The organism is Parasphingorhabdus flavimaris (assembly GCF_013371215.1).
Taxonomy (GTDB): domain Bacteria; phylum Pseudomonadota; class Alphaproteobacteria; order Sphingomonadales; family Sphingomonadaceae; genus Parasphingorhabdus; species Parasphingorhabdus flavimaris.
Genome location: NZ_JABWMH010000002.1, coordinates 745,078 through 859,186, shown reverse-complemented (window position 1 = coordinate 859,186; position 114,109 = coordinate 745,078). Strand labels below are relative to the sequence as shown.

The 114,109-nt window shown below is 56.0% G+C and carries 108 protein-coding genes, 2 tRNA genes and 1 pseudogene (2 of these 111 running past the window's edge); 50 read left to right on the top strand and 61 right to left on the bottom strand.

From position 1 onward, the window contains the following. From HUO14_RS08765 to HUO14_RS08760, 3 genes and pseudogenes are all read left to right on the top strand, one after another. On the top strand, nt 1-522 hold the 3' portion of the coding sequence (locus tag HUO14_RS08765) for a cupredoxin domain-containing protein (RefSeq protein ID WP_246255367.1). Its footprint begins 120 nt before the window's first position; only the last 522 of its 642 coding nucleotides appear in the window; its start codon lies off the left edge, out of view; the stop codon is at nt 520-522. A 112-nt stretch (nt 523-634) separates the two neighbouring features. Further along, nucleotides 635-1,042, top strand: a pseudogene (locus tag HUO14_RS16535) (GGDEF domain-containing protein); the annotation flags it as partial. 27 nt (nt 1,043-1,069) lie between these two features. Further along, nucleotides 1,070-2,833, top strand: a complete 1,764-nt coding sequence (locus HUO14_RS08760; protein WP_425500483.1) for a putative bifunctional diguanylate cyclase/phosphodiesterase — start codon at nt 1,070-1,072, stop codon at nt 2,831-2,833. A 508-nt stretch (nt 2,834-3,341) separates the two neighbouring features. Here the strand turns inward: HUO14_RS08760 and HUO14_RS08755 are convergent. Genes HUO14_RS08755 through HUO14_RS08745 form a run of 3 tightly spaced genes read right to left on the bottom strand, consistent with a single transcriptional unit; the run spans nt 3,342 to nt 7,676 of the window. Then, nucleotides 3,342-4,556: an efflux RND transporter periplasmic adaptor subunit gene (locus HUO14_RS08755; protein WP_176279455.1), complete on the bottom strand. Its 1,215-nt coding sequence runs from the start codon at nt 4,554-4,556 to the stop codon at nt 3,342-3,344. Between the two features lie 4 nt (nt 4,557-4,560). After that, nucleotides 4,561-6,945, bottom strand: a complete 2,385-nt coding sequence (locus HUO14_RS08750; RefSeq protein ID WP_176279454.1) for an ABC transporter permease — start codon at nt 6,943-6,945, stop codon at nt 4,561-4,563. Beyond that, the gene (locus HUO14_RS08745) at nt 6,939-7,676 is read right to left on the bottom strand and encodes an ABC transporter ATP-binding protein (RefSeq protein ID WP_176279453.1); all 738 of its coding nucleotides are present in this window, start codon (nt 7,674-7,676) and stop codon (nt 6,939-6,941) included. The genes HUO14_RS08750 and HUO14_RS08745 overlap by 7 nt, the downstream gene beginning before the upstream one ends. Before the next feature lie 512 nt (nt 7,677-8,188). On the opposite strand from HUO14_RS08745, the gene HUO14_RS08740 reads away from it, so the two are divergent. Next, complete coding sequence (locus HUO14_RS08740) at nt 8,189-12,145, top strand: PAS domain S-box protein (RefSeq protein ID WP_343046074.1); 3,957 nt, start codon at nt 8,189-8,191, stop codon at nt 12,143-12,145. A gap of 18 nt (nt 12,146-12,163) precedes the next feature. Here the strand turns inward: HUO14_RS08740 and HUO14_RS08735 are convergent, their stop codons facing one another. From HUO14_RS08735 to HUO14_RS08720, 4 genes are all read right to left on the bottom strand, one after another. Continuing rightward, nucleotides 12,164-13,591 carry a glycosyltransferase family 2 protein gene (locus tag HUO14_RS08735; protein ID WP_176279451.1) on the bottom strand — a complete coding sequence of 476 codons (1,428 nt, stop codon included), beginning with the start codon at nt 13,589-13,591 and terminating at the stop codon, nt 12,164-12,166. Beyond that, nucleotides 13,588-14,559: a HEAT repeat domain-containing protein gene (locus HUO14_RS08730; protein ID WP_176279450.1), complete on the bottom strand. Its 972-nt coding sequence runs from the start codon at nt 14,557-14,559 to the stop codon at nt 13,588-13,590. Before HUO14_RS08730 ends, HUO14_RS08735 begins: the two co-directional genes overlap by 4 nt. Then, nucleotides 14,556-15,539, bottom strand: coding sequence for a YaiO family outer membrane beta-barrel protein (locus tag HUO14_RS08725; RefSeq protein ID WP_176279449.1), 984 nt, complete (start codon nt 15,537-15,539; stop codon nt 14,556-14,558). Before HUO14_RS08725 ends, HUO14_RS08730 begins: the two co-directional genes overlap by 4 nt. 133 nt (nt 15,540-15,672) lie before the next feature. Next, nucleotides 15,673-16,053 (bottom strand): response regulator, encoded by a 381-nt coding sequence (locus HUO14_RS08720; RefSeq protein ID WP_176279448.1) that lies wholly within the window; start codon nt 16,051-16,053, stop codon nt 15,673-15,675. Between the two features lie 432 nt (nt 16,054-16,485). Between HUO14_RS08720 and HUO14_RS08715 the strand changes: the two genes are divergently transcribed. Beyond that, on the top strand, nt 16,486-19,044 hold the full coding sequence (locus HUO14_RS08715; RefSeq protein ID WP_176279447.1) for a TonB-dependent receptor: 2,559 nt from the start codon (nt 16,486-16,488) through the stop codon (nt 19,042-19,044). A 227-nt stretch (nt 19,045-19,271) separates the two neighbouring features. Further along, entirely contained in the window at nt 19,272-22,220 is a 2,949-nt protein-coding gene (locus HUO14_RS08710; protein ID WP_176279446.1) for a TonB-dependent receptor, read from the top strand. Here the strand turns inward: HUO14_RS08710 and HUO14_RS08705 are convergent. From HUO14_RS08705 to HUO14_RS08670, 8 genes are all read right to left on the bottom strand, one after another. Then, nucleotides 22,146-22,427: an excalibur calcium-binding domain-containing protein gene (locus tag HUO14_RS08705; protein WP_217907984.1), complete on the bottom strand. Its 282-nt coding sequence runs from the start codon at nt 22,425-22,427 to the stop codon at nt 22,146-22,148. The two genes, HUO14_RS08710 and HUO14_RS08705, sit on opposite strands and share 75 nt — an antisense overlap. Before the next feature lie 127 nt (nt 22,428-22,554). Then, nucleotides 22,555-22,630 (bottom strand) — tRNA-Thr (locus HUO14_RS08700). Nucleotides 22,631-22,660: 30 nt separating this feature from the next. Beyond that, entirely contained in the window at nt 22,661-23,533 is an 873-nt protein-coding gene (locus tag HUO14_RS08695; RefSeq protein WP_176279445.1) for a hypothetical protein, read from the bottom strand. A gap of 85 nt (nt 23,534-23,618) precedes the next feature. After that, on the bottom strand, nt 23,619-24,866 hold the full coding sequence (locus tag HUO14_RS08690; protein WP_246255365.1) for a mechanosensitive ion channel: 1,248 nt from the start codon (nt 24,864-24,866) through the stop codon (nt 23,619-23,621). Nucleotides 24,867-24,981: 115 nt separating this feature from the next. Further along, on the bottom strand, nt 24,982-25,977 hold the full coding sequence (locus tag HUO14_RS08685; RefSeq protein ID WP_176279444.1) for an NADPH:quinone oxidoreductase family protein: 996 nt from the start codon (nt 25,975-25,977) through the stop codon (nt 24,982-24,984). Then, nucleotides 25,974-27,380 (bottom strand): serine hydrolase domain-containing protein, encoded by a 1,407-nt coding sequence (locus HUO14_RS08680; protein ID WP_343046073.1) that lies wholly within the window; start codon nt 27,378-27,380, stop codon nt 25,974-25,976. The genes HUO14_RS08685 and HUO14_RS08680 overlap by 4 nt, the downstream gene beginning before the upstream one ends. Continuing rightward, nucleotides 27,361-28,683 (bottom strand): replication-associated recombination protein A, encoded by a 1,323-nt coding sequence (locus tag HUO14_RS08675; protein ID WP_176279443.1) that lies wholly within the window; start codon nt 28,681-28,683, stop codon nt 27,361-27,363. Before HUO14_RS08675 ends, HUO14_RS08680 begins: the two co-directional genes overlap by 20 nt. Nucleotides 28,684-28,685: 2 nt before the next feature. Further along, on the bottom strand, nt 28,686-29,867 hold the full coding sequence (locus tag HUO14_RS08670) for a glycosyltransferase family 4 protein (protein ID WP_176279442.1): 1,182 nt from the start codon (nt 29,865-29,867) through the stop codon (nt 28,686-28,688). A gap of 37 nt (nt 29,868-29,904) precedes the next feature. Here HUO14_RS08670 and HUO14_RS08665 point away from each other — a divergent pair, with 37 nt between their 5' ends. Beyond that, entirely contained in the window at nt 29,905-30,585 is a 681-nt protein-coding gene (locus tag HUO14_RS08665; RefSeq protein WP_343046072.1) for an MOSC domain-containing protein, read from the top strand. On the opposite strand, the gene HUO14_RS08660 is transcribed toward HUO14_RS08665, so the two are convergent. The 11 genes from HUO14_RS08660 to HUO14_RS08610 form a co-directional block, all read right to left on the bottom strand. Beyond that, a complete protein-coding gene (locus HUO14_RS08660) occupies nt 30,582-31,526 on the bottom strand; it encodes a hemolysin family protein (protein WP_176279441.1) in 945 nt (314 codons plus the stop codon). The two genes, HUO14_RS08665 and HUO14_RS08660, sit on opposite strands and share 4 nt — an antisense overlap. Before the next feature lie 12 nt (nt 31,527-31,538). Then, a complete protein-coding gene (ybeY, locus tag HUO14_RS08655; RefSeq protein WP_176279440.1) occupies nt 31,539-32,054 on the bottom strand; it encodes an rRNA maturation RNase YbeY in 516 nt (171 codons plus the stop codon). Next, nucleotides 32,041-33,072 carry a PhoH family protein gene (locus tag HUO14_RS08650; RefSeq protein ID WP_176279439.1) on the bottom strand — a complete coding sequence of 344 codons (1,032 nt, stop codon included), beginning with the start codon at nt 33,070-33,072 and terminating at the stop codon, nt 32,041-32,043. The genes ybeY and HUO14_RS08650 overlap by 14 nt, the downstream gene beginning before the upstream one ends. Beyond that, nucleotides 33,072-34,409 (bottom strand): tRNA (N6-isopentenyl adenosine(37)-C2)-methylthiotransferase MiaB, encoded by a 1,338-nt coding sequence (gene miaB / locus HUO14_RS08645; RefSeq protein WP_176279438.1) that lies wholly within the window; start codon nt 34,407-34,409, stop codon nt 33,072-33,074. The genes HUO14_RS08650 and miaB overlap by 1 nt, the downstream gene beginning before the upstream one ends. A 9-nt stretch (nt 34,410-34,418) precedes the next feature. Continuing rightward, nucleotides 34,419-35,165 carry a lysophospholipid acyltransferase family protein gene (locus tag HUO14_RS08640; protein ID WP_176279437.1) on the bottom strand — a complete coding sequence of 249 codons (747 nt, stop codon included), beginning with the start codon at nt 35,163-35,165 and terminating at the stop codon, nt 34,419-34,421. 78 nt (nt 35,166-35,243) lie between these two features. After that, nucleotides 35,244-35,666, bottom strand: a complete 423-nt coding sequence (locus HUO14_RS08635) for a Fur family transcriptional regulator (protein ID WP_176279436.1) — start codon at nt 35,664-35,666, stop codon at nt 35,244-35,246. Between the two features lie 115 nt (nt 35,667-35,781). Beyond that, a complete protein-coding gene (locus HUO14_RS08630) occupies nt 35,782-36,198 on the bottom strand; it encodes a Ros/MucR family transcriptional regulator (protein ID WP_176279435.1) in 417 nt (138 codons plus the stop codon). A 116-nt stretch (nt 36,199-36,314) separates the two neighbouring features. Then, a complete protein-coding gene (gene rimI / locus HUO14_RS08625; protein WP_343046071.1) occupies nt 36,315-36,818 on the bottom strand; it encodes a ribosomal protein S18-alanine N-acetyltransferase in 504 nt (167 codons plus the stop codon). A 3-nt stretch (nt 36,819-36,821) separates the two neighbouring features. Further along, a complete protein-coding gene (gene tsaB, locus HUO14_RS08620; protein WP_176279434.1) occupies nt 36,822-37,448 on the bottom strand; it encodes a tRNA (adenosine(37)-N6)-threonylcarbamoyltransferase complex dimerization subunit type 1 TsaB in 627 nt (208 codons plus the stop codon). 7 nt (nt 37,449-37,455) lie between these two features. Further along, nucleotides 37,456-38,049, bottom strand: a complete 594-nt coding sequence (locus HUO14_RS08615) for a malonic semialdehyde reductase (protein WP_176279433.1) — start codon at nt 38,047-38,049, stop codon at nt 37,456-37,458. A gap of 27 nt (nt 38,050-38,076) precedes the next feature. Beyond that, entirely contained in the window at nt 38,077-38,649 is a 573-nt protein-coding gene (locus HUO14_RS08610; RefSeq protein WP_176279432.1) for a NifU family protein, read from the bottom strand. Between the two features lie 192 nt (nt 38,650-38,841). Here HUO14_RS08610 and HUO14_RS08605 point away from each other — a divergent pair, with 192 nt between their 5' ends. Beyond that, nucleotides 38,842-41,691, top strand: a complete 2,850-nt coding sequence (locus HUO14_RS08605; RefSeq protein WP_425500482.1) for a M16 family metallopeptidase — start codon at nt 38,842-38,844, stop codon at nt 41,689-41,691. On the opposite strand, the gene HUO14_RS08600 is transcribed toward HUO14_RS08605, so the two are convergent. The 4 genes from HUO14_RS08600 to HUO14_RS08585 all read right to left on the bottom strand — a co-directional run bounded on the left by HUO14_RS08600 (nt 41,688) and on the right by HUO14_RS08585 (nt 44,767). Further along, complete coding sequence (locus HUO14_RS08600; protein WP_176279430.1) at nt 41,688-42,320, bottom strand: peroxiredoxin family protein; 633 nt, start codon at nt 42,318-42,320, stop codon at nt 41,688-41,690. The two genes, HUO14_RS08605 and HUO14_RS08600, sit on opposite strands and share 4 nt — an antisense overlap. 131 nt (nt 42,321-42,451) lie before the next feature. Next, nucleotides 42,452-43,753, bottom strand: coding sequence for an ATP-dependent protease ATPase subunit HslU (hslU, locus tag HUO14_RS08595; protein ID WP_176279429.1), 1,302 nt, complete (start codon nt 43,751-43,753; stop codon nt 42,452-42,454). Between the two features lie 44 nt (nt 43,754-43,797). Further along, entirely contained in the window at nt 43,798-44,364 is a 567-nt protein-coding gene (gene hslV, locus HUO14_RS08590; RefSeq protein WP_176279428.1) for an ATP-dependent protease subunit HslV, read from the bottom strand. A gap of 163 nt (nt 44,365-44,527) precedes the next feature. Continuing rightward, nucleotides 44,528-44,767 carry a hypothetical protein gene (locus tag HUO14_RS08585; RefSeq protein ID WP_176279427.1) on the bottom strand — a complete coding sequence of 80 codons (240 nt, stop codon included), beginning with the start codon at nt 44,765-44,767 and terminating at the stop codon, nt 44,528-44,530. A gap of 304 nt (nt 44,768-45,071) precedes the next feature. Here HUO14_RS08585 and HUO14_RS16170 point away from each other — a divergent pair, with 304 nt between their 5' ends. Continuing rightward, a complete protein-coding gene (locus HUO14_RS16170) occupies nt 45,072-45,278 on the top strand; it encodes a hypothetical protein (RefSeq protein WP_217907947.1) in 207 nt (68 codons plus the stop codon). Nucleotides 45,279-45,296: 18 nt separating this feature from the next. On the opposite strand, the gene HUO14_RS08580 is transcribed toward HUO14_RS16170, so the two are convergent. Continuing rightward, nucleotides 45,297-46,583, bottom strand: a complete 1,287-nt coding sequence (locus HUO14_RS08580; RefSeq protein ID WP_176279426.1) for an MFS transporter — start codon at nt 46,581-46,583, stop codon at nt 45,297-45,299. A gap of 163 nt (nt 46,584-46,746) precedes the next feature. Between HUO14_RS08580 and pgsA the strand changes: the two genes are divergently transcribed. Genes pgsA through HUO14_RS08565 form a run of 3 tightly spaced genes read left to right on the top strand, consistent with a single transcriptional unit; the run spans nt 46,747 to nt 48,022 of the window. Continuing rightward, nucleotides 46,747-47,319 (top strand): CDP-diacylglycerol--glycerol-3-phosphate 3-phosphatidyltransferase, encoded by a 573-nt coding sequence (pgsA, locus tag HUO14_RS08575; protein WP_176279425.1) that lies wholly within the window; start codon nt 46,747-46,749, stop codon nt 47,317-47,319. Continuing rightward, nucleotides 47,319-47,582, top strand: a complete 264-nt coding sequence (moaD, locus tag HUO14_RS08570; protein WP_176279424.1) for a molybdopterin converting factor subunit 1 — start codon at nt 47,319-47,321, stop codon at nt 47,580-47,582. The genes pgsA and moaD overlap by 1 nt, the downstream gene beginning before the upstream one ends. Then, nucleotides 47,579-48,022: a molybdenum cofactor biosynthesis protein MoaE gene (locus tag HUO14_RS08565; protein WP_176279423.1), complete on the top strand. Its 444-nt coding sequence runs from the start codon at nt 47,579-47,581 to the stop codon at nt 48,020-48,022. Before moaD ends, HUO14_RS08565 begins: the two co-directional genes overlap by 4 nt. Nucleotides 48,023-48,028: 6 nt before the next feature. Here the strand turns inward: HUO14_RS08565 and HUO14_RS08560 are convergent, their stop codons facing one another. Continuing rightward, nucleotides 48,029-48,952, bottom strand: coding sequence for a hydrogen peroxide-inducible genes activator (locus HUO14_RS08560; RefSeq protein ID WP_176279422.1), 924 nt, complete (start codon nt 48,950-48,952; stop codon nt 48,029-48,031). A 154-nt stretch (nt 48,953-49,106) separates the two neighbouring features. Between HUO14_RS08560 and epsC the strand changes: the two genes are divergently transcribed. Both epsC and HUO14_RS08550 read left to right on the top strand, forming a co-directional pair. Next, a complete protein-coding gene (gene epsC / locus HUO14_RS08555; protein WP_176279421.1) occupies nt 49,107-49,811 on the top strand; it encodes a serine O-acetyltransferase EpsC in 705 nt (234 codons plus the stop codon). Continuing rightward, on the top strand, nt 49,811-50,164 hold the full coding sequence (locus HUO14_RS08550) for a DUF2794 domain-containing protein (RefSeq protein WP_176279420.1): 354 nt from the start codon (nt 49,811-49,813) through the stop codon (nt 50,162-50,164). The genes epsC and HUO14_RS08550 overlap by 1 nt, the downstream gene beginning before the upstream one ends. 38 nt (nt 50,165-50,202) lie before the next feature. Here the strand turns inward: HUO14_RS08550 and phoB are convergent, their stop codons facing one another. From phoB to HUO14_RS08515, 7 genes are all read right to left on the bottom strand, one after another. Beyond that, nucleotides 50,203-50,904: a phosphate regulon transcriptional regulator PhoB gene (gene phoB / locus HUO14_RS08545; RefSeq protein WP_176279419.1), complete on the bottom strand. Its 702-nt coding sequence runs from the start codon at nt 50,902-50,904 to the stop codon at nt 50,203-50,205. Further along, on the bottom strand, nt 50,904-51,641 hold the full coding sequence (gene phoU / locus HUO14_RS08540) for a phosphate signaling complex protein PhoU (RefSeq protein WP_176279418.1): 738 nt from the start codon (nt 51,639-51,641) through the stop codon (nt 50,904-50,906). The genes phoB and phoU overlap by 1 nt, the downstream gene beginning before the upstream one ends. Before the next feature lie 24 nt (nt 51,642-51,665). Then, on the bottom strand, nt 51,666-52,463 hold the full coding sequence (pstB, locus tag HUO14_RS08535) for a phosphate ABC transporter ATP-binding protein PstB (protein ID WP_217907946.1): 798 nt from the start codon (nt 52,461-52,463) through the stop codon (nt 51,666-51,668). A 53-nt stretch (nt 52,464-52,516) separates the two neighbouring features. Further along, a complete protein-coding gene (gene pstA, locus HUO14_RS08530; RefSeq protein ID WP_246255364.1) occupies nt 52,517-53,779 on the bottom strand; it encodes a phosphate ABC transporter permease PstA in 1,263 nt (420 codons plus the stop codon). Continuing rightward, on the bottom strand, nt 53,772-55,157 hold the full coding sequence (pstC, locus tag HUO14_RS08525) for a phosphate ABC transporter permease subunit PstC (protein WP_176279416.1): 1,386 nt from the start codon (nt 55,155-55,157) through the stop codon (nt 53,772-53,774). The genes pstA and pstC overlap by 8 nt, the downstream gene beginning before the upstream one ends. A gap of 59 nt (nt 55,158-55,216) precedes the next feature. Next, the gene (locus HUO14_RS08520; protein WP_176279415.1) at nt 55,217-56,260 is read right to left on the bottom strand and encodes a substrate-binding domain-containing protein; all 1,044 of its coding nucleotides are present in this window, start codon (nt 56,258-56,260) and stop codon (nt 55,217-55,219) included. Nucleotides 56,261-56,451: 191 nt separating this feature from the next. After that, nucleotides 56,452-57,714 (bottom strand): sensor histidine kinase, encoded by a 1,263-nt coding sequence (locus HUO14_RS08515; protein ID WP_176279414.1) that lies wholly within the window; start codon nt 57,712-57,714, stop codon nt 56,452-56,454. 234 nt (nt 57,715-57,948) lie between these two features. Here HUO14_RS08515 and HUO14_RS08510 point away from each other — a divergent pair, with 234 nt between their 5' ends. The 11 genes from HUO14_RS08510 (at nt 57,949) to HUO14_RS08460 (ending at nt 66,748) form a co-directional block, all read left to right on the top strand. Further along, the gene (locus tag HUO14_RS08510) at nt 57,949-58,365 is read left to right on the top strand and encodes a hypothetical protein (protein ID WP_176279413.1); all 417 of its coding nucleotides are present in this window, start codon (nt 57,949-57,951) and stop codon (nt 58,363-58,365) included. A 68-nt stretch (nt 58,366-58,433) separates the two neighbouring features. Continuing rightward, on the top strand, nt 58,434-58,718 hold the full coding sequence (locus HUO14_RS08505; RefSeq protein WP_176279412.1) for an HPr-rel-A system PqqD family peptide chaperone: 285 nt from the start codon (nt 58,434-58,436) through the stop codon (nt 58,716-58,718). 8 nt (nt 58,719-58,726) lie between these two features. Further along, nucleotides 58,727-59,587, top strand: coding sequence for an HprK-related kinase A (locus tag HUO14_RS08500; RefSeq protein WP_246255363.1), 861 nt, complete (start codon nt 58,727-58,729; stop codon nt 59,585-59,587). After that, nucleotides 59,587-60,618 carry a nucleotidyltransferase domain-containing protein gene (locus tag HUO14_RS08495; RefSeq protein WP_176279553.1) on the top strand — a complete coding sequence of 344 codons (1,032 nt, stop codon included), beginning with the start codon at nt 59,587-59,589 and terminating at the stop codon, nt 60,616-60,618. The genes HUO14_RS08500 and HUO14_RS08495 overlap by 1 nt, the downstream gene beginning before the upstream one ends. 111 nt (nt 60,619-60,729) lie before the next feature. Next, nucleotides 60,730-62,079, top strand: coding sequence for a bifunctional UDP-N-acetylglucosamine diphosphorylase/glucosamine-1-phosphate N-acetyltransferase GlmU (gene glmU / locus HUO14_RS08490; protein WP_176279410.1), 1,350 nt, complete (start codon nt 60,730-60,732; stop codon nt 62,077-62,079). 138 nt (nt 62,080-62,217) lie between these two features. Continuing rightward, on the top strand, nt 62,218-62,538 hold the full coding sequence (locus HUO14_RS08485) for a ribbon-helix-helix protein, CopG family (protein WP_176279409.1): 321 nt from the start codon (nt 62,218-62,220) through the stop codon (nt 62,536-62,538). Further along, a complete protein-coding gene (locus tag HUO14_RS08480) occupies nt 62,535-62,903 on the top strand; it encodes a PIN domain-containing protein (RefSeq protein ID WP_176279408.1) in 369 nt (122 codons plus the stop codon). Before HUO14_RS08485 ends, HUO14_RS08480 begins: the two co-directional genes overlap by 4 nt. Before the next feature lie 18 nt (nt 62,904-62,921). Next, the gene (glmS, locus tag HUO14_RS08475) at nt 62,922-64,745 is read left to right on the top strand and encodes a glutamine--fructose-6-phosphate transaminase (isomerizing) (RefSeq protein ID WP_176279407.1); all 1,824 of its coding nucleotides are present in this window, start codon (nt 62,922-62,924) and stop codon (nt 64,743-64,745) included. Nucleotides 64,746-64,747: 2 nt separating this feature from the next. Continuing rightward, nucleotides 64,748-65,188, top strand: coding sequence for an OsmC family protein (locus HUO14_RS08470; protein WP_176279406.1), 441 nt, complete (start codon nt 64,748-64,750; stop codon nt 65,186-65,188). 154 nt (nt 65,189-65,342) lie between these two features. Next, nucleotides 65,343-66,377, top strand: coding sequence for a sensor histidine kinase (locus tag HUO14_RS08465; RefSeq protein ID WP_176279405.1), 1,035 nt, complete (start codon nt 65,343-65,345; stop codon nt 66,375-66,377). Continuing rightward, nucleotides 66,374-66,748 carry a GFA family protein gene (locus tag HUO14_RS08460; protein WP_335647409.1) on the top strand — a complete coding sequence of 125 codons (375 nt, stop codon included), beginning with the start codon at nt 66,374-66,376 and terminating at the stop codon, nt 66,746-66,748. Before HUO14_RS08465 ends, HUO14_RS08460 begins: the two co-directional genes overlap by 4 nt. A gap of 69 nt (nt 66,749-66,817) precedes the next feature. On the opposite strand, the gene katG is transcribed toward HUO14_RS08460, so the two are convergent. After that, nucleotides 66,818-69,013 (bottom strand): catalase/peroxidase HPI, encoded by a 2,196-nt coding sequence (gene katG / locus HUO14_RS08455; RefSeq protein ID WP_176279404.1) that lies wholly within the window; start codon nt 69,011-69,013, stop codon nt 66,818-66,820. 270 nt (nt 69,014-69,283) lie between these two features. Between katG and HUO14_RS08450 the strand changes: the two genes are divergently transcribed. The 6 genes from HUO14_RS08450 to queE all read left to right on the top strand — a co-directional run bounded on the left by HUO14_RS08450 (nt 69,284) and on the right by queE (nt 74,244). After that, nucleotides 69,284-70,468, top strand: a complete 1,185-nt coding sequence (locus HUO14_RS08450; protein ID WP_176279403.1) for an aspartate aminotransferase family protein — start codon at nt 69,284-69,286, stop codon at nt 70,466-70,468. After that, nucleotides 70,465-71,391, top strand: coding sequence for an ornithine carbamoyltransferase (gene argF / locus HUO14_RS08445; protein WP_176279402.1), 927 nt, complete (start codon nt 70,465-70,467; stop codon nt 71,389-71,391). The genes HUO14_RS08450 and argF overlap by 4 nt, the downstream gene beginning before the upstream one ends. Next, nucleotides 71,391-72,293, top strand: a complete 903-nt coding sequence (hslO, locus tag HUO14_RS08440; protein WP_176279401.1) for an Hsp33 family molecular chaperone HslO — start codon at nt 71,391-71,393, stop codon at nt 72,291-72,293. The genes argF and hslO overlap by 1 nt, the downstream gene beginning before the upstream one ends. A 146-nt stretch (nt 72,294-72,439) precedes the next feature. After that, nucleotides 72,440-72,847, top strand: a complete 408-nt coding sequence (locus tag HUO14_RS08435; protein ID WP_176279400.1) for a DUF3617 domain-containing protein — start codon at nt 72,440-72,442, stop codon at nt 72,845-72,847. A 66-nt stretch (nt 72,848-72,913) separates the two neighbouring features. Then, entirely contained in the window at nt 72,914-73,600 is a 687-nt protein-coding gene (queC, locus tag HUO14_RS08430) for a 7-cyano-7-deazaguanine synthase QueC (RefSeq protein WP_343046078.1), read from the top strand. Beyond that, nucleotides 73,600-74,244 carry a 7-carboxy-7-deazaguanine synthase gene (gene queE, locus HUO14_RS08425; RefSeq protein ID WP_176279398.1) on the top strand — a complete coding sequence of 215 codons (645 nt, stop codon included), beginning with the start codon at nt 73,600-73,602 and terminating at the stop codon, nt 74,242-74,244. The genes queC and queE overlap by 1 nt, the downstream gene beginning before the upstream one ends. 13 nt (nt 74,245-74,257) lie before the next feature. On the opposite strand, the gene HUO14_RS08420 is transcribed toward queE, so the two are convergent. Continuing rightward, nucleotides 74,258-74,530 (bottom strand): hypothetical protein, encoded by a 273-nt coding sequence (locus HUO14_RS08420; protein WP_176279397.1) that lies wholly within the window; start codon nt 74,528-74,530, stop codon nt 74,258-74,260. Between the two features lie 51 nt (nt 74,531-74,581). Beyond that, a complete protein-coding gene (lipB, locus tag HUO14_RS08415) occupies nt 74,582-75,232 on the bottom strand; it encodes a lipoyl(octanoyl) transferase LipB (RefSeq protein WP_176279396.1) in 651 nt (216 codons plus the stop codon). Nucleotides 75,233-75,296: 64 nt separating this feature from the next. Here lipB and HUO14_RS08410 point away from each other — a divergent pair, with 64 nt between their 5' ends. Then, complete coding sequence (locus HUO14_RS08410; RefSeq protein WP_176279395.1) at nt 75,297-76,058, top strand: YciC family protein; 762 nt, start codon at nt 75,297-75,299, stop codon at nt 76,056-76,058. Here HUO14_RS08410 and HUO14_RS08405 read toward each other — a convergent pair. Genes HUO14_RS08405 through HUO14_RS08395 form a run of 3 tightly spaced genes read right to left on the bottom strand, consistent with a single transcriptional unit; the run spans nt 76,051 to nt 77,953 of the window. Next, nucleotides 76,051-76,650 carry a GNAT family N-acetyltransferase gene (locus HUO14_RS08405; RefSeq protein WP_176279394.1) on the bottom strand — a complete coding sequence of 200 codons (600 nt, stop codon included), beginning with the start codon at nt 76,648-76,650 and terminating at the stop codon, nt 76,051-76,053. The two genes, HUO14_RS08410 and HUO14_RS08405, sit on opposite strands and share 8 nt — an antisense overlap. Further along, entirely contained in the window at nt 76,641-77,498 is an 858-nt protein-coding gene (hemF, locus tag HUO14_RS08400) for an oxygen-dependent coproporphyrinogen oxidase (RefSeq protein ID WP_176279393.1), read from the bottom strand. Before hemF ends, HUO14_RS08405 begins: the two co-directional genes overlap by 10 nt. Continuing rightward, nucleotides 77,495-77,953 carry a tRNA (cytidine(34)-2'-O)-methyltransferase gene (locus HUO14_RS08395; protein WP_176279392.1) on the bottom strand — a complete coding sequence of 153 codons (459 nt, stop codon included), beginning with the start codon at nt 77,951-77,953 and terminating at the stop codon, nt 77,495-77,497. The genes hemF and HUO14_RS08395 overlap by 4 nt, the downstream gene beginning before the upstream one ends. Before the next feature lie 174 nt (nt 77,954-78,127). On the opposite strand from HUO14_RS08395, the gene petA reads away from it, so the two are divergent. Genes petA through HUO14_RS08380 form a run of 3 tightly spaced genes read left to right on the top strand, consistent with a single transcriptional unit; the run spans nt 78,128 to nt 80,853 of the window. After that, nucleotides 78,128-78,691, top strand: coding sequence for a ubiquinol-cytochrome c reductase iron-sulfur subunit (gene petA, locus HUO14_RS08390; RefSeq protein ID WP_176279391.1), 564 nt, complete (start codon nt 78,128-78,130; stop codon nt 78,689-78,691). A 13-nt stretch (nt 78,692-78,704) separates the two neighbouring features. Further along, nucleotides 78,705-79,973: a cytochrome b gene (locus HUO14_RS08385; protein ID WP_176279390.1), complete on the top strand. Its 1,269-nt coding sequence runs from the start codon at nt 78,705-78,707 to the stop codon at nt 79,971-79,973. 19 nt (nt 79,974-79,992) lie between these two features. Continuing rightward, nucleotides 79,993-80,853 carry a cytochrome c1 gene (locus tag HUO14_RS08380; RefSeq protein ID WP_176279389.1) on the top strand — a complete coding sequence of 287 codons (861 nt, stop codon included), beginning with the start codon at nt 79,993-79,995 and terminating at the stop codon, nt 80,851-80,853. Between the two features lie 66 nt (nt 80,854-80,919). Here HUO14_RS08380 and HUO14_RS08375 read toward each other — a convergent pair whose 3' ends face one another. Beyond that, nucleotides 80,920-82,389 carry a glycerol kinase GlpK gene (locus HUO14_RS08375; RefSeq protein WP_176279551.1) on the bottom strand — a complete coding sequence of 490 codons (1,470 nt, stop codon included), beginning with the start codon at nt 82,387-82,389 and terminating at the stop codon, nt 80,920-80,922. A 129-nt stretch (nt 82,390-82,518) separates the two neighbouring features. Between HUO14_RS08375 and glpD the strand changes: the two genes are divergently transcribed. The 5 genes from glpD to HUO14_RS08350 all read left to right on the top strand — a co-directional run bounded on the left by glpD (nt 82,519) and on the right by HUO14_RS08350 (nt 88,561). Then, complete coding sequence (gene glpD, locus HUO14_RS08370; RefSeq protein ID WP_246255362.1) at nt 82,519-84,012, top strand: glycerol-3-phosphate dehydrogenase; 1,494 nt, start codon at nt 82,519-82,521, stop codon at nt 84,010-84,012. Between the two features lie 69 nt (nt 84,013-84,081). Next, nucleotides 84,082-84,155, top strand: a tRNA-Gly gene (locus HUO14_RS08365). A 1,576-nt stretch (nt 84,156-85,731) separates the two neighbouring features. Beyond that, a complete protein-coding gene (locus HUO14_RS08360; RefSeq protein WP_176279387.1) occupies nt 85,732-86,337 on the top strand; it encodes a CREC-EF hand family protein in 606 nt (201 codons plus the stop codon). 107 nt (nt 86,338-86,444) lie between these two features. Beyond that, a complete protein-coding gene (locus HUO14_RS08355) occupies nt 86,445-87,164 on the top strand; it encodes a response regulator (RefSeq protein WP_176279386.1) in 720 nt (239 codons plus the stop codon). Continuing rightward, the gene (locus HUO14_RS08350; RefSeq protein ID WP_176279385.1) at nt 87,161-88,561 is read left to right on the top strand and encodes an ATP-binding protein; all 1,401 of its coding nucleotides are present in this window, start codon (nt 87,161-87,163) and stop codon (nt 88,559-88,561) included. Before HUO14_RS08355 ends, HUO14_RS08350 begins: the two co-directional genes overlap by 4 nt. 43 nt (nt 88,562-88,604) lie before the next feature. On the opposite strand, the gene HUO14_RS08345 is transcribed toward HUO14_RS08350, so the two are convergent. Further along, complete coding sequence (locus HUO14_RS08345; RefSeq protein WP_176279384.1) at nt 88,605-88,850, bottom strand: Ntn hydrolase family protein; 246 nt, start codon at nt 88,848-88,850, stop codon at nt 88,605-88,607. Continuing rightward, nucleotides 88,847-90,235: a M28 family peptidase gene (locus tag HUO14_RS08340; RefSeq protein WP_176279383.1), complete on the bottom strand. Its 1,389-nt coding sequence runs from the start codon at nt 90,233-90,235 to the stop codon at nt 88,847-88,849. Before HUO14_RS08340 ends, HUO14_RS08345 begins: the two co-directional genes overlap by 4 nt. 197 nt (nt 90,236-90,432) lie before the next feature. Here HUO14_RS08340 and ettA point away from each other — a divergent pair, with 197 nt between their 5' ends. Next, entirely contained in the window at nt 90,433-92,112 is a 1,680-nt protein-coding gene (ettA, locus tag HUO14_RS08335; RefSeq protein ID WP_176279382.1) for an energy-dependent translational throttle protein EttA, read from the top strand. Between the two features lie 78 nt (nt 92,113-92,190). On the opposite strand, the gene HUO14_RS08330 is transcribed toward ettA, so the two are convergent. From HUO14_RS08330 to HUO14_RS08315, 4 genes are all read right to left on the bottom strand, one after another. Then, nucleotides 92,191-92,778, bottom strand: coding sequence for a Uma2 family endonuclease (locus HUO14_RS08330; protein ID WP_176279381.1), 588 nt, complete (start codon nt 92,776-92,778; stop codon nt 92,191-92,193). A 21-nt stretch (nt 92,779-92,799) separates the two neighbouring features. Next, nucleotides 92,800-94,278, bottom strand: a complete 1,479-nt coding sequence (putP, locus tag HUO14_RS08325) for a sodium/proline symporter PutP (protein WP_176279380.1) — start codon at nt 94,276-94,278, stop codon at nt 92,800-92,802. Nucleotides 94,279-94,381: 103 nt separating this feature from the next. Continuing rightward, the gene (locus HUO14_RS08320) at nt 94,382-95,143 is read right to left on the bottom strand and encodes an NYN domain-containing protein (RefSeq protein ID WP_176279379.1); all 762 of its coding nucleotides are present in this window, start codon (nt 95,141-95,143) and stop codon (nt 94,382-94,384) included. A gap of 298 nt (nt 95,144-95,441) precedes the next feature. Continuing rightward, complete coding sequence (locus HUO14_RS08315; protein ID WP_176279378.1) at nt 95,442-96,083, bottom strand: carbonic anhydrase; 642 nt, start codon at nt 96,081-96,083, stop codon at nt 95,442-95,444. A gap of 64 nt (nt 96,084-96,147) precedes the next feature. Here HUO14_RS08315 and lipA point away from each other — a divergent pair, with 64 nt between their 5' ends. Then, nucleotides 96,148-97,101, top strand: coding sequence for a lipoyl synthase (gene lipA / locus HUO14_RS08310; protein WP_176279550.1), 954 nt, complete (start codon nt 96,148-96,150; stop codon nt 97,099-97,101). Continuing rightward, nucleotides 97,088-97,573 (top strand): type II toxin-antitoxin system RatA family toxin, encoded by a 486-nt coding sequence (locus tag HUO14_RS08305; protein ID WP_176279377.1) that lies wholly within the window; start codon nt 97,088-97,090, stop codon nt 97,571-97,573. Before lipA ends, HUO14_RS08305 begins: the two co-directional genes overlap by 14 nt. Here the strand turns inward: HUO14_RS08305 and HUO14_RS08300 are convergent. Genes HUO14_RS08300 through HUO14_RS08290 form a run of 3 tightly spaced genes read right to left on the bottom strand, consistent with a single transcriptional unit; the run spans nt 97,522 to nt 99,751 of the window. Beyond that, nucleotides 97,522-98,037 carry a CinA family protein gene (locus HUO14_RS08300; protein ID WP_176279376.1) on the bottom strand — a complete coding sequence of 172 codons (516 nt, stop codon included), beginning with the start codon at nt 98,035-98,037 and terminating at the stop codon, nt 97,522-97,524. The two genes, HUO14_RS08305 and HUO14_RS08300, sit on opposite strands and share 52 nt — an antisense overlap. A gap of 20 nt (nt 98,038-98,057) precedes the next feature. Further along, nucleotides 98,058-98,576, bottom strand: coding sequence for a hypothetical protein (locus tag HUO14_RS08295; protein WP_176279375.1), 519 nt, complete (start codon nt 98,574-98,576; stop codon nt 98,058-98,060). Further along, nucleotides 98,576-99,751, bottom strand: a complete 1,176-nt coding sequence (locus HUO14_RS08290; RefSeq protein ID WP_176279374.1) for a bifunctional 2-C-methyl-D-erythritol 4-phosphate cytidylyltransferase/2-C-methyl-D-erythritol 2,4-cyclodiphosphate synthase — start codon at nt 99,749-99,751, stop codon at nt 98,576-98,578. The genes HUO14_RS08295 and HUO14_RS08290 overlap by 1 nt, the downstream gene beginning before the upstream one ends. 89 nt (nt 99,752-99,840) lie before the next feature. Here HUO14_RS08290 and dusB point away from each other — a divergent pair, with 89 nt between their 5' ends. The 7 genes from dusB to hflX all read left to right on the top strand — a co-directional run bounded on the left by dusB (nt 99,841) and on the right by hflX (nt 109,051). After that, nucleotides 99,841-100,839, top strand: a complete 999-nt coding sequence (dusB, locus tag HUO14_RS08285; RefSeq protein WP_176279549.1) for a tRNA dihydrouridine synthase DusB — start codon at nt 99,841-99,843, stop codon at nt 100,837-100,839. Beyond that, nucleotides 100,839-101,912, top strand: coding sequence for a two-component system sensor histidine kinase NtrB (locus HUO14_RS08280; RefSeq protein WP_176279373.1), 1,074 nt, complete (start codon nt 100,839-100,841; stop codon nt 101,910-101,912). The genes dusB and HUO14_RS08280 overlap by 1 nt, the downstream gene beginning before the upstream one ends. 14 nt (nt 101,913-101,926) lie before the next feature. After that, nucleotides 101,927-103,342, top strand: coding sequence for a sigma 54-interacting transcriptional regulator (locus HUO14_RS08275; protein WP_176279372.1), 1,416 nt, complete (start codon nt 101,927-101,929; stop codon nt 103,340-103,342). 95 nt (nt 103,343-103,437) lie between these two features. Next, complete coding sequence (locus tag HUO14_RS08270) at nt 103,438-105,729, top strand: sensor histidine kinase (protein ID WP_176279371.1); 2,292 nt, start codon at nt 103,438-103,440, stop codon at nt 105,727-105,729. Between the two features lie 16 nt (nt 105,730-105,745). Next, on the top strand, nt 105,746-107,128 hold the full coding sequence (gene ntrX, locus HUO14_RS08265; RefSeq protein ID WP_176279370.1) for a nitrogen assimilation response regulator NtrX: 1,383 nt from the start codon (nt 105,746-105,748) through the stop codon (nt 107,126-107,128). A 133-nt stretch (nt 107,129-107,261) separates the two neighbouring features. Beyond that, nucleotides 107,262-107,756 carry an RNA chaperone Hfq gene (gene hfq / locus HUO14_RS08260; protein WP_176279369.1) on the top strand — a complete coding sequence of 165 codons (495 nt, stop codon included), beginning with the start codon at nt 107,262-107,264 and terminating at the stop codon, nt 107,754-107,756. Next, the gene (gene hflX, locus HUO14_RS08255; protein WP_176279368.1) at nt 107,753-109,051 is read left to right on the top strand and encodes a GTPase HflX; all 1,299 of its coding nucleotides are present in this window, start codon (nt 107,753-107,755) and stop codon (nt 109,049-109,051) included. Before hfq ends, hflX begins: the two co-directional genes overlap by 4 nt. 4 nt (nt 109,052-109,055) lie before the next feature. On the opposite strand, the gene mazG is transcribed toward hflX, so the two are convergent. The 6 genes from mazG to HUO14_RS08225 form a co-directional block, all read right to left on the bottom strand. Further along, nucleotides 109,056-109,799 carry a nucleoside triphosphate pyrophosphohydrolase gene (gene mazG / locus HUO14_RS08250; RefSeq protein ID WP_176279367.1) on the bottom strand — a complete coding sequence of 248 codons (744 nt, stop codon included), beginning with the start codon at nt 109,797-109,799 and terminating at the stop codon, nt 109,056-109,058. Between the two features lie 77 nt (nt 109,800-109,876). Continuing rightward, nucleotides 109,877-110,479: a retropepsin-like aspartic protease family protein gene (locus tag HUO14_RS08245; protein WP_176279366.1), complete on the bottom strand. Its 603-nt coding sequence runs from the start codon at nt 110,477-110,479 to the stop codon at nt 109,877-109,879. A gap of 3 nt (nt 110,480-110,482) precedes the next feature. Continuing rightward, a complete protein-coding gene (locus tag HUO14_RS08240; RefSeq protein WP_176279365.1) occupies nt 110,483-111,253 on the bottom strand; it encodes an MBL fold metallo-hydrolase in 771 nt (256 codons plus the stop codon). Continuing rightward, entirely contained in the window at nt 111,244-112,032 is a 789-nt protein-coding gene (locus HUO14_RS08235) for a TatD family hydrolase (RefSeq protein WP_176279364.1), read from the bottom strand. Before HUO14_RS08235 ends, HUO14_RS08240 begins: the two co-directional genes overlap by 10 nt. 1 nt (nt 112,033) lies before the next feature. Then, on the bottom strand, nt 112,034-113,587 hold the full coding sequence (metG, locus tag HUO14_RS08230) for a methionine--tRNA ligase (protein ID WP_176279363.1): 1,554 nt from the start codon (nt 113,585-113,587) through the stop codon (nt 112,034-112,036). Between the two features lie 48 nt (nt 113,588-113,635). Beyond that, a protein-coding gene (locus HUO14_RS08225; protein WP_176279362.1) for a DNA polymerase III subunit delta' crosses the window boundary here: on the bottom strand, nt 113,636-114,109 show its end. It continues 543 nt past the right edge of the window; only the last 474 of its 1,017 coding nucleotides appear in the window; the start codon falls outside the window, past its right edge; its stop codon occupies nt 113,636-113,638.

Sequence of the window (114,109 nt, the reverse complement as noted above, 5' to 3'; positions counted from 1 at the left end):
GATCAGGGGATGCCGGTGCGGGATGCGGTGGTTATGGTCTATCCGGCCACCGGCATCGCAGGCGGTAGTTACAAATTCGACGGCAATGGAGTGATGCAGCAGCGCAATATCCAGTTTGACCCTGGCACGCTGATCGTCGCCAAGGGCACGAATGTAAGTTTCCCGAACCGTGATCGCGTCCGCCATAATGTCTATAGCTTTTCCGAGGCCGGCAAATTTGAAATGAAATTATACGGCAAAGACGAATCGCGTTCGCAGAGATTCTCGATAGTCGGCACGGTCGCGCTGGGATGCAATATACACGACGAAATGAAGGGATATATCAAGGTCGTCGATACGCCCTATGCTGCCAAGACCAATCATAATGGCCTGCTGCAAATTGGCGGCCTGCCTGGCGGCTTCGCGCGGGTGAAAGTCTGGCATCCGAATAACCGGGTGCGCGGCGGAGAAACAGAATTCTCCTTACCCATCAGCGGCAGTGGTTTGACCAAAAAAACCGCGACGCTGAAACTGAGGAAATAGATCTGTGCAGAAAATCCGCCGTTTTTTGCGTTTTGACTCGCTATCGGTCCGCATCGCTGCGTTATATTCGGCGCTTTTTGCGCTAACATTTGGCGCCCTTGTGGCGGTCGCTATGGGCGGGATAGAGCGCTATGCCTCGGGCCAGATTTCCGATGAGATGACAGCTAATTCCAATGCTTTTAAGAAAATACTGGAGCTGGAATCAAAGCGAATGGCGACGGCGACGGATATTCTGGCTGCCGATTTCGGTTTCCGCGAGGCTGTTGCGTTGGGCGATGAACCGACATTGGCGAGTGCCTTGGTCAGCTTGCGCAATCGGCTGGACGTCCCCAATGCATTTATCATGACGCTGGATGGCGGGACCATCGGCCTAGAACAAAAAATACAGGACGCAGAGTCGGATAGTATCTGGAACGCTCTTGACGAAGGCGCGCGAAACGGATTGGTAAAAATCGGCGGCGAATATCATGGGATCGTTGCTGCCCCGATCGAAGCCCCGGACTTGTTTGGCTGGCTTGTCGTCGGCAAGCCGCTCAACAAGGCGGAAATGCAGGGATTGTCGGAACTCGCACCGATCAGCCTGACTGCAAAAGTCATCGATGAACCTATTCTACCAAGCCCGTTAGTTGCCAAGACCGGAGAGCAGATAGAGCTGCTCGAAAACGGCGAACGGATATTATATCGCGTTTCTACCTTGCCTTCACTGGGCACCAACCAAAAGCCCACTCTCCTTCTGCGGCACTCGCTGAGCGAGGCGTTGCTTGCCTATCGTCCTATTAGCTGGATACTTAGTATACTGGCGCTGGTTGGACTCGGAATCATCATATCTGCGGGCTGGGCTCTGGCCAAAGGAATTACCCGTCCTATAGCTCGACTGGAACAGGCTGCTCGCCAGATTAGCGCTGGCGAAAGAACTAAAGTCCGCGTCAATTCCAAAGACGAAATCGGTCGGTTGGCAGAGAGTTTCAACGATATGGTCGACGCTATTGTCGAGCGTGAGGGCGAGATTTCCCATATCGCCCTTCACGACGCTTTAACCGGCCTCCCAAATCGCAAATATTATCGGGATCAGCTGGATATCGCGCTCAAGCGGGCTGGGGAAGACGAGCTGGTTGCGGTTTTCTATCTTGATCTTGATAATTTCAAATCGGTCAACGATACGCTTGGTCACCCGGTTGGCGACGGTTTGTTGAAGCAAGTCTCTTCGCGCATGGAAGGTCTGCTGGATGGCCATCTTATTGCCCGCCTCGGTGGTGATGAGTTCGCGGTGCTGGTCGATGGCGTCGACAGTGTGGATGCAATTACGAAAATCGCCGAAAGTCTCGAAAAATCCTTTGCCGACAGATTCGAGTTTGATGGGCATATCATGCCGACAACGACAAGCATCGGGATAGCCGTTGCACCTCATGATGGCACTGAATCTGACATTTTGATGAAAAACGCTGATCTCGCGCTTTATCGAGCAAAGCATGAAGGCAAAGGCCAATATCACTATTTCGAACAACAAATGGATGAGCTTGCTCGGAAGCGCCGGGAAACCGAAATCGATCTTAAGCTGGCGATCGAGCACGGCCAGTTCGAGTTATACTATCAGCCGTTGTTCAATACCGAAGAACAGAAAATAAACGGCTTCGAGGCGTTGATCCGTTGGAATCATCCCACCCGCGGCCTTGTGTCTCCGCTCGACTTCATCCCGCTTGCCGAAGAAACCGGCCTGATCGTCCAGATTGGCGAGTGGGTGATTAAAGAAGCCTGCCATCAGGCAGCAACTTGGCCCGAACAAATCCGGGTGGCGATAAATATATCACCAGTCCAGTTTCGGACGAAAGGCCTCCAATCGGTTCTAATACAGGCGCTGACCCAGTCTGGGTTGTCACCACAGCGGCTTGAGCTCGAGATTACCGAATCGCTGTTGATTGATAATGTCGCGGAAACCCTGCAGGCGTTACACAGCTTGCGGGAAATGGGGGTCCGAGTTGCTCTCGACGATTTCGGCACCGGCTATTCGTCCCTCAGTTATTTGCGCAGCTTTCCGTTCGACAAGATCAAAATCGACCGCAGTTTCGTGGACGATATCATGTCTGATAAAGGCAGTGCGGCTATCATTCAGGCAATTACCGGCCTTGCCGCTGCTTTGGGGATGGAAACCATAGCGGAAGGCGTGGAACTGGAAGAGCAAGTCGAGATGCTTCTTAAAAACGGCTGCAACAACATCCAGGGCTTCTTGTTGAGTCGTCCGGTGCCAATGGCTGAAGTCGACGCGTTGATCACGGCCCTGTCGGGAAAGTGCCGCAACCGCAAGGTTGCATAACCGCTGCTATGCATCATTTCGTCCGAGTGAAATGAAAATCGGTATCTGTCCGGCTTGATCATATCTCTATCGATCCGGGTAGCTGGCGCGAATGGAACTAGATGGCGACTGTTGGCTTAAGTCATTTAAAAGCAGACAGTCTGCAAACCACCCAGTTGTTGCCATACGGGTCCGGGTAAATTGATTGCGCTGAATTGCGGCTTTCAGGAACGAGCGCAGGCCTTCAGAACGCTGACCTCTGGAAGCAACGCTGTCGTTCTAAGGGAAATTGACTGAAATTCTCCAATGATTCGAGTGCCCATCTTTGAAGTCTATGGGGCACCATTACATAAGTTATTGTAATATTAAGCGAAAAGATATTCGCTAAATCAACGCTACGTTTTGAACTGGACGCGCCGGTTCAGGCGTAAGTTCAGAATCCATACTGACAGCTGCTGTCAAACCAGCGCCATCGCTGTGCTATCGTGCTGGAATTGCCAGACCATGCAGAGCGTGTCAGCCGGAAATGCTAATCATCCCGCAGCCTGACCGAGCGTCCGTCCTCGATCTTCTCGCTGGGATGCAGAATGACTTCATCCCCGGCCTCAAGGCCTTTCGTTATTTGCGCACGCTCATCGTTCATCCGCCCGACCGCAACCGGAACCAGATGCGCTTCACCGCCGCGCATGACAAAGACCGACCATTGGCCCTTGTCTCGAAAAAGCCCGCTGATCGGTACTTGCAGCACTTTATCGCCCGACCATTCCACAACCCGTACAATCACGCGATAGCCGTGGCCCAGCCGTTCGCGGGCAATCCGTCGATCGACAAAGTCGATGATCACATTCACCCTTTGCTCCTCGACACCCAGCGCCGAGATTTTGGTGAAGCCGAAAGGCTCGATCAGTTTGACTTTGCCTTTCAGCGGTTTGTCACCGCCCCAATTGTCGATCAGCACCGCGCTACCCGGTTTGATTTTTACCGCATCGCTGGAAAGCAGGTCGCTCACAATCTCGATGTCGGAAGGATCGCCAAGCTCCATGATCGGAGTGCCAACAGCGACCGTTGCCTGGCTTTCCTGAACCACCCGCAGCACCGAACCGCTTTCCGGAGAGCGGACGGCCAGGGCGCTGCCGCTTGTTTTGGAGGAGGAAGGCGCAATCAGTCGCGCTCTCGCTGCGCGCAATTCAAACCGGGCGGCATTCATTGCACCTCGGGCTTCTGTTAGTCGCGCAGCACTGCTGTCGCGCGCAGCACGGGCCGCATCATGCGCGGTGCGGGTCGCAAAACCGCGCTCGTAAAGGGCATCGACCCTGCTGAAATTGGCTTCTGCGAGCTTGCGGTCGGCTTCGGCCTGACCGATTCTTGCCGCCGAGGACTGCACACTGGCCTCCAGCGCCTTGATCTGCGCGCGCACTTCGGCCTCATTGCGGCTGTTCAGGAAATCGGGCTGGGCCGGCATGATCCGGGCTACAACGGTCTGTCCGGCAACCACCGGATCACCGGCCTCCAGATCGACCCGCTGCAACTCCCCGCTAATCGGCGCGGCGACGACATAGATATCACGGACGCGGGTTTCGCCCTCGTCGTCGATGGTAACAAGCAACGGGGCTTCGACAGCCTCTGCGACATCGACATCCAGTGGCGGCGTGCGCAGCGCAAAAAAGACAGCAATGATGATCACCGCTGCAATCAGGCCGATCAGGACTCTGGGGCCGGGCCGGGACAGATGTTTCTTGGCCATCAAATCACTCCCTTGTTTTCAATACGCTGACGAGGTCGAGCCGGTCGAGCCGGCTGCGGACAAACAGGGCCGATACCGCTGCTGTCAACAGCACCACCAATATCGCCATTGCTACCGTTTCCGCGGTCAGGGCAAAAGGCAGGATGAAAAGATCCCCGCTCATCGACGCCGTCAGATATTTGGACAGATAATAGCCAAAGATCGCGCCCAGCGGCAGGCCGGTGATGACAATCAGGGCAAGTTCGCCCAGCAGAATATAGGAAACTTCCGGTCGCCGGTAGCCGAGCACCCGCAATGAAACCAGATCGCGTGCGCGCTCGGCCAGACTGATCCGCGCATTGTTATAGACCACGCCAAACACGATCAGAGCGGCAAAGCCGGTATTGAACAAAGTCACGATCCCCATGGTTTCACCCACGGTTTCCTCTATGCCATTAAGCGCCGCCGCCCGCTGGGAAAATCCGGCAATGATCGGCATGTCCTTGAGCCGCCGGTAAAGCGCGTCCGCCTTGTCCGGGTCAACGCTGAGATAGGCACCGGATGACAGCGGCGCTTCGCGCATGATCGGGCCGAGCCGTTCAAAATCGACATAGGCCGGATTGCCGACCGGGCTTTTCAATATGCCCGCAACCGGCATCGTCAGCTGCGGCCGGCGGCCATCGGTTATCTCGACATTGATTTCGTCACCGGGTCTAACGTCCAGCTGCTTTGACAATATGCTGGAGATCACCAATCCGCGCGGCGGCGGCTGGGTGAGCCCGCCGTCTATATCAACCAGCCGGTTGAGATCACCATCGGGCTTCATCCCGGTCAGGCTTTCGGTTCTCGACAGATGGCCTGCACTTAGCGTGGCGCCAACATAGCGCACCGGCTCGACGCGCATGACGCCGGGCAGCCGCTCCAGTTCGCGTAACACTCTTTCGTCGCGCGGTTCGGCAAAGGTCACATTGACGTCGGCGCGATCGGCCTGGTTGAACAACAGGTCGGTCATCAGCCCGACATTGTCCATCGATCCGGCCGATGTCACATAGAGACCCAGCGCCGCCGCGACACCGAAAGACCCCAGCATGGACCGGAGCGGACGCCGCACCAGACCGCGCAAGATAATCCTGGTCGGCTCGTCCAGTTTTCTGATTTTACCGATCAGCTTGGCAAATCCGCCGGAATAGTTGGGCGGCACCGGCGGGCGCATGGCCTCGGCAGCGGTCAGCTTGCCAATTTTCCGAACCGTTTGCGCCGCCCCCAACAAGACGACGGCCATGGCAACCAGACAGGAAATAAGGAAAATATCGAAACCGGCGCGATAGGTCAGGAACGGAAACACGAAAAATTCCTGATACATGCCAGCGAGCCCCCGGCCCATCCAGTTGCCGAGCATCATCCCCATGATCAGTCCGGGCAGCGATAGTATCACGGCCAGTTTTGCATAATGGGCCATGATCGTTCTATTGCGATAGCCAAAGGCGTTGAGCAGCCCGATAATCTCGCGCTCCGATTCAACCAGCCGCGACAGCACCATGTTGATCAGGAAGGCCGCCACGCCGAGGAATATCGGTGGCAGAATTGCCGTCATGCTGCTCAGCTGCGCCAGTTCATTCTCCAGGAAACGGTCTGAAATCTGGTCACTGCGGAGCGTGGCGCCACGCCCGCCATATCGTTCCAGCATCGTGTCGATCCGGTCGATTACATCTTGCCCGTTGGCGCCGCGTTCAAGCCGGATCAGCGCTTCGTTAAAGGCATTGGTGGAATTGAGCGCGGCCGCGAGATGTTTCTCGCCCATCCACAAAACGCCAAAGCGGCGATTGTCCGGAAATATCTGTCCCGGCCCGATCGCGTAGATATATTCAGGCGAGAGCACCGTTCCGACCACCCGCAAATTCTGTTTCTTGCCGTAAAGCAGCGCCTCGATCCTGTCGCCGAGGCCAATGCGCGCCGCATCGGCAAATTTCTCGCTCGCCAGCACTTCGGTCGGCTGGTTCGGGTCGGGCATTCTGCCGCTGCGCAACACCAGTGCATTGACGCGCGGCATACCGCCTGGCGGCAGCGTATGAATGCGTGTCGTGATCGGTTCGGATATGCCGGGGATATCCAGCGTCGCCCCCGACGTTATCCGGCCCTCGACGATGCTCACGCCATTGATCGAGCGGATTTCGTCGATCTGGCGTTCGGGAAACCGCTTTGCGGAAGCAAAAATGTCGGCGAACCGGTAGCGGTCATAATAGGCATCGCGCGTCGCTTCCAGCGAACGTATCATTCCGAATGACATGACCACCATGCCGATGCCCGCCGCGATCACGAGGGCAATGGCAAAGGCCTGCGACCGCAATCGCCAGATATCTCGCAATAATTTGCGATCCAACGCACCCAGCCAGGCGGGCAGGCTCACCATTTCAGTTCCGACGGCGCGATGCGTTGAGGGTTGTTGCGGTCTTCGACCAGCGCGCCGTCGGCAAAACGCAGCAGGCGATCTGCCATTTCCGCAATCACGACATTATGGGTGATCAGAAGGGTTGTTGTGCCCAGCTCGCGATTGATCTGGTCGAGGGCGTCGAGCACGATAACGCCAGTCTGGCTATCCAGCGCGCCCGTGGGTTCATCGCAGAACATGACCTTGGGGCGTTTGGCAACGGCTCGGGCGATCGCTACCCGCTGCTGTTCACCGCCCGACAGCTGCGAGGGAAAATGATCAAGCCGTTTTTCCAGTCCGACCAGCGCCAGCGCTTCTTCGGGTGTCATGGGGTCGTCCGCTATCTCGGTGATCAGCGCGACATTCTCGCGCGCGGTAAGCGATGCGACGAGATTATAGAATTGGAACACAAAGCTCACCGAGTTGCGGCGATATTCGGTCAGTTCGGACGGACCCAGAGCGGTCAGCTCCCGGCCTTCGAAAAATACCTGACCATCTGTGGCGTCATCCAGACCACCGACGATGTTGAGGAAGGTCGATTTTCCGGAACCGCTGGCGCCGAGCAACACCACCATCGAGGATCGGGGCAAATCGAGATCAATCCCGCGCAGAGCATGGACCGCGGTTGGCCCCTCTCCATAAACCTTGGTCAGGCCGCGAATGGAATAAAGGCTATCTTCCTGCCCGGAGAATGAGGTTTCCGGTTCCGCCATCAATCTCGGCGTATTGATGACATGTTTGTCACTGGCACGACTTTGTCCTTCCCGTTCGAACAACAGGGCATGCGATCGACCCTGCCAGATCGGTTCAAACTAGGCGGATGCCGGAATGGTCGCGATAGGTATTGTTACGGAAATATCTGTGCTCGTTCTCGAGCCAGCCATTTCCGAATATACTCCACGAGTGGCCGCTCCTTGGCAGCTGCCAGCGCCGATTGCGCGCTGAGAGGAGGAAAATGAGCGAGGTTCTGCTGCTGGCGAAAAGCAGCGAACGGACAATTGTGCGAATGTAGATAATTCGGCTATACTTTCAGCCCCTGAGATGTTGATGTCTTCCGGACATTATGTGGTCCGAACGCTATTTTTTGCCATGGTCTGCGGTTCTGCCCGGCCAACTCAAATAAAGACGCAAGAAAATTTACCCATTTTCGGCTAAAAACGACGTCAGCATTCTTGAGGCGATATCGCGCTGAATACAGAACCTGAAATTCACCGGATATGGTGACGTGATTCAATCCATTTGGAGGAAAGAAAACTTGCCAATTACAGCTCAGTCCCGGAGCCCGATCGTTGGATTTCAGGCAATCACATTGCCTGTCTTAATCGCTCTTGTCTACGGGGTGGTTGCGTGGGCAAGCGTGATGATAACGGTTGAATCCGGCCGGATTGCGGCCTTCTGGATCGCCAATGCTTTGCTGATCGGGTTTCTGATTCAGAAAAGCTGGAAAGAATGCGCGATTTTCGTGGCGGCAAGCGGGTTGGCGAATGTGGTCGCGAATCTTGCGGTTGGAGATGCTCCGGGCTTGGCGATCGTTCTGGCGTCAGCCAATCTCGCCGAAATCCTCTTGGTCTTATGGTCCATGTATCACTTTTGCGGCCCACGGCCGAATATGGGGGACCTGGGACATATAGCGATCCTGGTGGTTTCGGGACTCATGGCTCCGATGATTGCCGGGATAGTAGCGGCGCTGGCAATCAGCGGGTCGGATCAGGCGCTGGCGACCACCAACTGGATAAAGTGGATGTCCGCCCACGCATTGCCAATTCCGATTTTTGCCTCCGCTGTCTCGATCGCGCTGACCAATATAGGCAACGGCAAAACAGCAGAGGCGCGCAGAGTGATTGATTGGGCGATAATGGGGACTGCAACGATGTTTGTTGCAGCGCTGGTGTTTACCCAGCCGAAATTTCCGTTGTTATTTCTCGCTTGCCCCGTCGTCGTCTTCGCAGCGTTCCGCACCGGCTTGCTGGGAACAGCAATTTCTGTGACGGTTTTTGCCATCTTTGCTGTGCTTGCGACGCATTATGGTACCGGGCCAATTGCCTTGGTCGAGGGGAATTTGCATGAGCAGGCGTTTACACTGCAATTATTCCTGGGGGCGTGCTTCGCTGTCGGTCTGCCAGTCGCAGCGGTGCTGGCGAACAGGTCGGCAGTACGGAGTGAATTGTACGAGAACAGGGACTTCATGTCATCCATTCTGGACGGTGTCGGCGAGGTGATCTTCAAAACCGACGCAGAGGGCAGGTGGGTCTTTCTGAATTCGTCTTGGCTGGATTTGACCGGCTATTCCGTGGAAGAAAGCCTCGGTTGGCGTTCTACACGATTGCTCCACCCGGATGATATTCGCGATGCAACCGAATCCTATCCGAAAATCGTGACTGGCGAAGTTGAGGAGCTGAAACTGCAACAGCGGTTCATCCGTGCGGACGGTAGTTTTCGCGATATTGCCGTTTTGGTCCAGAGATTAATCGACAAAGACGGAAAATTCGCTGGCACGGTCGGCAACCTGCGGGACATCACCGACGAGCTGGCGAGCAAACACGCACTGGCAAAGAGCGAAGCCAGATTCCGAACTTTGGCTGAAGCCGCACCGGTCGGGATATTCCAAGCGGATAGTGAAGGGCGTCTCACCTATGTAAACGCGGCATGGGCAAGCCGATTCGGTGTCGAACCGGAAGAGCTGTTGGGTGACGGCTGGAAATCTGTTCTCAGAACCGGGCAGGAATATGAGGAAGATCCTGCATTTACAGGTTTCAACAAGCCGGGCGACGTCAGGCGCAGGGTCGCTTTGTTCGTCGACGCTGACGGGAATGATCTGTGGGGCGAGACCGTCAACGCGGCAGAGTTTGATCGCGACGGCAAAATCAGCGGGTTCGTCGGGGTCTTCAATGATGTGACGGAACAACGGGAGAGCCTGTTAAGATTGCAGGAAAGCGAGCGCCGTTTTCAATCTCTCACGGATCTGGCTCCGGCGGGAATTTTCCGAACGAGTGTCAGTGGGATGTGTACCTATGTAAACACCGCCTGGAAGCAGATTACAGGGCTGGACGATGGTGCTTGGGAAGGATTTGGATGGTCTGCCGCCATCCATCCGGACGATCTCGAACGTGTCCGGGACTTGTGGAATAATGGTGTAGAAAAAGAAGCCAATTTAAATTTCGAGTTCCGCTGGTTGCGCGAGGACGGCACGGTCGTCTGGACCGAACTATTTTCTGCTCCGGAAAGGGACGAGGCCGGCCGCGTGAACGGCTTCATTGGCGTGATCATGGACATTTCCGAGCGCAAGAATGTTCTGACGGCCCTGGCCCAGCGCGAAGAACAGCTCTCTATTCTTGCCGAAAATGCCACCGATCCAGTGCTGAAATTGACGCTCGAGGGCATCTGCACTTATGCGTCGCCATCGGCAGAACATATGTTCGAAATTCCACCAAGCGGCATGGAAGGCTTGTCCATGCTCGAGCGGTTTCATCCCGATGACGAAGAATCGGTCTTGGCCGCGTTTAAGGCGCTAGCCTCGGGCGAACAGGACAACGCGGTCCTGTCCTATCGCACAGAAGCTGTTCTGGAACCGGGAAAATATATCTGGATGGAGGCGAACTGCGGCCTGTTACGGGATCCGGCAACCGGCAAGCCGAAAGAAATCATCGCCGCATTGCGCGATGTCAATGCGACGAAGAATCTGGAAGAGGAGTTGCGGCAGGCCAAAAACGAGGCAGAGAAAGCCGCTGCGGCAAAATCCGCTTTCCTCGCAAATATGAGCCATGAAATTCGTACACCGATGAATGGCGTAATCGGCTTTACCGAAATTGCTCTGGCGGGCGATCTGGATGATCAACAGCGGCAGAATATCGAAATGATAGCCGAGTCCGGCCGGGCGATGATGCGATTGCTGAACGATATTCTCGACATGGCCAAAATCGAAGCAGGCCAAATGACCATTGCGAACGAAGCTCTGGATTTGCGCCATACGCTTACCAACTGCATCCGGCTGATGGACCCCGTCGCCCGTGCCAAGAATATCGAGTTGACCCTTTATATTGATCCGTCGCTGCCCGCATTGATCGAAAGCGACGCGATGCGGATCCGCCAGATTATCTTGAACCTCATTGGCAACGCCCTGAAATTCACTGACCGGGGCAGCGTGGAAGTAAGGGTAGCGCTGGATGATGCCGATCATCCACAAGTGCGATTAAGTGTCAGCGATAGCGGAATAGGAATTCCGGCAGACCGGCTGGATTATATTTTCGAACAGTTCACGCAAGCGGACAGCAGCACGGCTCGTCGCTATGGCGGAACCGGCCTCGGTCTTGCTATCAGCTCACAACTGGCGGAGATGATGGGCGGTCGACTTTTCGCATCCAGTACCGAGGGCAAAGGTTCAACCTTCACCTTCGAATTGCCTTTGGTGACAGGCAAGGCTCCGACATCCCCCGTTCAGCAGATTGCGCTTGAGGCTGGTGAGGCGTCGTCGATAACACACCGAATTCTTGCGGCCGAGGATAATGACATCAATCAAGCCCTGATCCGAAAGATGGGTGAACAGCTGGGGCACAGGATTGACATCGCTCCCGATGGTATCGCGGCAGTGGCGATGGTTCAGGCCGCGGCTCTCTCAGGCAACCCTTATAGTCTCGTGCTGATGGATATGCAGATGCCGGGAATGGACGGAATCGAAGCAGCCCGGCAACTCAGATCGAAAGGCTTCGACGAAGCAACGCTTCCGATCATATCCCTGACCGCCAATGCCTATCAGGAAGACATCGACTCGGCTCTTTCGGCCGGGATGCAGCAGCATCTCGCAAAACCTGTACGACGGCGCGAACTGGCGGATGCGATTGCAAAATGGGGCAATGTTGCAGCGATTGCAGCAGCGCAGCATGATCGCTCAGCTTTGGTAGAAACCAAAGAGGATATGATCGATGCCGATCTGGCCAATAGATTTGAAGCCAGAAAGGTCGACGCTGTCGACGCGATCACCCTCGTGCTGCGTGAGGGGCAATTGGACAACGAGGCGGTGACGGGTATTGCTGATATGCTTCACAAAATTGCCGGAACGGCGGGCTATTTCGGTGAAGCAGAACTGGGCGACAAATGCGCAAATATCGAATTGGACCTGAGACAGGAAGACTGCCCGAACGCCAGAAGCCTGCTTGCCGACGCGCTGGACAGCCTCTCAGGATGAAACGAAGTCTGCGCGAATTCAGGCCGCTCCGAAGCCGACCCTTGGCACGGGAGACCAAGCGGTTTCCTTCTTGAAGTGACGCTTTATGCCAATGAACCGAAACACAAGATTTGCCTGACGGTAGCCGAAATTTTCGATAAATGCGGCAGCACCGATCCGTGCCAGGTCAGCTGCGCTCGGAGTGCGGCGAAGCTGTATTTCTTCCAGAATCAGGGTGCCTAGGCTAAGTCCGGTTCCGAACAAAACCGTCATGCAAAAATAGGCGACTGCTGCAATCGGGTCCAGCAGACCCAGCAAGATTGCCAGAGGAACCACCAGATAGCCGATCAGCTCTGCAGGCGGGCCAAGAATGTCCTCGATAACAACTTGCGGCATCGCAAAAAGCCCGATGCGTCCGTAACGCGGGTTGCCGACCATGCGCCAATGCTTGATCAGCGTTTCAAGTGCGCCCTGCTGCCATCTTGCCCGCTGGTTCTTGAGCCCGCCCCATTCAGCCGGGGCTTCTGTCCAGCAAACGATTTCCGGAACAAAGTCTATTCTATAGTCTTCCTTCTTCTCCCTCATATGGCGGTGCATGCGCACGACCAGTTCGAGATCTTCGCCAACCGTATCGTGGCGATATCCCCCCATTTCGACGAGTGTCGAGCGGCGGAAAACTCCGAAGGCTCCGGAGATCAGGAGCAAGGTGTTGAAATGCGCATTGGCCACGCGGGCGGTGAGGAAGGCACGAAGATATTCGACGACCTGAAACCGGGGAAGCCAGTTTTTGGACAGTCCGATCTTGCGCAGCGATCCGCCCCGTATCTCGCACCCGTTTGCTATCCGTATGGCACCACCGACCGCCACCATCTTGCCGTCGTCGAGCATGAACGGCTCTGCCGCGCGCAGCAATCCGTCGGGTTCGATAATCGAATCTGCATCAATCACGCAAACCAGCGGAGTGCGGGCGAAACCTATTCCAGCATTTGCGGCGTCGGCTTTCCGCCCGTTTTCCTTGTCGATCACCCAAAGATTGGGGTGGGTTTTCGATTTATAGGCGCCGAACAATTCCGTTGTTTGCAGTGCCGCGATCTGCTGCCGATTGGTTTTCACCATGTCGAAGTTGGTTATGAGAGTCGCCAGCGTTTTGTCTGACGAGCCATCGTTGACGACGATAACCTCATGTTCCGGATATTCGAGCGCGAGCAGCGCCTTGACGCTTTCGACGATGGACAGTTCTTCGTTGAAGGCCGGCGCGATGACGGAAATGGGTAGGGCGAGGTCGGCATATCGATGCCACAAATCGAGTGACGCCGAGGAAGGCTTGACGCGTGTTGCAAATACATAAGCGGCCAATAGCAGCTGGGTCAGGCTGACAGCATTGCGATACGCCACGATGATCATGCAACCAAATGCCAGATATAGGACAATTTGAGACAGGATATTCAGGCTTTCAGCGAGACTCATTTGCTCAACTCTTCCTTGTTGGTTTCGCCGTTGTTTGCAAGAAGGGCAATGGCTTCCTCCGCTCGCAATCGGACCCATAGGACGTCATCGGAAAGAAGCTTCTGCAAACGGGGAACTGCGGAACGCAATCTCAGTACTGCACAGCTATTTGCTGCCTGGAGCCGGACAATTTCGCTTTCATCCTCCAGCATATCCAGCACCCAGGGAACCGAGGGATGACCGAGTTGCGACGCCGCTCTCAAAGCGGCAGCGCGAACTTCGACATCTTTGGATTGCGCTGCTTTTTCCAGCGTCGGCAAAACCGACATGTCGCCCGACCAGCCCAGGGCATCGACAAGCATGGCGCGGCGTTTGTCCGGGATATCTTCTTCCAGCAGAACGTTGAAATGTCCGACATATCGGGAGGCAAGCGACCGCAACAGCGCAATGTCGAGACGAGAAGTATCTCGATCGAACATACCGAGCATTGTGATAGTTTCACGAGGCGGTGGCAGCACGCCTGCAGACGCCAGCGCAAAGGCGGCGTTAAGACGTACGTCCGGATTGCGATCAGACTTCATCATTCGACGCAAGCGAGCGACGCAGACGGCACTGCCAAATTGCTGCAGGATACGGATCGCATCTATCCGCTTTGACGCTCGAAGATTCCGTGACAAGCGCAGAGCTTCGTCGAGCAGCCCGTCCAGTTCCGCAAGCTCTTTGAGCCGGTCGCGTTCTCCGCCGCGCAAAAGCAGGAGCAGATGACTGACGACGTCCAGCCGAAGAGATTTTGTCCAGGTTCGGCTCGTCTCGGATTTCTGCCCGGCGATCCGCTGAATATAGCTTCGCGAAACGTCGGTGTGCAGCGCGCGGCGCTGCCGGCTTTTCCGTTCTCCCCACCAGCGATAGAGCACCAGCGTTGCAAATATGGCGAGCATTGCGCTGGCCACGAAAATGGACATCTGGATCGCTCCGTCATACATGTTCATGAGCCACCAAACCTCCAGGCAATGCCGACATTAACGGCGCGACGGTGATAACTGTTTTCTCTTCGATCATCTTCTCCGGTCAGCCGCAAAGTCCATCCTTGCCCAAGCGGAACAACCATGCCCCCGGCAAAGGACCGCAACTGGCGTGTTCCGTCGGCTTCGGCATCTGGATATTCGGCTGCCAAGACGAAGAAGCCGACTTTGCCTTCGGGGCGGTAATCGCCTCGCAATACACCACCAAAGCGGTAGTTTTCGCCGCCGCCGAACAAGTTGATCGTTCGTGCGGTCAAGAAAAAATCGGGGGCGGGTCTATATTCAAGCCCGGCTCCGACGGCGACCACCATATTCGTGGAATAGTCTGCCAGTTTGCCGTCGGCGACGATCGAAAGGGATCTCGATACGTTATATTTTCCAGCGGCCCTTACGCTCCACTTCTCCCGAAAATCTGCGTTCGGGGTGGCTGCTACTCCAATCGAGACGAACCCATTGTCCAGCCGATGCGCATATTCCGCTACCAACCGGACGTCGGACTGTTCGCGTTGCTCCATATCTATCGTGGTTGTCAGGCTTCCGCTATCTGACAAACGAAAGGACGCAGATACGACCTGTGTCGTCCACGTCTGGTCGTTCCGCAGGGGAAAAGAGACGTCTGCCACGCCCACGTTGACAGCTGCGCCGATGAGGCGCGCGGCCCGATCATCCTGGACGCGTTCGAGAGCGGTTCGAAATTCCGCCAGCCCGGGGTAGTCCGGATAATGTCGCGCGACATCATCTGCTTGTAGTCGCGATTGTTTCAAACGCCCTTGCCAAAGTAAAATATTGGCATTTGCCATTTTCACATCATTGTCATCTGGAAAAAGCGCCAATGCACGATCGATGGTTCGCTTTGCCGATGCCAGGTCGCCTTCCGCAGCATACACAGATGCCAATCTTTGCAAACGTTCGCTGTCGGGCGGACTATTTGCGACCTCTTTTTCCAATTGTTCGGACCGAGGCGGCTGTGATTGTGCGCTTATATTCTCGACGTCTGCAGCAACCTGCGTCTTCGCCTGGACCGGCTGAAGGCCGAACAGCATGGCTGTGATCGAAACCCCGACAAATTTTGCAAGGACTCTATCCGTCATTTTTGTATCTTAGCAGGAGCTTGTCGATGCGGGCTATCAGTTCCTGAGGGATGAAGGGCTTGGTCAGATAGTCATCCACACCCGCTTTCAACGCCTGGACAATATCCGCCTCGCCACTCCGGGACGTGAGCATGATGACCGGAATATCCCTGGTCTCCGGCTGAGACTTGAGCTTTGACAGGACTTCCGAGCCCGAAATGATCGGCATCATCATATCGAGGATAATGATATCAGGTCGCTGACTGGAGACGGCGTCAAGCGCCGCTTCGCCATCGGCCGCCACTTCGATGTGGTGACCGTGTCCGTCCAGTCGCAATCGAATCATATCGACGAGAATATCGTCGTCGTCTGCAATAAGGATGTATGCCATTTTCGGGTTCCGGTATGATTTTTCGCCTCTTTAACACAAGTCGGATTAAGAAAGGCTGACGATCTCAATATAGTTAATTCGGCCCGGTGGCGATCCCGTTTCACGTAAAATCCGGTCTTATCCCGGCAGGCACACACAGAAACCGGACGGTGCTGATGGCCGTCACGGTAGGAGCAGATCGGCAAAAATAGTCGAATGATTCGAGCATCCATGTTGGGTATCTATGGCGCGCCATTTCCGTGAAACGAGAAAATGTGACTTAGTTGCAACGCAATACGGGTTTTTGGGAACAAAGCGCAGTAACACGGCGTTTATAGATGTTATGCGCTGGACTATCTTCCTGCTTTCGACCAGTGCTCCGCGTTGAAATGGGCAGTCCGCTCCATTCAATTTCAGACCTACGACAAAATGATCGAGGCGCAGGAGACACAAATGAACATCTCAAAATTTTTGGCCGCCACTGCTCTTAGCGGTGTCATCGCAACTGCCCCTGCCTATGCGCAGGATGTCCAGCAGGAAGAAACCTTTGACGACAATGTAATCATCGTCACCGCTTCCAAGCGTGAAACCACGTTGCAGGAAACGCCAATTTCGGTATCGGTCACGACCGGCGAAACGCTCGAAAATGCCCAGATCCGTGACGTACTCGACTTGCAGTCGGTCACTCCTTCGCTGCGTGTCAGCCAACTCCAGACTTCTTCGGCATCGACTTTCATCATTCGCGGTTTCGGTAACGGCGACAATAATTTCGGCATCGAGCCATCCGTCGGCGTGTTCATCGACGGCGTGTTCCGTTCGCGTTCGGCTGCTGCTCTGTCCGATCTTCCCAATGTCCAGCGTATCGAAGTGCTCAACGGCCCACAATCGACGCTGTTCGGCAAGAACGCTTCTGCCGGCGTGATCTCGGTGGTAACACGTGAGCCGCAGTTCGAATTCGGCGGTGCGGTTGAAGCTGTTTACGGCAACTATAATAATGTCGTGGTCAAAGGCGACATCACCGGTCCGCTGACAGACAATATCGCCTTCTCGGTTGACGGCAGCTATAACCGTCGCGACGGCTATGCCGATATCGTCAATCTGAACGAAGAGCAGAACAACCGGAACCGCTGGGCAGCTCGTGGCCAATTGTTGTTTGAACCAACACCGGATCTGAAGATTCGTGCGATCGGTGATTATTCGCGGATTGACGAAATCTGCTGTCAGGTGACAACGGTTGTTGCCGGACCAACTGCCGGCGCGATCCAGTTGCTTGGTGGCCAGTTCTCGACCGACCGTTTCGGCTATGATGCATATCTCAACCAGGTTCCGATCAACAAGGTCGACAATTATGGCGGCTCTATCCAGGTCGATTATGACGCAGGACCGCTTTCGTTCACGTCGATCTCTTCCTACCGCGAACTGAAGAATCTGTTCGTCTCGGACATTGACTACAGCAGCCTGGACATCGCCAACGAAACCCGCAACCAAAAGGTCAAGACGCTGACCCAGGAATTCCGGGTCACATCGGACTTTGACGGTCCTGTCAACTTCTTGCTCGGCGGCTATTATTTCGACGAAAGCATTTCGCAGATCAGCCAGATTGAAAACGGCACCCAGATTCGTGATTTCTTCGAGCTTCTGGCTGGCGGAAACCCGGCAGATGTCATCGCCGGTAACCCAAGCGTGTTCAACGGAGTTGAAGCAGGCCTGGGTCTGCAGCAGGAAACGATTTTCCTCACGCCGCTGCTCACTGCCGAACAGTTTTCGATGGATAACACGTCTTATTCGATCTTCGGTACGGTTGATTTTGAACCGGTCGATGGCCTGGTCTTCACAGGCGGCTTCAACTACACCGATGACAAGAAGGACTTTGCACTCGCTCAGCAAAGCTTCGATCCACTGGGGCAAATCAATCTGGTCGATGCGTTCATTGTTGGCGCAACGGCAGGTGCTGTAACGACCAGGGATCAGTTTCAGGCACTTCCGGCACCCAACCAGGCAGCTCTGCTTGCAGCTGCAACCGATCCAACGGTAAATCCGTTGCTCGGCCTTGCTGCTTTCCAGTTCCAGCCACCTTTCCTGACCATCCCGAACGCAGTCGAAGACGGCAAGACCCGCGATGACAAGTTCACCTACCTGTTGCGCGCATCCTATCGCGTGTCGGAAGAAGTGAATGTTTACGGTAGCTATGCAACGGGCTTCAAGGCGAGCTCGGTCAACCTGTCGCGAGATAGCCGGCCTTCCAGCGCCGATTTCGTTGCAGGCCCTGGCGGTTCGACCTTCGCGGCTCCGTCTTCGCCAGTCCTCGATGCCGGTCTGGCACTGCCTAACCTGTCAAGCGGTTCGCGCTTTGCAGGCCCGGAAAATGCCACCGTGTATGAAGTTGGTGTGAAAGGTCAGTGGGAAGGCTTCGGCTTCAACCTCGCATTGTTCGACCAGACCATCAAGGGGTTCCAGAGCCTTGCCTTCACCGGCACCGGTTTTGCCTTGCAGAATGCTGGCCAGCAATCAGTCAAGGGTATCGAGTTTGACAGCACGATCAACCCGACCGACGGCTTGGTTTTCACATTCGCGATGACCTATCTTGATCCGCTCTTCGATTCCTTCACGGGCAGTGTCCTGGGTGACCTGACAGGCGCAACGCCTGCCGGGATCCCCGAGTTCGCTATTTCGACTTCGGCAACCTATTCTCACGAATTTGGCGGCAGCGGGAACAAGTTGATCACGCGGATCGATTATAGCCATGAAAGCAATACGCCGATCAACAATGGCTTGCCGACCTATAACGCTGCTTTGGGCAACACCCAGATTTTCAGCCGCGAGGTCAATCTGGTCAACGGCTCGATGACGCTCAAGCTTGAAAACGGCTTTGAAGTTGGCGGCTATGTTCGCAACCTGTTGAACGACCAGTTCCTTACGACCGTGTTTGACGGCGTTGCTCAGGCAGGCACGGTTTCGGGCTATCCAAGCGCGCCGCGCACCTATGGAGCGGTTGTCCGTTACAAATTCTAATCGGAACCTGTTTCGGTAAAATAGAGCCCCGCCGGGAAACTGGCGGGGCTTTTTTGTATCAAAATTACATCAATTTTACTTCTTATGATGCAAAAATAGAATGTTGGAATGCGCTTTTTGCATTTCTGGCTGGACTTAATCGCGCGATTAGTTGAGTATCTGCTCGTCTGGGGGGATGAGCAAAAATGCCACTCTCCGATAGAATGTTCGGATTTGGGGAGAGAGAAATGCGTAAATCGCTATTGTTAGCCGCTACTGCTATAACTGCAATTTCAGTGCCTGCTTATGCGCAGAATGACAGAGCTGATGTCGACGACAACATCATCATTGTTACTGCACAGAGACAGGCTCAAAGTGCTCAGGACGTGCCGATTGCGGTTTCGGCCTTTTCCAGTGAAGCATTGGAAGCCCAGCAGATCGAAAATAGTTCCGATCTTCAGCTGACCCTTCCCAATATCACTTTTACCAAAACCAACTTCACCAGTTCCAGCTTCACGATCCGCGGGATCGGCGATCTCTGCGTGGGCGTGTCGTGCGATCAGGCAACGGCGATCCATCTTAATGATCAGCCGTTATTTTCAACCCGATTGTTTGAAACAGAGTTTTTCGATCTCGAGCGCGTCGAAGTGTTGCGCGGTCCTCAAGGCACCCTGTTCGGGCGTAACGCGACCGCAGGCGTGGTCAATGTGGTTACCGCCAAGCCGAGAATGGGCGAATTCGAGGCTTCCGGTGATGCCGAATATGGCAATTACAATGCCATCAAGGTCAAGGGCATGGTCAACGTGCCGATCGGCGACAATATCGCTTTCCGCGGTGCCGGTATCTACGTCAAGCGGGATGGTTACACGACCAATCTGAATGGCGGACCTGATCTGGATGATCGCGATCTCTACTCGATCCGCGGTTCTCTGCGTTTCGAGGCCGGCCCGGATACAACGATTGACCTGATGGCTTCTTATTTCCGCGAAAGCGACAACCGGATGCGGATCCAGAAGCAATATTGCCAAAGAGACGAAACCGGTATTTTGGGTTGTCTGAACGCACGCCGCGATGCGCAGCCGTTCAATGCCAATTCAACGTTTACCGCGGCGCTGTCCTCACAGGAATTTCTGGCCACGCAGGGAATCCCGACCGCGTTCGCGCTGGGTAGCCTCTATGGTCCGGACCAATATTCGGGAATTGGCATTCCTGCGGACTCCAGAACGGTCAACACCGCCTTCACGCCGGAATATTTTACCAGCGAGATGACCTTCCAGGGCAAGATCGAACATGATTTCGGTCCGATCAGTGCCCAGCTTTCCGGTACCTACCAGAAGGTGAAGCTCGATTCACGACAGGACTATAATAACAATATCGGCCGGCGCGACATTTATGCACCTGGATTGAATACGCTTGCGGCAGCAGCAGCAGGTCTCATTCCCGGCCTTCCTGCAGCCTATTTCTCACCGCTTGCTGCTGCAATCATTCCCAATGGTCCAGATGGCGTTCTGTGTACTTCGGATACGGACACGATTGGACTCGGGGCATTTGGTGGCAATAGCAACTGTGCCACAACTCCGCTTCAATATGACCGTTCGAACCAGGAGAATAGCAGCTGGTCGGCAGAGGCGATCATCTCGAGCGATCTGGATGGTCCGTTCAACTTCCTCGTTGGCGGTATCTATGCAGATTATCATCTGACCGAGAACAGCTATTATGTGAATGCCTTTGCGATTGATTATGTTGCAGGTTTGCTTGGCAGCTTTACGTCGCTCGGCAATGGCTTGCCGCCTTCGTTCCTCGGTACGCCCTATTTCCGCAACAACACGGACGACCTGACCGTCAAATCCTACGGCCTGTTCGGTGAGGTCTATTTCGACATCAGCGACACTTTGAAGCTGACCGGCGGCTTGCGGTACAATAATGACAAGAAAAACGTGCAGGCGCGTTCGACCCTGGCCAGCTTCCTCGTGCCATATGCTCAAACAACCAATGCGTTTGAGTCTCCGTTCGTCGGATCTTTCGATGCCGATCCAGGTACGCCCGGCAATCAGATATTCCAGAACCGCCAGGTCAAGAACGACGAGATTACCGGTCGCGCAGTGCTTGATTATAAAATATCCGACGATAATCTGATCTATGCATCCTATTCGCGTGGCTATAAGTCAGGGGGCTTGAACCCGCCATTGCAGCCAATCTTCGCAGTTCCGGCGTCGTTCCGGCCCGAACAGGTCGATGCGTTTGAAATCGGATCGAAAAATACATTTGGCGATGGCGCCCTGCAACTCAACCTGACTGCATTCTACTATAAGTATAAGGATTTGCAGCTCAGCAAGATTGTTGCGCGGACCGCAGTGAATGAAAATATCGATGCCGATATCTACGGTGCGGAGGTCGAGGCAATCGTTCGCCCCGACCCGGACTGGACGATCAACATGGGCTTCAGCTACCTGAAAACCAAGGTGAAGGGGGATACGTTCAACAGCGATCCGCGAGACTTTGGCGGTGGTCGATCCGATGCGGTGATTATCAAGGATATCACCAACGCGTCCAACTGTGCGGTCGCATCGGGTTCCGGAAATGCTGCTGGCGTCAATGCTTTCGTCAATACTGTGAACGGGGTCATCAATGCCGGTCTGGTTCCCGGACTTGCTGCTGGTGCCAACCTGCAACCAACGGTGGCATTTCCAGCTGATGGCGGCATCGCCTCTACCGGTGCATTCGGTATTTGCGGTGTGCTCGAAGCGGCTGCCGCCGGAGCCTTTGCCGGTGCTGGCCTCGATCCTGCTGCCTTTGGTGGAATAGAATATTTCGCCGCCGGTGTGCCCAAGAATATTCGGGGCAATGACCTGCCACAGGCGCCAAAGTTGAAATTCTCTGTCGGTGTGCAATATTCGATGAACTTCGATAACGGCATGAGCCTGGTTCCTCGGGTAGATCTTGCCTATACCGGCGAGAGCTACGGCAGTATCTTCAACGGCAATGTCAACCGGATCAAGGGTTACGCGCAGGCGAACGCCCAGATCCAGCTGAACGGGACGGATGACCGCTGGTATGTCCGGGGTTTCATCCAGAATGTGTTCGACAGCAATTCGGAAACAGGGCTGTATGTAACGGATCAGTCATCCGGGCTGTACACCAACGTCTTTACGCTGGAACCGCGCCGCTACGGTATCGGCGCCGGTTTCAAGTTCTGATCTGAAACGAAGATGAATGAAGTGGCCCTGCCGGGAAACCGGCGGGGCTTTTTTTGCAATTTTAAATGCTGTGTCGGCTTTGTTCCGAGCTATTCCGCGAACATCTCCATCGAGATGCCGGCCGTAGTCTTTCGGTCCGCGAGATATCGGAGCTGCTCCAGCCACTCTGGCTGCGGCGCAATAGGGATAATAGTCCCGTGCGGTCAGCGCTTCGCGAATTTCTCGTTATTTGCACAGGTGAAATACGGATAATCTGGATTGGCTCAGCACCTATGCTGGCGCGGCGGGATTTTTGCGGGCGTCGATCCCCCGGATCGAATTTTATCCGCAAAAATGGTGCCGAATATCCGACTCGAACGGATGACCTACCGCTTACAAGGCGGTTGCTCTACCAGCTGAGCTAATTCGGCATGCACTGGATTTGCTGGGCGCTATTAGCGTCAAACCACGCCAAAGGTCCAGCCTTCTTTTTGTGCTATTTCGTCGGTTAGGGCGGACGGGTTCCAGAGGGCCGGATTGCCCGCTTCCCGTTTCATCCAGGCGGCGGTGATCAGGGCATCGGTGCTGTGATCATCATAGCGGGCCAATCGGGCCGGGATCGGTGTATTCAACCGCGTCAGGGCCTGCTTCAGTCCGGCGCGATCGCGGACCTTGCTGCGTCCCTTTGGCTGCCCGGCTGCCAGAGCGGCAACCGTCGTGTAGATTTCCACGATGGCAGGACCGTGATCCGGCACAAGATCGAAGGGCCAAACCGGGATCGCGCCATCCAGTCGATGGAGCAACCGCATGCCGGTCAGGCTGGATTTGCCGACCTGGGCGGCGCCGACCAGATTGAAACAGCTGGCGCTATTGGCCTGTCCGGTTTCCCGCTGATAGTGCTCGACCTGTCGCAAGCGACCTGTGCCGCCGGTGAACAGGTCGCCAATCCGGCCCCGTCCATGCCGAAAATGGCGGTGGGCCTGCGGGTGTTCGAGAAAGCTGGTAACATTGAGATGGTGATCATCGCGGGCGATCTTGTCGATATGACGCCACAAGGCTTTCGCATCGCGGGGACTCTCGTCCCATTCGGGAAAATAGCCGCCCTGATCGAAAAAAGGCAGGGCCATCGACAAGTCGAAACCGATCAGCATGTCCTGCTGAGTCTCTGCGATGCGCAGGAGCCAGTCCAGAACATCGGTGCGCGACCAGTGCGGATCGGGTATTATCAGGGCAGGGGGACCTTCCGGACCAATGACGGCGACGGCGATGCCCTTCGGTCGCTCGGTTCTGGCGCCCGACCAGTCTATGCAGGCAAAATGGGTGAAGTTACGCACACTCGACCCTTAGCGGATCAACCCGGCAAAAGAAAAGGGCGAGTCCGGAGGACCCGCCCTTGTTCTGTAAATTATCGGCCAGTGCCTATTTCTTGGCAACCGGTTTGCGAACCGCAGGCTTCCGCGCTGCTGGCTTGCGGGCAGCAGGAGCCTTGGGTTTTGGCGGGTTGTTGCGGAGGTCCTCAAGAACCTTGCCAGCCACATCGCGTCCACCCCAGCCAAAGGCCAGAGCCGCTGCGGCTGCGCCACCAATTACCAGCGCGGTAAAGGCTGTCTGCACAATCTCTTCGCCAACGCCCATGAACTGCAAGCCCATGAAGGTGAACAAGATTATGGTAGCGTAGCGGATGATCGTTGCCGCCATGCTGCCTTCGTCCGCAGTGCTCATTACACGTGCGAGCAGATTGGCGATCAGGAAACCGGCCATGATCACGACACCGCCGAATATTACCCGGCCACCGAGTTCAAGAACCTGGTCCAATATCCGGGTTAGTTCCGGAAATCCGAGCAAGCGCGTCGCTGCGATAGCAAAGAAGAGCATGATGCCAATCTGGGCAATGCGGGCCAATATGGATGTCAGCGATGTTTTCTCCGGCAATATTCCGATCGCAGCAACCGATTGATCAACACCCAGGCCAGGCAGGATATCCTTGATGATCTGAACGACAAATTTGCTGATCAGATAACCGAGGCCCAGAGTGATCGCTGCCGTGAAAATGGCTGGCAGCGCCTGGAAGATGGTCCGCAGCATTTCGCTGGCCGGTGCCGAAATTGACTCGATATCAAGTATATCAAGCGCAAAAATCGCCACAAAGATAACGGTCAGGGCATAGACGATCGAACCGATTGTCGAGGAAATCTGGCTGTTACCGGTGGCGGTGTCGATACCGCCCCGATTGGCCCATTTGTCGAAATCGAATGTCTGCAACGCGGTTACGACCAGATCGCGCAATATGTCGGCGATCTTGAGACCAACGAAAAAGACCACCACGGCCATTACGATGCCGGGCAGTGCCTGCATGACGGTGTTGAGCAGTCCTTCGATCGGCTGCACGACGCCGCCGAGGCCGAATACGGTCAGGATGGCAATCAGGCCGAATAGCCAGATCAACAGGCTGGCGATCTTGCCGAGCGATTCTCCAAGCGAGGTTCCCGATCCGGTGTCGCGTCGCAAAAATCCGATATTGTCGACCAGCTTTGCAAAGGCCCATTTTGCGGCCTTCGCCAAAACCCAGGTAATAATAAGAATGATGACCGCAAGGCCAATCTTCTGTCCTATTTCTATTGCGAGCTCTGTATCAAGAGCATAATTGCCTATTCGCAACCCATCCATATAGCTTCCCCTATTTCGTTAGTTGTTACAAACGCTACCAGATAACACGTTTTCCAACAAATAGACAGAAATCAATAAATTCCATTGAATTCCGGAGCGTAAAAACTCGTAAAGATCAAGAGCTTGTCTCCATTGCGACAACGACCCTGCCGATGGCTTCGCGGCGTTCCAGTACAGCGAGCGCCTGCGCAGCATCAGCGAGGGAGAACCGGTGGGAAATATGGGGGCGCATGACGCCCTTTTGCGCCAATTCCCTAAGCGCGGCGGTTTGTCGTTTGGCCAATTCGGGATCGCGGCGCGGGCCTTCTCCGGCGCGTACGCCGATCACGCTGTAGGTCTTGATCATGATGTGATTGGCCGGAAAAGATGGAATGGTTCCGCTGGCAAATCCGACGATGAGATATCGCCCGTTCCAGGCTATTGCACGCGTAGCGGTTATCGCAAGCTCGCCGCCGACGGGATCGTAAACGACATCCACACCCTTGCCGTCGGTGAGCGCCTTGACCTTGGCGGCGAGATCCTTGTCGGAAGGGTCAAGCAGATGATCGGCGCCGGCTCGATGGACCGCTTCCAGTTTCTCCTCGTTCGAAGCGACGCCGAAAACGGTCGCTCCGATATGTTTTGCCATTTTCACGGCAGCCATACCGACTCCGCCGCTGGCGCCGAGAACGAGAACCGTCTCGCCGGGTTGCAGATGTCCCCGGGCGACCAGTGCATGCCAGGCGGTCGATGCGGCGGACTGCCAGCAAGCGCCTTCGGCAAAGGAAAGTGCATCGGGCAGGGGAGAGAGGGCCGCTTCATCGACAATCCATTGTTCGGCCAGCGCGCCGCCCTTTCCGCCCGCCATGACCCGGTCACCTGGTTTGAAGTTTTGGACATCCGGTGCGACCTCAAGAACTTCACCGGCCGCTTCCAGTCCGGGTATGAAAGGCGGATCGGGCCGGAACTGATATTTGCCCCGGGTCATCAGCAGGTCCGGGAAATTCAGGCCTGCTGCCTTCACGGCGATGCGGACTTCGCCCGAGGTGAGCGGTCTCGGTAGTCTTGTTTGTATCTCGATCGAGTCGGGGCCGGTCAGATCCGTGCAGACGGCCGCGCGATAGGAGGTCATTGTGCGAGAACCCTGACGACATCACGGGTAAATGCCGCGATATCAAACCGTCCGTCGCTGGTGTCATAGCCGCGCCGGACGATAACCAAATTAAGGGAGGGGATGATAACCAGATACTGGCCGCGGTTTCCGAAGGCAGCAATCGTATCTGCCGGGACGCCTTCGGATTTGTCCATCAGCCAGAATGTCGCGCCATAGCCGAATTCTCGCCCCTCCGGCTGCGGCCCGGAAGGCCTGCTGACATAATCCAGCCAGTTTTCGGGAAGCAGACGTTCGCCGTTCCATACGCCATTGTCGAGATAAAGCTGACCAAGCCGTCCGAGGTCCCGAGCGGTGGTCCAGACCTGACTGGAGAGGATATAATTGCCCTGCCAGTCGGTCTCGGCATAAGTGCGGGTCATACCCAGTTTCTGGAACAGGGCAAACGGATCAAAATCATGCTTCCCGGGCATATAATTGCCGAGTTTGTTCTTCCGCTCCTCATGGGAGGCACGGGCAGCAAGCACCGCTAGCAACGTGTCGTTATTGGCATAGCGAAATTTTGTGCCCGGCTGTTCCAGCAGAGACCAGCTGGTGGCCTGCTGGCTCGCGCTGGTGGCGCCCATGTAGATGCCATCGGTGCGGTTGCCGGCGGTGTCGCTGGTCAGGCCGCTGGCCATCCGCATAAGATTGTCGATGGTGATAGCGCTGCGCGGATCTCCGGTTTCCTGCCATTGCGGCAAGCCGGCTTTGGCGCGCACATCGACCATATTCTGCTGGACCGAGTGGCCGATCAGAGTCCCCGCGATAGACTTCGCAACAGACCATGTCCGCTGCGCGGTATGAAGATCATGACCGGCTTTATATTGTTCGGCCTTGATCATATTCTTGTGCAGGATCAATAGGCCGCTGGTTTTGTTGCCCTCGCCGTAAGTGGTCGCATCGAATGCCTGTTGCGCCACAGCGGCGACGGGCAATCCAGCCGCGTTTTTAGCCGGAGCAGGAGTGATATCTCCCATCGGCCACGGCAAGTCGTCCCGAAAATCACGTGTCTTGACCGGCGCGCGGGTCGGAACGTCGTCAAATCCAATGGGCATGGAAGTGCAACCCGTCCTGTGATTCCAGATTGCGATGCGCGGCGGCATATCCTCGGCAAACGAAACGCGGACCCGCCTTTCGCTCCCTTCCACAACCTCGGACAGTTCCGGCACAATATCGGCTATGCGGTCATATATACCGGTCAGTTCATCGGCCTTGATATCAGCGAGTGCTTTTCCTCCGTTCCAAAGGCCGGAACAGACGAACTGTGCTTTATATCCTGCAGCCAAAGCGCGGTCATAGCGCGATGGCTCTTCATCCTGGGCGAATGCGCTGACCGGAACCAGGGCACCCAGGGCGCAGATACTAACCAGTTTTTTCAGCACGCAAATTCTCCCAATAATCTAGCCGTTCCCGGATTTTATGCTCAAAGCCCCGGTCCACCGGTTGGTAATATGTCTCCGGCTGCATCTCTTCCGGCCAGTAATTGTCACCCGAAAATCCGTCATCGGTTTCATGATCGTAGCTATAGCCTTTGCCATAGCCGATGTCCTTCATCAGGCTGGTCGGTGCATTGAGAATGTTTTGCGGCGGCATCAGCGAGCCGGTGCTTTTGGCGGATTTCCATGCGCCTTTTTGAGCCTTATAGGCTGCGTTGGATTTTGGTGCGGTGGCGCAATAGAGGCAGGCCTGAACGATCGCCAGCTCGCCCTCCGGACTGCCGAGAAATTCATATGCCTGTTTCGCGGCGAGCGCCTGCATCAGGGCCTGCGGATCAGCGAGGCCGATATCTTCGCTGGCAAATCGGACGATGCGGCGAAGCAGGAATAACGGCTGTTCACCGGCCACCAGCATCCGTGCCAGATAATAGAGAGAGGCCTGTGGATCGGACCCGCGCAACGCTTTGTGCAGCGCCGAGATCAGATTATAATGACCCTCCCGATCCTTGTCATAGACCGCCATGCGCCGGTGCAGTATTTTGGCGAGTTGGGGAGGGTCGAGCGGATCGTTGAGGTCCAGCGAGAACAACGTCTCTGCCTGATTGAGCAGGAACCGGCCATCGCCGTCGGCGCTGGCGATCAATGCTTCTCTGGCATCGCTGGTGAGGGGCAGGGGCTTGTCTTCGAGCTTTTCGGCCTTGTCCAGTAACTGGCCCAGAGCGGCCGCATCCAGTCGATTGAGGATGAGAACCTGGGCACGGCTCAGCAAAGCGGCATTGAGTTCAAATGACGGATTCTCGGTCGTCGCACCTACCAGCACCACCGTGCCCCGCTCGACATAAGGCAGGAAACTGTCCTGCTGGGAGCGATTGAAACGGTGTATTTCGTCGACGAACAACAGGGTCGCCTTGCCGGACTGAAAGCGCATGTCGGCCTCGGCAAAAACCTTCTTCAGGTCGGCAACCCCTGAAAATACCGCAGAGATAGCCTTGAAATGCAGGTCGGTCTGATCGGCGAGCAGTCTGGCGAGACTGGTTTTGCCGGTTCCGGGCGGTCCCCAAAGGATGATGGAAGACAGTTTGCCCGCAGCGATCATCCGGCCGATCGTGCCTTCTGCTCCGACCAGATGGTCTTGGCCGACGATGTCGGGCAGCAGACGCGGTCTCAGCCGGTCGGCAAGGGGGGCATCGGGCGTGTTTTCGGAATCCCGCTGTTGTTCTTCGTCATCATCGTCAAACAGTCCCTGCATGACTAGCGGATAGCAGCCGAGGAGATCGGTCCGTGACCGGCGCGCCGCTGGCGGACGAGCCGCATGTAGGTTTGTGCCACGACATTGTTGATCTGGTCCCAGCTATATTCTTCGGCGCGACGTTCCCCGGCGGCGCCGTGTGCGTTGCGGATATCGTGGTGTTCGCAATATAATTGCAGGGCATCGGCAAATTCACGGACAGCGCCGGGCGCTATCAGCTTGCCCGATTCATTGTCTTTGACCAGGCTCTGGCTGCCGGTGGCCTGTGCTGCCACGACCGGAAGACCGCAGGCCATCGCTTCGAGGGTGACATTGCCGAAAGTTTCGGTGATCGAGGGGTTGAACAGCATGTCCATGCTTGCAACCGCGCGGCCGAGATCGCTGCCCTGCTGGAATCCGGCGAAAACGGCACCGGGAATCCGTTCCTCGAACCACTGTTGGGCGGGCCCTTCGCCTATGACCACGACCTTGTGTTTGACCTTGCGGCGATTGAGTTCGTCGATTGCATCGGAAAAGACATCGAGTCCCTTTTCCATCACCAGCCGTCCGAGAAACCCGATCACCGGTTCGTCGTCCGCGATGCCGAGCGCGCGTCGCCATGCCATGTCGCGATGGCCGGAATTGAATATCTCGCGGTCAACCCCGCGAGACCAGATGCCGACGTCATAATTCATTCGCTGGTCGCGCAGCACCTGCGCCATCGATTCGGACGGAGCCACCAGAGCGTCGCAACGCCGATAGAGACGTCGCAGGATCGCCTCGATCACCGGCTCCAGAAAGGCGAGATTATAATAGCGCGGATAGGTTTCAAACCGCGTGTGCACGGATGCCAGAACCGGTATCTCGTTGTTGCGCGCCCACGACACCATCTTGTGGCCGACACGGTCCGGACTGGAAATCTGCATGATATTGGGATTGAACCGCTCGAGATCCCTGCGGACATCGCCGGAAAGGCGGGTCGGAAAGCGATATTCACCACGACCGGGAAAAGCCACGGACGGGACGCTGACAAGATCGCCGGTCGGCTCAAAAGCGGGCGTGTCCGTGGTGGGTGAATAGACCCGCACAGCGGCCCCCTGGCGCAGCAGATAATCCACCAGCCGGTTGAGTGCCTGATTGGCACCATCGCGGACGAAGTTATAATTGCCACTATAAAGGGCAATGCGAAGGTCACTGATTTCCATTCGCGCCTTGAAGCATAATCAAGGGGAAATTGCCAATGTGAACTTGGTTGGCTATCAGTCGCTTATGCTCCGGACGAAGCTCGACCATCTGCTGACTGGCACGCCGAAAATATTTGGCGATGATGGCGAATTGAGCGCGATTGCCAAGGACCCGGTTGACCGGTCGCTAATGCTGGGCTTTGAAGGGCTGGAGGGCAATCAGGTAGGCGATCCGCTGCGCCACGGCGGCCGTGACAAGGCGGTTCATCTCTATCCGATCGAACATTATGATTTCTGGCGGGAGAAATATCCCGATGTCTCCGAGCTGAATGAAACGGGTGCCTTTGGCGAGAATTTCAGTTGTACCGGATTGACCGAGGATCAGCTCTGTCTGGGCGATATTTTCCGGGTTGGGTCGGCATTGATAGAATGCAGCCACGCGCGTCAGCCTTGCTGGAAGCTCAATCATCGATTTGGCAAAGGCGATGTCTTGAAGACCGTGGTGAAAACCGGGAAATCAGGCAGCTATTTTCGCGTCCTGGAAGAGGGACGGGTGAAGGCAGGGGACGACTTTGTCCAACAGGCACGGCCTTATCCCGACTGGCCGCTGGACTGGCTATTCGGCATGATAATCGGCGGCGGGCACAAGGGGCAGGCCGCTGAACTTGTCGCGCTTTCAAAAAACCGGACGCTCGCTGAAAGCTGGCGGGTTCGGGCTGGGCAGCTGGCCGCCGGCTAAGCGGGCTTGATCTCATCCTGCTGTGCCGGGTGCAGGCGCAGTCTGGTGACGCGGCGGTCATCGGCTTCGGTAATTTCCAGAATCCAGCCGCTGGGATGTTCCAGCCTTTCACCCACAGTGGGAATATGGCCCGCCAGCACGAAGCTCAGACCTCCGATTGTGTCGACATCCTCGTCGATCACCTCGAGTGCCGGATCGATCGCCTCGCCGACATCGTCCAGCTCGGCCCGGGCATCTGCCTCCCAGATTCCATCGTCCAGCTTGACGAGCATCGGCACTGGTTCGTCATCATGTTCGTCTTCGATCTCGCCGGTGATCTCCTCGACAATATCCTCGATGGTAACGAGACCTTCCGTGCCATTATATTCGTCAAAAATGATCGCAAGATGGGTGCGTGTGGCCCGCATTTCGGCCAGCAGATCCAGCACGCCCATTGATTCCGGTACGAAACGCGGCTGACGAAGAAAGGGTGCGATATCATCAGGATATTTGCCTCCCTTCGCAACAATCGCGAAGATATCCTTGATGTGGATCATTCCGATAATATTGTCGAGATTGTCGCGATATACCGGAATCCGGCTGTGCCCGTGCTCGGAGAAAATATCGACGAAGTCGCTGAACGGGGAGCTTTCCTCAATCGCAATTATATCGGCACGCGGTACCGCGATATCGTCTACCCGATTATCGCTGAAATGCAGCATGTTCCGCAGCATCTCGAGTTCCAGTGATGATACGTCGGGTCGCCCGTTTGGATCGGATTCCGCATCATTCTCGTGGTCGTCAATGACTTCTTCGATCTGCGCGCGCAGACTATTATCTTCGGTGTTTCCGAATAGCAGAGCCTTCAGGCTCCGCCATATTCGCCCGGGCTCGTCATCTTCCTTGGATTGGCCGCTGCTGCGAGCCACGCCCGTGCCATTTTCCTTTTCAACGTCACTCATATTATTTCTTGATTACCTGTTTTGCGCTTGTTCTGCGTAAGGATTGGCAATGGCCAATGTTGCCAATGCATTGATTTCGATATTTTCCATTACCCCTGCATCGGCCTCGTTCTCGTGATCATATCCTAGCAAATGCAAGGTCCCGTGCACAATCAAATGTGTAACATGGCGGGAAAGGGGGATATCCTTCGCCAGCGCTTCGTCGCGACATGTCTCGAAGGCCAGAATGATATCACCGAGCAAGGCCTCTCCGTCGTCGGTATTCGCCAGCGTCTCGAGCAAATCTGGCTGGATTTGCGGAAATGACAGGACGTTGGTTGGCTTGTCCTTTCCGCGATAGGCCTTGTTGAGAGTCTGGACTTCGTCATTGTCTGACAATTTGACACTGATTTCTATGGCGAAATTGCGCGAGATTATTGCCGCGTGCGACGATGCCGTGATCGCGGCCTTAGCTGCCCGGGCGGCCAGATCGGTCCATTCTGCTTTCTCGTCCCAAGGCGGACAGACAATCATTTCAGTCTGAAGCATCTTTGCCTTCATAGGCTTCGACGATTTTTCCGACCAGCGGGTGGCGGACAACGTCGCTCGCGCCAAATTCGACGACGCTGACCCGATCGATATCCTGCAATTTGGATACTGCGTCGGCCAGTCCGGAAACCGCTTCTCGGGGTAAATCGACCTGCTTGGGGTCGCCGCAGATCACCATCCGGCTGTTCATGCCGAAACGGGTGAGGAACATTTTCATCTGGGCGGCGGTTGTATTCTGGGCTTCGTCAAGGATGACAAAGGCGTCGGCCAGGGTTCGTCCGCGCATGAATGCAATCGGGGCGATTTCGATTTCGCCGCTTTCGATCCGCCGTTCCACCTGCTCGGCGGGAAGCGTGTCGTAAAGAGCGTCATAGAGCGGCCGCAGAAACGGATCGACCTTCTCCTTCAAGTCCCCGGGAAGAAAGCCGATCTTCTCTCCAGCCTCGACCGCCGGCCGAGACAGAATCAGACGGTCGACGGTGCCGGCAACCAGCTGGGAGACCGCTTGCGCTACCGCCAGATAGGTTTTGCCGGTCCCTGCAGGACCAAGGGCAAAAATCATGTCGTCGCGAGCGAGCGCTTCCATATAATGGGCCTGGCGAACCGACCGCGGAAAGATCGTCTTCTTGCGGGTCCTGATCATCACCTTGGGTGCTTCGGCGACATCATCCTTGCCGGTCTTGATCACCGTTCCCGATTTCTTCACCGCTTTTGCAACCCGAGGGTCGGCGGCCATGGCGATAATTGCTTCGACGGCTCCAGCATCAATTTCCTGTCCCTGTTCCAAGCGGTTATAGATGCCGGTCAGGACGGTGTGCGCCTGTGACACGGCCTCTTCTTCGCCCTCGATTTTCAATTTGGTTCCACGTGCGGCGATATAGACGCCGAGCCGGTTCTCGATGGCCACGATATTCCGGTCATATTCGCCGAACAAATCGCCCAAAATGTGCGCGTCTTCAAACTCCAGATCAAGACTGGTGAGTTTGACGGCTTCTCCGGCCTTTGTTTTCTGTGCCATCAGGCAGCCATTCTTTCTTTGATTTCGCCGGTCAGGCTGTTGGGACCTGCACGGGCTATTTCGACCTCGACCATATCGCCGATCTTCAGGTCAGGAGAGATGATGTGAAGCGACTGCAGCCAGGGTGTCTTGCCGATCAGCTGTCCATCCAGCTTGCCCTGTCGTTCCAGCAATATGTCGGTCGTGCGGCCTACGGTTTGCTGATTGAACGCATATTGTTGCTCGTTGAGCAGCGCCTGCAACCGCTGCAGCCGTTCATCCATTACTTCCGGTGCAATCTGGTCGTCCATTCCCGAAGCCGGAGTGCCGGGACGAGGAGAATATTTGAAGGAGAATGCCTGCGAATAATTGGCATCCCGGACGATCTGCAATGTTTCTTCGAAATCCTGATCGGTTTCGCCAGGAAAGCCGACAATGAAGTCGCCAGACAAGGCGATGTCGGGCCGGACCGCGCGCATTTGCTCAAGGATCGTGAGGTAGCTCCGGACGCTGTGCGAGCGGTTCATGGCCTTGAGAATGCGGTCGCTGCCCGACTGGACCGGAAGATGGAGGAAGGGCATCAGCGAGCCCACGTCGCCATGCGCGGCAACCAGGCCATCGGTCATGTCGTTGGGATGGCTGGTCATATAGCGAATGCGTTTCAGGCCCGGGATTCTGTCGAGCGCCCGGATCAGGCCGTCGAGGCCTTGCATATTTCCCTTCTCGTCTTCGCCGCTCCAGGCGTTGACATTCTGGCCCAGCAGCGTGATTTCACGGGCCCCGCCGTCGACCAGCGCCTTTGCTTCGTCGACCAGATCGCTCCACGGACGCGAAATCTCCGCGCCGCGCGTATAAGGGACCACACAATAGGTGCAAAATTTGTCGCAGCCTTCCTGAACTGTCAGGAAAGCGGTCGGTCGTGCCTGTTTCCCGCGGGTTGGCAGAATATCAAATTTCGAAATCGCCGGCATGTCGGTGTCGAGCGCTTTCTTGCCCGATTTCGCGGTTTCCATCAGTTCGGGCAGTCGGTGATAGGCTTGCGGACCGACGACTATGTCGACACTGGGGGCGCGGCGTGAGATTTCCTTGCCCTCGGCCTGGGCGACGCAGCCGGCGACTGCGATCATTGGGCTGCTGCCGTCTTTCCGGCGCAACCGCCCGATATCGGAATAGACTTTATCGACTGCCTTTTCACGAATGTGGCAGGTGTTGAGCACCACCAGATCGGCTGCTTCGCTGTTTTCTGCGGCGGTCATGCCCTGATCGACCAGCATTTCTGACATGCGTTCGCCGTCATAGACATTCATCTGGCAGCCAAAGGACTTGATATGGAATTTTTTAGGATCGGCTTTGGTCATAGCGGCTGCCTATACAATGGGTTTGCCACCCAGGGAAGCCGAAAGCGGTTCGGCGATCCGGCGCCGGGCCTCGGCTGCGATATTCTTTCGGCCTGAATAATGGTCCGGGTCGAAGGGCTCGAGAAAATGTACTTCTACCAGAAAGCTGCTGCGTCGCGTGAGTAGCCGCCAGGCATTCGCAGGCGCGGTTTCGTCGCCAGTCCAGCTAATTTCATCAGCATTCACGCCGTAATTGAGAAATATCGGTTGGACGATTATGCCGGGCGGGGGCGGTTCCAGTACCTTGAGCAGGGGTGCTTTGAAGGGCAGCAGGTCTGAACCGTCAGATGTCGTGCCTTCCGGAAAAATCGTGATCGCCCAGGTTTCCTCAAGGGCGTCGCGCAGCTGGTTGATCTGGTCTGCCACACCCATCCGGTCCGATCGCGAGACGAACACGGTGTCGTTGAGCCGGCAGAGCCAGCCGATGATCGGCCAGTCTCCGATTTCTTCCTTGGAAACAAAGGCAGTGCCGCTATGTCCACCGAGAATTGCAATGTCGACCCAGGATAAGTGATTGGAAATAAAGAATACATCTCGGCGGATCGGGGTGCCGACTATATTGACGCGGGCTCCGCACGCAAAGGCTGCGATTTTGAGAAATGTTCTCGGCCATGGATTGGACAAGCGCAAGATACGCCAGATATAGTAGAATGGTACACAGGCGAACAGGGCTATGAACAGCAGCGCGATACGCAGGGAAAATCTCAAATAGCCCATCAGCGAACTCTGCCCCGCGGTCGATCAGGCGTCGCTTGGGTGTCGCAGGACTGCTGATCCGAGACGGATTTTGGCACTTCAGCTTTTTCTGGCGAGAGATACGCCATAAAGCTCCATACGATGGTCAACCAGTCGGTAGCCCAGCTTTTCGGCAATCTGCTTTTGCAGTGCTTCAAGTTCAGGGTCGACAAATTCGATAACCTTGCCGGTTTCTACGTCAATCAGGTGATCGTGATGTGATTCAGGAACTGCCTCGTAACGGGCGCGGCCATCGCCAAAATCGTGGCGGTCCAATATGCCCGCTTCCTCGAACAGGCGAACGGTCCGGTAGACGGTTGCGATTGAGATGCGGGAGTCTACAGCCGAAGCCCGCTCATGCAGGGTTTCAACGTCGGGATGATCCTCCGCATCGGATATGACGCGCGCGATCACCCGACGCTGGTCGGTGATCCGCAATCCTTTTTCCGCACATAATGCTTCAAGATCGATTTTTTGGGGCATGGACCCTTTCCATTGTCGTTAGGAAGACTCTATGCGGGGCGCAGGATATTGCAAAGCAAAAATTGCGGCAACATTGCCGCAATTTTCTAAACTTGATGCAATGAAGCGGTCCGATTTATTTCTTCGGACCCTTTTTCTTGCCGAGCCCGATGGCCTTGGCAAGCTGGCGGCGCTTTTCCGCGTAATTGGGAGCGACCATAGGATAATCGTTGGGCAAGCCCCATTTGGCGCGATAATCTTCCGGCGTCATGCCATAGTGAGTCATCAAATGGCGTTTCAGCATTTTCAGCTTTTTGCCATCCTCCAGGCAGACAATATAGTCTGGCTTGATCGATGATTTGACCGGAACGGCGGGATCGGGCCGCGCCTGTTCCGCCGCTTTGCCCGAAAGACCTGCTAGGGCTCCGTGAACACTGCTGATGATTATCGGCAAATCCGATACTGCGACGCTGTTGTTGCTGACATGTGCGGCAACGATGTCTGAAGTGAATGTGATAAGCATCTCATTCAGAGCACTTTCTTCTTCCGTCATAATATTATACCTTTATGCGACCATTGTTTTTATTATTTTGCATTTACTGCGAGTTGACATTTACACGAACTCCCGCAAGCTGCAACAGTCAAACAGATGAAATATTCACGAAATCTCTAGTCCGCGAATGTCGCCTTGTAAGTAATGGCGTCAAATTTTTCCTTGTTCGGCCCGGTATAATAGTCCTTACGCAAACCGATCTGGTGGAAACCAAATTCGGCATAGAGTTTCGCCGCCGGGTTATTGGCTCTCATTTCCAGAAAGACGGATGAGACGTCATCGCTTCGGGCGGTCAGCAACATATGTTCTAGCAAGCAATGCCCGACACCCTGACGCTGGTGGTCGGGAGAGACTGCAATCATCAACAGTTCTTCTTCATCAGCGGCCTGACGGCTGATCACAAAACCACAGACTGTGTTATATGTCCGGGCAATCAGAAGTTTGGCGCTGGGCATCGAAAGCATCGAGCGGCATTGATGGTGATTCCAGCCTTCGCCGTAAGTCTTGGGAAAAGCGGTCTCCATGATACGCATGATTTCGCGCAGATCGCCGAGGTTGCCTGGCTGGATATCGATCGGGGCCGGTTCGCGACCATTCCAAGGTCCTTGCCGACTGGCCACGGCTCAGGCGGCTTTCGCTGGCTGGGCGTCGGGCTTGCGTCCATAGAGTGGCTTGGATGACATTTTCTTCATATCGCTGGCTAGTAAAGAGATTTGCGAGGCATTTGGCAATATCGGATAATGAGCGACCGCTCCCACCAGTCCGGCAAGCTCCGTAGCGGCGGATCCGGCAATTACGTCCGCCTGAACCTGAAGGGCCGCCTGGTCTGGCGTCAGTGAGGCAAGCGGCCCCAATGCTTCACCCGCGCCGGAAAAATTCTGGACAAAATATTCGCCATGGCCCGCGAGCATCGCGACGCAGACCGGTTGCGCTGCCTCGAGCTTGCTCAGGGCCTGCGCTGCCACCAGCGAAAGGCAGGAATATCCGTTGATTTCCGCACCCCAGGCCAATGCCAGAGCCTTTGCGGCGGAAATGCCGATGCGAACGCCTGTAAAGCTGCCCGGACCGCAATCGACCAATATCTTGTCGGCCTTGCCCCGGTCAGGGAGCCCTGCGATCGCCGGGATGAGCTTTTCCGCGTGGCCGCGACCGATTTCGGCATAATCCGATGCGATTAACTGGCCATCTTCGAACAGCGCGACGGAGCAGGCCGCGGTTGCGGTGTCGATTGCGAGGAGACGCTCGCCCATCAGCCGGTCAGATCAGACTGTTGAATTTGTCGAAATCGGGGCGGGGGCTGCGTTCGAAAATTGTCGCCGGATCGCCATAGCCCAAAGTCGAAATAAAGTTGGACTTTACCTTGGGTTGATCGCCGAAAAATTCCTTGTCGACCGCATCATTGTCGAAGCCGGACATCGGGCCGGTGTCGAGTCCAAGCGCTCGCGCGGCGAGAATGAAATAGCCGCCCTGGAGAGAGCTGTTACGCATCGCGTGTACTTTGCGCGCTTCGGCATCGCCGGCGAACCAGCTTTTGGCGTCGGCATGGGGGAAAAGCTCCGGCAAATGCTCATGGAAATCCTCATCCATACCGATGATGACGGCGGCAGGAGCTTTGCGGATCTTGTCCTGATTGCCTTCCGCTGCCAGATCAGCCAGCCGGTCTTTCGCTTGCTGGCTATGGCACCAGACGAGGCGCGCCGGCAGCATGTTTGCGCTGGTCGGCCCCATTTTCATGAGATTCCATATGGCGTGCAACTGATCGACCGAGACCGGTTTGTCGTGATAGCCGTTAAAGGTGCGTGCTTTGAGAAACAGCTGATCCAGCGCCGCTTGATCCAGTGGGGAATTCATAGATTTGCCTTTGTCTAGAACGAGAATTTAAGCGGCCTGGACTTCGATGACCTCGGGGACATAATGTTTCAACAAGGATTCGATCCCATGTTTCAGGGTCGCGGAAGAAGACGGGCATCCTGCGCAAGCGCCCTGCATTTTGAGGAACACCGTGCCTTTGTTGAAGCCGCGATAGACGATATCGCCACCATCATTGGCGACAGCCGGACGAACCCGGGTTTCGATCAGTTCCTTGATTTGCGCCACGATGTCCGCATCTTCCGGATCGTCGTGGACTTCCTCTTCGGGAGGAACGGTGATGTCGCCGGCACTGCCCGCCTTGAAAAGGGGAAGTCCTGCCGAGAAATGGTCGAGCAGTATGCTCAGGACCTGGGGTTTCTGATCCACCCAATCGGCTCCCGGACCGCATGTCACCGAGATGAAATCCGAACCGAAAAACACGCCAGTGACATCGCCGAGCGTGAACAAGGCTTCCGCCAGCGGAGATATTTCCGCATCTTCCGGGGACGCAAAATCGCGGGTACCGTCCGACATCACGGGTTGTCCGACCAGAAATTTCAGGGTCGAGGGGTTCGGTGTTTTTTCTGTTTCAATAAGCATATCTGTCATTTGGCGATTAATGGCACCTCTATCAAGGGTTAAACTTCGCTGATCCGTCGCTTTGAGCGCGATTGGCGGGAATATTCACTGGCCAGTAAGATTGGGCCTGCTTATATCCTCAGCATGAACCCTATATCTTCCAGCCCCACCCGATTTTTGTCGTTTTTCTGTTTTGCATTCTGCTTGCTGGTTGTGCCAGGCTTGGCTGCTGCGAAACCAGCGGACGGTGATGATCCGCTGCCCTGGCTATATGAAAACAGTGATGTGCCGGTCGACAAGAGCTGGATCTTTGGCGAACTGGACAATGGCTTGCGCTATGCGGTCAAGCGCAACGGAGTGCCACCGGGACAGGTATCGATCCGGATGCGGATGGATGTCGGATCGCTGATGGAGACCGAGCGGGAACAGGGGTTTGCCCATTTCATGGAGCATCTGACATTCCGCGGCTCGACCCACGTCCCTGATGGTGAGGCGAAACGGGTTTGGCAGCGATTGGGAGCAACCTTCGGCAGCGACAGCAATGCCGAAACGTCGCCGACACAAACGGTCTACAAGCTGGATCTGCCCGATGCCAACCGGACCAGTCTCGACGAAAGCCTGAAAATCCTGTCTGGAATGGCGAGTTCGCCTGGTCTGAGCATCACTGCCGTCAATGCCGAGCGCCCGGTCGTATTGGCCGAATTGCGGGAGCGGGCAGGGCCGCAGTCAAACGTGCAGAATGCCACGCGGAAACTATTTTTTGCCGGGCAATTGCTGGCCAGCCGGGCGCCCATCGGAACACCGGAAACGCTGAGCGGTGCGACGCCGCAGATGCTGCAATTATTCCATCAACGCTGGTATCGTCCTGAGAAGACGGTGATCGTTATCGCCGGAGACGGCGACCCGGAATTGTTCGAGGAGTTGCTGAAGAAACATTTTGCCGGATGGAGCGGAAAGGGCGAGGCGGGCAGCATACCGGACTTCGGTCAACCTCGGGATACGAAAGATATCAGTGAGATCATTGTCGAGCCAAATGTTCCACAATTCATTTCGATGATGATCGCGCGCCCGTGGGAACAGGTCGAGGACACGATTGCATATAATCAGCAGATATTGATCGACCTGTTGGCCATGCAGATGATCAATCGCCGGCTTGAAGCACGGGCGAGGGCAGGAGGCAGCTATTTGCAGGCAAGCGTCGGACAGGATGATGTCAGCCGATCGGTCGACGGCACGTTCATCAGTATTATTCCTTTGGGTGAAGATTGGGAAGCCGCGCTGTCAGATGTCCGGGCAGTCATCGCGGATGCAACGACCATCGCCCCTTCCGAAGCAGATATTGCGCGCGAAATTGCCGAATTTGACGCAGCGCTTGCGATCGGTGTCGAGGGCTATCCCAGTGAGGCTGCCCGGAAACAGGCCGACGATATCGTCAACGCGGTCGACATTCGAGAAACCGTCGCAACGCCGCAGGTTGCGCTGGATGTTTTTCGGGCAATGCGGGACCTATACACGCCGGAGAGATTGCTGGCATCAACGCGCAAGCTGTTCACCGGTGTCTCCACGCGTGCGGTGATGACGTCACCCAATAGCGTAGAAAACGGAAATTCAAGATTGGCCGATGCGTTGCAAAAGAGCGTCGATGCAGCGAGCGATGTCCGCGTCGTTCAGTCCGACATCGGTTTTGATTCACTGAAAAGGATCGGGAAAAAAGGTTCGGTCAAATCGGTCAGGAAGATAGAACGGTTCGAAGTCGAGCAACTGGAACTCGCCAATGGCGTCAGGGTTTTGTTGTTTCCCAATAAGGCAGAGCGGAACAAGATCATGGTCAATGCCAGGTTTGGCAATGGCTTTAGCGGCCTGTCACCGCGTCAGGAATCGCTCGCATGGTCAGGCGCTCTGGCGTTGATGGCGAGCGGTGTCGCCAATCTCGGGCAGGAGGATCTCGACAAGATCACGACCGGTCGCCGGATCGGACTGAGCTTTGATATCGACAATGACGCATTTGAAATAACCGCCGATACTAGGCCGTCGGACTTGGAAGACCAGCTTCATCTTATTGCGGCCAAACTGGCTTTCCCACGCTGGGATTCCGCGCCACTCATTCGCGCCAAAGCCGCTTCGCTGATCGGTTATGACAGCTTCTCCGCGTCGCCGCAGGCAGTTCTGGAGCGGGATCTGGAATGGCTGATACGGGGCAAGGATCCGCGCTGGAAGACGCCGGACAAAGCGGATTTCGAGCAATTGACGCCTCGAAATTTCAAACAGTTCTGGAAACCTATTCTCGCCAGCGGGCCGATAGAACTGATGCTGTTCGGGGATTTCGACCGGGATGTCGCGGTGGAGGCCATATTGAAGACCTTTGGCGCGTTGAAGAAACGTAAGTCGCGGCCCGTTCTGGCCGATGCCACCGCTCCCGATTTTCCGGCGCCCCAGGCTGGTCCGGAAATATTGGTTCACAAGGGTGATGTCGATCGGGCGGCTGCCATGGTGGCCTGGCCGACCGGCGGCGGACTTGAAGATATCCGGGAAAGTCGCAAGCTGGAAATATTGGTGGCCATTTTCAACGATCGACTGTTCGAGATACTCCGCTCGCAGCAGGGCGCAAGCTACAGTCCGCAGGTTTTCAACAGCTGGCCTGCTGATTTTGAAACGGGTGGTTATATCGGGGCGCAGAGCCAGTTGACCCCTGACAATATCGACCGCTTCTACAATGTCGTCGCAATGATCGCCAAGGACCTGCGCGAAAATCCTGTGAGCGCAGACGAACTGACGCGCGTGGTCGAACCGCTACGCCAACTTATCGCGCGGGCGAGCAGCGGCAATACATTCTGGATGAGCCAGATGGAGGGGGCGAGTTACAAGCCACAGAAATTTGTGGCTCTGAGAACGTTGCTCAGTGACTATACCGTGATAACACCAGAAGAGGTGCAGGCGCTGGCTGTAAAATATCTTGATGACGGGACGGAATGGAAGCTCGCCGTGCTGCCCGAGTTGAGCCCTGTTGCGGCCAATGATAATGAACCGGCGATTTCGCAAGCGGAGGCCGCCGGCAGCAACTAGATCGAGTCAATCAGAGCGAGAATCTGCTCGTTGGTCGGCCGTTTCTTGAAATCGCCTGAAACCGACTTTGCGAGAATTTTGCCATTTTGATCGATGGCGAAAACCGATGCGTAAGGAACGCCGGCGGCGCGGCCTTCGGTATATTGCGGGTCTCGCAAGCCGAATCCGTCGATCACGCTCGATTGCTGGTCCGAGAGCATCTTATATTGCAACATCTGGTTTTTCGAAAAGCGGTCCTGTTGATCAGGGCTGTCATAGGTCAGGCCATAAAGACCGTAGCCGCGTTCTTTCAGATCATCCACAATCGAGTTGATCGATTTTAACTGGGTCTGACAATAAGGGCACCATTCAACGGACCGGGTAAATACCAGGACGGCAGGGCCGTTTTCCAGGATTTCCGCCAGAGTCGTTTCATCGCCTTTGGTCAGCAATGTGGTCCCCAGCGGGACCCGTTCTCCAACCTTCAGGCCGGCATCGATGCTCTCTGCCTTGGTTATCGGCGCGACGACAACCTCGGGCCTTTCTTCCGGCTGACCGGTAGCCTCGGTGGCCGGCGCGGGGGCTGGATCGGAACATGCCGACAGTCCGGCGACGGCAACCGATGATAAAAGCAAGGCGGCTCGGAACATGATGCACTCCATATGATTTACCTTCCCCGGTTCGAGGTTCGCGGAGATTTTGTTACAGCTGCCACCGGAATTCCGACAGGGAAGGGCAGTCGCCGCCATCTCTCGTGCCTACAAGCGGACCGAGATTATCATCATAATATATATTTTGACAGGTCGGTGTCCTTGGCCACATCCGACAATTGCTTGTCGACATAGGCTGCGTCGATCGTAATCTCTTCGCCTGCCCGGTCTTCTGCCGTAAAGCTGATCTCTTCAAGCAGCTTTTCCATGACCGTTTGCAGGCGGCGAGCGCCGATATTCTCGACCGTTTCGTTCACATTTGCAGCGATTCCGGCGAGTTTTCTGATCGCATCTTCGGAAATTTTGATGGTGACATCCTCGGTGCCGAGAAGCGCAATATATTGCTCGGTCAGATTCGCTCTGGTCTCCGTAAGGATCCTGACGAAATCTTCTTCCGTCAGCGCCCGCAATTCGACGCGGATGGGCAGGCGGCCCTGCAGTTCGGGAAGCATGTCGCTGGGTTTCGATATCGAAAAAGCGCCCGATGCGATGAACAGGATATGGTCGGTCTTCATCGGACCATATTTTGTCGCAACGGTTGTGCCTTCGATCAGTGGGAGAATATCCCGCTGGACACCCTCGCGGCTGACCGATCCGCCGCGTACGTCGCTGACCGCTATCTTGTCGATTTCATCGAGGAATACGATGCCATTGGACTCGGCATCTGTGATAGCTGCCCGGGAAATGTCATCGTCGTCGAGCCGCTTGTCGGACTCTTCCTCGACCAACTTGTCCCATGCGTCTGCTACCCGCATTTTCCGCCGTTTCAGGCGATTCTGATTGAATGCCTTGCCCATCATGTCGGACAGGTTGATCATGCCAACCTGGCCACCCATGCCGGGAATGTCCATCGGCGTATTGGGCACGTCCTCGACTTCAATCTCGATTTCGGTGTCGTTCATATGATTGTCGACGACCCTTTGGCGAAAGCTTTCCCGTGTGGCTTCGCTGGCGCTTTCACCGCATAATACATCCAGCAGCCGTTTCATGGCCGCTTCGGCTGCGGCTTCATGCACAGCGAGCCGCCTCCGCTCGCGTTCCAGACGGACTGCCTCTTCGGCGAGGTCGCGGGCAATTTGCTCGACATCGCGGCCAACATAGCCAACTTCGGTGAACTTGGTCGCTTCGACCTTGATGAAGGGCGCGTCTGCGAGCTTTGCCAGGCGGCGAGATATCTCCGTTTTACCGCAACCCGTGGGCCCGATCATCAGGATATTCTTGGGGGTCACCTCGTCGCGCAGCTCGGCAGGCAGTCGCTGTCTGCGCCAACGGTTGCGCAAAGCTACGGCTACGGCGCGCTTTGCGTCCTGCTGACCGATAATATGTTCATCGAGAGCCTTGACGATAGCTTTGGGGGTCAGGTTCGCCTGCATATTAATTTTCTCTTTGTTATTAGATGTGACGGACAGGACAATGATCAGCTGTCGCTATCGAGCGTTTCAATCGTGACCTGGTCGTTGGTGAATACGCAAAGGTCGGCAGCAATTTCCATCGACTTCCGGGCCAGTTTCTCGGCATCTTTCTCATAATCTTTCAGCGCGCGCGCGGCGGAGAGAGCGAAATTGCCTCCGGAGCCGATCGCTGCAATGCCCTCTACCGGTTCGAGTACGTCGCCGTTGCCGGTTAGGATCAGGGTAACCTCCTTGTCGGCCACGATCATCAAGGCCTCGAGATTGCGGAGATATTTATCGGTCCGCCAATCCTTTGCCAGCTCGACCGCTGCGCGCATCAATTGCCCATTGTGCCGTTCGAGCTTCGCCTCGAGGCGTTCGAACAATGTGAAGGCATCTGCGGTCGCACCCGCAAAGCCGCCAATCACCGATCCGTCGTGCAATTGACGGACCTTTCGGGCGTTCGGCTTCATTACAGTATTACCCATTGATACCTGGCCGTCGCCAACTACGACAACTTTGCCATTTTTCCGGACCGATAGGATTGTTGTGCCATGCCACTGCTGCAGGCCATGTTGCTGATTTTCTGTCATGAAAATGGATATGGGTAATCCTGCCCTGATGTGCAACCAAAGCCTGCACGGTGCTCCAACATGTTCATGAAATGGCGGCGGAGCTATCTATTTCCGGTGTTCCGGGCGCAAAAAAAATGGCGACCAGTTGGCCGCCATTTCAAAATTCTATGCCTGAATTGATTCAGGGGGAGGTTGGCGTATCATCGCTGCCGTCGGCTGCGATAACGATGCCGCCAATTACTGCTGCTGCAGCGAGAATGGCAATGATGATGCCGGAGCCGCCTTCAAGGTTGCTCTCTTTTTCAACGGTTGCACCGGTACGGGCAACAGAAGAAACAGGCTGTACAGCCTGAGCCAAGACAGGTGCGCTTACAAGCGACGCGGCTGCTGCTGCAGCCATTCCAATTTTACCGAAACGCATAATTTGCTCCTTCAGGGTTTTCGCATTTCATTCAATACGCATCAGCCATTGGCATAAGGGCCTAGTGAAATCAACCATCTTATTGTTCAGCATGGCTATTTTACCGATCAGTTGCAAAGATCACACAGGTTGCCATTTGCCAATAGATTGATCGTTTGGACGACCGATAGGGCCACAAGTTAATTTTGACTCGCTATGGCGACCAAAACTTCCGGAATTGCGGGGCTGTTCCAATTCAAGACGTTAACCATGGGCGCGAAATTCGGGCTGGATAATATGGCTAACAAATTGTTAACACGACGGCATGGACACAGAGAAATTCTTACAAACCCAAGCCATCCGGCATCCTTTTCGCCAAAGCCTGTCTCCCAACGTCGTGCAGGTTGCGAGGGAAGATCATCGGCTAGATGCGGTTGCGCCTTCCAAAAGGAAATGGCTGGGGGAAGACGCCAGTTTGTTTCTGTTGAGCTTTCTGAGCTTTTTCACCGCATTCTATACGTTTATCGCCTGATCCAGCGCCAACCGCAGATCAGTCGCAGGCGCGATGAAGCTGATGACCGAGCCAGGCAGCGACCAGGCACATGGCAGCTACCAGCAACAACTGCTCCGTCGTCGAAACGCCCAACATACTGAGGCCCATCGCGGCCAATGCCCCGAGAACCATACACCCCGAGTTGACGACGTTGTTGGCGGCGATCGTGCGCGCGGTCTGGCTGATGTCGACGGTTGTAGTCAAAAAAGCGTATAGCGGCACGACAAACATCCCGCCGAAAATCGAAACGCCGCCGAGGGTCGCCAGCAATGACCAGGCGCCCTCGTGCACGATGAACGTCTCAAACGTGTAGAGATCGCCATTCGGCAAACCATCCCAACCTCGTGCAATGAAGTAGAGAAGTAGAACAGAGCCGCCCATCAATATGACGCTCACCGGCGCAAAGCGCGCAGATACTTCACTTTTCAGCAGCCGGTTGACAAGAACAGAGCCGATCGCGATCCCGATCGAGAATACTCCCAGAAAAAGGCTGGCGACCTGCGGAGTTGCGGTCAGGACATTTTCGACCAGCGGTGGGAACTGAATGATCAGTACCGAGCCGATGGTCCAGAAAAAGCTGATGGCGATGATCGCCAGATATAATTTGCGGACGTGCAAGGTCGCCGAGATCAGGTGGAAGGACGAGCGGACGAAGTTGAAGTCGATTTTTTCGACTTCCTTCTGAGCCGGAGCTTCCGGCATGAACTGGGCCGCGATACGACCGATCAGGGCTACCAGGAAAACCGTTACGACGGCAATCTCGACGCCATTGCCGTCCTTGTCGATGATAATCCCGCCCAGGATCGTGCCCGCCAGAATCGCGATATAGGTTCCCGCCTCCACCAGGCCGGTGCCGCCCAGCACCTCATCCTTCTGCAGATGTTGCGGGAGCACCGCATATTTGATCGGTCCAAAGAAGGTGGATTGCAGCCCGAGAAGAAATAATGCGGTCAGCATGACCGGAATCGAGTGCAGCCAGAGGCCGATGCCGCCGATGACGGCAATGAAAATTTCGAGCGTTTTGACGAATCGCGTGATCCTTGCCTTGTCGTAATTGTCGGCCAGCTGGCCAGCGAGCGAGGAAAACAGGAAAAAAGGCAGGATGAAGAGACCTGAGGCGAGGGCGTTGAACGCGAAATCCTCCGATTCACTTTCGTAAATCCCATAGGTCACCAGAATGACCATCGAGAATTTGAACAGATTGTCGTTAAACGCTCCCAGCAACTGCGTGAGGAACAACGGCAAAAACCTTCTTGTCCGCAATAAATGCGCAGTATTTTGCATCAAGTGAAAATCTCTTTTCGAGCGAAGAATGGAATGTAGCTATATCCTTAGCTCACTGAGCCACTGCGTCAAATCGAATGACAAACCTGCCGGAGATGAAATCTCCTATTAGTTGACTGAATCGTTTCTCATTTGATCAGAATCTGTTTATGCGATGTCCGCGATGCTGAATTTGCCAAACATATTAACGCTCTCCCGCATATTCGCGGTGCCGATCCTGGTCTTTCTGCTTTGGCCAAATTTTTCCGTGCCGCGATCCCAGCCGCTGCCGATCGACTATCTGCTGGCCTTCGGGCTATATTGCCTGATGGCGGTGACTGATTATTTCGATGGTTATCTGGCGCGGTCGCAGGGAACCGTTTCCAAGCTTGGCATTTTTCTGGATCCGATCGCGGATAAAATCATGATCGCTGCGGTGGTCCTGATGCTGGTGTTTACGCGCGATATTAACGGATGGCATACGATCGCGGCGCTGGTCATATTGTTGCGGGAGATTACCGTGTCAGGCCTGCGGGAGTTTCTTGCCGGTTTGCAGGTCAGCGTTCCTGTCTCGCAACTGGCGAAATGGAAGACCGGCTTTCAGATGATTTCGCTCGGCGCCCTGATATTGGCCGGCGGATTGCCGCAGTTTCCGATTGTCGAGACCATAGGCTTGTGGACGCTTTGGGCCGCAGCGATTTTGACCCTGATCACCGGATGGGACTATCTGCGGGTCGGTTTGAAGCATATGGACTGATGAGCCGTTCGATCAACATCGTTTATTTTTCCTGGGTCCGCGAACGGCTTGGCGTGGATGAAGAGCAGTTTGTGCTGGGGGACGAAGTCCGGACAATCGCCGATATCCTGAACTTGCTCGCTGATCGCGGTGCTGCCCATGCAGATATCCTGTCGGATGTCTCGAAATTGCGTTTCGCTCTCGATCAGGATTATGGAACACCAGCGTCGGTGATCGGTTCTGCAAAGGAACTGGCCATTTTCCCGCCAGTAACCGGCGGATGATCAAGGTCGAAACAGGCCTGGCCGACTTTGATATCGGTTCGGAGACGCAGGACGTTGCGCGTCACGGAGGTGGAGCGATCGCGAGCTTTGTCGGCCTGGTGCGGGATGATGGCAATCTGCAGAGTCTCGAGCTGGAACATTATCCCGCGATGACGCAAAAGGCGCTTTACGGGATTGCCGAAATTGCCAAGGCCGATTGGGCCCTCCACGCCGTCACGATCATCCATCGGGTGGGCAAGCTGGCGGTAGGCGAGAATATTGTGCTGGTGGTTACCGGGTCCGATCATCGCAAGGCAGCAATCGAAGCCTGTTCCTTCATCATGGACCGGTTGAAGACCGTGGCCCCGTTCTGGAAGAAAGAGGTCCGGCTTGACGGGACGGACCAGTGGGTCGAGGAGCGACAATCCGATATCGACGCTTCAAAGCAATGGGACGAGTAGAGTGTCCTATTTGCCGGACGCAGAAACCCAGTTTTGCGCGCCCTTCATGATTTCCGCCAATAGCTGAAACTCGCTGCGCCTGGGGCTGTTTGTCCGCCAGACCAGAGCAATATCGCGCGTTGCATTGTTCGACATCAGCGGCCTTGCGACAATATTCGTATGATCCAATATGCCGCTATCGATTGCCATTTTGGGAAGCAGAGTGAGGCCAAGGCCATTGTCTACCATCTGGACCAACGTGTGGAGCGAGGTTCCCATCATCCGGGCCGAAGCCCTCAGTTCCGGTCGGTTGCAGGCCGCCAAAGCATGGTCCTTCAGGCAGTGCCCGTCCTCGAGCAACAATAATTGTGTCTCGTCGAGTGCGGCAGGATCAACCATCGCAGGCGGATCGCGGGGATCATCTTTCGGGAAAGCGACGAATATCTCGTCGCTGAACAGAACTTCGGATTCCACATCTCCGCACGGAAAGGGCAGGGCCAGCAATACGCAATCCGCATGGCCGTGATGCAGGGAATCGCATGCCGCCTGGCTGGTCTCCTCTTTCAGGTAAAGCTTGAGTTCCGGCCGTTCCTTGCGCAATTGTGGTAGCAAGCGAGGCAACAGGAAGGGCGCGATCGTCGGAATGACGCTCATCCGGACGTTGCCGGCCAGCGGTTGTCCGGCGGACCGAGCCATCTCGGAAAGCTCTTCGGCCTCCCGGAGAATGCGATAGGATTTTTCCACCATCTGATTGCCGAGCTCGGTGAAGCGAACAACCCGCCGGGTCCGTTCCACCAGGACTATGTCGAGCAACGTCTCCAGTTCCTTGATGCCCGCCGAAAGCGTCGACTGGGTGACGAAGCAGGATTCTGCCGCCTTGCCGAAATGCCCATGCTCTTTCAGCGCTACCAGATATTGCAATTGCTTGAGCGTGGGTAGATATGTGGACATTATCGAAGCTTTCGATCAGTGTTTTATCTTTAATCCAATATAGTGATTACTGGCCTTTTGCAAAGCCTCTCCGAATTTGGGTTTCAAGAAAAGACTGGAAATAGTGATTTGTCATCCCTATTTTGAAAGCCTTCGCAACATCCGGAGAATATATATGTTTCGGGCACTGGGCGCCTATCTAGATTCCATAAAGGCGCGCGATCCGGCGCCGCGGTCGCGCTGGGAAGTGCTGTTATATCCGGGTGTGCTGGCCATTGGTTTGCACCGCTTGGCCCATTGGCTGTTCAAGGGCGAGCTTTTTTTCTTTGCGCGGCTGATCAACCATATTTCGAGATTCTTGACCGCCATCGATATCCATCCCGGTGCAAAAATCGGTCGACATCTCTTTATCGATCACGGCTTTACCGTGATCGGCGAGACGGCCGACATCGGTGACAATGTGACTATTTATCAATGCGTGACCCTGGGCGGCACCAATCCGACCAACGGGGTCGGCGGCAAGCGTCACCCGTCCATCGAGGACGATGTGATATTGGGGTCGGGCGCTCAGGTGCTCGGGCCGATAACCGTCGGAAAACGAGCACGGGTCGGCGCAAATGCTGTAGTTACCCAAGATGTTCCGGAAGGCGCGACGATGGTCGGTGTTCGCGCCCGGCCGACGCTGATCGAGGCAAAAGAATATCAGAAGGACTTTGTTCCATACGGAACACCGTGCAGCGAAATTTTTGATCCTTCGACGCAAAAGCTCGAAATCCTGCAGTGCGAAATGGAGCAATTGCAGAAACGTATCGCTGCCTTCGCCGAAGAGCGGAGCGGCAAGAGCGAAAAGACCGCGACAAAGGGACGTGATCGCGCTTGATGGGTTCCAGCGGATCCAATATCTCGGCTTTTCCGCAACGGGGCGGCCCTTCTCAGGTCGGGTTTGAACGTAGGGAAATCGAGCGGATACTCGGTCTCTATGGCCGGATGGTGGCCGCCGGCCACTGGAAAGACTATGCCATGGACATGCGGCCAGATGTCGCGATCTTTGCGGCCTTCCGCCGGGCATCGGAGCGACCTCAGATAAGAATCGAGAAACGCCCCGCCGACCGCAACCGCCAGGGCATGTGGTCTTTGCACGGCGAGCAGGGACAGGTGCTGAAACGCGGGCACGACCTCGCTGGTATATTGGCGCCGGTCGAACGCAAGCTTGTGAAACTGGTCGGAGACTAGGGCCTAAAACCCAGAGCAATACAGGATTTTGCGCAGATTCAGGGCTCTACTGCATCGGTATCAAGCGCATAGCCCGCCGAGCGGACGGTGCGGATGATGTCAGCTCTGCCATTGGCATTGAGCGCCTTGCGGAGTCGGCGGATATGGACGTCAACGGTCCGCAGCTCGATATCGCTATCCTGACCCCAGACGCTGTCGAGCAGCCGTTCGCGCGAGAAGACCCAGTTGGGATGTTCCAGAAAATGGCGGAGCAGGCGAAACTCGGTCGGGCCCAAAGCAATTGTATCGCCACCGCGTTTGACCTTGTGGCCGACAGTGTCCATTTCCAGGTCGCCGAAAGCCAGTTTCTCGCCGGCCAGTGCCGGGCGGACGCGGCGCAATACCGCCTTGACCCGCGCGATCAGTTCGCGGGGACTGAACGGCTTGGTGATATAGTCGTCGGCGCCGGTTTCAAGGCCCCGAATCTTGTCCTCTTCCTCGCCGCGTGCCGTCAGCATGATGATCGGAATATTGGCGGTTTCGGTCGAACGGCGCAATTGGCGGCAGACCTCGATTCCGGACAGGCTCTCCAGCATCCAGTCGAGCAAAATCACGTCGGGACGATGTTCCTGCACCAGTAAAAGCGCTTCTTCGCCATCGCTGGTGTGGATGACGTCATATTCTTCCTTCTTGAAATTCCAGGACAGGAGTTCCGCCAGTGCGGCATCATCTTCGACCAGTAGCAGCTTTGCGTTGGGCATCAGTCGGCGTCATCGCTGAGGGTATCATCAACATCAACCGGATCCGTCGGGTCTTCCCCTCGGGTGCGCTCCGGCATCGGCTCGCCGGTTGCTGCGAAATAGACCATCTCTGCGACATTGGTTGCATGGTCACCGATCCGCTCGAGGTTCTTGGCGATGAACAGGAGATGTGCAGCCTCGCCAATATCCTTGGGGTTTTCGATCATGTGGGTGATGACCGCGCGGAAGATACTATTGTAAAAATCATCTACGATCTGGTCGCGCCGGTTCACTTCCATTGCCAGTTCTGCGTCGCGCCGGGCAAATGCATCGAGTGAGTCCCGGACCAGCTCACTGGCAATTTTCGACATCGAAGGCAGCAGCGAAACCGGTGTCAGCCTACGATTCCGGGTTACGAGCGGTACCCGTTTGGCAATATTCTTTGCGTAGTCGCCGATCCGTTCGACCACGCCGGAAATCTTGAATGTGGCAATCAATTCCCTCAGATCATCGGCCATTGGTGCTCGAAGAGCGATTGTCTGGAAGGTCAGTTCGTCGATCCGCTTCTCCAGATCGTCGATAAGCTTGTCTTCCCGGACGACTTCGGCTGCCAGTTCGAGGTCGCTGTTTTCCAGCGCACGCATCGCCTTGTCGATCGCCTGCTCGCTGCGACCACCGATTTCTGCGACCATCCCTCGCAACTGGTTGATGTCGGAATCGAAGGCTTTGACGGTATGTTCTGTGCCACTATTGACCATTGTCTGTTCCTAATTAACTGCGGCTTAGCCGTAACGACCGGTGATATAATCCCGCGTCTTTTCCTCGCGCGGATTGGTGAAAATATCCGTCGTCTCTCCATATTCGACCAATGTCCCGAGGTGGAAAAAGGCCGTTTTTTGCGAGACCCGCGCGGCTTGCTGCATATTGTGCGTTACTATGACAATAGCATATTGTCCGCGCAATTCATGAATAAGTTCTTCGATCTTTGCGGTGGCAATCGGATCGAGGGCAGAGCAGGGCTCGTCCATCAGGATTACTTCGGGGTCGACCGCAATCGCGCGGGCGATACACAGACGCTGTTGCTGACCACCCGACAATGCGGTGCCGCTGTCCTGCAACCGGTCTTTCACTTCGCTCCACAGACCGGCACGCTGCAGGGACGATTCGACGATATGGTCCAGTTCTTCCTTCCCGGTTGCCAGTCCGTGAATCCTGGGGCCGTAGGCGATATTGTCATAGATGGATTTCGGGAAGGGATTGGGTTTCTGGAACACCATGCCGACCCGCGCGCGCAGCTGAACAACATCCATTTGCGGCGCATAAATATCGTCGCCCTCGAGCCGGATGTCGCCCGTGATCCGGGCGATCGGAATAGTGTCGTTCATCCGGTTCATGCAGCGCAAAAAGGTGGATTTTCCGCAACCCGATGGTCCGATAAACGCGGTGACACTGTCCATGTTCACATCGATCGACACGTCATTGATGGCTTGCTTGTCGCCGTAGAAAACATTGACATTGCGAGCGGTCATTTTCGGTGTGCCGCTTTCGCTAGTCGCGCCTGTGGTAGCCGGATCTGTCATATTTATGCTTTCACTCGATTCTTGCATTTTCTTGTCGTCGTTCATCGGGACTTCTACCAACGGGTTTCAAAGCGATTGCGCAGATAGATGGCAAGCGCGTTCATCGTCAGGAGGAACAATAGCAAAATGATGATCGCGGCGGATGTCTTCTCGACAAAGCCGCGGTCGACTTCGTCCGACCAGAGGAATATCTGGACCGGCAATACGGTCGCCGGGTCGGTGATCCCGCTGGGAGGGGTGGCGATGAAGGCGCGCATACCGATCATCAGCAAAGGAGCGGTTTCACCCAGCGCGCGGGCCATCCCGATGATGGTTCCGGTCAGGATGCCGGGCAGGGCGAGCGGCAGAACATGGTGGAACACCACCTGCAAGGGGCTTGCTCCGATACCCAGCGCTGCTTCGCGGATCGAGGGTGGGACTGCCTTGACCGCGTTGCGGCCCGAGATGACGATGACCGGCATGGTCATCAGGGCCAGCGTCAGGCCGCCAACCAGCGCGCCGGACCTCGGCATGCCGAAAAAGTTGAGGAATACGGCGAGACCAAGCAAGCCGAAGATTATCGACGGAACGGCGGCAAGATTGTTTATCGAAACCTCGATGAGGTCGGTCAAGCGGTTCTTGGGGGCATATTCCTCGAGGTAAAGCGCGGCCAGGACGCCAACCGGGAAAGCCAGCAGCAAGGTCACCAACATGGTGATCAGCGAGCCTTTAAACGCCCCCCAGATGCCCACTTGCATCGGATCTGTCGCATCCGAATTGCTAAGAAAATTCCAGTTAAATCCGGTCGATAGTTGATCAGAATATTTGCTGACAATCCGTTCCGACTCCGGGGTGCCGGAGTCCTTGTAGGCGACATCTATTTCCGAGGTAACCGGTAGATAGACAGTCGTTTTCTGTTCGACGATTTTTGGATCGGCGAGGATCATTGCGCTGACCGATGTCCAGCCGCTGGTCGAGAACAGGTCGGTGCCATCTTTGCCATATTGGAGCTCAATGCTGCTGTTGACAATATCGGGGAGCCCCATGGACTGGATATTAGCGTTGCCGTTTGCGCCTTCAAACTGACTTGGCGATACACCGCCGGTAACCGCAGGAAAATCGATCTCGACCGGCAATTCCGTCTGCGTGAACCCCCGGAACCCGTTTCCGACCATGATTACCAGAAGGAACGCGAGGAAACCGGCAGACAGCATGATCGCCGCCATGCCGATCGCCTTGAACCGGCGCTCGGCGGCATAGCGTTTTGCAATCCGCTTCTGCATCGCAGCGCCCTGCCAGTCGGTAGGGCGACGCTTGGTATCGGTGAGACTATTCATAAGCTTCCCGGTATTTTTTGACCACCCGCAAGGCGATGAGATTGAGCAGCAAGGTCACGATGAACAGAACCAGTCCCAGAGCGAAGGCAGCCAGCGTCTTGGGACTGTCAAACTCCTGGTCGCCGGTTAACAATTGGACGATCTGGGTGGTGACTGTGGTCACGCTGGAGAAGGGATTGGCGGTCATATTGGCGGCAAGCCCGGCAGCCATCACAACGATCATCGTTTCACCGATCGCGCGACTGACAGCCAGCAATACGCCACCAACGACGCCCGGCAAAGCGGCAGGGATCAAAACTTTCTTGATCGTTTCGCTATGGGTAGCGCCCATTGCCAGCGATCCGTCGCGCATCGAACTGGGAACGGCGGCGATGCTATCGTCGGCCATCGAAGAGACGAACGGAATGATCATGATACCCATGACCACGCCGGCAGCCAGTGCGGACTCCGAAGAAGCGCTTGTAATGCCGATCGAGACCGCGAAATCGCGGAGTGCGGGGGCGACGGTTAGCGCTGCGAAATAGCCGTAGACCACGGTGGGAACCCCTGCGAGTACCTCGAGGATCGGTTTCATCCAGCTCCGGAATTTGGCCGGCGCATATTGGGTGAGATAGATGGCGCTCATCAGGCCGAGTGGAATGGCCACGATCATTGCGATAATGGCGCCGATAAACACGGTGCCCCAGAATAGCGGGATGGCACCGAAACCGGTTTCGCCTCTAGGTCCGGCAACCGCCTTGGGATTCCATTCGGTGCCGAAAAGAAAATCAATCGGCGAGACCATGGAGAAAAAGCGGGCGGTTTCAAAAACCAGCGAAAGGAAAATTCCGACGGTTGTGACGATAGCGATCAGCGATGCCAGCAGCAGGACCATCATTGTCACCCGCTCGATTTTCGTGCGCGCTCTGAGGTCCGGCTTGATTCTCAGCCAGGCATAGACGCCGCAAGCAAAGACCATGAGCAGCGCTGCGACAGCGCCGATCATCTGATAGTAGGAAATGGCCTCCCGATAGGGTGTGACCATCGACTGGGACAAAGGGTTGAACGCGTTGACCTGATGCCCGTAAGCTATCGCGCGGGCTTCGGACAATATCGCACCGCGTGCAAAGCCGCCCTGGGGCAATTGCGCTGCAGCAGGACTGTTTAGCGCTGCATCGGTAATCAGGGAGGGACTGACGAAACTCCAGACCATCATGAAAATCGTCGCCGGCACTATCGCCCATAAGGCGACATACCAGCCATGATAGTTGGGCAGGGAATGCAAAACGGACCGTGAGCCCTTGCCGCGGGTGTGTAGGCCGGCTGCTTTCAGCCGGCCAAAAAACCACGCGACAAGGCCCAGGCCGATCACGAGAAAAAGGAGCGTAGTACTTGTCACAATATCTGGTTCCGCCCCTGATTCAAATTCATCTGGTAATTATAAGCGCGGTCTAACGCTTATTTGAGTTCGCTAGGCTTGAGCGGCGTCATGTCACGGACAACTTCGCTCATCTTCGCTCTTACCGAATCGGGAGACGCGATAAGTCCGGCCTTTACCAGATAGCCGTCACGGGTTCCGGCATTGACGAATTCCTGAACATATTCGCTCAGGCCAGGTATCACGCCGACATGCTGCTTTTTCACGTAGATATAAAGCGGACGAGCACCCGGATATTCTCCCGAAGCAATGGCTTCATACGTTGGGTTCACGCCGGATACCGGAATGCCGCGAACGCTGTCGAGATTGGCTTCGAGGAAGCTGTAGCCGAAAATACCGACGCTATTCGGATTGGCTTTCAGTTTCTGTACGATGAGATTGTCATTCTCGCCGGCATCGATATAGGCGCCATCGGCTCGGACGTCATGGCAGATCGATTCAAATTCGTCCTTGTCGCTGTCCTTGAGTGCCTTTGTTGCCGAATCCGTTACGCAACCGACTTCCATAATCAGCTCTGTGAGTGCATCGCGCGTTCCCGAGGTGGATGGCGGGCCGTAAACGCTGATTGCGAAATTTGGCAGGCTTGGATCAATGTCAGACCATTTTTTCGCTGTATTTTTCTCGCCGAACGGACGGTCTGCAATAGCCTTGTATATCTGAACCGGGGTCAATGAAAATGCGGTACCCTCATTCGCCTGAGCAACAGCGATGCCGTCGATGCCAATTTGAATTTCGACAACGTCGGTCACGCCATTGGTCTGGCACAATTCCAGCTCGGTTGGTTTGATCCGGCGAGACGCATTTTCGATATCGGGCGTGCCCGCGCCAACACCGGCGCAGAAAAGGCTCATGCCGCCGCCGGTACCGGTGGATTCAAGAATGGGAGAAGGATTTGCCCCGTTGATGCTGAATTGTTCGGCAACCGCTTTTGCAAAAGGGAATACGGTGGAAGAACCGACGATCCGAATTTCGCTGCGGGTACCGCCTTGACCACCGGAAGCCTGATCCTGACAACCGGTTGCTGCAAGCGAAGCGATGGTCAGAAAAGTGAGTTTTCTTAACATTGACAAATCTCCAAAATCATTAATTTCCTAACGATGGCTGGCCTTGCCAAGCATCGGATTAACAGGCGTGTTGTGGAGGCCTCTAAGCGGCAGCAATGTCTTGGGTATGACAGATATATTACGGATATGTGACAGCGAACAATTGTGCTTTGTCCCGCAACGGTTTCGGTCGGACCCAGGTTTTGTTTTGCTCAGCTTGCGGTATCGGTGCGCGTTGGGGCTTTGGTCGCGATCGGCAACAATACGGATACCGTCGTGCCTTTTCCGACTTCGCTGGTTATTTCCATCCGCCCGCCGTGCCGTTCGGAAATATGTTTGACGATAGCAAGCCCGAGACCCGTCCCGCCGATGGATTTGCTGCGTCCCTTGTCGACGCGATAGAATCGTTCGGTGAGTCGGGGGATATGTTCCGGCGCAATACCGTCGCCTTCGTCACTGACCGAAAGGCATAACATGGTTCCGGCTCGATTGGGTGCAACATCGATCCGCACCGGAGCTCCCTTTCTTCCATATTTGAAGGCATTGCTGAGCAAATTGTTCAATACCTGGGCCAGTTGCGCGTGATCTCCGTAAATCCTGGGAATGTCGGTTGGAAGAGTGACCTTTATATCCTTATCTTTCTTTCCTCGATTGTTGATGAAAAAATCCCGCGCTTCGCTGACCAGATGGCTGATGTCGATTTTATCGGAAGGCAGTTCGAATTTTTCGGCCTCGATCCGGGAAAGCGACATCAGATCCTCGATCAGACGCTGCATACGGTCGGCTTCATCATACATTATCTTGAGAAACCGTGCGCGGGTCGCGTCGTCCTTGCCTGCCTTGGGATCTTCCAGCGTCTCGAGAAATCCCTTTATCGCTGCAAGCGGGGTGCGCAATTCGTGGCTGGCGTTGGCGACAAAATCGGTGCGCATCCGCTCGGCTGCATGACGGCTGCTGCGATCAGACATCTGGACCAGCTTCAGGCCTTGCCGCAACGCATGAATCCGCAATTCCCAGCGTTGGTCCGCACTTCCTACACCAACCAGCAATATCGGTTCTCCGCTATGTTTTGCATCGGGGTTGGCGAGGCGATCGGCCGCAGCAGGATGGCGAATGGCAATTCGCACATCTTCCCCGAGGATATGATTGCCGAGAATCTTCGTCGCTGCCGGATTGGCCGCAGCAACCCGGGCGTTTTGGACAAGCAATATCGGATCCGTGATTGGATCTATCATTTCGCGATAGGCTTCCCACCGGCCTTGATTGAGAATTTGATCGCGTTGCCGATCGAGTGTCGCCGGGTCCGGCAATGGTGCGACTGGCGGCGCCTGGGATACCGTAAACAATGCCAATGCGCCGGTGGCGATGACTATCATCAACTGTTGTCCGGATTGCGACAGCAGACTGGCCAATATCGCGCCACCGACGATGAACGACAAAGCCACAAACAGGCGAACGGGAGAGATTGAGGTCATCGGGCAAGATCAGGGTTGGTCATGTTAGTCATTTAGGCTGTGCAGCGTGATATCGGCAATGAGAATTTTCACGACCGACCAGGTCGGGCTGCAACATCGGGCGATGTTAACGATTCAAGCGGCAATGTCCCGATTATAGACGCGTCGTCGCGGCAAGGACTGTTTACTCGCTTTTTACGCTATTTCTGATAATGCCCTCTTTCTGGAGCAAGAGACAATATGGATAGAAATTCGATGACTGATGACCTTCCATCCGGACCAACGGCTGAAAGCGATCTGAACAAGGGCATCGTAAACCGTCGGCGCGCCTTGATGATGGGCGCCGTCACCGCTTCTGCGGTGGTCAGTATCAAGCCGGCCCTGGCGCAAACCGCCGGGTCAGTTCTCAATTGCGAGATTCCAGTGCCGGGTAATCATGCTTCGGGCGGCTATATTGCTGCAGACGGCAAGGTTGTTCCTTCCGATACGCCTGGCGCCTACCCGCCAGCGGGGCGCAACTTTACCGGTGAAGAAGTCCGTCGGGCGATGAACGGGCGCTCGCTGCCGGGCACGTCCCGCGACCAGTCGGAAGCTTATGTGAATTATATCCGCAGGCTGCAATCCGGACAAAGCGGGTTTACCTGCTACGCCTCGCTGCAAATGCCGCGCTGATATTCCCAATTTTAACATTTGCCTGCTAGGGGACTGTCATGTCGTCCCGGAACCGCAGGTAGAATATCATGACCCAGAAATATCGGGCTGCGGCGCAAGATGATCTAATCTGGCACGAGCTGGACAGCATGACTTTGCTCTATCATCGAACGTCCGGGATCACCCATATGCTGGCCGATCCCGCACCGGCAATATTGGAAGTCATGGCAGGACTTTCGCTGACCGCTGCGCAAATAGCGGCGCGGCTGACCGTGACATATGAAATCGAAGCCGATATCGATTCCGAAGATATTGTTCTTGCCCGTCTGGAAGAGCTTTCCGGACTGGGCCTTGTGGCGCGGGTTGCGGGCTGATGGGGGAGATGCACCAGATCCTGCTGAAAATCGGTCCCGCTGCTTTCCGGATCGCCTCGACCTGGCGGGAGCCGCTGGATCAACTGGCTGCGCTGTATAACGCCTATCCGGCACCAGCCGATCAAAGCGTTGATTTTACCGTCCGTCTCGAGCCGGAAAAACCGTGGCGCCGCTTCATCCGGCCGTCCGTGCATATCGGGGGCGATTTCTGGCTGCCGGATGCCGCGCCCTTGCCGCTCAAACAGGGACTGCTGGCCGCCGAAATGGGGATGAACCTGCAAATGGCGCTGGGCTGGCGGCGGCATTTGCTGCTCCATGCCAGCAGCGTCGAGAAAGACGGCAAGGCGCTGGTCATGACCGGTCTTTCCGGGTCAGGCAAGTCGACCTTGTCGGCAATGCTGGCCGAGCGAGGCTGGCGCTTCATGGGTGACGAATTTGCGCTTTTAAGTCTCGATTCTGGTCAAATCTCTCCCTTTCCACGCCTGATCAGTCTGAAAAACGAGGCAATCGGTGCGATGCAGAAGGTTGCTGCCGAAACCCGTTTCGGTCCGGAGATGAAGACGACGCCGAAAGGCGATATTCGCCATCTGGTTCCGCCCAAAGCCGCGGTAGAACGGATGGACGCGCCTGCCAGACCGGCATTACTGCTCTTTCCCAGATTCGGCCATGCGCCGGAATTGCGGGAAATGGGCAAATCGGAGGTCTTCGTCAGGCTGACCCAGGCGTCGACAAATTATGTGGCGCTGGGCGAGGCGGGCTTTCACGCGCTGACCCGTTTCGTCGATCAGGTCCCGGTCAAGGCCATGGACTATCAATCGACCGATCAGGCCGAACAGATGATCGGCGAATTGTGGAGCCGATTGCCATGATGCGCGACGCCCGGCTTTTGATAAAGGCCCTGCGCGATCCGTCGAGCGTCGAGACGCTCGACAGCGGGCAGTGGACCGAATTGATCAGCATCGCCCGCGCCGAATCGCTGATAGGTTCGCTCGCGCATCGGGTGCGGGATATGACGGTGCCGGATCGTGCACGCGCCGTTCTGCAGGATGCGATCGAGGCGCATGATCTGGCGCGCCAGCAGGCCTTATGGGAGGCCGATTGCGCCCGGCGGGCCTTGGCGGATTGTTCCGGCAAGATCGTGCTGATGAAGGGAACCGCTTATGTCGCGGCCAATCTCGCCGCCGGCGTCGGCCGGAGTATCGGCGACCTGGATATAATGGTGCCGCGCGAAGATCTTCCGGTCGTTGAGGCCGCATTGCTCGATGCGGGGTGGGAATGGGTGAAGCCTGACCCCTATGATGATCAATATTATCGCGAACATATGCACGAACTGCCGCCGCTGATCCATCGCGAGCGCGACCGGATGATCGACGTCCACCACACGATCTTGCCGCTGACCGCCGGTCCCAGACCGGATGCGGATGCCATATTGAACGATGCTGTCCGGTTGGAGAACGGTCTTTATGTCATGGCACCTGCCGACATGGTCCTCCATTCGATTGCCCATTTATTTGCAGACGGCGATCTGGCGGGCGGGCTCCGGAACCTGTGGGATATCAACCTTTTGCTCGGGCATTTTTCCGCCGAGAACAAAAATTTCTGGGCTGAACTGCATCGCCGCGCCCAGATTCACGGATTGTGCGCTGAACTGGCCAGGGCATTGCGCCTGTCCAATCGCCTATATGGGACGCCGCTGGATGAATCTCGCCCGGACGAAACAATTGTCTCCGATAGTTTCTATGTCCGCCGCTTGCTCGCTCGCGACGGATATGGTCGCGAAACCCGCAAGTTTACCCGCTTTGCCTTTTATGTCCGCTCGCACTGGCTGCGGATGCCGCCGCTGATGCTCGCCCGCCATTTGTGGACCAAATGGCGCAAAGGCGGAAAACCATCGAATTGAACCGGTCTCGAGGGCGATAAACGGGCTGGATTAAGCGTGCCCCGCATGGCATTAGCCGCTGCAAATGGGCGGTAAAGAGCCCCGACCAATCAAGTTCTCCGGAGTATCCTTATGACCGATCGCCCGCTAGCCGCAATCATATTAGCCGCCGGACAAGGCACGCGGATGAAATCGGACAAGCATAAGGTGCTGCATCCGATCGCCGGCAAGCCGATGCTCCACCATCTGCTCGATACGGTCGATTCCATTGGCGTCGAGCGCACCGTTGTCGTGGTCGGTGCGCGCCGGGAGCAGATCGAAGCCAGCGTCGAGGGGTGCAATGTCGCGATTGCGGTGCAGGAAAACCAGCTCGGCACCGGCCATGCCGTTGCCCAGGCGCACGACGCGCTCAAGGGTTTCGCCGGCGATGTGCTGATCCTTTACGGCGATGTTCCCATGGTCAGCGCCGACACGATGCGGGACATGATCTATCGCCTCAACAACGGCTCTGAACCGCGCGCGGTCGTGCTCGGCTTTCGTCCCGATGATGCTGGTGCTTATGGCCGGATCATCGCCGATGAACAGGGCGAAATCGAGAAGATGGTCGAGTATAAGGACGCCAGTGATGCGGAGCGCGGTGTAAACCTGTGCAACAGCGGCCTGATGGCGGCGCGCTCGACCGATCTGTTCATCCTGCTCGACCAGATCAGCAACGACAACGCCGCGGGCGAATATTATCTGCCCGATATCGTCATGCTGCCGGGCCAGAAAAGCGCGGTGATCGAGGTCGATGATCCAGCCGAAGTCGCCGGCGTGAACAGCCGCGCCGAACTGGCGGCGGTCGAAGGCGACTGGCAGGCCCGTCGCCGCGAGCGGGCGATGGCGGACGGCGTCAGCCTGATCGCACCGGAAAGTGTGTGGTTTTCCCATGACACGCAGATATCTGCCGACGTGGTCATCGAGCCCAATGTGATATTCGGTCCGGGTGTTTCCATCGCCAGCGGAACAAAAATTTACGGTCACAGCCATATCGAAGGCGCGACCATCGGTCCGAACGCCAATGTCGGCCCCTTCGCCCGCCTGCGACCCGGCGCGGTGATGGAGGAAGGCTCGAAAGTCGGGAATTTTGTCGAGATGAAGAAAGCCACGCTGGGCAAAGGCGCCAAGGCCAATCACCTGAGCTATCTCGGTGATGCCGACGTGGGCGAGGGCGCCAATATCGGAGCCGGCACCATCACCTGCAATTATGACGGCTATTTCAAATATAAGACGGTGATCGGCAAAGGCGCGTTCATCGGATCAAATAGCGCGCTGGTGGCGCCGGTTACGATCGGCGATGGTGCGATTGTCGGGGCAGGGGCGACACTGACCAAGGATGTTGCTGCGGGTGATCTGGCGCTGGTTCGTGCAGAGCAGACGGCCAAGGCGGGTTGGGCGACAAAATTCCGTAGCGCTATGCTGAAGAAAAAGGCGGGAAAATAGCCGGCATGCGAGCGGCCGAACGGCGAACTTCCTCCGCTTTTGACGATGGTATATTCGGTTATGATCGGGAGTCTCGCTGCATCCCGATGGATGTTGGCGACTTGACATGATATCACGATATGATATCAATATATCATCATGACCCGAATCCTTGCTGATCTTCCCGAAGACGATGTGAAATGGCTCGACGCGCAGGCGGCGGAGCAGGGCAAGTCGCGTGCGCAGTTGCTGCGCGAGGCGGTGGCCGGTTATCGTGCGGAGGAATCCAAGCAAGGCATCGAAAAATATTTCGGTATCTGGAAAGACCGCACGGATATCGGTGACGCTGTTGATTGGCAGCGCAGGGAGCGGGCGTCCTGGACGCGGCCTTGGGATTCCGACTATTGGGAAGTTCGGAAAGAATTCCCCGACCTGTTCGACGAAAATGATGACCGCGAAGCAGAGCGATATCTCAAGTGAGCGAAGCGGTCTTTGATTCCAATATATTGATCGACGCACTAAATGATGTTGGCTCGGCTCATGCTGAATTGAAACGTTACGATCGTCGCTATATCAGTCGCTTGACCTGGGTTGAAGTCGTTACGGGTGCGCTGCCGGATGATGGCGATCGTGCCGAAGGATTTCTATCCTATTTTACCATAATCGAGGTGAATGAAGAAATCGGGCGGCGGGCAGCGTTGTTGAGATCTGATCGAAAGCGCTTAAAGACGGTTGACGCGATAATTCTCGCGTCCGCGCAATTATCCGGTCGCATTCTAATTACACGTAATACAAAGGATTTTCCAGCGGCTATGCCGGGCATCCGAATACCTTATACCCTCTAAGAAGAAAGTCCGAAAAGCATGTGCGGAATCATTGGAATTGTAGGCAAGGAACCTGTCTCGGATCGTCTGGTCGATGGGCTGAAGCGCATGGAATATCGCGGATATGACAGCGCCGGTGTCTGCACCGTTCATGACGGCCAGCTGATCCGTCGCCGCGCCGAGGGCAAGCTTGCCAATCTGGTGACCGTTCTGAAAGCCGACGACGCCGCGGGCAATGTCGGGATCGCACACACCCGGTGGGCGACGCACGGTGCGCCGACGACCAGCAACGCCCATCCCCAAGCTACGAGCGAACTGGCGCTGGTTCACAACGGCATTATCGAAAATTTCAAGAGTTTGCGCGAAGAGTTGAGCGCACGCGGGCGGTCGTTTGAAAGCGAGACCGATACCGAAGTGGTCGCGCATCTGGTTAGCGAGCAGGTAGAAGCGGGCAAATCTCCGCAAGAAGCGGTCCAGGCGATATTGCCGTTGTTGCGCGGCGCTTTTGCGCTGGCGATAGCCTTCCGTTCCCAACCGGACCTATTGATCGGCGCGCGTCTAGGTTCGCCTCTGGTGGTCGGCTATGGCGATGGTGAAACTTATCTGGGGTCCGACGCCTTGGCGCTGGCTCCTCTGACCCAGAAAATTGCCTATCTTGAAGAAGGCGACTGGGTGGTCATAACCCGCGACGGTGCTGAGATTTATGACAAGGACAACCAGCCGGTAGAACGCGAAATCACGACTTCCGGCGTTTCCGCTGCCTCGATTGAAAAGGGCAACTATCGCCATTTCATGCAGAAGGAGATATTCGAGCAACCCACCGTGGTCGCGCAAACGCTGCAAAGCTACATCCGTCCGCTCGAGCAGCAGGTCGCGTTGCCGCAAATGGATTTCGATCTGGGCGATATCAAGCGGATTACGATCGTGGCCTGCGGGACCAGCTATTATGCCGGCATGGTCGCCAAATATTGGTTCGAGACTTTTGCCCGCGTACCGGTGGATCTCGATTTTGCTTCGGAATTCCGTTATCGCGATCCGGTGCTGGAAGCAGGCGGTCTGGCCCTTTTCATATCGCAGTCGGGCGAGACGGCGGATACGCTGGCTGCGTTGCGCCACTCCAAGGAAAATGGCCAGAAGATCGCTGTGGTCGTCAATGTTCCAACCAGCAGTATGGCGCGGGAGGCCGATTTGCTTCTCCCCACCCATGCCGGTCCCGAAATCGGGGTTGCATCGACCAAGGCCTTTTCCTGCCAGCTGGCCGTGCTGGCGGCGCTGGCGGCTCATCTTGCGGTGGTGAAAGGGAAGATGAGCCGCGACGAGGAGAGGGAAGTCGTCAAGCATCTGACCGAAGCGCCAGCCGCTCTGAACGCTGCGCTCGCCCACGATGATGATATTGCCGATATGGCCCATCATATCGCGCCGGCGCGGGACGTCCTCTATCTCGGCCGCGGCCCGGATTATCCACTGGCACTGGAAGGCGCGCTCAAGCTCAAGGAAATCAGCTATATCCACGCCGAGGGCTATGCGTCCGGCGAGATGAAACATGGTCCGATCGCCCTGATCGATGAAGCGGTGCCGGTGATCGTGCTGGCGCCTTCGGGACCATTGTTCGAAAAAACCGTGTCCAACATGCAGGAAGTCATGGCCCGGGGCGGGAAGGTCGTGCTGATCTCCGACGCCGAGGGCATTGCCGAAGCCGGTGATGGCTGTCTGGCGACGATCGAAATGCCGAAAGTTCATCCGCTGATCGCACCGTTGGTCTATGCCGTGCCGGTGCAGTTGCTTGCCTATCATGTTGCCGTCGCCAAGGGCACGGATGTCGATCAGCCGCGCAATCTCGCAAAATCGGTTACGGTGGAATAATCATGGCAACCAACCCCTCGCTCGTCTCCGTCGAGACCGCCAAAGGAAAATTCCAGCAGACCGTGAGAGTCGGAAAGCATGTTTTCCTCGCCGATGAGCCCGAGTCTTTCGGCGGGACCGATAGCGGGCCTTCGCCATATGATCTGTTGCTCGCCGCGCTGGGTAGCTGCACATCCATGACGATGAAAATGTATGCGGACCGCAAGGGCATTCCGCTCGAAGGTGTGCATATCGTGCTCGAGCACAGCCGCGAACATGTTGCGGACTGCGAAAGCTGCAACAATGACGACAACCGGATCGATGTCATCGACCGTTCGATCGTTCTTCACGGTAATTTGACCGACGAGCAACGGCTGAAACTGCTCGAGATCGCAGAGAAATGTCCGGTTCACCGCACGCTTGAAAACCGCATTGACATTCATACGCTGGAAGTGCGCGAATAAGCAGCGCCGCGGGTCTTTATCGCGCGGACTCTTTATGAGCATCGGGGACTTGGCCGGGGCCGCGGCATCGAAATAAAATGCCAATGTCGATCTAAATTATATTCAGCTGTCGCAAACGGATGTAAACAGGCCTTTCCCTCAGAAGGCGACAGTAATGTTTAGTTATTTCAACACGGATTCGCTGGCGCGCATCAATCGCCTCGACTTGATCGATCTTGCTCCGCGCATCTCTCCGCTGGTCGTGCAGATCATAGTGGCAATCACATTTACTGCCTTTGCGATTGCCACGCGCGAATTGATCAACACATGGGCCATCGGTGCGGGTCCTTATGCCGTCAATGTTCCGTTTATTCTGCTTGCGACGCTCTTCGGAAGGTTTCGTGCGGGGCTGATGGCATTGGCCCTGACGACAGCCTATTCCTGGTATTTTGTATTGCCCGCCATGGGCAGTTTCTCGTTCGAAGAACCCGGTGACGGGCCAAGAACGCTGGTCAATGGAGTGATCGGTCTCACCATAGTCTGCCTCGGCGATGTAACCCGGAACGCCGGCCGCTGGCTACTGCTCGAAAAAGAGCAGCGTATAGCGGAACGGGACATGCTCCTCGTCGAAGTCGATCATCGCGTGAAAAACAATCTCGCGATCCTGTCGAGCCTGCTGTCATTGCAGCAGCAGAAAAGCGAAAACACCGAAGTGAAGGTGGCGCTCAGCAAGGCCGCGGGGCGGGTCCATAGCCTTGCGAAAGCCTATGAGAGCTTGCGATATGACAATCTCGACAATATCGCGATCGTTGACATGCACGACTTTTTGACCAGACTTTGCGGTTCGCTCAGGGAGGCCCTGACGCTGGACGGCCGAATCGAGCTGATCGTCGCTGCCGAACCGTGCGGACTATCCCGCGATCGCGCCGGCGCGGTCGGATTGCTGGTCAATGAGCTGGTCACAAACGCGGTGAAACATGCGTTTGCCGATCGCGACAAGGGAACCATCAGAGTTGAGTTGCGTGTCGTACCGGATGGCGCCGTGCTCGAGGTTAGTGACGACGGGGTCGGGTTGCCCGATATCATTCGTGATGGCGCCCAGGGCACCCAGTTTCTCAAGGCTTTTGCGCAAATGGCAAAAGGTGAGCTGGATTCAGAGACGGGCGACCAGGGAACGCGGCATATCTGTATATTGGAGGAAACCCCGTGACCGGATCGAACTTTCACGGCGGTTGCCATTGCGGCGCGGTCCGCTTCAGGGGCACGGTCGCAACCACGCCCGATATGCTCGACTGCAATTGTTCGATTTGTGCGCGGACCGGCTTTCTGCATCTCATCGTGCCGCACAAGGGTTTCACCTTGCTGAAGGGCGATGGCGATCTGTCGAGCTACCGGTTCGGCAGCGGGCAGGCGGAGCATCTGTTTTGCCGGCATTGCGGCGTCAAAAGCTTTTACCAGCCGCGCTCCCACCCGGATGGCTGGAGCGTGAATTATCATTGTCTCGACGATGGTCATGACCTGCGGCCGACGATCAGAAAATTTGATGGCCGGAACTGGGAAAAATCAAGGGCCGGACTGTAGCGACATAGGCGAAATGAAAAGGACCCGCCGGCTGGTTCCGGCGGGTCCCTGTCAATTGGTCAAATCATCTCAGGCGAGTTCAAAGCAACCCGCGTTCATGACTTTTGTCCAGGCTGAGACAAAATCACCCACGAATTTGCGTTCATGGCCATCTTCGGCATAGACCTCGGCGACGGCTCGCAGTTGCGAGTTTGATCCGAACACCAGATCGGTCCGCGTCGCGCGCCATTTCTCCTCGCCTTTCAGACGGCATTTGCCGATGAACAGCTCGTCTGCGGACTCGTCTACGACTTCCCACATTGTGCCCATTTCGAGCAGATTGACGAAAAAGTCGTTGGTCAACTGGCCCGGACGATCGGTGAACATGCCTTCGGTCGGAGCGCTCGAATGGTTGGCTCCGAGCACCCGCAAACCACCAACCAGCACCGTCATCTCCGGAATCGAGAGATCGAGGAGGTTGGCACGGTCGACCAGCATTTCTTCCGTCTTCACGCTGGCCTTAGTCTGCAGATAGTTGCGGAAACCATCGGCAAACGGCTCGAGCGGTTCGAAGCTTTCGGCATCGGTCTGTTCGTCCGTCGCATCGCCGCGACCGGTGGTGATCGGAACACTGATATCGAAGCCGGCCTGCTGCGCTGCTTTCTCGACCGTTGCGCTGCCTGCAATGACGATCGCATCGGCCATTGACAAAGGCCCGCGCAACTCGTCGATTTTCGACAGTGTTTTGGTCAGCTCTTCCGGATCATTGGCTTTCCAGTCCTTTTGCGGAGCGAGCCGAACCCGGGCACCATTGGTGCCGCCACGATGATCGCTCTTGCGATAGGTAGAGGCCGAAGCCCAGGCCGCCTTGACCATCTCGGATACCGAAAGACCGCTATCGAGTATCTTGGCCTTGAAGTCCGCAACGTCGCTGTCCGAAGCTTTTGTGCCAGCCGGAACCGGATCCTGCCAGATCAGATCCTCGGCGGGAACGTCGGGACCGAGATAACGGACCTTGGGCCCCATATCGCGGTGGGTCAGCTTGAACCATGCGCGGGCGAAGGCATCGTCCAGCGCCGCCTGATCGTCGCGGAAACGCTCGGAAATCTTGCGATAGTCCGGATCGCGCTTGAGCGCCATGTCGGCGGTGGTCATCATCGTCGGGACCTTCTTCGACGGATCGCGGGCATCGGGCGCCATGTCCTCGGGGTCCGGATTGATCGGCTGCCATTGCTTGGCACCTGCCGGGCTTTCGACCAGCTCATAGTCATATTTGAACAAAAGCCGGAAATAGTCGCCGCCCCATTGGGTCGGGTTGGGAGTCCACGCGCCTTCGAGGCCGGAAGTGGTGATATGGCCTTCACCGATCTGTTCGGGATCGGTTGCCCAGCCGAAGCCCATCAGATGCAGGTCGCCGGATTCCGGGTCGCCGCTCAGCTGGTCGGGCGGGACCGCGCCATGGCATTTGCCGAACGCGTGTCCGCCAGCGGTCAGCGCGACGGTTTCCTCGTCGTTCATCGCCATGCGAGCGAAGGTTTCCTTCATGTCGCGGGCCATGCCCTCAGCGTCGTGCGGATTTCCGCCAGGGCCTTCCGGATTGACGTAGATGAGGCCCATCTGGATCGCCGCCAGCGGGTTCTCCAGCGCCTTGCCTTCGTCAGGATTGATGCGCGTGGCAACGCCTTCATTGACCCACTGCTCTTCCGAGCCCCAATAGACATCCGTTTCCGGAGCGTAGACGTCCTTGCGTCCACCACCGAAGCCGAAAACCGGACCGCCCATGGATTCGATCGCGACATTGCCAGTGAGGACAAACAAGTCGGCCCAGCTGATATGCTGTCCATATTTTTTCTTGATTGGCCAGAGCAGGCGTCTCGCCTTGTCGAGATTGCCATTGTCCGGCCAGCTGTTGAGCGGGGCAAAGCGCTGTTGCCCGCTCGAAGCGCCGCCGCGACCGTCGCCGGTGCGATAAGTGCCGGCTGCGTGCCAGGCCATGCGGATGAAGAACGGGCCATAATGGCCGTAATCCGCCGGCCACCAAGGCTGGCTGTCGGTCATCAGGGCTTTCAAGTCTTTTTTCAGTTCCTGATAATCCAGCGCCTTGAAGGCCTTGGTATAATCGAAATCGGGGTCCATCGGATCGGGGGATGCGCCGTTCTGGGTGAGAATATCGAGCTGGAGGGAATCGGGCCACCAATCGCGATTCTGCCTGCCGAGCAGAGCGCGAACGCCGCCGCCAGAGCTCATCGGGCAACCTTCGGGGGAACCGGTTGTTTTCATGTCCATTTGAGTTTCTCCTATGATATCGCGCCAAGTCTAATGCTGACGACTGACATCTGCTTATATCGCAAAGCGATGCGCGAATTAAACGAATTGTCCCTGTCTGTGTGATCATTATTGTCGATAATGGCCAATTACGCCGCCTGCTGCGCGCCACCGCGCACCACGATTGACCACCTTGCCGAAGCGGCATATAAGACCGTCCCAATGCGAGAGGCGGCCAGTCGGGTCGCCTTTTCTATTTTGTTCGCGTTCAATTGTTGGAAGGAAAGTAAGATGGCGATTACTCCGCTCATGCCCGTATATCCCCGGTGTGGTTTTCGTCCCGTGCGAGGCGAGGGCGCCTGGCTTATTTCCGAAGATGGTTCGCGGGCTCTGGACTTTGCCAGCGGCATCGCGGTCAATCTGCTTGGCCACGGCCATCCGCATCTGACCAAGGCGATCCAGGATCAGGCTGCAACATTGATGCACGTCTCTAATCTCTACGGCAGCCCGCAGGGCGAGAAATTCGCGCAGCGTCTGGTCGACACGACCTTCGCCGACACGGTTTTCTTCACCAACAGCGGAGCGGAAGCAGTTGAGTGTGCGATCAAGGCGGCCCGGGCCTATCATCAGTCGGCAGGCAGCGACCGGTTCGAGATCATCACGTTCAAAAACGCCTTCCATGGCCGGACGATGGCGACCATTTCGGCTTCCAACCAGGAAAAGATGCACCACGGTTTCTCGCCGCTTCTTGCTGGCTTCAAATATGTCGATTTTGACGATCTGGAAGGCGCTGCTGCAGCGATCACCGACAAGACCGCTGCTTTTCTGGTCGAGCCGATCCAGGGCGAGGGCGGCGTTCGTCCTGCTTCGGACGAATTTATGAAGGGCTTGCGCGATCTGGCCGACAAACACGGCATCTTGCTGGTACTCGACGAAGTGCAATGCGGGGTTGCTCGTACCGGTGCGCTATATGCCCACGAACTATACGGGATCACCCCCGACATCATCGCGAGCGCCAAAGGTATCGGGGGCGGCTTCCCTCTGGGAGCCTGTCTTGCAACCGAAGAAGCGGCGCGCGGCATGGTGGTCGGAACCCACGGTTCCACCTATGGCGGCAATCCTCTGGCCATGGCTGCCGGCAACGCGGTCTGGGACGTGGTTGCCAATGACGAATTTCTCGAGAATGTCCGGACGACCGGCGACAAGCTGCGCGCGGCGATCGAGCAGTTTATCGGCAATTATCCTGATCTTTTCATAGGCGTGCGGGGCAAGGGCCTGATGCTCGGTCTTATGATGACACAGGAAGCGCGGAGTTTTGTCGCGCATCTCCGAGACAATCATGGCCTGCTGACCGTTGCTGCCGGTGACAATACTTTGCGGATATTGCCGCCATTGAATATCGAGGACAGTCATATCGCGACGTTCATCGAGAAATTGTCTGCCGGCGCGGCCGACTATGTGGCTCCTGCGTCATGAGCCGGCATTTTCTCAACCTCTCCGACGCGGGCGGCGACGCCATCGCAGCGATGATATCCGATGCAATCGACCGCAAGGCCGCTCGCGCGGGCTGGCCCAAGGGCAAGGCGGATGCGGACAAGCCATTGGCCGATCACGTGCTGGCGATGATTTTTGAAAAGAGCAGTACCCGGACCCGGGTATCGTTTGATATGGCCATCCGCCAGCTTGGCGGTTCGAGCATCGTTATGGACAGCGGCGGGATGCAGCTGGGGCGCGGGGAAACAGTGGCCGATACGGCCAAGGTCCTGTCCCGCATGTGCGACGCGATCATGATCCGTACTGATGACCATGCGAAGATCGACGAACTGGCTGCCAATGCGAGCGTGCCGGTTATCAACGGTCTCACCGACCTGTCTCATCCCTGCCAGATTGTTGCCGATCTGCTGACCCTGGTCGAGCACGGAAAATCACTGCCGGGCCTCGAAATCGCATGGCTGGGCGACGGGAATAATGTCCTGAACAGTATTGTCGAGGCCGCCGGGCTGATGAAATATAATGTCCGGATCGGGTGCCCCGAAGGCTATGATCCCGATCCCGATTTTATCCAGAAGGCCCAGGCCGCTGGCGCGAATATCACGATCTACCGGGACGAGAACGAAGCGGTCGCAGGTGCGGATGTCGTGGTCGCCGATACCTGGATATCGATGGGGCAGGAACATGCGGAGGCCAAGCTTGCCGCGATGATGCCATATCAGGTGAATGAAGTGATCATGGAACAGGCAAAGCCGGACGCCTTGTTTCTCCATTGCCTCCCCGCGCATCGGGGCGAGGAAGTCATGCCCTCGGTCATTGACGGCCCTCAATCTGTCATATGGGACGAAGCTGAAAATCGCATTCATGCGCAGAAGTCTGTCTTGCGCTGGTGTTTCGGACAAATCTGATGGCGGATATGGCCCCAATTGACAGCATCCTGTCCTTCTCTATCCCCGCGAAACATTGCCGTGGCCGGGTCGTTCGATTCGGGCCGATGCTCGACGAGATTCTGGCGGCCCACGATTACCCGCCGGTGATCCGGGATATTCTGGCAGAAGCCGTCTGTCTGACGGCCATGCTGGGCGCGCTGCTGAAGGATGAAGATTCTCAACTGACCTTGCAGGCGCAAACCGAAGCGGGCGTGATCAACCTTCTCGCCTGCGATTATAAGGATGGTGCTCTTCGCGGCTATGTTGACTTTGACCGCGAACGGTTGGCGTCCCAACCCGTCGAGCCAAGTCTGATGGCGCTTTTCGGAAAAGGCTATCTGGCGATCACCTTTGACCAGCCAGGGTCTCGGGGCCGCAACCAGGGTATCGTGCCTCTGGAAGGGGCTAGCCTCGCCGAAGCGGTGCAGAATTATTTTCTCCAGTCCGAGCAGATTCCGACGGTCCTAAGGGTCGCAGTTGCGGAAGAAGACGGCAAGGTCGTGGCTGGCGGGTTGCTTGTGCAACATCTTCCGGACGGCGAAGATGGCCGCGAACGCCTTCATGTCCGCCTGGATCACCCGGAGTGGGAGCATGTCGAGATCATGGCCTCGAGCGTCAAGACCGCAGAACTCACGGAAAAATCTCTGCCTCTGGAAGAAGTGTTGTGGCGCCTGTTTAGCGAGAGCGACGAGGTGAGGCTTTTGAGCGGTAAACCGTGCGTTAAGGGATGCCGTTGTAATGAAGATCATATCCGGGGCGTAATCGCACGTTTCCCAAAAGATGATAAGGACGATATGGTCGATGAAGCTGGAAATATCGCAGTAAACTGCGCGTTTTGTAGCAAGACGTTCACAATTACAGGTGCAAGCCTCAACAATTGACTGATGTCGTAAATGAGGCAAATCGCTGGATTTGTCGAATATTTCCTATCGAATGCCATATTTTGTAACAATATTGGCCTTAATCCGCAATTACTGCATCATTAGCCGACGACGTTCAACGCAACCAATAAGACAGGAGAATATCAATGAAAGGCTTGAAACTGATCAAAATCATCAGCACAACAGCCGCCCTCCTGTCGGGGTTTGCGGCTGCCGCTCCCGCGCAAACGCCGGGCATGCTATTGCTCGACGGACTGATGAAGGGCGAGTGGACGTTGAAGGAGCGTGGTACCCGCGGTCCAAGCAAGAAAATATGTCTGGGGAATCCGGAACTGCTGCTGCAAGTCCAGCATGGAAACGCAAATTGTACCCGCTATATTATCGAAAATGATCCCAAGAAACTGCGCGTCAGCTATAAATGCGGTGGTGCCGGACATGGCGTTACCCAGATCAAGCAGGAATCCAGCGCCTTGGTACAGATATCCACACAAGGCATCAGCAACGGCAACCCCTTTACATTCGAATTTGAGGGCCGCCGTACCGGTAGTTGCTAGGTCAGGCCCTGGCGACGATTTGCGCACAGAACTTGCGCCGCGCCAGCAAGGCGATTAGCGGAGCGCATCATGACATCCGAATCAAGAAAAGCGATCATCTTATTGTCCGGTGGACTGGATTCCATGGTCTCTGCGGCAATCGCCGCAGAGCAGGGCTACCGGTTGATCGCGTTAACCGTCGATTATAACCAGCGACACAAGATCGAACTCCAATCCGCCCAGAAAATTGCCGAAAAGCTGGGCGTCGACGAACATATCATCTTGCCGCTCGATCTCAGCCGCTTCGGAGGCTCGGCTCTCACCGCCGACATCGACGTGCCCAAAACCGGCGTCGCCGACGACATCCCGGTTACTTACGTACCGGCGCGCAATCTCATCTTCCTGTCATTGACGCTTGGATTGGCGGAAGCGAGAGATGCTCGCGATATTTTCATCGGGGTGAACGCGCTGGATTATTCCGGTTATCCCGATTGCCGGCCCGAATTTATTGAGGGGTTCGAGAGACTGGCCGATCTCGCGACCAAGGCAGGCGATCAGGGCAGCGGCTTTACCATCCAGACACCGCTGCAGCATATGACCAAGGCGGATATTGCCCGAGAAGCAATCAGACTCGGTCTCGACCCCGCATGGAGCTGGTCCTGTTATGACCCCGCGCCAGGGGATTTGCCTTGCGGCCTCTGCGACAGCTGCCGTTTGCGGCAAAAAGGCTTTGAAGAAGCCGGGATTGTCGATCCGACGCGATATGTGACGTAATGAGCTATGCGGTCAAAGAAAGATTTCTGACGCTGCAGGGCGAAGGTGTCCATGCCGGGCGCCGGGCGGTTTTCATCCGCTTTGCCGGATGCAATCTCTGGTCCGGACTGGAACGGGATCGCGCTCAGGCAATCTGCCAGTTTTGCGATACCGATTTTGTCGGGATGGACGGCGACGGTGGCGGCCGCTTTGCAAGTGCTGATGATCTCGCCCAGGCCGCTGCAGAGACCTGGGGCAGCGGCACCGAATCGCGATTCATCGTTCTGACCGGTGGTGAACCGATGTTGCAGGTCGATCAGGCGCTGATCGACGCGCTGCACGCTGAAGGTTTCTTTATCGCAATCGAATCAAACGGGACTCTGGCCGTTCCGCGCACCATCGACTGGATATGTATCAGCCCGAAAGCGCAGAGCGAAACGGTGCAACATTCGGGCGACGAACTCAAACTGGTTTGGCCGCAGGATGATAGTGACTGGCAGGAAATGGAGCATTGGGATTTCGCCAATCTCCTGCTTCAGCCCATGGACGCGCGCGGCGATGATCAGGCCAGTCAGTCCAATCTGGAACAGGCCATAGCATTTGTGCAGGCCCATCCGAAATGGCGCCTGTCGCTGCAGACTCACAAAATTCTCGGCCTGGCTTGATCGGCCGGAGCTTTTAGCCCTCGGGTTCTTCTGACGGTTCGGCTTCGGTGGTCGATGGCTCGTCGGTTTCCTCGGCAGCCGAATCTTTGTCCTCCTCGCCGGTAGCGTCGGTGCTCTTGATCGTGTCGACATCGACCATTTCATCGCTGATCGTACCGTCGATGACGTCTACGTCATCCATCTGGGTCTCGGTGACTTCGCCCGCATCTGGCGCTTCGTTGCCGGAGCAGGCAGAGATGGTCAGCGCGACCGCCGCGGCTGCAGCAAATTTGGTGAATTTGGTCATGGTAGATCCTCTGGTTTTCTAAATTTATTGCGAGGCCAGCATAGGCTCCGGTCAGTCCTGATCAATCGCTTTCAGGAAACCATCAACCGTTTTTTGCAACGCTTCGTCAAATTCCTGAAGCTTTATCGCGATACCCAGTTGTGCAAGGCTGGTCACCGGATATTCGCTGATGCCGCAGGGAATAATCCCGCCAAAATGGCTGAGGTCAGGATCGACGTTGACCGAGAAGCCGTGCATCGTGACCCATTTGCGGATGCGGATACCGATCGCGCCGATCTTGGCTTCCTGCCCGTCCGGCGTATCGCACCAGATACCGACACGACCTTCAACCGCTCGCGCCGAGACGCCAAATTCGGCCAGCGCCGCGATGACCCACGCTTCCATCGCATGGACATATCCCCGGACATCGGAATTGCGCTTCTTGAGGTCGAGAATGACATAGCCGACCCGCTGGCCAGGTCCGTGATAGGTGTGTCGTCCGCCGCGCCCGGTGTCGTAGACCGGAAAGGACTGGCTGAGCAATTCCGCAGGATCGGAGCTGGTGCCGGCGGTGTAAAGTGGCGGATGTTCCAGCAGCCAGATCAGTTCCTTGGCGTCGCCGGCTTGCACAGCCGCGTTTCGCCTTTCCATTTCGGCCAGGGCATCGGGATATTCGACCCGTTGCGGCGAAATGCGCCATTCGATATCAAGGGGAGCGTTCATAATATTTTCGTGCACTTTTGCTGGCCGGGTGGCAAGGGTTGGTAATCGAGAAACGGATCCGGGTATGAAAATGACAAAGCTGAATTACATGCAATGCTGGAACGGTGCGATGGCCCTGCTCGGGGCGCACAAGGAAGCAATTCTCGCGATTGCGGGGGTTTTCCTGTTTCTCCCGACCTTCTTATTCGCTCAGTTTGTCCAGCAACCGATCCTGACCGGTGACGAAGATGGCAGCGCGATGCTGGTAATCTATTCGGTTTATTTCAGCGAGAATGCCCTGCCGATCATGCTGTCCAATCTGGTGATCAGCTTTGGCGGGCTGGTGATCTATTTCACGCTCGCGCCTTCGCGAAACCACACCGTCGCCGATGACCTGACGGCGGCACTGAAGGTATTTCTGATCTACCTGCTGGCCAATCTGCTGACCGGATTTCTCACCTTGATCGGTTTCTTCTTCCTCATTCTGCCCGGCCTGTATCTGGCAAGCCGCTTCGCTCTCGTACCGATCGTGATTGTCGACCAGCAGGAACGCAATCCGGTGGAAGCACTCAGGCAAAGCTGGGCACTGACCCGAAACAACGGTTTCTCGATTCTGCTGTTCGTCCTGATCATAGCAATTGTGGGGACGATTACGGTAGGCGCGCTGCAGGCGGTCACCGGCATTGTCACGGGCCTCGCCACCAGCGGAACCGGCTGGCCATTTGTCGAGAATCTGGTTGCGTCGCTGACCGGGACGGCTTTTCAGCTAGTGCTCGCGGTCGTGATCATGTCGATCTATATCGAACTGAGCGGAAAGAAGAGCGACGTGCGGGAAATATTCAACTGAATATCGGCACGTGCGGCGCTGCGGTTTCCGGCAAATGGCCGGACAGGCGCGGGTCCGGCATCATATCCAGCTGCTGCTTGAATATGTGAAAGCCATTTTGCCGGTAAAAGGGCAGGGCGCGCGGTGAATCCTGGGTGCAGGTATGCAGCCAGACGCGTTCGATATCGTCTTGCCACGCCATTTTCAGCGCTTGATTCATCATCCAGCGACCGTGGCCCTGGCCGTTCATCCGCGCAACCAGGCCAAAGAACCCGATCTCGCATTGGCTGCTCTGCCGGAAATCCAGCTCGATAAAACCGACCGCTGCGTCATCGTCGCGGACAAGATGAACTTCGGTGGCGGGGTCATGCAATATTTCCTCGACGTCAATCGAGGCCATCAGCAACCGAGATGTCCACAACCACGGTTCTCCGACTGCGCGGAACAGGGCGAGATAATCCGCAACCGGCGGCTTCTCCCATCTTTCCAGCGATAGATTGGATTGAACGGGCGGGAGAAGCGGTTTGTCGAGCATCTCCAGATGGGTAATGATCGTCGCGACATGACCCCGAGGCACATCCTGCGGCAATCTCAACGCATCTGCTACTTCCATTTGGCTTCCGGTGGCAGGCTCATCAATATCGCGTCGACATTGCCGCCGGTCTTCAGCCCGAAGGCGGTGCCGCGATCATAGACCAGATTGAACTCGGCATAGCGTCCGCGCCAGATCAGTTGCTGTTCCTTCTCTTCGTCGGTCCACTCCATATTCATCCGTTTGCGGACCAATTTCGGGAATATATCCAGAAATGCCCGTCCGACATCCTGGGTGAACGCAAAATGGCGGTCGAAATCGGATTCGTGGTCCAGCTCGATATGATCGTAGAATATTCCGCCAACCCCGCGGTGAACCTGCCGGTGCGGGATATAAAAATAGTCATCGGCCCATTTCTTGAATCGCGGATAATATTCCGGATTGTGCGCTGCGCAGGCCGATCGCAATCGTGCGTGAAATTCTTCGGTATCCTCCTCGTTCGGGATAGCCGGATTGAGATCCGCGCCGCCGCCGAACCAGCGCTTGGTCGTGCACAGGAAGCGCGTGTTCATATGAACATTGGGAACATGGGGATTCGCCATGTGCGCGACCAGACTGATCCCGGTTGCAAAAAATCGCGGATCATCTTTGGCGCCGTTGATCTGTCCGGCGAATTCGTCGCTGAACATTCCGCCGACGGTCGAAATATTGACCCCGACCTTCTCGAATATCTTGCCTTTCATCAATCCCTGGATACCGCCGCCGCCGGGGCTGCCATCGGGGTTCTCACGATCCCAGGGGATATATTCAAAAGCGGCGTCGCTGCCGGCTTCCGCTTCGATCTTCTCGAACTCGGCACATATCTGGTCGCGCAGTTCCGCAAACCACGTCTGAGCCACCTGTTGCTGGTCATCCAATATAATAGTCATCTCGGGAATTGTCCTGTTTGTCTAAGCGCCTCGCCCAAGGCCATGCCAGCCGAAACCGCCAGATTCAAGCTGCGCATATCGGTCTTCATCGGGATCGTGATTCGCCCATCGCATTGCTCATGTATAGTCAGGGGAACTCCTGATCCTTCGGAACCGAACAACAATATATCCGATTTGCGATAATCGAATCCGTGATGGGGCTGTTCGGCCTTGCTGGAAAGCAGGATAATCCTGGCGTCCCGGCTTTTTGCCGTTTCATGAAATCTTTCCCAGTCGGCATGGCGCGTATAGTCAACATGCTCGAAATAATCCATTCCGGCGCGTCTGAGACTGCGATCGCTAAACGGAAATCCACAGGGTTCAATAATATCGACAGGCACGTCCAGACACGCGCAAGTTCTTAATATTGTTCCTAAATTTCCCGCAATCTCGGGTTGGTATAATGCTATCCTCATGCACGTCGCACAATGGGCGACATGGGAATGTTAGGTCAATCGAAAATTCACTGTTGGCAAACCCTATCCTTCGCGGCTATCAGGCGCGCAATTCACTGCCTGTTCAAGCTGTTGCAAAGCAGCATCGAACGATCGGGCGGTCAGGGGTCATAATTATCAATAGGGCTTGTTTGCATGGCAACGGTTGAAACAGCTGAAACGGCAGTCGCAGAAGATGGCGGCGTTCGCCGCCGGGATTTTATCAATATCGCAGCGGTTAGTTTTGCGGGTGCAGGGGCGGTGGCGACGGTTTTTCCGTTGGTCAACCAGATGAACCCGAGCGCCGACGTTCTCGCCCTGGCATCGATCGAAGTCGATATCTCGGCGATTGAAACCGGTCAATCGATCAAGACCAGCTGGCGCAAGCAACCTATCTTCATTCGTAATCTTACGGCGGAAGAAATTGCCGAAGCCAATGCGGTGAACGTTTCCGAACTGCGCGATCCGCAGACATTGGCCGAGCGGACCACCGCTGGCAAAGAGAACTGGCTGATCACGCTCGGTGTTTGCACCCATCTCGGCTGCGTGCCGCTTGGCGCTGCACAAGGCGAAATCAAAGGTGAATTTGGCGGATATTTCTGCCCTTGCCACGGATCGCATTATGATACGGCCGCGCGCATCCGCAAAGGCCCGGCACCGACCAATCTCGAAGTGCCATTGCATGAATTCCTATCAGACACCGTCGTGAAAATCGGCTAAAGGACAGATAAACATGAGCTTTCCTTGGGCAAAACAATATACACCAACAACCGAATTCGGTCAGTGGATGGACAAGCAGCTTCCGCTGCCTCGTTTCGTCTACAATAGCGTCGGCGCTGGTTATCCTGCTCCACGCAATTTGAACTATATGTGGAACTTCGGCTCGATGGCCGGATTGTTTCTGGTTGTTCAGATCGTCACCGGCATCATATTGGCGATGCATTATGCCGCCAACGCAACCATCGCCTTTGATTCGGTCGAGCATATCATGCGCGACGTCAACAGCGGCTGGATGATCCGCTACGCGCACGCCAACGGTGCTAGTTTCTTCTTCATCGCCATATATCTGCATATCGGTCGCGGGCTGTTCTACGGCTCCTACAAGGCGCCACGCGAAATGCTGTGGTTGCTCGGCGTCGTCATCTATCTGCTTGCCATGGCCACTGCCTTCATGGGCTATGTGCTTCCATGGGGACAGATGAGCTTCTGGGGTGCCAAGGTGATTACCGGGCTGTTTGAAGCCATTCCGTTCATCGGAAAACCGATCCAGGAACTGCTGCTTGGTGGCTTCGCGCCTGATAACGCCGCCCTGAACCGCTTTTTCTCGCTGCACTATCTGCTGCCGTTCGTCATTGTCGGCGTGGTTATCATGCATATCTGGGCGCTCCATATCCCGGGATCGAACAACCCGACCGGTGTAGATGTTAAGGGTCCGCAGGATACGGTGCCATTTCATCCATATTATACCGCGAAAGACGGTTGGACCATCGGTCTCGCGCTGATCTTCTTCACGATATTGATGTTCTTCCTGCCCAACGCACTGGGACATGCCGACAACTATATCCCGGCTAATCCGCTTTCGACGCCGGCTCATATTGTTCCGGAATGGTATTTCTGGCCCTGGTACGCAATCCTGCGCGCCTTTACCTTCGACTTCCTCTTCATCCCTGCAAAATTGCTCGGTGTGCTGGCGATGTTCTCTGCCATATTGGTCTGGTTCTTCCTCCCATGGCTCGACAAATCTCCGGTCCGGTCCGGCAGTTTCCGGCCCAAGTTCAAGATCTTCTTCGTCATTCTCGTGATTGACGTGCTGATCCTCGGCTACTGTGGTGGTGCTCCTGCGGAGGAACCATTTGTGATGATCAGCCAGTTGGCCGCAGCATATTATTTTGCGCATTTCCTGATCATCCTGCCGCTCTTGTCGCGGTTGGAAAAACCTGAGCCGCTGCCGACCAGTATTACTGAATCGGTGACCGGCAAGCCGCTCACAACTGCCAGTTAAGTATTAGGGACCCGTCGCAATGGTAAGAATTATCGGAATCTTGATTGGCTTGTTTTTCTCAGGCTGGCTCTTGGTCTCATTTGGAATGGGGGCAAAAGAATATATCACGAACCCGCCGGTCGAAACTGCGGAACATGCGTTTCACAAGGAAGCGAAGGACGTCTCTTTCACGTCCGACGGACCGCTGGGCAAATTTGATCGCCAGCAATTGCAGCGCGGTTTCCAGGTCTACAAGGAAGTCTGTGCCGCCTGTCACTCCCTTCGTCTGGTTGCCTTCCGCAATCTGGAAGAAATCGGCTATAATGAAGACGAAGTTAAGGCCATTGCAGCCAACTGGCCGATCCAGACTCCTGACGTCGATCCGGCGACTGGCGAAATGTCGACCCGTGCTTCGGTTGCCGCTGACAAGCTGCCCAAGCCATTTGCCAATGACGTGGCCGCGGGCGCAGCCAACAACAATGCCATCCCACCAGACCTGTCCCTGATCACCAAGGCACGGGAAGGCGGAGCACCATATATCTATTCCCTGTTGACGGGCTATCAGGCTCCGCCAGCGGACCTGCCAAAGGCAAACCAGCCTGGTCCGGGATTGCATTATAATCCTTATTTCGCAAACCTGAACCTGGCGATGGCACCACCATTGGCCGCCGCCGATATGGTCAGCTATTCCGATGGCACCAAGGCAAGCATCGACCAGATGGCGAAGGATGTTTCCGCTTTCCTGATCTGGAGCGCGGAACCCAAGCTGGAAGAACGCCATCAGGCTGGCTGGGCCGTTCTTGCCTTCCTGCTGATCGCGACGATCCTGGCATATCTTTCCTACCGGACGATCTGGGCGGATGTGAAAGCCGAGAAGAAAAAGAAGTCGGCTGAAGCTTAGGGTCGTTAATCTACAGTTTTTAGAAAAAGCCCGCTTCGAGCGGGCTTTTTTGTGCCTGGACGATGGTTAGCTGGCCAAAGCGGAACTGATAGCCCGTTGCCATCCGGCAAGCCTGCTGGTCCTTGTAGCGGGGTCGATATCAGGCTCGTGCACATCCAGACCCGATATCATTACCGAAGCCGCTTCGAGCGAGGGATATAGGCCCGCCCCGACCGCCGCGAGCATCGCTGCTCCCAGCGCCGTGGTCTCGAAAAACTCGGGCCGCTCCACCGTAATGTCGAGGATATTCGCCAGATCCTGAACCATCCAGTCGTTGGCGACCATACCGCCGTCGATCCTCAGGCCTTGCCAGTCGACGCCATCGGCGGAAAAGGCGGTCTTCAGATCGTGGCATTGATAGGCCATCGATTCCAGCGCAGCGCGGGCGATATGGGCTTTTTTCGACGAAAAACTGAGGCCGGAAATCGTTGCGGTTGCTTCTGCCCGCCAATGGGGAGCGCCGAGCCCCGATAGTGCGGGAACAAGATAGACCCCGCCATTATCGTCGACCGAACGCGCCAGCTCTTCGCTCTCGCCGGCATATTTGAGCAAGCCGACATCGTCGCGCAGCCATTGCATCAGGCTCCCGGCGACGAATACCGATCCCTCGAGCGCGTAGATACGTTTGCCCTGATGCTGATAGAGGATGGTTGACAGCAGGCGATTTTCCGAGCGGGGCGGCGTGTCTCCGCTGTTGGTCAATATGAAGGCGCCGGTCCCGAAAGTCGCCTTGGTCTGGCCGATCTCCAGACAGGCCTGGCCGATGGTTGCGGCTTGCTGGTCACCGGCAGAACCGCAAATGGCGATCGGACCGCCGAAGAGATCGACAGCGGTGGTTCCCAGATCTCCGGCACAGTCGACAATCCGCGGCAGGGCCTGTTTGGGAATATCGAACAGCGCGAGCAATTCGTCGTCCCAGTCATCGCCATCCAGCGCCATCAGCATGGTTCTGCTGGCATTGCTGGCGTCGGTAACATGCTGACCGCCGGTCAGCCGGTAGATGAGATAGGATTCGATCGTGCCGAACGCGAGATTGTCTCCGGCTTTGCGGACCTGTGGCCAGTTTTCCAGCATCCAGCCGATTTTGCTGCCCGAGAAATAGGGGTCGAGCAGCAATCCCGTCTTTTCCTGAACCATCGGCTCAAGACCGTCCGCCTTGAGAGCGTCGCATTTGCCCGCCGTTCGCCGGTCCTGCCAGACGATCGCTCGGGCAAGTGGCTCGCCGCTCCTTTTGTCCCAGGCCACAACGGTCTCGCGCTGGTTGGTGATCCCGATCGCCGTGATCTTGTCGGCACCGCCGGCCTTCTCGATCATTTTCTGGCAGCAGCTCAGGGTTTTTTCCCATATTTCTGCGGCGTCATGTTCGACCAGGCCGGGTGCTGGATAATATTGCTGCAACGCCTCCTGCTGTGAGCCCTGCAATTTTCCGTCGACGCCAAACAGCATCGCTCTTGTCGATGTCGTGCCCTCGTCGATCACCAAGATATGCTGTCCCACCATCGTCCGCTCCCTTATTCCCGGCCACGCTATAAGCTGGCTTGCAAAAGGCAAGAAAAAGCCAGTCGATGGCTCACTATGTTGCGATGCAACATTGCGCAAATCTCAGCTTTCTCTATGACTGTGCCGATGTATGATCTGGCTATCATTGGCGGCGGCATAAATGGCGTCGGAATTGCGCGTGATGCAGCGGGCAGGGGACTGAAGGTCCTGCTGGTCGAGCGCGACGATCTCGCCTCGCACACTTCGTCGGCGAGCACCAAGTTGGTCCACGGCGGACTGCGCTATCTCGAACATTATGAATTCAACCTCGTCCGCAAGGCGCTGAAGGAGCGGGAAGTCCTGCTCCGTGCGGCACCGCATATCATCTGGCCGATGCGCTTCGTTCTGCCGGTGGACAAGGGCATGCGGCCTGCCTGGCTGCTGCGTCTCGGCCTGTTTCTCTACGACCATCTCGGTGGCCGCGAGATATTGCCGGCGACCTCGAGCGTGAACCTGCTGAAGGATCGTCGCGGTGATACATTGCAAAAGCGGCTCAGAAAGGGCTTTGCCTATTCCGACTGCTGGGTCGAGGACGCCCGGCTCGTCTCGCTCACCGCCCGCGATGCCGCCGAGCGTGGCGCCGATATCCGGACCCGGACGGAATGTATCGCTCTGAAGCGCGGTGCCGATCGCTGGAATCTGGATATCCGTCAAAATGGCGCGGTCACCACAGAGCAGGCCAGAGTGCTGGTCAACGCCGCCGGTCCATGGGTAGATCCTGTTACCGCCATGTACGACCAGAGCGGGAATGCCGCAAAGCTCCGTCTGGTCAAGGGCAGCCATATCGTCGTCAAACGGAAATATGAGGGCGACCATAGCTATATTTTCCAGAATCGTGATGGCCGGATCATTTTCGCGATCCCCTATGAAGGCGATTATACGCTGATCGGCACGACCGACCAGCCGTGGAGCTATGCCGAGGGGCCTGCCGAGATCAGCGACAGCGAGATCGATTATCTGTGCGATGCCGCCAGCGAATATTTCGAGAAGCCGGTTGAACGCACTGATATCGTCTGGAACTATTCAGGTGTCCGTCCATTGTTCGACGATCATAGCCGGACAGCAGCCACGGTGACCCGGGACTTCGTATTCGACTATGACAATGATGATGGCGCGCCGGTGCTGTCGATCTTCGGCGGCAAGATAACCACCTATCGGGTGCTCGCCCTGCAAGCGATCCGGACCTTGTCTGAGGAGCTCGATGTTGACGGCGATGACTGGACCAAAGAGGCGCATCTGCCCGGTGGGGATTTTGCACCGAATGGTTTTGACGCGCTGGTCGATCAATATTCCGGCCGGTGGAGCTTTATCGACCGGTTGGTCCTGCATCGCCTGGTCAGAGCCTATGGCACCGATGCCGCATCGATTCTCGAGGATGTGCAAACTGTGGCAGACCTGGGACAGGAATTTGGTGCCGGCCTTTACGAAATCGAGATCCTGTGGCTGATCGATCGCGAGTTTGCCTGTTCGGCGGACGATGTGCTGTGGCGGCGTTCGAAACTGGGCTTGCATATGACCGATGCGGATAAACGGGCGGTCGCACTCTGGTTTGATCAGCGCAGCCGGAAAGCAAAGCCCTAAATCGACCTTTCCTGATTGACGCACCACAAAAGCGGTGGCAATAGCGGGCCATCCGGTCGATCCGGACATGCGGGTGTAGCTCAATGGTAGAGCAGAAGCCTTCCAAGCTTACGACGAGGGTTCGATTCCCTTCACCCGCTCCAATTTTTCTTCCTGACATTGCTGAGGTTACGGCATTAAATCGCTGATTTGAAAGACTTTTCTGTGAGTACAGCGCTATGCATGCTTTAGATAATGATATAGTATCTGATATATTGTCACTAAGTGGCTGAAAATAAGTAATAATGGAATCTAATTGAGTGCGAATTCCGCTGATTCCATTGGATTTTTCGATAATCAGCGATCGAAATTGTGAAGCAATCCCGTGCCTCAGGCCCAAAAAACGTCAATTTCCGACCACATGATCGGAATAGTCGAGATTGGTGACATCGGGAGATATGGGCTGCGCCCGCGACTTTGGAATCAGCCCCGGACTTGATGCCCGCTTGAAACGTTACCCAAAGGTTAGTTTTTCTCCCATATCGCCAAAAACGGGGGATTTATGCGGTTTACACAGACTTCTCCGCAATGAATCGGGGGCGGTGGCCGGCCTGGCCGGCAGGTTGTAGAAGTCAGGCTGGCTCAGGAAGGGACGATTTTGAACAATATCCCTATTGTCTGCGACGACTTTTTGGAAAGCGCAAAGTTCTTGTCATTGGTTGGAGCGCAGAAAATCGGCATCGAATAGCCGCTTCCTGCAAAGCAGAAACTATATAAGAACGTTGATTTTCAGAAGTGTTCAGGCATTTTTTGGGGGTGATTAAAGTTGCAGTTAGCAATTCCGCCCGGGCCAGCCAAAGCGCATCGAATTGCGGGCAATTTCTGATCCGGAAATTTGCTGATTGGCGTTATTTCTGTCTGATTCAGGCGGAATTCGTCCGAACCATAAACTTATGTTTTCTGACAATGGGATTATTGTTTTCGGAAAATAACTATCTTGTATCGATTTTGCGCGGTTCCGGTCGCCAATCGCGCTGCCGACGGGAAAAGAGCTAATCTGGTGGTAATGAATAGTCGCTTTTTGGGTCCAAAAATCAGAACTGACCCACCAGAAACCAATATCAATGAGAACATTGCACTTCATTATTGGCGGATCAGCATCCCGTATCCGCCGATAATTGCGGATACCCGCGCTCACCGCCAGAATGGCCAGGGACTGGCGGGAAGCATAATTTTATTGTTTGCAATCTTTCGCACTTTTCAGCCGATTACAGGGCGCTCTGTAATCACCGGGCAGCGGGTAGAATAGCGCATAATGTTATTGTTCCATGCCTATAAAACGGGCTGAGAATATCGTTGCTGTTTGGTTTCACGGGCTTTCGTGGCCGCGGATAGCAGACGAAAAGGACGGCAGGCTCTAATGGCTGCGCGCCGCTGTCCGATAAGAACAATGTTATTGTTCATCGAGTTATTTGCGGGCCGAACGGGACGGAGAAGCGGCAAAAGTTAATGATATTCCCAATTTCGGGAGCCTTAGCACCCGAAGCCATTGCCGAAATCGCGATTTACGCCAAATCCGTCCAGTGATCTTGCACGCTCATGAACGAAACGCGCCGTCCGATACAATTTGCGACAATTTTTGTCCGTTCTGACAAAGTTCAGCGACAAGTGGCTACTAGAAAGACATTCATGACGGAAAGACAGACCGTCTCCCTGAACTGGAATATGAGGAACATGAATATGAAAAAAGCAATTTTGATTTCGAGCGCTACCGCTTTGTTGATGGCGGGCGGTATTGCCGTTGCCGCTCCGGGTGACCGCGGCATGCGGGCAGACACGAATGGCGATGGTGCGATAAGCCGCGCTGAACTGACCTCGTCGCTCGACGCCCGCTTCGCCAGAATGGATGTTAACGGTGACGGCCAGCTTTCCAAGGCAGATCGTGACGCCAAAAAAGCCGAACGCTTTGCCAAAATGGACAGCAATGGCGATGGTGAATTGACCCAGGCCGAAATGACTGCGGCACGTGATGCGCGCAAGGCCGAACGATTTGCTCGCGCCGATACCGATGGCAACGGCAAGCTGAGCCAGGCGGAAGCCCAGGCAAAGCAGGGCAAGCGCGGCGGTAAGGGCATGCGCGGAAAACGTGGTGGCCGTGGTGGCATGGGAATGATGCGCGCCGCCGATACCAATGGCGATCAGATGATCAGCAAGGCCGAATTCACCGCTGCAGCTCTGGCCCGCTTTGACAAGGCTGATGCCAATAAAGACGGCAAAATCACCAAAGAAGAGCGTCAGGCTGCTCGCAAGGCCCACAAGGGCGAACGGAATAAAAGAGGCGGTTAATCCCTGAACCACTCTTTTCGCGAACGGATCGTCAGCCATCTCCCCCTTCTCCCCCAAATTGGCTGGCGGTCCGTTCCTTTTTGCGTTTCCTGTGATAGGCTGATCCGATGGTGAACAAGACACATATATTGCTGGTCGACGACGAAGCGTCGTTGCGGGAACCTCTCGCGGATTATCTGATCAAACAGGGATACAAGGTACAGCAGGCCGCCGATGCGAGCCTCGCCCGGTCTTTGCTCAATGCTTATGATTTCGACATCATCCTGCTCGACATCATGATGCCGGGTGAAGACGGGCTCAGCCTCTGCCGCTTCGTCACCGACAAAACCGATATCCCGGTGATTTTCATCAGCGCCAAGACCGAAGAGACCGAACGGATTATCGGGCTCGAGCTGGGTGCCGATGATTATGTCACAAAGCCTTTCAGCCCCCGTGAACTGGTCGCGCGGATCAAGGTCATATTGCGCCGCGCTGAGAAAGGTGGCTCGAGCAACAACGGCGCGACCGGGGGAGCCTATCAATTCTCGGGCTGGACCCTAAAATGTGACAAACGCAGCCTGATCGACGCCGATGGCGTGAACGTCTCTCTCTCGACCGGCGAATATCAGATGCTGCTGGCGCTGGTTTCGCGCGCTGGTCAGGTGCTCAATCGCGATCAATTGCTCGACATCACCCAGGGCCGTGAAGCCCACGCTTTCGACCGTGCAGTCGACAACCAGATCAGCCGGCTGCGCCGCAAGATTGAAGCCGATCCCAAAAATCCCGAAATCATCAAGACCGTGTGGGGCGGCGGATATATGCTGGCCGGTGAAGTGAAATCGCTGTGAAGCGCCTGTGGCCCAATAGCCTGGTAGGACAGTTGCTGCTGATCGTCGCGCTGATGCTCCTGGTTGCTCAGGGCGTAAACAGCTTCTTGCTCTATCGCGGGGCGCAGAACCAGAATTTGTTAGAGGCTTCGACGTCGTCGGTGGCCCGCATTGCTTTCGCTCTGGAGCGGCAATCCACGTATCGGCGGGGTGAGGCAGGTGGAGCGAACGGCGGTCGGCGTGGGACGCGACTGAAATATGGCCCCGAAACCGCTGTTACTGAAGATATGAAACGTCTGCCGGAACTCGAAGCGCGGGCGGGGCAGGCTTTTTCCAATATGGGGATAGGATTTTCCGATATTCGCGCGGCGGAAGTCCGGCGGTTGACGCCCGATATGACCGGCCATGTGATCGGATCGAACCGGGGAAAGTGGCGCGACAACCCGATCAATCGATCAATGGGGAGCAGGGCAACCCCTCTGGAAACCAAGGGTTTTGTAATCGTCTCGGCCCGGCGCGACGATGGACAATGGATCAGCGTCGCGTCCGCTGTTCGCGAGCGTAACCCTATGCTGGTCAGGACCTTATTGTTCCAGACGATCATCACCTATCTTCTGATGCTGATCCCGTTGGTTCTTCTAGGGCGCTATATTTCGCGACCGTTGAAGACACTGACCGCAACAGCGCGTTCCTTCCAGCCCGGCAAGACCGAAACGCTGGAAGAGCAGGGGCCTCCGGACACCCGTGAACTGATCCGCGCTTTCAATGATATGAGTGGGCGTGTCAGCAACATGTTGAACGAAAAAAATGTCATGCTCGGAGCCATCGGTCATGATCTGCGGACCCCGCTGGCGGCCCTGAGGGTCCGGATTGAAAATGTCGACGATGATATCGAGCGCGAAAAGATGGTCGACGGAATCGAGGATATGGACCAGATGCTGGACGATATTCTCTCGCTTGCCAGGCTCGGCAGATCGTCGGAGCAGTCAAATCCGGTCGATATCCGGTCGATGATCGAGACTGTGGTCGACGAGTTTACCGATCTCGGCCACCAGGTTCGTTATCAGCGCGGCGAAAAACAGATCGCGACGGTACGGGAGACGCTGATTCGCAGGGCCCTGAGGAATCTGATCGGAAATTCGGTTCTCTACGGCAAGGCTGCGGATATCTCTGTGGAAAAGTCCGGCGATAAGCTGATGATAATCGTTGATGACGATGGCCCGGGTATCCCCGACGAAAAAATCGATGCGATGTTCGAGCCGTTCTTGCGCGGCGAAGAATCCCGCAATCGCGCCACCGGCGGATCGGGACTCGGCCTGACGCTGGCGCGGGCAATTGCCCGGGATCACGGAGGCGATATCGTCCTGACCAACCGGCCAGGCGGCGGTTTGCGAGCCACGCTGTCTTTGCCGGCCTGATCTTGAATGTTTCGGGAATGCCCGGCAGGCAGTAGCCTATCTCTTATTCTTCAGTGCTCTGTGTCGACGGACCCGGCGGAGCGCTCACGCCATCGGCTGCCAGTTGGGAGTCGATATCCTCTGCCAGCGCCTTGACCGCCTCATCCGCCGCTTCTTCGAGAGACTGGGCATCCTCCTCAATCTCTTTCTCCAGTTCCGCAATCGCTTCTTCGCCCTGATCCTCGATCGGGCTTTCGGAGCAGGCTCCCAGCATCAACATCGCTGGTAAAAGGAGTTTGAGGCTCTTCACTTTTTCACCGGCATGGTGAAGTCCGCATCGCTATTCGCGATGATCGACAATACCGTGGTCCAAGCGGCGACATTCTGGCGCACTTGTTCGGGATCGATCTTGTCGAGCGTATCGTCCGGCGTATGATGAAGGTCGAAATAGCGGCTTCCGTCCTGTTGCAGGTCAATGATTGCGAGATTGCCATCTGCGATGATCGGCCCGATATCCGCGCCGCCACCGGCCTGGCCGCCGGAACGACCAATGCCGAGATTCAGCAGATTTGCAGAAATCTCGTCGGCCACTTTTTTTGCTTCATCGGGCAGAGTGAATTCCACTCTCCAGATATTGTCGGCACCGAAATCCGATTCCATCGCAATCGCATGTTTCTTGTCGCGATGGGCATCGCGATAGGCTTTGCCGCCCCATATGCCGACCTCTTCTGCGCCCGCCCATAATAATCTAATAGTTCGAAGTGGTTGTCCGTGATCCTTGATATTCTTTGCAGCAGCGGTGATGATCCCGCAGCCCGCCGCATCATCAAATGCTCCGGTCGCCAGATCCCAGCTGTCGAGATGGCAGGCAATCAAAATCATCGGCAGGCTGGGGTCGCGGCCGACCACTTCGGCGATGACGTTGCCGGATTGCTGCTGACCGATATTCTTGGGGGTCAGCACCAAATTCATCGTCACCGGTTTTCCGGATTTCTGAGCCAGCTTTACCATCCGCTCGAGATTGTCGGCGTCGGGCAGCGACAAGGCCCCCGCCGGGATCGGTTTCACGCCTTCGCCAAAGCCGGTGCTGCCGGTGTGGGGATTGCGATGATTGTCCGTACCGATCGACTTGATGACATAAGCCGATGCGCCTTTTTGTGAAGCGATCGACGGTCCAACCCAGCGAATCGGACCGAAAGCGCTATAGCTGGAGCCATCCTGCGTCCGGTGCATCTCGTGGGTAACAAAGGCGATCTTGCCAGCGAGACTGCCATCGGGAACCGCCTTCATCGCTTCCAGAGAATCGAAATAGGCGATTTCTGCGGTGATCCCCTTTGCGCCGGTGCTGGCGCTATTGCCCAAGGCCGTGACCATCAGCTTTTGCGGGTAGGGCGCTACTACTGCCGCAGTCTCCTCGCCCCGCACCCAGGTCGGCATCATGAACGCTTCGTCGCGGACATTCTCGAACCCCAGGGATTTGAGCTTTTCAACCGACCAGACCCGCGCCCGGGCTTCCTGCTGGGTGCCTGCCTGGCGTGGTCCGACTTCGGTGGTCATGCCTTCGATAATATCATAGGCGACATCATCCTGTAGAGCCTTGGTTTGCAAGGCCTTGACCCCGTGATTGTCAGCGAGAGCAGCAGTGGACAGAATCAGCGCCGAGGCGCCAGCGAGCAGGGTGGTTATGTTTCTCATTACCGCTGCCTAACCCGCCTTTTGCGGTTTGCCAATAGTCTGGGCAATGGTCTCTTGCGACTGGCGGGCGGAATAGCTACATGAACCATCAAACAAGCCCCATTTCCCGTTAATGCTGCGCTTCCTCGAACCCTGGTGCGCCAACAGCGCCCTTCGACTGGCTCCGCATTAATGATATAGACTGAGAAAGAATAAATATGGCCGTCCAATATAGCTATGTCATGAAAGGTCTGACCAAGACCTTTCCCGGTGCCCCCAAGCCGGTGCTCGACAATATCCACCTGCAATTCCTTCCGGGCACGAAGATCGCCATCATCGGCAAAAACGGTGCCGGTAAGTCGACGCTGATGAAGATCATGTCGGGCCAGGATGACGAATTCCAGGGCGAGGCCTGGGCAGGCGAGGGCATTCGTGTCGGCTATCTGGCGCAGGAGCCGCAGCTCGACGAGACCAAGACGGTCAAGGAAAATGTCATGGACGGTGTCCGCGAAGTCGCGGATCTGGTCGCGCGCTTCAACGAAATTTCCAATATCATGGGCGATCCGCCGGAAGACGCGGATTTCGACGCGCTGATGGAGGAAATGGGCGAGCTGCAGGAAAAGATCGACGCCGTCGATGGCTGGACTCTCGACAACCAGCTGGAAATCGCGATGGAAGCGCTGCGCTGCCCCCCTGGGGACAGCCCGGTAACCGATCTCTCCGGTGGCGAGAAGCGTCGCGTCGCGCTTTGCCGGCTGCTGCTCGACAAGCCGGAAATCCTGATGCTCGATGAGCCTACCAACCATCTCGACGCCGAAAGCGTCGCCTGGCTCGAAAAACATCTGATCGATTATGCCGGCAACGTCATTCTCGTCACCCATGACCGCTATTTTCTCGACAATGTCGTCAACTGGGTGCTCGAAATCGACCGCGGCAAGGGCATTCCGTTCGAAGGCAATTATTCCAACTGGCTCGAAGCCAAGTCCAAACGGATGGCGCAGGAAGAGCGCGAGGACAAGAGCCGCCAGAAGGCAATCGACAACGAACTCCAATGGATGCGGCAGAGCCCCAAGGCGCGGCAAACCAAGTCGAAGGCGCGTATCAAGTCATTCGATGATCTGGTCGCTTCGCAGGAAAACCGCGTAGTCGGCAAGGCACAGATACTCATCCAGACGCCGGAGCGGCTCGGCTCCAAGGTGATCGAGGCCAAGGGTCTGACCAAGGCTTATGGCGATAAATTATTGTTCGAGGATCTTGAATTCTCGCTGCCACCCGGCGGTATCGTTGGCATCATTGGCGCCAACGGCGCGGGCAAGACGACCCTGTTCCGGATCATCACCGGACAGGAAACGCCCGACAATGGTTCGCTGGAGCTCGGTGAAACGGTAAAGCTCGGCTATGTCGACCAGAGCCGCGACACGCTCGACCCGGCAAAGAATATCTGGGAAGAAATTTCCGGCGGCCACGATTTCTTCACCTTCGGCAAGAACGAAGTCCAGACGCGCGCCTATGTCGGTGCCTTCAACTTCAAGGGTGTCGATCAGCAGAAGAAGGTCGGCCAGCTCTCCGGCGGTGAACGCAACCGCGTCCATCTCGCCAAGATGCTGAAAGAGGGCGGCAACGTGCTGTTGCTCGATGAGCCAACCAACGATCTCGACGTTGAAACCTTGCGCGCCCTCGAAGACGCGCTCGAAAGCTTCGCCGGCTGCGCCGTGGTCATCTCGCATGACCGCTTCTTCCTCGATCGTCTGGCGACCCATATCCTGGCGTTTGAAGGCGACAGCCATGTCGAATGGTTTGAAGGCAATTTCGAGGCCTATGAAGAGGATAAGCGTCGGAGACTGGGCGACGCGGCGGATCGGCCTACGCGTGTGGCTTACAAGAAATTGACCAGGTAATATGAGTCTCATCTTACCTGACTTGGTTTAACACCCGGAGCCGCTCTCACCACAGTGAGTTGGCCTCTTGGTGTTGGATCAAACCCGGTGTGACGATCCTATGTCCAGCGTAATAGCCAATTGCTCGACTGTTTCGGAATTGACCTGTGCTCCGAACGGCAATTCGCGTTTTTCGCGGTAAACATGGTCCTTCACTGACCACATCTGATGCAATTTGCCGCCTTCCAAATCGACGACCCAATATTCGGCAACGCCTGCCTGAGCATAGATGGCTTGTTTCTTGCCCATATCCATTTTTAACGTGGTGTCTGATATCTCCACTATAAGCGCAACTGATGAAACAGGAATTGCGCCTTCGCCATAGGGTTCCGATGTCAGAATTATATCGGGTTCGGGAGCGTTTCTTGCGTCGAGTTCAACAGTCGCTTCCAGTACGGCCCGCAGGGTTGAACCTATGACTTTTAGCTGGTCCCTGATGGCGTCGTAAAGGTCCATTTTGGCCATGACATGCGGTCGATGTTGTGCGTTCATGGTATAGATTTCTCCATCCAATAACTCGGCTTTGGCACATTCCAGAAAGGTCCCCGATTCACATAACAGGTAAAATTCCTGTGTGGTCAGCAGCGCCTTTTGATGGGAAGTGGGGATGGCATCCTGTGAAGTCATTCCGCGAATATATCACATTGATCAGGCGTTTGAAATATCCTCGGCCGGTTTCCCCGCCAAACTAACCCCGACAATCGCCGCCATCGCCGCGACGAAGCCCGGAATGATCTCGTAAACCCCGGGACCACCCAAAAATGCCTTGTTCCAGCCCATCGCGATCCACAGGATCACCACGCCGGCGCCAACAACCAGGCCAGACACCGCTCCAGCGCCGGTCATCCGCTTCCAGGTCAGCGACAGCAGGATCAGTGGCCCGAACGCGGCGCCGAAGCCGGCCCAGGCGTTGCTTACCAGGCCCAGCACCTTGCTGTCGGGGTCGCGGGCGATATAAATTGCAACCAGCGCGACCAAGGCGACAAACAGTCGCCCGACATTGACGGTCTCCCGCTCGCTGGCGTTCTTGCGCAGGAACAGGCGGTAGAAATCTTCGGTCAGAGAACTGGACGACACCAGCAATTGCGAGCTGATCGTGCTCATGATCGCAGCCAGCAGCGCCGCGAGCAGGAAGCCGGTGATCAAGGGATGAAACAAGGTATTAGCCAGCAGGATGAAGATCGTTTCCGGGTCCTCGAGCGTCAGCCCGTTCATCTCGACATAGGCGCGTCCGGTGATGCCGACGCCGATCGCGCCTAGCAAAGCGACGCCCATCCAGCTCATACCGATATTGCGCGCCGTCGCCACCTGCGGCACCGAGCGGATCGCCATAAAGCGGACGATGATATGCGGCTGACCGAAATAGCCGAGCCCCCAGGTAATCGCCGAGAGAAAACCGATGAACGACAATCCTGCGGTCAGGCTGAGAAAATCGGGATCGATCGCGTTTAATTGGGCGGTTGCCGCGCCGAAACCGCCATCGCTGGTCAGAACCACCAGCGGCATCAGCACCAGCGCCACGACCATGATACAGCCCTGGACAAAATCGGTCAGGCTGACGGCGAGAAAACCGCCAACCATAGTATAGGCCAGTACGACGCCCGCGGTCAGCCATATCCCGGTCATATAATCGCTCATGCCGGTGTCGCCAAACAGGCCGGCAAAGCTGGTCTCGAACAATTTGCCGCCGCCGACCAGGCCCGCTGCGGTATAGACGGCGAAGAACAAAACGATGATGATCGCCGATGTCACCCGCAACGCCAGCGCCTTGTCGGGGAAACGATTGGCGAGAAATTCGGGGATGGTGAGGGCGTTGCCATAGCTTTCTGTCTGCTCGCGCAGACGCGGGGCAACGACGATCCAGTTGACCAGCGCGCCGACAAACAGGCCGATCCCGATCCACACCTCTACGAGTCCCGCCGCATAAAGCGCGCCCGGCAGGCCGAGCAGCAGCCAGCCCGACATATCGGATGCTCCGGCAGACAGCGCTGCCACCGCAGGATGGAGGTTCCGGCCCCCCAGCAAATAGCCTTCGCTACTGTCGGTGGATTTGCGCCAGGCGTAAAATCCGATGGCGAGCATCAGGATGAAATACAGGGCGAGTGAAATCAGGGCTCCGGTTTGCATCAGACGGTCATAACGATTTTGCCGCGCGAGTCACCACCTGCCTTCCGGAAAGGTCGCTTCGTCAAAGTCTGATATATATTCTTCCTCCAGGGAGAAGGAGTTTTTACCGCAACCGCTTCACAAATAACTGACCGTTATCATCGCGCTTCGTCTGGAAATTCGGAACGGATTCGAACATTTCCGACAGCCTCGAAAAGCCATAGTTGCGCACGTCAAAACTCGAGCGGTTGCCGGCAATCTTGCCGACTTCGCTCAGGCTGGCGTAGCCCTCGGCATCGCGTTTGGTCGCGAGATAGGCATCGATCAGCAGGTTGAGCAGTTCATCATCGACCTTGCCGGCGCCGCCTTCGCCCGCAATATTCCCGTTGTCCGTCTTTGCCGACGCCTTGACGTCACTTTTGCTGCTTGTCCGATGGCGCTTGTCCGCCTTTACCAGCGCATCGACGTCGATAAACCGGCTGCACGCCTGTTTGAACGCTTCCGGCGACTTGGCGCTGCCAAAACCATAGACCGGCAGGCCTTCCTGACGGATTCGCATCGCCAGCGGCATGAAGTCGCTGTCGCTGCTCATGATTCCGAAGCCGGTGACATTGCCGCGAAACAGCAGGTCCATGGCGTCAATCGTCATCTTCATGTCGGTGGCATTCTTGCCCTTGGTCATGTCAAACTGTTGCTGCGGTTCGACGCCATATTTGTGCAGGATATCAACCCAGCCCTTGAGCGATTGCTTGCGCCAGTTGCCATAAGCGCGACGAATATTGACGGTCCCCAGTTCGGCCAGCGCGGTGAGCACGGGATCGAGACCATTGTGGCTGGCATTGTCTGAATCGATCAGCAGAGCGATATTGTCATTATGTTGTTTCATCGTGGCAAGATGGACTGCGGGGCGAGGGCGTTCAAGCGGAAAAGATGCTGTCCTACACGAAAGCGGACGGCTATGCTTTGCGCGGCTCTTTGAAATACCGGGGTTGCGGATCGTGCACGCAACTGCTCGTCCGGAGGGTGTTCTGCAAACAGAAACCGGAAGCGGCTATTTTGTTTTATTACACTGTAAAGTTTGTAAAGTTCATCAGATGGCCGACAGGTCACTGTGGAAATAAATATCCCAATCAATGTAAAATAGTCGGCTTACCCTTCTGAATAGTAAGGATATTCTGTTTTCTTCAGTCCACGGCAGAGAAGGTATCGTCTTTTTCGTCCAATACGTGCAGCTTGCCCTCCGCAATCGCGAACCAGGCGCCGATCAGACGAATCGAGCCGTTCGCTTCTTTCTCCTGAATGCAGGGGAAAGTCCGTAAATTCGTCAGGCTGGTCCGGACGCCTTCATGCTCCATCGCCAATTGGGCTGCTTTGCTGTCGAGATCGCCGTGATCGTGCGCGACCTTGGCCCGGGCATCGTCGAGCAAGGTGATCCAGTCGGCGATAAATCCGCCTTTGCCGTGCGGCATGTCCTTCATCTGCTCGGACAGTGCCGCTGCACAACCGCCGCAGCTGCCGTGGCCCATGACGACCACTTCCTCGACCTTGAGAAACTGGACCGCAAATTCAAGCGCAGCGGACACGCCGTGCTGGCCAGGGGTGGTTTCAAACGGGGGCACGAGGGCCGCCACATTGCGAACGATGAATGTCTCGCCGGGATTGGTGTCGAAAATCTGGGTCGGATCGACGCGGCTGTCGCTGCAGGCGATAATCATCACCTTCGGGCTCTGGCCTTCCTTGAGTTCGTCCCAGCGTTGGCGCTGCGTCTGCCATTGGTCGGAACGGAAGCGGCGGTAGCCATCGAGCAGGTCTGAAAATATTGTCATGTTTCAATCCATATCACCGACTAAAGGGGTGGCAAGAGTGGTTTTCTTTCCCTATTTGATAGAAATGAACGAAATCACCAAAATTGTAACGCCCGACAGCCCACCAGAGCGCCTCCGCAAACCGGACTGGATTCGCGTCAAAGCCCCGATGGGTGCAGAGTTTGAAAAAACCCGGGCGCTTATGCGGGAGCACAAGCTGAATACGGTATGCGAGGAAGCGGCCTGTCCGAATATCGGTGAATGCTGGACCAAGAAACACGCGACGGTGATGATCCTTGGTGACGTCTGCACCCGGGCCTGCGCTTTCTGCAATGTCAAAACCGGCATGCCGATGGCGGTCGATGCTCTCGAACCCCAGCATACCGCCGATGCCGCTGCCAAGCTGGGACTGGAGCATATCGTCGTAACCTCGGTAGACCGCGATGATCTTGCCGATGGCGGAGCCAGCCAGTTTGTTAAGGTGATAGAGGCGCTGCGCCGAACAACACCAAAAACCACGATCGAAATTTTGACGCCGGACTTCCGCAACAAGACCGAAGCTGCGGTAGAGGCTATCGTGGCGGCGCGTCCCGACGTCTATAATCACAATCTGGAAACGGTACCGCGCTTGTACCCGACAATCCGTCCGGGCGCGCGCTATTATGCGTCGCTGCGTCTGCTAGAGCAGGTCAAGCGGCTTGATCCGTCGATCTTCACGAAATCGGGCATGATGCTGGGATTGAGCGAGCAGCGTCTGGAGGTCCATCAGGTGATGGACGATATGCGCAGCGCCGGCGTCGACTTCCTGACCATGGGGCAATATCTGCAACCGACGACCAAACATGTGAAGGTCAGCGAATTCGTCACGCCGCAGGCCTTCGATGCTTATGCTTCGGTCGCCCGGGCGAAAGGCTTTCTGCTGGTCGCCTCGAGCCCGCTTACCCGGTCCAGCTATCATGCCGGAGATGATTTCGCCAAGATGCGTCAGGCTCGCGAGGAAAAACTGGCGCGCGCAGGTGCTTTGAATGCCCGTCCATAGAGAAACCCGCGACCTGCCATATAGCGCTGCGCAAATGTACGCGCTGGTCGCCGATGTAGGACGCTATCAGGAATTTCTGCCCTGGGTGGTGGGAACCCGGATCCGGTCCGACAGCGAGACAGAGATGCTGGCCGATGTCCTGGTCGGTTTCAAGGGGATGCGCGAGCAATTCTCATCGCGGGTGATCAAATCCCACAATCAGGCGATCGATGTGGATTATCTGGATGGTCCGCTGAAACAGCTCCACAATGAATGGCGCTTCCGGTCGCGCGATGGTGGTGGCTGCCATGTTGATTTTTATGTCGAGTTTACGTTCAAGAACCGCATCTTCCAGAAACTGGCCGGTCAGATGTTTGCCAAGGCGCTGCACAAGATGACCAGCGCTTTTGTCGAGCGTGCCGGCGAAGTCTATGGCAGCAGCTATTCCTTGTCGTCGGGCAATAGCAGTTCAAGCGCCACCAGCACCGCCTGAAGCCGGATATCGGCGCGGCTCTTGTCATCGCCAAAATTTTTCCGGTCGGCGATCACGTCGTCCGTATCCCGGCCTTTTTCAGCCTTGGCGAAGACCACCGTGCCAACCGGTTTTTTCTCGGTACCACCGCCAGGGCCTGCGACTCCGGTAATAGCAACGGCAACGTCACAGTCGGAATGCTTGAGCGCGCCCTGCGCCATTTCCCATGCCACCGCGATTGAAACGGCGCCGAAGGTTTCCAGAAGGTCGCTGCTCACGCCGAGCATCTTCTGCTTTGCATCGTTGGAATAGGTGTTGAAACCGCAGTCGAACACGTCGCTGCTGCCGGGGACTTCGGTGAGAGCGGCGGCAACCAGACCTCCGGTGCAGCTTTCTGCAACCGTGATCCGTCGCCCGGCGGCGCGATTCTTCTCGATGACGGTTGTCGCCAGGACGACGAGCTCGGTGGGGAGAAGGTTTTCCATAGACCGGCGCCGTTAGACCATCATGCCGGTGCTTTGCAAATGGGAATATCCTGCTTCTTGTCGTCTTTGGTAGCCGCTTGCACGATCGAAATCGCGAGACTCGCCAGATTTGACGAAGGCATCGGCTCCAGATCATGATAAATCTTTGCAATCAAATCGCAGTCCTTCGGTTTGATTTCTTCGCCGATAAGGCTGGAAAACATCGCATCGGTAATCGGTCGCAACAGCGTGTCGTCTATTTCGGACGGAAGCTTTTCGCCCGCCAGCACCGCAACCGCGCTCTTCGCTTGCGGCCAGGCGGCCTCGGAGGCAGCACGATATTTCGCCAGCTGTTCGGAGTTTTCCTTCAACAAGGGCGTTGTCGCAGGGAGGGTTGCTGCGCATTTGTTGCGACTGGCTTGTACTGCGGTTGGCAAAAGATATGTTACCAACGCCTCGGCCTGCGTAACGCTGACGCATTTGGGCATTGGCGCGGTTTGCGCGGATACCGATTGGGAGAGGCCTGCCAGTGCCAGCCCAGCGATTAGTTTCTTGTGCATCAATTTTCCTCCAATGATATCGTCGCGATTGCCTGTGCGGCTATCCCTTCTTCACGACCGGTAAAGCCCAGCCGCTCGGTGGTGGTCGCCTTTATGCTGACCCGGTCGATCCCGATCGACAATATTTCTGCAACATTCCGCCGGATCGTTTCGCGATGAGGTTTGATCTTGGGGGCTTCGCAGATAACCGTCATATCTACATTATGAATGATGCCACCTTTCTGCGCGATGAGCGAAGCGGCATGTTTGACGAATCTGGTGGAATCTGCGCCGCGCCATTGCGGGTCCGACGGTGGGAAATGATCACCAATATCTCCGGCGGCCACCGCGCCGAGCAAGGCATCGCACAGTGCGTGCAGTAAAACATCGGCATCACTATGCCCGACGAGGCCCTTGTCGTGATCGATTTTGACTCCACCCAGCCACAGATCCTCGCCGCTGGCCAGGCGGTGCACATCATAACCCATTCCGGTACGTGTCTGGCGCATATCCTGCCTCCTGTCGCCGTTGAAATCCGCCGGCAAAGTGTATTTCTTCAAGCACTCGTCACCATCCACCACCGTAACCACATGACCTGCCGCTTTGAAAATTTGTGCATCATCGCTTGCATTCTGATCGGCGGCAAACCGGTCGTGCGCAGCCATGAGCTTTGCAAAGTCAAAGGCTTGCGGTGTTTGAACGCGCCACAAGCTGTTGCGATCGACAGTCCGGTCCAGTTGCTCGTCAGCCAATTGCACCATCGTATCAACACTGGGTAATATGGGGATTGCCGAAGGTTCACTCATGAGGCGACCAAGCAGGTCATCAATCACCCGATCAGGAATAAACGGCCGTGCTGCGTCGTGTACGAGAATATTTTTGGCGCCACCGCCGGCGCGGATGGCCTTCAGGCCATTATATACCGACTGCTGACGCGTTGCCCCGCCGATAACGACGCTATAGCCGGATATAGGGGCAAGGGCCTCGTCAAGCTGCTCTTGCTGACCTTGGCCGACCACAATCCAGACGTCGTCGATGGCGGGGTGGGACAAGAACCGTTCGACGCTATGGCGGACCACGGGCTTGCCGTTGATCAGTGCAAATTGCTTGGGAAGGTCCAGTCCAGCCCGCGCACCGACTCCGGCTGCCACGATCAGCGCATGGGTTCTCTCGGAAGGATCTCTGGCTTCGACCATGGATCGCGATCTACTCGCTGAATTCGCCCGAAGCAATTCTTGCCTCAAAATAGATTTGACTATAAGGGGTGCTTAAATTTTAGGCAGCGCTGATGAAACTTCTCCCGATCTCGATAGGCAATATCAAAATAGAATGCCCGGTAATTCTGGCGCCGATGACCGGCGTCACCGATTTGCCCTTTCGCAAGCTGGTCCGCCGCTTTGGCTCCGGACTCAATGTGACCGAAATGATCGCCAGCCAGGCAATGATCCGGGAAACCCGCCAATCCTTGCAGAAATGCGCCTGGGATCCGACCGAGGAACCGGTTTCGATGCAACTGGCTGGTTGTGATCCTGGGGTAATGGCCGATGCTGCAAGGCTCAATGCGGATCGAGGTGCCCAGATTATCGACATCAACATGGGATGCCCCGTAAAAAAGGTGGTCAACGGCGATGCCGGCTCTGCCTTGATGCGCGATCTTCCACTGGCGGCATCGCTGATCAAGGCGACGGTCGAGGCGGTCGACGTGCCGGTAACGGTAAAAATGCGGATGGGCTGGGATCACCAGAGCCTGAACGCCCCGGAACTGGCCCATATTGCGGAAGATCTCGGCGCCAAAATGATCGTGGTGCACGGACGGACCCGGTGCCAGATGTATCGCGACAGCGCCGACTGGGCGTTTGTCAGCAAGGTCAAGCAGGCGGTATCCCTGCCGGTCATCGTCAATGGCGATATCTGCACGATCGAAGACGGTCAGGCCGCGCTCGAACAGAGCGGCGCGGACGGGGTGATGATCGGTCGCGGCGCCTATGGCAAGCCCTGGCTATTGGGCCAGTTCATGCACTGGTTCAAGACGGGTGAGATGATAGCGGATCCCGATATTTCGACCCAATATGCGATCCTGGATGAACATTATCGCGACATGTTGGAGCTTTACGGCGAAGAAGTAGGCGCCAAGGTCGCACGAAAACATATCGGTTGGTATACCAAGGGATTGACCGGCTCGGCGGAATTCCGGAATCAGGCAAACAAGGAAGCAAACCCTCATACCGTGCTGAAGATGCTCGAGGAATTTTATACTCCCTGGTTGAACAAAGCGGCAGCCTGATGATTGATCGTCCGTCCGGAGAACAAATTCTGGCCGGGCTCAACTATGCTATCATGGTGGTGGATTCCGGTGATCTGATCACCCGGATCAATCCAGCCGGTGAAGCGTTGTTCGGAACCAGTGCCAAGCATCTGATCGGCCGCAAGGTAGATGACGCTCTGCAATTCTCGGACCCGAGGCTCAATGCGGCCTTGATCGCGCCGGACACGAGTCTCACTGCGCGCGGCGTGATGGTCTCAAGCGATGAACGCAAGTTGGGGATCGTCGACTTTGATATTCATCCTCTCGCATCCGGGTCTGACTGGCGGTTGATCTCACTGGCGCTGATGCCGCAGGATGGCCCTATTCTCGAGAGTGAAAATCACGATCCGTCAAATCTGGCGATCCGGGCTCCGGACATCCTGAGTCACGAAATTAAAAATCCACTGGCTGCAATAAGAGGCGCCGCTCAACTTCTGGATCGCCAGATGAATCAGACCCAGAAAACCCTGACCCAGATGATTATTGGGGAAGTCGAGCGGGTGGTCAATTTGCTCAACCGGATGCAGACCCTGTCGTCCAATCAGCCGGCGCAGACGCAAGCGGTCAACATCCATACGCTGATAGACCGTGCGCGGCGGTCGATCGAGGCGGCTACCGGGCAAGTGGTAAAGATCCAGGACAAGTTTGATCCATCTCTTCCCGATGCGCTGGTTGACCCGGATGCCATGATGCAGGTTCTGACCAATCTGCTTGCCAATGCCGTCGACGCCACAAAACATCTGGCCAATCCGGAGATCCGGATCGTCACGCGATACAGTTTTGGCGCCTCTTTGTCCGCGCAAGGCGAAAACGAGGCTATTCGTTTGCCCATTCAGATCATGGTGTGTGACAACGGGCCCGGTGTCCCGCCGGAACTCGAGCGGGAAATATTCTCGGCCTTCGTCTCGACCAAGAAGGAAGGGCAGGGGCTTGGTCTCGCTCTGGTGAAGAAGCTCATGCGCGATATGAACGGACGAATCCGCTATGATCGCGAGAACCAGCACGAGATGAGCAGATTCACCCTGTTTCTTCCCGTTGCTCCGAAAAACTGACGTCAGGATAATTTATGGCGAACGAAAAAATCATATTGGTTGAAGACGATTTGTCCGTCAGCCATGTTATCATCACCGCACTCCGCGCGGACGGCTATGAGGTCGAAAGCTGCAAATCAATTGCTGAACGCGACGCTTTGATGGCCAGCAGCAGCTATGATCTGTTGCTGACCGACGTCGGTCTGGGCGAGGGCGACGGGATTTCCTCTCTGGATACGGTGAAAGCCAGTCATCCGGATATTCCGATCATTATCATCTCGGCCCAGAATACGCTCAACACCGCAGTGCGGGCTTCGGAAACCGGGGCATTCGAATATCTGCCCAAGCCATTCGACCTCGATGAGCTGGTAGAAGTCGTGGGTCAGGCATTGAAGCCGAAAAACATCCAGCCGATCGCCGCGTCGATGGATGAAGAAAGCCTGCCGCTCGTTGGTCGCAGCGCTGCGATGCAGGAAGTATACCGTATGATCGCGCGGCTGTTGAAAAATGATCTTTCGGTTCTCGTATTGGGAGAATCCGGTACCGGCAAGGAACTGGTCGCGGAAGCGATCCATGGCCTCGGACACAGAAAATCAGGGCCTTTCATCGCGGTAAATATGGCAGCGATTCCATCCGATCTGATTGAGGCTGAATTATTCGGCCATGAAAAAGGTGCTTTTACCGGCGCCGTTGCCAGTGCTTCCGGCAAGTTCGAGCAAGCGCAGGGCGGGACCCTTTTCCTGGACGAAATCGGCGATATGCCGATGCACGCACAAACCCGTCTTTTGCGGGCGCTTCAGTCGGGTGAAATCAATCGAGTGGGCGGCAAGGGGCTGGTCAAGCTGGACGTCCGGATCATTGCCGCGACCAATCATAATTTTCTGGAACTGATCGAGCAGGGCAAGTTTCGGGAGGACTTATATTACCGGATCAACGTCGTGCCGATCGAGCTGCCACCTCTCCGGGAGCGAGCCAGCGACATTCCGGCTCTGGCGACCCATTTCCTCAAGCTCGCTGTGACCGAGGGGCTCCCTCACAAGCAGATCTCGCAGGAAGGGATGAACCTGCTCTGCCATCATTATTGGCGGGGCAACGTCCGTGAACTCAAAAATGTGATCTACCGTCTGGTAGTAACCGGTCGAGAGGACACGCTGTCGGAAGATTCAATCCGTCAGATTCTTGCCGCCGAGCGCGGAGAGGATCGGGTTGAGTCCGAGGGGCTGGAGTTTGAAGGCCATGTCAAATCGATTGTGCTGGAATTGATGGCTGGTGCCGAAAAAGAGAATCTCTACGCAAAGGCGCTGGAAAAATTCGAAAAGCCATTGCTTACGGAGATGATGCATCACGCCCATGGCAACCAGATCAAGGCAGCGAAAATCCTTGGTATCAACCGGAACACATTGCGCAAAAAACTCAACGAATATCAGATCGATCCAAGCCAGTCGAAATAGATGCTACGATGAAGTGACCGTGCCACTCGTCGAGTCGTGATATTTTTGCAATATAAGTGCTTTTCCTGCAACGAAACTGTTGTATTGAAAGCACAATGACGGTTTCAAACCAATCTCAGGAGAAACGCGCGGCCTACTGGCTGCGGCGGCTCTCGCTCATGGTGGAGCGCGAAACCGTGATGAAGCGGGTCGAATGGATTGTCTTGCTGCTGTTCGCCGTAATCATGGTCGGCACCTATTTGCTACTGAGTCGACAATCAGACCAGACCGATTTCATCTCGCCGCCTTTGACAGCAGCTTTGCTGGTGGCGAACCTGATCCCGGCGATGACCTTGCTGGTGCTGTTCGGACGAAGGATTGCAAAGGGGAGGGCTGCAAAAAGCTCTATCGGAAGCAAAGGCAGGCTGCATGTCAGGCTGGTTGCCTTATTCTCTCTGGTCGCAAGTATCCCGATGCTGCTGGTGGTTATTTTTGCCTCGCTGCTGTTTCAATATGGAGTCGAATTCTGGTTTTCGGATCGCGCCAGAGGCATGCTGGAAAACGCCAATGATCTCGCACGCGGATATTACGAGCAGAATCAGCAGGAGATCGGCGCCGAGACGACGACGATGGCCATTGATTTGCGCAATTATTTGCAGCAGGCGGATCTAGAAAGTCCGGAATTTGCGGAAGGCTATGTCTTCCAGGTATTGTCCCGAAAACTCAATGAATCCGCCATTATCGAATATGGCGAGGATGGAGTCGCACGGACCGCTGCCGCTGTTGATCCGGACGATGGAGACCAGAATCCCAAGATCACAGACGCAGTGCTCAAGCAGCTTGAGGCGGGAAAAAGCTATGTCGTGACCGCTCGCCCGGACAAGATCGAAGCTGTCACCGCGCTCGACCTGGAGTCCCGGATATTCCTTTATGCAGCTAGGGATTCGGATATGCTTGCGTTGAGCCAGTGGGAAAGAGCGCAATCGGTGCTGGCAGATTATGAAGAGCTTTTCTCTCGATCGCGAAGCCTGCAATTGCAGTTCAATATCGCGCTGTTCGTTATTTCCCTGCTCATCGTGGGTCTGGTGCTGTGGATTGCATTGGTCGTTGCAGACCGGATGGTAAAGCCGGTCAGCGACCTGGTGCACGCAGCAAAAAGGGTCACCGAAGGCGATCTTGCTACACGAGTGCCCGGGGCGTTTGATAACGACGAAATCGGCACCTTGGGCCGGGCCTTCAACCGCATGACCGAACGACTTGAAACCCAAACAACCGCGCTGATTACGGCCAATCAGCAATTGGGCAGCCGGCGGGCGTTTATCGAGGCGGTGCTGGAATCGGTTACCGCGGGCATCATAAGTCTGGACGAGAAGGGCGACATCAAGTTGGTCAATTCGCAGGCCCAGTCACTTCTCTCGAAATCAATAGATGATCTGCTCGACGTCAATATCGGGAAGGCCGCTCCCCAATTTGCCGAACTGATCCAGGACGGGGTCGAAAATAGCATCATCGAATTTGCCTCCGAAGCTGATATCCGGACCCTTGCGGTCAAGATTGTCGGCGGCCCGACCGGACATGTGATCACCTTCGAGGACATCACCCAGCAATTGCTCGACCAGCGTCGGGCCGCGTGGTCGGATGTAGCGCGCCGCATTGCTCATGAAATCAAAAATCCTCTGACGCCCATTCAATTAGCTGCAGAACGGCTACAGCGCAGATTCGGTTCGCATATCAAGGACGACGGAGCGATCTTCGACAATCTGACAAACACCATTGTCCGTCAGGTTGGAGATCTGAGGAATATTGTCGACGAATTCTCTTCCTTTGCACGCATGCCGAAACCCGTGTTTCGCGAGGAAAATCTCGATGACATCCTGAAACAGGCCCTGTTCATGCAAGGTGTGGCCTATCCGACCATGAATTTCAATTTCGTCCCTGACGATCAGCCGATAGCGCTGGTTTGTGATCGTCGGCAACTGGGGCAGGCCTTGACCAATATTATAAAAAATGCGGCGGAGGCCATTCAGCAAAAAGCCGAATCTAGTGCAGATTTCCAGATTTCCAACGGTGAAATCGAGCTGTCCGCCCGAATGGAAAACCAGATGGTCGTCGTTGAATTGATCGACAATGGCATCGGTCTGCCGATCGAACGGGACCGGATCGTCGAGCCTTACATGACAACCCGCGCCAGCGGCACCGGACTGGGATTGGCGATCGTGAAAAAAATTGTCGAGGAGCATTTCGGAGAAATGAAATTCGATGATGCACCGGACGGCGGTACGAAAGTTACAATCAGGTTCAGTCCGTCAAAACTGGCGAGATTGTCTCACGGAGGCACAGCATCCTCCAATGGCGAGCAAAGCGGCTCGGGTGGCAGTCACGGTCAGATCGAAGAAATCGAGAAATAGGGATTAGAGGTCCAGCATGGCGTTAGATATTTTAGTTGTCGACGACGAGCCCGATATCCGAGACTTGATATCCGGTGTCTTGGAAGATGAAGGCTATAGCACGAGGGTTGCCGCTGACAGTGATGCCGCGCTGGCTGCGGTAAACGAGCGCCGGCCTTCGCTGGTCCTGCTCGACGTGTGGCTGAGAGGCTCGAGACTGGATGGTCTGGAGCTGCTCGGCGAGTTGAAGCAACTTGACGCGAAACTGCCGATCATCGTGATCTCCGGCCATGGCAATATCGACACGGCAGTGGCGGCTATTTCCCAGGGCGCCGTCGACTTTATCGAAAAGCCATTTGAAGCCGAACATCTTCTGCATCTGGTGGCGAGAGCGACCGAAACCGAGCGACTCCGTCGCGAGAACGAAATTCTAAAGGCTCGCGTGGGCTTTGCGGATGAATTGACCGGAAATTCCACCGCCGTGAATAATGTGAGAGCCACATTGAAGAGGGTGGCCGGCACCGGCAGCAGGCTGCTCATCTCCGGTCCGGCGGGCGTTGGCAAGGAAGTCGCTGCGCGCCTGATGCACAATTGGAGTTCGCGTGCCGATGCCGCCTTTGTCACCATCAGCGCGGCACGGCTCTCACCGGAAAGCGTCGAAGAGGAACTATTCGGGACCGAGCGCAACGGAAAAATTGAAAAAACCGGGTTGATGGAAGAGGCCCACGGAGGGACCTTGTTCATCGATGAGGTCGCCGACATGCCGCTTGATACTCAGGGCAAGATATTACGCGTTCTCACCGAACAGAGCTTCAACCGGCTCGGCGGTTCCCAGAAAGTGAACGTCGATGTGCGGGTTGTCTCGGCGACCTCGCGCGATCTCGAATTGGAAATACGCGAAAAGCGGTTCCGGGAAGATTTGTTCTACCGGCTAAACGTCGTTCCGGTCATATTGCCGCCACTGAACCAGCGGCGCGAGGATATACCTGTGCTTGTGGAACATTATGCCGCGCGCTTTGCTGCAGACCAGCGGCTGCATCCTCCCGAAATCTCGGATGAGGCGATGGCCGCGCTCCAGGCCTGTGACTGGCCGGGCAATGTCAGACAGTTGCGCAACGTGATTGAGCGGACGATAATATTGGCCCCGAAGGACAAATTTTCCAAAATCGAAGTCGAGATGCTGCCACCAGAGGTTCTTGGCAATGATGATGATCTCGACCAGGGAGTTGCTTCGCTCATGGGATCGCCGTTGAGAGAAGCCAGGGAGAGCTTTGAAAGGGAATATCTGAAGGTCCAGATCAGGCGCTTTTCGGGGAATATCTCCAAAACCGCTAATTTCATTGGCATGGAACGGTCAGCGCTGCACCGAAAATTGAAAATATTGGGACTGGCTGCACGCAAGAAAGCGGATCTGGAATGACCCGGGCGGTTAAGCGGTTGTCGTAGCCCCACAAAACCCATATATGGAAGGCGACGATCTTCCGACGACGTCCGCAATTGCTGTAGAAATTATAAAATGCCGCCACAAAGTCGGCCAATAATTGGAGTCAAAAATGACCGATAAGTCCAATAATTTGCAAGATTTATTTCTAAACTCCCTAAGAAAATCAAAAACTCCGGTGACCATGTTCCTGGTCAAGGGCGTCAAACTTCAGGGCATCGTGACCTGGTTCGACAATTTTTCGGTATTGCTCCGTCGCGACGGGCAATCCCAGTTGGTGTATAAGCACGCGATATCGACAATCATGCCGTCCGAAGCGCTCGACACGAAGCCATTTTCCGATCTTATGGATAATGCCAAAACCAGGGCAGGGGTGCTACAAGAGGTGTTCCTCACGGCGGTCCGGGACAGCAATGACCCGGTAACGATGTTTCTGGTTAACGGCGTAATGTTGCAGGGCGAAGTGTCGGCCTATGACCTGTTCTGTATTCTGCTGGAGCGGGAAGGTCTGTCGCAACTGGTCTACAAACATGCGATATCCACCGTTCAGCCAGGCGGGCCGCTTAATCTTGCCGATTATAACCAGTCTGACGATGGTGCGCATTGATACCATTTGAGAAGGACAATCTCGATAGCAAGAGCGATCGCGCGCTTATAGTCCATCCTGATATGGTTTCCCTTAGCCAGTCGGCGCTGGAACACCGGTTGAGCGAAGCGGTCGGATTGGCCGCTGCGATCGGGCTGATTGCAACGGGGTCTCACTATTTTTCGGTGCGCAAGGCCAAGCCGGCAACGCTGTTCGGGTCGGGGCAGGTCGATCAAATCGGCAAGATGATGACCGAGCAGGACGCCAGCATTCTTATTGTGGATGGCAGTTTGAGCGCTATCCAGCAGCGCAACCTGGAAGAGAAGCTCGGCGTCAAGGTTATCGACCGGACCGGGCTTATCCTGGAAATCTTCGGTGCGAGAGCGGCCACGGCCGAAGGCCGACTGCAGGTCGAACTCGCGCATCTCGACTATCAGGCGGGGCGTCTGGTACGCAGCTGGACCCACCTCGAACGCCAACGGGGCGGTTTCGGTTTTTTGGGCGGACCAGGCGAGACCCAGATCGAATCTGACCGGCGGATGATCCGCGACCGGATGGCAAAATTGCGCAAGGATCTCGCTCATCTGCGCAAAACCCGTGCCTTGCACAGAGACCGTCGACAGCGCGCTCCATGGCCGGTGATTGCATTGGTCGGCTATACAAATGCCGGAAAATCGACGTTGTTCAACCGACTGACCGGTGCCGATGTTTTTGCAGAAGACCTGCTATTCGCAACATTGGATCCGACGATGCGCGAATTTTCGCTACCCGGTTATGACAAAGCCATATTGTCGGACACCGTCGGCTTTGTTTCGGATTTACCGACCCAATTGGTCGCCGCGTTTCGGGCAACGCTGGAAGAGGTCAGCGCCGCCGATATCGTGGTTCATGTTCGTGATATTTCGCATGAAGCCAGCGATGCCCAGGCGCGTGATGTCAGGCAGATCATGTCTGATCTTGGTGTTTCGGAAGAGGCAGGCGAGGGGCCGCCGATCATCGAGGCATGGAACAAGATCGACAAGATCGACTCCGAACATCCGCAATATGAGAAAATCTCGGGTCCGTTGCCGGAAAATGTCTGCACAATCTCGGCGGAAACCGGAGACGGTATTGACGTTCTGGTCAACCTGATCGCAAAAACGCTCTCTGAAGGCTATAAGTCCGAGCAGATCACGGTGGCTGCTTCCGACGGCAAACGGATGGCCTGGTTGCATGAAAATGGCCGGGTTCTGAGCAGCGATCAGGATGCCGACCGGCTGATTTTGACGGTGGAAATGTCGCCGCGTAACTGGGGCCGCTATTCCGCTCTGGATTGATCGGTCAGGTTGCGGCCTGGCTTGCCTTGGCTTTCTGCCATTCCGCTTCCAGTTCCTCGAGCGTCATATCCTGCATGTCTTTAGTAAGACTGGATTCTATCTGGTTGAACCTTTTGGTAAACTTGGTCGTTGCGTCGGCCAGGGCCCGCTCGGCATCGACCTTGTAATGACGGGCAAGATTGACCGCGGAGAAAAGCAGGTCGCCGATCTCTTCGTGCACCTCCTGGTCGCTGATAGCCGCTCCGACTTCCTCCAGTTCTTCGAGGAGTTTTTCCCTGACCGGGGCTTTGTCGGGCCAGTCAAAACCGACCCGCGCCGCACGTTTCTGGATTTTTTGAGCCCGTAGCAAAGCGGGCAGGGCCAGTGCGACGCCGTCAAGTGCACTGCTTTGGCCGGATCTATCGCGTTCATCAGCCTTGAGCTGTTCCCATCCCGGGCTCTCGTCAGCCCCCCCGAATATATGGGGGTGGCGCCGGGTCATCTTGTTGCAGATCGTATCGACAACATTCTGGAAATCAAACTTGTCGTCATCGGCCGCAATCTGGCTGTGGAATACGACCTGAAGCAAAAGGTCACCCAGTTCGTCTTTGAGCGACTCCATATCGTTGCGCTCGATCGCATCCGCCACTTCATAGGCTTCCTCGATCGTATATGGCGCAATCGTGCTGAAGGTCTGAACCTTGTCCCATTCACAACCGTCAGACGGATCCCGCAAACGGCGCATGATTTCAAGCAGGGGGTCGATCAAAGCTGGTTCCGTTCTGTAGACAAGTAAGGTTGATAATATATATTATGTTAAATTATGGATTATCCGGGGAAGCCCCGCTATTGAGGTTCCAATATCATTTCCCGGCCTTCTACCCTCCAGCTTTTGAGCTGGGACAGAAAGTTCATGCCGATTACATTGGAGTCACCAAACTCTTCGGCCACGACAACGGGAAGGTCCGCGGCAATCATCGTGCCGACCTTCAACGTTTGGATCGTTGCTCTCTGCGCTTCGACCGATCCGTTGGCAGTCGTCAAAATAACCGGAAACGGGCTTTGACCGATTTCGATACCGGCATCACGCGCTATTCGTAATGTCATCGCGGTGGTCGTCGCGCCGCTATCAATAAGAAATCTCACTGGCATCTCGTTGACCGTGGCATTTACCCAGAAATGGCCGTCAGCCGACTGGCGGATACGCAAGGTGTCGCCAACCACGCGTTGTTCGTTTGCGCCGGTAACTTCGCCGGAAACCCTGTTCCAGACCGCTAAAATTTCGTGCTGGTAGGAAAATCCGACGATGAAAATGGCGAATATGGCTACCCATGCCAAAGCCGTTCGAACGATCTCACCAAAGCCAATCCGCCGCGAAAACAAGGCGCTGGCCACCAGCACCAGCGCGCCAATAGCAAAGACAAGATTTATATTTTGATCTTCGGTCAACGGTCAGATTTCTTTCATATAGCCATCATAAGCGGGCCGGACATGTTCGGGCAATATGCCTATAAGATGGTTATAGTCCATCGAGTTGTCCATATGTGTCAGCAAGCTCAATTCTGGTTGCATTTCATCGATGAGAGCAAGGGTCATGTCCAGATGGGCATGTGTAGGATGCGGCTTGTCCCGCAAGGCGTCGACCACAAACAGATCGCAATTGCGATAGAGACCCTGCATTTCTGCCGTCACATCACCAAAATCAGTGGCGTAACAGATGGATTTTCCCTGATGCTCGAACCGCAGGCCCGCCGAAGTGATGGCACCATGAGGCTGATCAACATAGCGCACGGCAATATCTCCGATTTCCACTGCGCCCTCGAGCGCAATTCCTTCGCAAATCGAGGGATAATAGTCATGGCCCTTGAAGGCATAGGCAAAACGCAGCTTAAGGCTCTCGAGCGCGAATGGACGGGCGTAACCGGGAATCGGCTTGCGAGTTTGCTGAAAAACCGCCCGCAAATCATCAATTCCGTGACAATGATCGGCATGATCATGGGTCCAGATCACCGCATCGATCCGGTCTATCCCGTTGTCGAGAAACTGATTGCGCAAATCGGGGGATGTATCGACCAATATCCGGGTGGTGGGACTTTCAACCAAAATTGAAACCCGGCTTCTGCGGTTTTTCGGTTCATTGGCGTCGCAGCTACCCCAGTCATTTCCAATACGGGGGACGCCCGACGACGTCCCTGATCCCAATATTGTAAGCTTCAAAGCCACATTCGGGGCCGCGCCTTGGTGAATAGCTGGTAGAAATTCCGGCCGGTTGTTTCACAAAGATCAGTGTAATCCTCGCCGCGGAGTTCAGCGAGATAGCGAGCTGTATCGGCGACGAAGGCCGGCTCACCGGTCTTTCCCCGATGCGGCACCGGAGCAAGGAACGGCGCGTCGGTTTCAACCAACAAGCGGTCTGCCGGCAGTTTCGCAGCCGTTTCCTTCAGGTCCTTGGCATTTTTGAAAGTGACGATACCCGAGATCGAAATATAGAAACCGAGCGCCAGCGCTTTCTGGGCGAATTCCTCACTCGCCGTGAAGCAGTGGATGACACCGGAATAGGCGCCCTGCTCCATTTCTTCAGCCATGATCGCGGCAGTATCAGCCTCTGCATCGCGGGTGTGTACGATGATCGGCAGGCCCGTCTCGCGCGCAGCATGAATATGGGTCCGGAAACTCTGACGCTGACGCTCCCGGTCGCTGTGATCGTAATAATAATCGAGCCCGGTCTCGCCGATCGCAATCACCCGGGGATGAGCTGCTTCTCCGACAAGCTTGGCAAGGTCGACATCGGGATGGGAATCGGCCTCGTGCGGATGAATTCCGATACTCGCCCAGACATCTTTTTCCCGCTCGGCGGTCGCTACAATATCCCGCCATTCGCTTTCACGGGTGGATATGTTCAGCATGGCGGTTACGCCGCTTTGGCGAGCGCGTTCCAGCACAGCCGGCTGCTCCTCGACCAGGCCCTTGTAGTTCAGGTGGCAGTGGCTATCGACCAGCATATCAGGACCCTGCTTCGTCTTTTAATAGCTCGAGCCGCGGGAAGACCCCCTCGGGCGCCGGTAACGCCAAGCCGGCTTCGATCGTCTCACCCAGATGCTCGAAATCTCGGGCGTGCGGCGATTGGCCAAGCAGGTCGAGCATCTTGTCGCAGCTGTCCGGCATGGCCCAGCGGAGCATGATGGCCAACCGCCGGATAGCCTCTGCCGTATAATATAAGACGGTGTCGGCTCTCGCGGGATCGGTCTTGCGCAGCGCCCAAGGTGCCTGATCGGCAAAATATGTGTTGGTTGCGCTGAGCCGCTCGCGAATAATATCAATCGCCTGGTCAATCTTGAACAGGCCGCCAGTCATTGCCGCTTTTACATCATCATGACACTGATCCAGATCCAGCAACAATTGCTTTTCGCTCTCTGTCGGCTCACCTGCGGCAGGAACCTTGCCTTCGCAATTTTTCGCAATCATCGACAGGCTGCGTTGCGCCAGATTGCCAAAATTATTGGCAAGATCGGCGTTTGTCTTGGTCACGATCGCGTCTGCAGAATAGGTCCCGTCTTTTCCGAACACGACATCCGCAAGCAGGAAATAGCGCAACTGGTCAACGCCGAACCGCTGTGCCAATTCCATCGGATCGACAACATTGCCGACCGATTTTGACATTTTCTCGCCGCGGTTGAGGAGGAATCCGTGGCCGAAAACCTGTTTTGGTAACGGCAGATCGGCGCTCATCAGAAAGGCGGGCCAGTAAACGGCGTGAAACCGGACTATATCCTTGCCGATAAGATGCAAATCTGCCGGCCAATATTTGGCGAACAAACCTTCTGTGTCCGGATAGCCGACGCCGGTCATATAGGTTGTGAGGGCATCAACCCAGACATACATCACATGGCCGGGCGATCCTGGCACCGGGACACCCCAGTCGAAACTGGTCCGTGACACGCTGAGATCTCTCAGACCGCCTTCGACGAAGCGCATGACTTCATTGCGGCGGCTTTCGGGCTGGATGAATTCGGGATGCTCTTGGTAAAGCTTGAGCAACTTGTCCTGATATTTCGAAAGTTTGAAGAACCAGGTTTCTTCTGCGGTCCATTCGACCGGCGTACCCTGGGGTGAAAGTTTTTCGCCCCCCTCGCCTGTTTCAAGCTCGTCTTCGGCATAAAAGGCTTCATCACGGACCGAATACCAGCCCTCGTAACGGTCGAGATAAAGGTCTCCATTGGCCTCCATCGCTTTCCACAAAGCCTTGCTGGCTTCGTGATGGGCCGCTTCGCTCGTTCTCCGAAATCCATCATGCTGGATATTAAGAATATCGCACATCTCAATGAAATAAGAAGACATTTCGTCCGCGAGACTGATGGTTTCCCGACCCGCATCGCGGGCTGTCTGAACCATCTTCAGCCCATGCTCATCGGTTCCGGTGATCAAACGGACATCGCGGCCACTCAACCGGTAATAGCGGGCAATGGCATCCGCGCAGATCGCCTCATAGGCATGACCAATGTGGGGGCGACCGTTGGGATAGCTGATCGCGGTGGTGATATAAAAAGGTTCTGACATGGCGACCTCTCTTGATGGATTGGCTGCGCTTGTAAACAGCCAAAATCTCTATTTTACTTGGCCAGTGGACGCCAGGTCCCCCATCAGGCCGCCCAACCGGAAAACCACCGCCTGATTATCGAGTGCTTTGGGAATTGCTGCTGTGGCCAAGTCGTTGGCTTCCCGCCATTTATCGATCGTTTCCAGCGAACGGGGCAGCCCGGCCGATTTGATGTGCTCCGCGATGAGGCTGGGCGTGCGTTCGAGAAATGCACGATATCGCGGCGTTGCTGCCTTTAACGACAGTTTGCGCGCCAATTCGCTTTTCAGTCGGTTATCCCTGTCCCCTGTCTTGATGATCTCGCGCGCCATGCTTTCCAGTTCGGCGAGACCAACCTCGCTATATTGAAGCGCGCGGCCCGGTGACCCTTCACCAGCCACGACAAGCGTTTCAATCTCCGCGTCGTTCAAGTTTGGCGATGCTTTCTTCAGCAGGATTCGCATTTCATCATCGGCGAGCGGGTCGAAGCGGAGCATTTGGCA

What these genes read in the sequence shown, in the direction of transcription:
- HUO14_RS08420 (WP_176279397.1), bottom strand. Translation starts at nt 74,530, where the DNA reads ATGACCAAATTCACCAAATTTGCTGCAGCCGCGGCGGTCGCGCTGACC.
- petA (WP_176279391.1), top strand. Translation starts at nt 78,128, where the DNA reads ATGGCAACGGTTGAAACAGCTGAAACGGCAGTCGCAGAAGATGGCGGC.
- HUO14_RS08340 (WP_176279383.1), bottom strand. Translation starts at nt 90,235, where the DNA reads ATGAGAAACATAACCACCCTGCTCGCTGGCGCCTCGGCGCTGATTCTG.
- HUO14_RS08360 (WP_176279387.1), top strand. Translation starts at nt 85,732, where the DNA reads ATGAAAAAAGCAATTTTGATTTCGAGCGCTACCGCTTTGTTGATGGCG.
- HUO14_RS08600 (WP_176279430.1), bottom strand. Translation starts at nt 42,320, where the DNA reads ATGTTCCGAGCCGCCTTGCTTTTATCATCGGTTGCCGTCGCCGGACTG.
- HUO14_RS08300 (WP_176279376.1), bottom strand. Translation starts at nt 98,037, where the DNA reads ATGGAAAACCTTCTCCCCACCGAGCTCGTCGTCCTGGCGACAACCGTC.
- HUO14_RS08435 (WP_176279400.1), top strand. Translation starts at nt 72,440, where the DNA reads ATGAAAGGCTTGAAACTGATCAAAATCATCAGCACAACAGCCGCCCTC.
- hslO (WP_176279401.1), top strand. Translation starts at nt 71,391, where the DNA reads ATGGCGGATATGGCCCCAATTGACAGCATCCTGTCCTTCTCTATCCCC.
- HUO14_RS08610 (WP_176279432.1), bottom strand. Translation starts at nt 38,649, where the DNA reads ATGCTTATTGAAACAGAAAAAACACCGAACCCCTCGACCCTGAAATTT.
- HUO14_RS08690 (WP_246255365.1), bottom strand. Translation starts at nt 24,866, where the DNA reads ATGGATGGGTTGCGAATAGGCAATTATGCTCTTGATACAGAGCTCGCA.
- HUO14_RS08330 (WP_176279381.1), bottom strand. Translation starts at nt 92,778, where the DNA reads ATGACTTCACAGGATGCCATCCCCACTTCCCATCAAAAGGCGCTGCTG.
- HUO14_RS08640 (WP_176279437.1), bottom strand. Translation starts at nt 35,165, where the DNA reads ATGGGCTATTTGAGATTTTCCCTGCGTATCGCGCTGCTGTTCATAGCC.
- HUO14_RS08730 (WP_176279450.1), bottom strand. Translation starts at nt 14,559, where the DNA reads ATGAACATGTATGACGGAGCGATCCAGATGTCCATTTTCGTGGCCAGC.
- HUO14_RS08630 (WP_176279435.1), bottom strand. Translation starts at nt 36,198, where the DNA reads ATGACGGAAGAAGAAAGTGCTCTGAATGAGATGCTTATCACATTCACT.
- HUO14_RS08720 (WP_176279448.1), bottom strand. Translation starts at nt 16,053, where the DNA reads ATGGCATACATCCTTATTGCAGACGACGACGATATTCTCGTCGATATG.
- hemF (WP_176279393.1), bottom strand. Translation starts at nt 77,498, where the DNA reads ATGACTATTATATTGGATGACCAGCAACAGGTGGCTCAGACGTGGTTT.
- lipB (WP_176279396.1), bottom strand. Translation starts at nt 75,232, where the DNA reads ATGAACGCTCCCCTTGATATCGAATGGCGCATTTCGCCGCAACGGGTC.
- miaB (WP_176279438.1), bottom strand. Translation starts at nt 34,409, where the DNA reads ATGACCAAAGCCGATCCTAAAAAATTCCATATCAAGTCCTTTGGCTGC.
- HUO14_RS08585 (WP_176279427.1), bottom strand. Translation starts at nt 44,767, where the DNA reads ATGCGTTTCGGTAAAATTGGAATGGCTGCAGCAGCAGCCGCGTCGCTT.
- hfq (WP_176279369.1), top strand. Translation starts at nt 107,262, where the DNA reads ATGACCGATAAGTCCAATAATTTGCAAGATTTATTTCTAAACTCCCTA.
- hslU (WP_176279429.1), bottom strand. Translation starts at nt 43,753, where the DNA reads ATGCAGGCGAACCTGACCCCCAAAGCTATCGTCAAGGCTCTCGATGAA.
- HUO14_RS08565 (WP_176279423.1), top strand. Translation starts at nt 47,579, where the DNA reads ATGATCAAGGTCGAAACAGGCCTGGCCGACTTTGATATCGGTTCGGAG.
- HUO14_RS08355 (WP_176279386.1), top strand. Translation starts at nt 86,445, where the DNA reads ATGGTGAACAAGACACATATATTGCTGGTCGACGACGAAGCGTCGTTG.
- HUO14_RS08760 (WP_425500483.1), top strand. Translation starts at nt 1,070, where the DNA reads ATGCAGGGATTGTCGGAACTCGCACCGATCAGCCTGACTGCAAAAGTC.
- ettA (WP_176279382.1), top strand. Translation starts at nt 90,433, where the DNA reads ATGGCCGTCCAATATAGCTATGTCATGAAAGGTCTGACCAAGACCTTT.
- HUO14_RS08650 (WP_176279439.1), bottom strand. Translation starts at nt 33,072, where the DNA reads ATGGCACAGAAAACAAAGGCCGGAGAAGCCGTCAAACTCACCAGTCTT.
- HUO14_RS08580 (WP_176279426.1), bottom strand. Translation starts at nt 46,583, where the DNA reads ATGCAAAATACTGCGCATTTATTGCGGACAAGAAGGTTTTTGCCGTTG.
- glmU (WP_176279410.1), top strand. Translation starts at nt 60,730, where the DNA reads ATGACCGATCGCCCGCTAGCCGCAATCATATTAGCCGCCGGACAAGGC.
- pgsA (WP_176279425.1), top strand. Translation starts at nt 46,747, where the DNA reads ATGCTGAATTTGCCAAACATATTAACGCTCTCCCGCATATTCGCGGTG.
- HUO14_RS16170 (WP_217907947.1), top strand. Translation starts at nt 45,072, where the DNA reads ATGGACACAGAGAAATTCTTACAAACCCAAGCCATCCGGCATCCTTTT.
- phoU (WP_176279418.1), bottom strand. Translation starts at nt 51,641, where the DNA reads ATGGTCAATAGTGGCACAGAACATACCGTCAAAGCCTTCGATTCCGAC.
- HUO14_RS08750 (WP_176279454.1), bottom strand. Translation starts at nt 6,945, where the DNA reads ATGGTGAGCCTGCCCGCCTGGCTGGGTGCGTTGGATCGCAAATTATTG.
- HUO14_RS08470 (WP_176279406.1), top strand. Translation starts at nt 64,748, where the DNA reads ATGGCAACCAACCCCTCGCTCGTCTCCGTCGAGACCGCCAAAGGAAAA.
- HUO14_RS08495 (WP_176279553.1), top strand. Translation starts at nt 59,587, where the DNA reads ATGCGCGACGCCCGGCTTTTGATAAAGGCCCTGCGCGATCCGTCGAGC.
- HUO14_RS08405 (WP_176279394.1), bottom strand. Translation starts at nt 76,650, where the DNA reads ATGGAAGTAGCAGATGCGTTGAGATTGCCGCAGGATGTGCCTCGGGGT.
- HUO14_RS08635 (WP_176279436.1), bottom strand. Translation starts at nt 35,666, where the DNA reads ATGCCCCAAAAAATCGATCTTGAAGCATTATGTGCGGAAAAAGGATTG.
- pstB (WP_217907946.1), bottom strand. Translation starts at nt 52,463, where the DNA reads ATGACAGATCCGGCTACCACAGGCGCGACTAGCGAAAGCGGCACACCG.
- HUO14_RS08715 (WP_176279447.1), top strand. Translation starts at nt 16,486, where the DNA reads ATGAACATCTCAAAATTTTTGGCCGCCACTGCTCTTAGCGGTGTCATC.
- HUO14_RS08505 (WP_176279412.1), top strand. Translation starts at nt 58,434, where the DNA reads ATGACCCAGAAATATCGGGCTGCGGCGCAAGATGATCTAATCTGGCAC.
- pstA (WP_246255364.1), bottom strand. Translation starts at nt 53,779, where the DNA reads ATGAATAGTCTCACCGATACCAAGCGTCGCCCTACCGACTGGCAGGGC.
- HUO14_RS08510 (WP_176279413.1), top strand. Translation starts at nt 57,949, where the DNA reads ATGACTGATGACCTTCCATCCGGACCAACGGCTGAAAGCGATCTGAAC.
- glmS (WP_176279407.1), top strand. Translation starts at nt 62,922, where the DNA reads ATGTGCGGAATCATTGGAATTGTAGGCAAGGAACCTGTCTCGGATCGT.
- HUO14_RS08675 (WP_176279443.1), bottom strand. Translation starts at nt 28,683, where the DNA reads ATGCAGGGACTGTTTGACGATGATGACGAAGAACAACAGCGGGATTCC.
- metG (WP_176279363.1), bottom strand. Translation starts at nt 113,587, where the DNA reads ATGTCAGAACCTTTTTATATCACCACCGCGATCAGCTATCCCAACGGT.
- HUO14_RS08395 (WP_176279392.1), bottom strand. Translation starts at nt 77,953, where the DNA reads ATGAGGATAGCATTATACCAACCCGAGATTGCGGGAAATTTAGGAACA.
- queE (WP_176279398.1), top strand. Translation starts at nt 73,600, where the DNA reads ATGAGCTATGCGGTCAAAGAAAGATTTCTGACGCTGCAGGGCGAAGGT.
- HUO14_RS08305 (WP_176279377.1), top strand. Translation starts at nt 97,088, where the DNA reads ATGCCCGTCCATAGAGAAACCCGCGACCTGCCATATAGCGCTGCGCAA.
- lipA (WP_176279550.1), top strand. Translation starts at nt 96,148, where the DNA reads ATGAACGAAATCACCAAAATTGTAACGCCCGACAGCCCACCAGAGCGC.
- HUO14_RS08235 (WP_176279364.1), bottom strand. Translation starts at nt 112,032, where the DNA reads ATGCTGGTCGATAGCCACTGCCACCTGAACTACAAGGGCCTGGTCGAG.
- phoB (WP_176279419.1), bottom strand. Translation starts at nt 50,904, where the DNA reads ATGCCCAACGCAAAGCTGCTACTGGTCGAAGATGATGCCGCACTGGCG.
- HUO14_RS08275 (WP_176279372.1), top strand. Translation starts at nt 101,927, where the DNA reads ATGGCGAACGAAAAAATCATATTGGTTGAAGACGATTTGTCCGTCAGC.
- HUO14_RS08660 (WP_176279441.1), bottom strand. Translation starts at nt 31,526, where the DNA reads ATGAGTGACGTTGAAAAGGAAAATGGCACGGGCGTGGCTCGCAGCAGC.
- HUO14_RS08280 (WP_176279373.1), top strand. Translation starts at nt 100,839, where the DNA reads ATGATTGATCGTCCGTCCGGAGAACAAATTCTGGCCGGGCTCAACTAT.
- ybeY (WP_176279440.1), bottom strand. Translation starts at nt 32,054, where the DNA reads ATGCTTCAGACTGAAATGATTGTCTGTCCGCCTTGGGACGAGAAAGCA.
- HUO14_RS08270 (WP_176279371.1), top strand. Translation starts at nt 103,438, where the DNA reads ATGACGGTTTCAAACCAATCTCAGGAGAAACGCGCGGCCTACTGGCTG.
- HUO14_RS08670 (WP_176279442.1), bottom strand. Translation starts at nt 29,867, where the DNA reads ATGGAAATCAGTGACCTTCGCATTGCCCTTTATAGTGGCAATTATAAC.
- epsC (WP_176279421.1), top strand. Translation starts at nt 49,107, where the DNA reads ATGTTTCGGGCACTGGGCGCCTATCTAGATTCCATAAAGGCGCGCGAT.
- putP (WP_176279380.1), bottom strand. Translation starts at nt 94,278, where the DNA reads ATGCAAACCGGAGCCCTGATTTCACTCGCCCTGTATTTCATCCTGATG.
- HUO14_RS08615 (WP_176279433.1), bottom strand. Translation starts at nt 38,049, where the DNA reads ATGAATTCCCCACTGGATCAAGCGGCGCTGGATCAGCTGTTTCTCAAA.
- moaD (WP_176279424.1), top strand. Translation starts at nt 47,319, where the DNA reads ATGAGCCGTTCGATCAACATCGTTTATTTTTCCTGGGTCCGCGAACGG.
- HUO14_RS08485 (WP_176279409.1), top strand. Translation starts at nt 62,218, where the DNA reads ATGACCCGAATCCTTGCTGATCTTCCCGAAGACGATGTGAAATGGCTC.
- tsaB (WP_176279434.1), bottom strand. Translation starts at nt 37,448, where the DNA reads ATGGGCGAGCGTCTCCTCGCAATCGACACCGCAACCGCGGCCTGCTCC.
- HUO14_RS08710 (WP_176279446.1), top strand. Translation starts at nt 19,272, where the DNA reads ATGCGTAAATCGCTATTGTTAGCCGCTACTGCTATAACTGCAATTTCA.
- HUO14_RS08295 (WP_176279375.1), bottom strand. Translation starts at nt 98,576, where the DNA reads ATGCACAAGAAACTAATCGCTGGGCTGGCACTGGCAGGCCTCTCCCAA.
- HUO14_RS08320 (WP_176279379.1), bottom strand. Translation starts at nt 95,143, where the DNA reads ATGAAACAACATAATGACAATATCGCTCTGCTGATCGATTCAGACAAT.
- glpD (WP_246255362.1), top strand. Translation starts at nt 82,519, where the DNA reads ATGTATGATCTGGCTATCATTGGCGGCGGCATAAATGGCGTCGGAATT.
- HUO14_RS08755 (WP_176279455.1), bottom strand. Translation starts at nt 4,556, where the DNA reads ATGGCCAAGAAACATCTGTCCCGGCCCGGCCCCAGAGTCCTGATCGGC.
- HUO14_RS08380 (WP_176279389.1), top strand. Translation starts at nt 79,993, where the DNA reads ATGGTAAGAATTATCGGAATCTTGATTGGCTTGTTTTTCTCAGGCTGG.
- hslV (WP_176279428.1), bottom strand. Translation starts at nt 44,364, where the DNA reads ATGACAGAAAATCAGCAACATGGCCTGCAGCAGTGGCATGGCACAACA.
- ntrX (WP_176279370.1), top strand. Translation starts at nt 105,746, where the DNA reads ATGGCGTTAGATATTTTAGTTGTCGACGACGAGCCCGATATCCGAGAC.
- HUO14_RS08560 (WP_176279422.1), bottom strand. Translation starts at nt 48,952, where the DNA reads ATGTCCACATATCTACCCACGCTCAAGCAATTGCAATATCTGGTAGCG.
- HUO14_RS08500 (WP_246255363.1), top strand. Translation starts at nt 58,727, where the DNA reads ATGCACCAGATCCTGCTGAAAATCGGTCCCGCTGCTTTCCGGATCGCC.
- HUO14_RS08735 (WP_176279451.1), bottom strand. Translation starts at nt 13,591, where the DNA reads ATGAGTCTCGCTGAAAGCCTGAATATCCTGTCTCAAATTGTCCTATAT.
- HUO14_RS08685 (WP_176279444.1), bottom strand. Translation starts at nt 25,977, where the DNA reads ATGACCTCCTATCGCGCGGCCGTCTGCACGGATCTGACCGGCCCCGAC.
- katG (WP_176279404.1), bottom strand. Translation starts at nt 69,013, where the DNA reads ATGGACATGAAAACAACCGGTTCCCCCGAAGGTTGCCCGATGAGCTCT.
- HUO14_RS08465 (WP_176279405.1), top strand. Translation starts at nt 65,343, where the DNA reads ATGTTTAGTTATTTCAACACGGATTCGCTGGCGCGCATCAATCGCCTC.
- HUO14_RS08410 (WP_176279395.1), top strand. Translation starts at nt 75,297, where the DNA reads ATGAAAATGACAAAGCTGAATTACATGCAATGCTGGAACGGTGCGATG.
- HUO14_RS08515 (WP_176279414.1), bottom strand. Translation starts at nt 57,714, where the DNA reads ATGACCTCAATCTCTCCCGTTCGCCTGTTTGTGGCTTTGTCGTTCATC.
- HUO14_RS08450 (WP_176279403.1), top strand. Translation starts at nt 69,284, where the DNA reads ATGGCGATTACTCCGCTCATGCCCGTATATCCCCGGTGTGGTTTTCGT.
- HUO14_RS08290 (WP_176279374.1), bottom strand. Translation starts at nt 99,751, where the DNA reads ATGGTCGAAGCCAGAGATCCTTCCGAGAGAACCCATGCGCTGATCGTG.
- HUO14_RS08385 (WP_176279390.1), top strand. Translation starts at nt 78,705, where the DNA reads ATGAGCTTTCCTTGGGCAAAACAATATACACCAACAACCGAATTCGGT.
- HUO14_RS08550 (WP_176279420.1), top strand. Translation starts at nt 49,811, where the DNA reads ATGGGTTCCAGCGGATCCAATATCTCGGCTTTTCCGCAACGGGGCGGC.
- argF (WP_176279402.1), top strand. Translation starts at nt 70,465, where the DNA reads ATGAGCCGGCATTTTCTCAACCTCTCCGACGCGGGCGGCGACGCCATC.
- HUO14_RS08745 (WP_176279453.1), bottom strand. Translation starts at nt 7,676, where the DNA reads ATGGCGGAACCGGAAACCTCATTCTCCGGGCAGGAAGATAGCCTTTAT.
- HUO14_RS08520 (WP_176279415.1), bottom strand. Translation starts at nt 56,260, where the DNA reads ATGTTAAGAAAACTCACTTTTCTGACCATCGCTTCGCTTGCAGCAACC.
- HUO14_RS08315 (WP_176279378.1), bottom strand. Translation starts at nt 96,083, where the DNA reads ATGACAATATTTTCAGACCTGCTCGATGGCTACCGCCGCTTCCGTTCC.